Below are 113,458 nucleotides of genomic sequence, written 5' to 3'. Positions count from 1 at the left end.
TCTTTCCAGCCGGTATGGGACCTTCGATGCGGTGATAAGCCTTGAGGTCGTGGAGCACGTTTATGATCCCAAGGCTTTCTCGGCCACCATGTACGATCTGGTGAGGCCGGGCGGCATCGCGGTCATGTCGACGCCGTTTCACGGTTACTGGAAAAATCTGGCCTTGGCGGTGAGCGGCAAGATGGATGACCATTTCATGCCTCTCAAGAACCACGGCCATATCAAATTCTGGTCTCCGGAAACGCTGAGCACCCTCCTGCATGAAACAGGTTTCGAAGATGTCGATTTCGAATATGTCGGGAGGATTCCGCTCTTGGCGAAATCGATGATCGCGATCGCTCAGAAACCGCACTGAAGGCCAGTCGCAAGCCCCCGCACCCTGCAGGGGGCGGAGCAAGGGCGGGCAAGTAGCACGAACAGATAAAACTTTCGTTGGGGACTTTTTCGGGATTTCCGGTTCCCGTTTCCGCATTCCAGCCAGCGCTACGCCTCTAGCGAGGCAACGAAAATTGACATTGTGACTGGGATTTCAAGGGGATAAATGGTCGGGGCGACAGGACTTGAACCTGCGACCCCTTGACCCCCAGTCAAGTGCGCTACCGGGCTGCGCTACGCCCCGACCTGCCGAAACGGCTTGTTTCGTTTAGTTTTTCAGCGCGTGCAATGCAAGCGGAAAAACCTTGCCTCCAACAAAAAGGAGGCGGTTTGTCGGAATGGTCAGATCGCGGCGAGCCTCAGCCGGTCTTCGGCGGTTTGGCCGGGCTGCCATCCCTCATAGTTGGCGATCGAGAAATGCGGTGTTTCGAACGGCGTGGCGTGGGTTTGCGTGATGACGGTGACGTCGGCGCCGGCGGCCTCGCCGGCGAGGATGCCGGCGACGGCGTCTTCGAAGACCAGGCATTTCGCCGGATCGACACCAAGGCGGCTGGCGCCGAACAGATAGCCTTCGGGGCTGGGCTTGCCAGATTTGACCTCTCCACCGCTGACGATGACCTTCGGCATTGGGATGCCGGCGGCCGCCATGCGCCGTTTGGCGAGCTCGATCGGCGCCGAGGTGACGATTGCCCATTTTCCATCTGAAATGGCGGAGAGGAAGCGGATGGCGCCGGGGATCTCGACGATGCCCGAGACGTCCTCCATCTCCTCGGCGAGCAGCAGGTCCGCCTCATGGGCCGGATCGACGCCTGGGAGGCCGAGCCCCCGGATAACGTCGGAGGCGCGGATGCCGTGAATCGTCTTCAGGAAAACCTCCGGTTCGAAGCCGTGGCGTCTTGCCCAGTCGCTCCAAACGCGCTCGACGACGGCGATCGAATTCAGCAGCGTTCCGTCCATGTCGAAAAGGAAGGCGTCATAGGACTTGTCGAGGATATCGTGGAGAGCGGGCACGGGGCGTTCCTTGCGGGTGCGAGGCCGGGGCGACCCCTGCACAGGCGAGTAGCGGAGAGCAGCGGCGGCGTCAACGCTAGTCGTTGACCTCGACGCCAACGCTAGTCGTTGACGTCGGGATGGGTGACGCTGCGAACGTCGGCCAGACCACGGGTGGCGTCGCGATTGCCGGTCGCGGCAGCGGCTTCGAAGATGCGGGTCGCGTCGCCGTACATTTTCAAATTGAAATAGCTGTAGCCGCGCAAGACCATCAGGTCGATGCGCTCCTGCTGCAGCTGGGCGCGCTGATCGAGATAGATGAGGGTTTCGCGATAACGCCCGGCATCGAAGGCCGAAAGCGCACGGTCGGCGAGGATGGCCACCTGAAGCTCGGCGGCGCGCTGGCGGTTCTGCGGCGCCTTGGTGGCGGCAACGGCGGCATTGCTGGAGAGGCCGGCACGCAGATAGGCAAGGCTCTGGCCATAGGCTGCGTCTTCGCGGTCCTTGCGAACCGGGCTCTGCAACGCCGCCTCGAAGGCGGAGATCGCCTCCATCGGCCGGTTGATATCCATCAGGCACCAGCCGCGCGACAGAGCGTTTGCCGGGCTGAGCTGCCCCGCATCGACGGTCGTCGAGCAGCCGCGTGGCTGGCGCGCACCGCGCGCAACGGTCATCGTCTGCATCGCCGGCCTCGCCGTGCGAACGGTGCTCTCCGGCCCGGGCTGCTGTGTCGCCCGGCGCTCGGTCGGAAGCGGTTCGGACGCAGCCGGACGCTGCGGTGGCTGCGTCGGCTGAACCGGCTGCTGCGGGGCAAGCTTTGCCTGCTCGGGCTGCGTGCCGCCGTTCGGGGTCAACGACGAGGTGTCTTCGAGATTGGTGATCCGGGTCGACCGGCCAGCCCAGGCATGCTGGATGTCGAGCGCGCCCTTGCGGTCGTTCAGCTGGTCGCGGGTGACGACGAGGCCATAGGCGGATGGCTCGTCATCGGGTTTCCAGGCAAGTGCGGTCTCGAACCAGCGTGCGGCAGTCTGGAACTGGTTGAGCGAGCGGGCATACCAGCCGAACTGCTGGGCCGTCGGCACGTATTTGCGGGCGATGACCTCGGCGGCAATGCGGTGCAGCACATCTTCGGCGAGATCGGCCGGCGGCTGCAACGCCATCAGGTTGGCGGTGGCGGCGAGATAGGTTGCTGTCGCATCATCGGAATCGGCGCGCCAGCGGAACATCACATCCTCGGCCTCCTCGGGCGCCTTGCGGGCGATCAGCGCCAGCGCCAGCCCTTGAGAAGCGGCGGCCGTATCCTCCTTGGCGCGGGCGGCGCGGAACCATTTCTCCGCCTCGGCATCGTTGTTGCGGCGAAGCTGGTACCAGCCAAGCAGCAGCGCATCCGACGCAAGCCCCTCGGTCCCGGCGAGTTTTTCGAGGCGGGCGACGTAATCGGGCGCGATGGCGAGCTTCGGATCATCATTGCCTTCGGCCATGAAGCGTCGGGCGAGATTGTCGCGGATCGCGTCGAATTCCCTGCTGCCGTCGCTCGCAGGCCTCTCGAGGGCGAGCAGCGCCTGCATCGGCTGGTACCCGAGCAATGTCGAGGCCTTTTCGACCGTCGCCAGCCGTTCGGCCGGATTGGCGCAGCTCTTCAGGATGTAGGTATAGGCGTCCTGGCCGCGCTGCACCCTCTCCGTCTGGACGAAGGCTTCGGCGACACGCCAGAGGACGTCGACCTCGCTGCAGGTGAGCAGGCTCGGGGTTGCGGCGGCGATATCGACCACCGTCGCATATTGCTTGAGATCCGAAGCGTTGACGAGGCGGGCGCGGGCCTCGGCGACGTCGAGCCGGTCGAGCAGATCGGCGGGCGGCTGCCATCCGACATCGGTAACCTGACGGTCGGCGACCGCCTTGCGCAGCTCGGCGTAACGGCCATCGGAATAGAGCTGCCACATGGCTTCGAGCTGTTTGTCGCCATTCTGCGGCACGGCGAGCGGATCGGCCGGCGGAACCCAGGTCGGGTAGAGTGCCTGAAGTCGGGAGATCTCAGCCTGCAGGCGCACCTTGTCGCCGCGGCTAGCGAAATAACGAAGCGCACTTTCATCGACGGCAGCCTGCGACGAGGCGGCGGCCTGCTGCGGCGCCGGCGGCACTGAGACGATGGCAGGCGCGATCGGTTCAGGCGGAGCGGCCGCCTGAGGCGTGGCGGATTGAGGCGTGACAGGTTGCGGCGCGGCAGATTGGGGCGCTGCAGGTTGCTGCACGACGGCATTAGGATCTGAAGTATCCGATGCCGATGGCGGCGAGGACGTGATCGCCTCGATCTTGTCGGCGACGAGTTGCGCATTGAATTCCGGATTGCCAAGGGCGTCGGCCGGCTTGATACGGCCCATCATCATCAGCTCCGGCGCCGGCCTGCCGGCAGAACCAAGGCCGAACCTTTCCTGCAGAGCGGCACGGTCCTTCAGCCCGGTGACGACGGTCGCCACCATCACTGCCGCTGAGACCGCTACGAGAGAAGACTTCACAGACACTCCGGATGCTTCTCCCCGATATAGGCCAGCCCCAGAAGTTGAAGGGTGGACGGATAATAGAGTGCAGGCGCAAACTGCAACGCCGAGCCCGGCAGCTTGGTCCCATCGACAACACAGGCCACAACATCGTTAACAATTCGATAACCGGGATCCGGCAACACGGTCTTCGGCCGGCCGGTGGTCAGATCGATGGTGGCGGGAACGCCGTCTTGCGACATCCCCTTTTGCAAGCGGATGAGCAGCGCCTTGTCGGTGATCCCGCCACGCGCGAGATAGAGCGGGATGCGGATGGCGTTATATGAGAATTCGGCATCGAACCCCTCTGCCGGCCGCGGCTTATCGCGCAGGCTCACCCATTCCGAGGGAAGTTTGCGCGGGCCGAACTGCATCGTCTTCAACAGCTCGACGCCGTCGTCCGACAGTTTCTTCCACGCATCCGACGGAGCGAGCGCGGCCATCACCGGGATCGCCTCGTAAATCCAGTAGGACGGGTTGACGACGGGACCGTCGTCACGGTCGCTGCCGGTAAAACCTTCGGTCCCCGGCATCAGCAAAGTGCGGCCCGCCGAGCTGGCGACGGTTTCGGCAAGCAGCGCCTGCGCCATACGGGAGGCGGAGAGGATATAGTCTTCACGCTTCCATGCCGTGCCGGCAAGCGCCAGCGCATAGGCGATCAACATGTCGCCATCCGTGGCATTGTTGGTGTCGGTCACGTGCGGCTTGACGCTCGGATCCCATTTCCAGACGGCCAGGCCGTCGTCGCGCAGCAGTAGCTCGGTGCGGGTAAAATACCAGATCTGCTCGAAATCGGCGGGGCTTGCCGAGAGATAAGCGAGCAGCAGGCCGTAGCCCTGGCCTTCGCTGTGGCTGATATTGCCATTGCCGTTGTCGACGATCCGGCCGGTCGGATCGAGAAACTTCGCCTTATAGGCCGACCATGCGCCGGCATTGATCATCGCCTGCTGCGCGACGACGGGCGGGCTCGGTGCGAGCGCGACCGTTGCTGCCAGCAGGAATGCGCGCCACCCTCTCATTTCGACCGGCCCAGTCTTTTGAGCATTCTCGATGTCGTGAGGCCGATCAACAGCAGGAAGACCACCAGCAGGAAGGCGTAGGAGAGGATATTCGTCGATAACCAGTTGGCGGCGATCAGGCGGTAATTGGCAATCGACCAGGGCATAGACGGCACGAAATCGAAACGGGTGACAGGCAGCGTCTCGATCTTGCCCGTCTTGCTCGAATAGGTGGTGATGTGGCCTGATATCTGCGGCCAGTTCAGCTGCGCGGTCAGAACCTCGAGCCCTTCACGCAAATCCTTCGCCGACGGCGCCGCCACCACGGTCCATGAGCCCGTTCCCGCGGGGCTGGAGCCTTGAGCAACCAGCAGCGTCGCGACGTTTGGCGGCGTAAAGATTTCCTCGGCGCCGGGCACAAACTGCAGCGAATTGCGGGAGATGTCGAAATTACGCGACAGCCACTCACGAAAGGCCGTGATACGGTTGTGCAGGAGACCGCCGCTGACCTTGGAATTCCACTCCTCGAAGGCCGTACCGGTATCGACGACGCCGGTCTGCGCGTCCGTCACGGGACGCCAGGAGGCTTGGCTGGCGGTGGAGATATTGGTCTGCGACAGCGCGGTTGCCGGCATTTGCGAGATGGAGCCGATGAAGATGGCATCGCGATCGCCGATCGTATTCGGCGAGGCGACGCTTTCGACAGCGATCGGATGGCCGGCAGTGATCGCCATCTGGGCAAGCAGGGTTGCGGCGGCCGAAAGCGTGTCGGCATCGACGCGGTCGATGAATAGCGGCGTCGGCTCCGTAGCCCGGCCATAGGGATAGGCGGTGCCAGCCATGGCGGCCAGATTCGGCCGCTGACCGACGCGGGCGAAATCCGGAATGTGCAGCTCGGAGGTATCGAACAGCGCAAAGCGCGGATTGGCAGCGGCGGTGGCGCCCGGTGCGCAAGCCGCATCGTCCTTGGTCATCAAGATCGCCTCGATCGCCACCGAATTGAGACCGGGCTTGAAGTGCCGCATCGTCACGCGGATCGGCAGATGACGCAGAATGCCGCCGGTGGTCGTGGTGATCGGCACGGTGGAGGCGATGTTGTCATTGACGTAGATATCGATGTGGCTGCCGGGCAGCACGTTGTCGGTATAGGCGGCGTCGAGTAGCACCTTCGCCTCGCCATAGGCATTGGCATAAAAGTCAGCCGGCACGGCGATATTGAAGCTGGTCCGCAACCGCCGGCCGGAGAATTCGGTGGTCTTCACGCCGAGCTGAGACAAAGCGATGTTCGTGTCGGAAAAAACCAGCGGCGCATTCGGCGCGCTCCAGCGCTCGGTGGTCAGCACGTCGCGGCGAACATCTGCGGACCTGTCCGTCGGCGAAACGATGATATCGATCGCCGAGGAAACCGCCTGCCAGGAGGGGCCGCTGATCAGAAGTACCGGCGAGCCGCTGCGCGGATCGGTGACGAAGGCGGCAAGTGCAGCGCTCTCGGCGCCGGGCGGCAGGCCGGGAAAGAGCGGCCGCAGTTCCGCCGCGGTACCGACGAGCACGCTGAGCTTACCCGGTCCACCGGCCGGGAGCGAAGCGGTGCTGAAGGCAAAGATCTGGTTCGGCATGCTGCTCAGCACCGAGAGGCCCTGCGCCAGCCGCAGCAGCGGCTTGGTGGTTCCCGGCTGCTCCAAAGCCGGGACGACGATATCGAACTCGGTCTTGCCGGCGCCGTCGACACCGATGGCGCGGATCGCGTCGGCGCTCGCCAGTTGGGCCGCATCGCTGCCGGCAAAGCTCAGATAGGTTCCGGCCGGATCGACATTCGACCACAATTCATAGGTGGACTGGATGCTGCAATCGGTGCGGTGGCGCTGAGCGGCTTCGAAGGTGACGAGATTGGCGCCCGGCTGCAGCAGACCGGGCGGAACCTCGAAAGTCACCTTCGACGAACCGTCCGCCGAGCCGATGCGCTGCTGGCCGATCGGGCGGTTGTTGAGATAGACGGTCAGCGCCGAAGCCTCAGGGGCAACGACGATCGAATTCTGGTAAGCGAAGGTGAAGCTCGCCTTGGCCGCTGCCTGTTCCGGCGTCAGATAGACGGTCCATGACCGCCGGTCGTATTCGCCGCCGAGGCCGAGTTTCGAAAAGGGCACGACATAGCGGCGGACATCGCCGGAGCGCAGAAGCGGAGCGGCATTTGCCGCCGCGGCCGGCTGGGGCGTCTGCTGCGGCGGAACGGCGATCGCCGGGGGAACGGGTGCAGGCGCAGGAGCAGCCTGGGTTGCTGGTGCCGGTGGTACGGACACCGGTGGCGTGACGGGAACCGGCACGGCCGCTGGGGGCACGGCCGTTGCCGGTTGGGTCGCTGCCGGTGGGGTCGGCGGTGTCAATCTCGGAGTAACGGCGGCACCGGGCGGCCGCTCGCCGGACATGTCGAAGGGTGCCGTCTGCGCCTGGGCAAAGACGGAGGCATTCAGCAGCAAAAGCGAGGCGGCGACGATCCTTCTCATCCGGCGTTGACCTTTGCCGCCTGCTGCTGGGCTTCCCGCTCCGGCCGCATGCTGCGGAAGAAGTAAACGAGGCCGCGGCTCGTCTGGTAGAACGACAGGCCGAGGAACCAGATAGTGCCGCGGATCAGCCCCGGATTGCGGCGGCGCGAGGCCTGAAACTCGGTCCACTGGCCGGAATTCGCAAACATCAGGTCGGCGATCAGGCGATGATCGAGGGCGCTCTTCGGAACGTACTGGCAGCCGACATTGCTGATGTCACCCGACGGCTCGATATTGCGAACGATGAGCGGCAGGGTCTCCAGATCCGCGCCGCTATAGGGCCGGAAGCGGATTTCGCCGACGGCACCGACGAGCATGTCGTCGAGATTCTTGTTGAAGATATGAAGCCTTGCACCGTGAACGGAGACGTCCTCGATCGAGGCCGTATACCACTTGCCGTTGGCGCCGAATTCACAGCGCCGGTTGACGCGTACGCGGCGGGATAGGGCGCGCTCGCCGCGCTCCGACACGACGCCGAGCGCGCAGCCGGCCATGATCAGGTTGATGAGGTTCCAGCCGCCGACGACCAGCGTGACGTCGGCCTTATAGGGCTCGGCGTAAATCCTGTAGATGGTAATGATGAGCGCGACGATCTGCACCGCAAAGATGACGAAGAACGGACGACTGATCTCCGACAGGCGGCTTACGGCGATCGATTCGTCCTTGGCGGTGACCTTGAAGGTCGGCTTTCTCGGATTGAGCATGACGGAGATGACTGCCGGCAGCAGATGCACGGTCTGGACATATTCGTAGAGCTCCGAAATCCATGGCCAGCGGAACGACCCGTAAAGGTAGTTCTGCATCATCAGATTCACGAGCATATAGGCCAGCGTATAGGCGAGGAACTCGCCGCCGGAGGCGGTGAAGATTTCCAGATCGAAGAACAAATAGAAGAGCGGCGCAAACAGGAAGATCGTGCGCGGGAACGGGAAGAGCCAAAACAGCGTGGAGGACATGTAGCAGAGGCGCTGCGGGATCGACAGGCCGCGCTTCAGCAGCGGAAAGCGGAAGCGCAGGATCTGCATCATGCCCTGCGCCCAGCGGCTGCGCTGGCCGATGAAGCTTGCGAAAGTGGCCGGCTGCAGGCCGGCGATCAGCGGCTTGTCGACATAGATGCTGTTCCAGCCAGCGCCGTGGAGCGCCAGCGCCGTCTCGCAATCTTCAGTGATGCTGATGCCGGAAAAGCCGTTCTGGGAGTCGAGCGCCCTGCGGCTCAGAACCGCGGCCGAGCCGCAGAAGAAGGCGGCGTTCCATTTATCGAGGCCGCGCTGGATGATGCCGTAGAACATTTCGTTCTCGCTCGGCATCTTGTCGAAGGTGCGCAGGTTGCGCTCCAGCGGATCGGGATTGATGAAGAAGTGCGGGGTCTGGACAAGGAAGAGCTTCGGGTCGTCCTCGAAATAACCGACGGTCTCGAGCAGGAAATCGCGCGCCGGCGCGTGGTCGGCATCGAAGACGGCGATGAGTTCGCCGGTCGAGTGTTTCATGCCGTTGTTGAGATTGCCGGCCTTGGCGTGCTCGTTTCGGTCGCGCGTGAGATAGCTGACGTCGAGGTCCTCGCAGAGCTTCTTCAGCTCGATATGGCGGGCAGCGGCGGCCTGGGCTTCGAGCAGCTTGCCGGAATTGCGCTTCTGCAGGGTGCCGCCATCGTCGAGCAGCCAGACATGCAGCTTCTCGGCCGGATAATCCATGGCCTTGGCGGCAGCCAGCGTGTTTCCGAGAAGCCCGGCATCCTCGTTATAGGATGGCACAAAGACATCGACATGCGGCAAACGTCCGGGATTGGCGGCACGCGAGGGGCGTGACGGCAGCGGCGTCGCGACGATGAACAGGCTGAGCGCCAGCATGGCAACGCTGTACATTTCAGCAAGATAGAGCAGCAGGCCGGGAATGAAGTTTGCGGGCTGGTTCAGAGGCGGCAGCGTATTGGTGGTGCGCCAGTAGACATAGCGCAACACGATCGACGTGCCGAAGGCGAGCGCCACCAGGCGCCAGGTCCCCTCACCCTTCAAAATCTTTATCAGCGCCATGACCGTCACGACGGTGATGCTGGTGATCAGCTGGGTCTGCAAGTTGACCGGCAGCGTGATCAGCACGATCATGCAGAGCGAAACCACGGCCCATATGATGACACTGCGGGCTTTGCGCATCGACGTTCCTTCGAAATTGCTCAACCGGCGCACCGTCGGGCGCCCCGGGCATGCTGATTATCTCCGGCAGGCGGCCGTCATGGCCGCATCGCCTATGCAGTCTGGCGACGGCACGGTGACGCCGATCGCCCTTGCGGATTGTTCAACCGGCTGTTCGGGCGGCGCGGCTGCCGCATCCGGCATCATCCTCGCCTGCGGCGCGTCACCCGGCAGCGGCACGCGCGGGCCGATGGGCGCCGACATCGGTGCGGCGCCTTGCGCCGGTGGCGAAGCGCTGCGGGCCGGAACTGCCCGCGGCCGGCTGACAACGGCAGGCGCCGGCTCATAGCCGATCGGCATCGGGCCGGCGCGATAGCGGCCCTCGTCAGGATAAATCGGCGCGCCGGTGCGTCCGAGCGCGACATCGGCCGGCGGCGGATTGCCGTAAGGGTTCCAGATCACCCCGTCGAAAGTGCCTGATATGGTATAGCCGTAGACGATGCCGAGCAGCTGGCGCTCGCTGGCATTCGCATCGCAGAGACGCAGTCGCAGCTGGATCATGCCGAAATTGCGCGCCTGGGTGTTGGCGGCCGCACTTGAGCGGATCTGCTGCCAGGCAAAGATGCAGCTGTCGCCGCTACGGCTGCGGCCAGCGGCATAACCGAAGGGTCCATAGGCGTTCTGCAGGAAGGTCGCCGACGTCGCCATCGGCACGCCGGGGGCCGAACGCGCCACCTCGCGGCTAATGCCGCTCTCGTTGATCATGCTGAAACCGGCATTGCCGGTGCCGGGATTGGCCCCGGACGCGCCAAAAAACTGCACCTTCAAGAAGTTCTGGCCGGGCACGGAGGATGAGGTAAACAGCGAGATCGTCTGCTCGACGCCATTGCCACGCTTGCGCTCGACGACGCTGACGATCGACGGGCCGCCCGGCGGTGGCAGGACCAGCGCCTTTTCAGGCACCACGGTTTCCGGCCCGGAGGGCTGGCGCACACCGCCCGTCGAGGTGCAGCCGGCCATCATGCCCACCACAGCCACCATCGATATCGTCTTCCGCAAACGCATGTCTCAAGCCGCCGCAATCGTCTTTCCAGATATCCATTCGCAAACCGAAACGCGACGGACCTTCGAATCAACGACCAACCGGTCGTTCACAGGGTATAAATCGCCAACATGGTTAACGAAGAGTAAAAAACCCGCCGCAGGTGCCGCTGAACGAACTCGCATTAAACGTGATTCGAACAGCTCAACCGTATGGTGCATAATTTGATTTAGCAACAACTGAATTGCCGAGATTGCGTCGGTCTTCGGCACGGGCGAAGGTCACCGGGAACTATGCCGCATGGCCGGCGTTGCGTTGATGTCTCAGGTTGAACAAGGAGAACATCCCATGCGCAAGATCATGCTTGCTGCGGCCGCCATGCTAACCATCGGCTCCGCCGCCTTCGCCCAGAGCACCGTCATCGTCACCGATCCCGCTCCGACCGGCTCCGTCGTCTTGCCAGGCGAGGTGCGCACCTACGTGATGGAACAAAACACGCCATCCGTCGTCTATGAAGGCGATATCGCCGTCGGCGCGACGCTGCCCGACACCGTCCAAGTGCACACCGTGCCGGATATGGACGGCTACGGCTATACGGTCGTCAACGAGCGGCGTGTCATCGTCGAGCCGAAGACGCACCGTGTGATCCAGGTCCTCGAATAAAGCGATCGGGGATAGTGGACGTGCAGTCGCCTAGAACAGGATGATATTAGGCCCGGTCGGCGTGCATCCCGTCATACTGTGGCGGCTTCACGTCCGCTCGCCTTCCGCCTTTGCCGGCGCATTCAGGAGTTCGCGGATCTTATGGGCGAGTTGCTCCAGGCTGAAGGGCTTGGCAAGCAACGAGACGCCGTGATCGAGCACCCCGTTATGGACGATGGCATTGCGGGTATAACCCGTCGTATAGAGGATCCGGATCGCCGGCCATTTCTCCTGGACGATATCGGCCAGTTGGCGTCCGGTCATTTGCGGCATGACGATATCGGTAAAGATCAGGTCGACGTCCCGATTTTCTTCCAGAACGAGAAGCGCTTCCATCCCGCTCGCCGCCTGCAACACGGTGTAACCGAGTTCATGCAGGCTCTCGGCGGTCATGGTGCGGACGTTCTCATCATCCTCCACCACCAGGATCGTATCGTTGACGCTGCCCTGAGGGATAGGCTGGGCGCCGGAGGCACTCAACCGAGCGTCAGTCGCGCCGACATGACGCGGAAGATAGATCTTCACCGTCGTGCCCCTGTCGATCTCCGAATAGATCTTGATGTGGCCGCCGCTCTGCTTGATGTAGCCGTAAACCTGGCTGAGGCCGAGACCGGTGCCCTTGCCGGGTCCCTTGGTCGTGTAAAACGGGTCGAACGCCCGCTCGATCACATCAGGCGACATGCCAGTACCGGTGTCGGTCATGCTGATCATCACATATTGGCCGGCCTCGACCTCCGAATGCATGCGGGAATATCGTTCGTCGAGTTCGGTATTGGCGGTCTCGATCGTCAGATGTCCGCCGCCCGGCATGGCGTCGCGGGCGTTGACGGCAAGGTTGAGGATAGCGTTCTCAAGCTGGCTCAGATCGGCAAAACTCGGCCAGAGGCCGCCGGCAAGCACGGTCTCGATCCGGATCTGCTCGCCAAGTGTACGCCGTAGCAGCTCCGACATACCGCCAACCAGCTTGTTGAGGTCGATTACTTCAGGGGCGAGCGGCTGCTGGCGCGAGAACGCGAGAAGCCGCGCCGTCAGTACCGCCGCCCTCTGGGCGCCGTCTTTGGCATTCTGGATGGAGTTCAGCAGGCGGGGATCCTCATGGCCGGTCAAACGCCGCTGGGCGAGATCGAGGTTGCCGATGATGATCGCCAGCATATTGTTGAAATCATGGGCGACCCCGCCGGTGAGCTGACCGATCGTCTCCATCTTTTGCAGCTGGCGCACCTGCGCCTGAGCGGCGGCGTTCTCTTCCATCTCGTGCCTGAGCTCGGCGGTGCGCTGGACCACCGTCTGTTCGAGGCGCGTGTTGAAACTGTTGAGCTCATTGCGGAGGCGGCTCTGCCGGCCATGCGCGATGATGATCATCTCCATCAGGCCGATGATGATCGCCGCATTGACGAGGTAGGTTGAGAGACCAACCCATTGGCCGGCGCTGATCGGCCAGAAGATATTGTGCGGCTCGACGAAAAACTGCTGAACGATGAAGGCGGCGAGAACCGCCGCGACGAAGCCTGGCCCGGCGCCGCCGATGAAACTCGCCAGCAATATCGCCGGGAGGAAGCTCAAGAAGGGAAATCCGGAGAGATAGTCGCTGGCGACGAGCCTCAGAAGAAGCGTCAGGCTAACGAAGGCGACGGCCAGCGGATATGTATAACCCGGCCTATGACGCAGCCAATCCGTGGCACTCAGCAAATCCATTCCAGACCCCTTCTTACAGCGCCGCGCGTCTTAGATGCGTAAAGGACGCTGTAACTCTCTCATTTTCCGCATGATTTTATCTTTGAATCGATTCGGATTTAAGGATTATGCGGGAGCCATTGCGCAAACGGCATCCAAGCTTTTACACATCGAATTTCGCCCGGCAATATGTTGTTTCTCACACTGCCGCGCACGACACCTTGACGAGCCGTGCAAGGGGTTCCACATATTTCCATGCCCAGCAAGGGGAATGGGTGGATGGGAACATGAAAGACATATTCATAGTCGAAGACGACGCGCTGATTGCGATGTTGCTTGAGGACATGCTCGCCGATCTCGGCTACCGGGTTTGCGCCAGCGCGCCCGATCTGGAACGGGCGCTGGCAACAGCCAGGGAGACGGAATTCGACGCTGCAATTCTCGACGTCTCGCTTGCCGGGCAGAGTTCGCTGCCGGTTGCAAAACTGCTCGACGAACGCGGCAAACCCTATGTCTACGCGACGGGATATGGCGCCGCCCCTGCCGGCAGCAGCCCGAGCACATTGCCCGTGCTGCAAAAACCCTTCCAGCTCAGCGAACTCGAACAGGCGATGAAGCGGCTTGCCGAAGCCTAATGCATGCAGCCCGGAAGCGGAGCCGTTCCGGGATAGCGATGCATAAAAACAAAGAGTTGTTTTCTGGTCAGCGCACCTGATCGAGCAGGCGCTTGCATTCCAGCAGGTCGTAAAGCGCCTCCTGCAGCAATGCCCTGTCTTCCTTGCCGACGCTCGACTTGCCGATCGAGACTTCCTGCTCGTCGTCGCCAGCCACAAAGTTGAAGAACCGACGGGTAATCGGCGGCTTGGCGCGGCCGACGATCTGGTCTTCATCGGCCATACCGACGCGCGGTTCCCCCGCACTCGCATCCTGCACGCCCGACGCAAGCGCCTCGACGCTGGCGAGATCGCCGTGGCCGACGGATATGACGAACTTGTTGCCGTTGGTCTTCAAAAGCTTCTGCACGCCCTTGATCGTGTAGCCATGATCATAGAGCAAATGCCGGATGCCCTTAAGGAGATCGACATCCTCGGGCCGGTAGTAGCGACGGCCACCGCCGCGCTTCATCGGCTTTATCTGGGGAAAACGCGTCTCCCAGAAGCGCAGCACATGCTGCGGCAGATCAAGATCGTCTGCGACTTCGCTGATGGTGCGAAAGGCATCGGGGCTCTTGTCCAACGTCATACTGCTACGCGACCTCGCGGCTCGATCCTACGGCGACTCATCATATTTCAACGGTTTGGCGCCGACAATTCAAGTCATGTGTCGACGTTGCGCACAACGCAGGACAGTGCGGAGGGGAAAAAATGCTGTTTAGAAACGGAAAGCAGACGATCAGGAGGCCGGATTCTGCGGCTTTAGCTTGACCTTGCGAGACACATGCGCCTTGAGGATGCGCGTTTTCAGCACGTTCGACGCCTTGAAGGTCATGACCCGACGGGGGGAAATCGGAACCTCCTCGCCAGTCTTCGGGTTGCGGCCGATCCGCTCGTTCTTGTCGCGCACCTGGAAGGTGGCGAAGGAGGAAAGCTTGACGGTTTCACCGCGCACGATGGCGTTGCAAACTTCGTCGATGACGGTTTCCACAAGTTCCGCAGATTCGGTCCGGGAAAGCCCGACCTTTCGGAAAACGGATTCCGCCAGGTCTGCTCGCGTCACTGTTTTTCCGGTCATGGTTTCCCCGCCCACTACAAATATTTTGTGAAATCGCATGAAGAGTATTTGTCTTGCGCCTTACGGTCAAGCTCTTGTTCGCCGCCAGTTTTTTAGGATTCGTACCTACCAGCGCAGCAGAACGGCGCCCCAAGTGAAGCCGCCGCCCATCGCTTCGAGCATCACCAGGTCGCCCTTCTTGATGCGGCCGTCGCCGGCAGCGGTCGCAAGTGCAAGCGGGATCGAGGCCGCCGAGGTATTGCCGTGCAGATCGACCGTGATGACGACCTTCGCGGCATCGATATTCAGCTTCTTGGCCGAACCGTCGATGATGCGCCGATTGGCTTGGTGCGGCACCAGCCAGTCAAGGTCATCGGCGGTCGTGCCAGTCGAATCGAAGGCCGCCTGAATGACATCGGTGATCATGCCGACGGCATATTTGAAGACCTCGCGGCCTTCCATGCGCAGCTTGCCGACAGTGCCCGTCGTCGACGGTCCGCCATCGACATAGAGTTTTTCCTTGTGCGAGCCGTCCGAGCGCAGATGCGCCGTCAGCACGCCGCGATCGGCAACAGTCCCCTCGCCCTCGGTCGCTTCGAGCACGATCGCGCCGGCGCCGTCGCCAAAAAGCACGCAGGTGGTGCGGTCGTTCCAGTCGAGAATGCGCGAAAAAGTTTCGGCACCGATGACGAGAACCCGCTTTGCAAGCCCGCCGCGGATATAGGCATCCGCTGTCGTGACCGCATAGACGAAACCAGTGCAGACGGCCTGGACGTCGAAGGCGAAGCCGTGGCTCATGCCGAGGCGGTTCTGGATGTTGACCGAGGTTGCCGGAAAAGTGTTATCCGGCGTCGAGGTGGCACAGATGATCAGATCGATATCATCCGGCGTCAGGCCGCCATTGGCAAGGGCTGCGCGCGCTGCGGCCTCGCCGAGCGACGCCGTCGTCTCCTCATCGCCGGCGAGATAACGCTGCCGGATGCCGGTGCGCTGGACGATCCATTCGTCTGACGTGTCGACGATCGCCTCCATGTCACCATTGGTCATCACGCGCTTCGGGAGTGCGGCTCCGAACCCGCGAACCACTGAACGGATCATAGTCGATTGAACCCCATTGCTCATGCAGCTTCCGGGCCCATGGGGGGCAGCCGCTTGGCATGATATTTCTTAAGATCGTTTTCTATTTTCTGATTGAGGCCGTTCTTGGCCATGTCGTAGCCGACTTCGATGGCCGCGGCGATGCCTTCGGCATTCGCCCCGCCATGGCTCTTGATGACGATGCCGTTCAGGCCGAGAAACACGCCGCCATTGACCTTGCTCGGATCGAGCTTCTCGCGGAGCATGTCGAAGGCGCTTTTGGCGAAGAGGTACCCGATGCGGGCGAGCAGCGTGCGCGACATGGCAGCTCGCAGATATTCACCGATCTGCTTGGCAGTGCCTTCAGCGGTCTTCAGGGCGATATTGCCGGAAAACCCTTCGGTGACGACGACGTCGACCGTGCCCTTGCCAAGGTCGTTGCCCTCGACAAAGCCGGAATATTCAAGCGAATCGATGTTTGCCTCGCGCAACAGCCGACCGGCTTCCTTGACCTCTTCCTGGCCTTTCATCTCCTCGACGCCGACGTTCAGAAGGCCGACCGTCGGCCTTTCGACCTCGAACAGCGCCCGCGCCATGGCGCCGCCCATCAGGGCAAAATCCATCAGTTGCTGGGCATCGGCGCCGATCGTCGCACCGACGTCGAGCACGATGCTCTCACCTTTGAGCGTCGGCCAGATCGCGGCGATCGCCGGGCGCTCGATATTGGCCATGGTGCGCAGACAGAACTTCGCCATCGCCATCAGCGCCCCGGTATTGCCGGCCGAGACCGCAACATCGGCCTCCCCCGTCTTCACCGCCTCGATCGAGCGCCACATGGTGGAGATGTAGCGGCCGCGGCGCAGCGCCTGGCTCGGCTTCTCCTCCATGCTGACGGCGAGCTCGCAATCGTGAAAGAGCGATTTTTCCCTAAGCTTCGGAAACTTGGCGAGAACCGGATCGCATTGTTCCTTGAGACCGTAGAAAACGAAGGAAATATCCGGATGCCGGTCCAACGCCTTGGCGGCGCCGGGGATGACAACCTGGGGACCAAAGTCGCCACCCATGAGGTCGAGAGATATTCTGATCACGCGTCCCTGATCCTTCTTTTCGCCGAGGGCGAAATTTCGGCCAAAATACCGGTTTTGGCGTCGCTTACAACTGAATTATGTCAAATGCCAGAGACGCTTCAGTCCTTTTTCCAATCCTTGAGGGCAGCGAAAGCCGAGGGCTTTTTGTCGTCCTCGCCGCCATCCTCGATATGGCCGTCGAATTCGATGTCCTTCTTGCGCGGATAGGGATCGATCGCCAGAGCGGCAAATTCGGCAACCAACTCCCCGGCATCGATCGTATCGCCGACAAAGGTTTCGGGCAGATCAGGGCCGTCCGGATCGAGCAACATCTCGCCGGCGTCATTACCGGCCTGGCGGGCAAGCTTGGAACCTTCAGGCACGAAGATCTGCTCGAAGCTCTCGTCGATGGCGGATTCGACCGGTTCCAGCGTTATGACGCAGGACTGGACGAGCTTCGCCTTTACGCGGCCCTTGATGCGCACGCCGTCGCGCTTCCAGCGGGCAATCTGCAGGTCGGCGCTGAGATTGTCGACCGAGACAATGTTCCAGGTCTCGGCAAGCGCCTTCAGTTCCTTGCCGTCTGCCTCGACGTGAACTTCGACGGGGTTGGCCGAGATATGGCCGACCTTGACGTGATAGGAGAAGGGAACATCGTCCCGATTGTTCTTCATCGTTTCCTCCTTCAATCGACCGGTGGCCAAGTGACTGGTGGGGTGGCGACCGGCGGGAGCGCGGCCGAACCGGTGGCGATCTCCTCTTCGGCAATGGCGGACAAATGCGCTTCCGCGGCGATCATCCACCCGGCGAGGCCGGACATATCGGCCGGCGCCGAGCTTTCCGGGTAGATATTGCGCGTGAGTGCCACAGCGAGCGCTTCGGCATCGCCTGTGTCCATCGCCTTCGAATAGGCTTCGAGGCGGCCATAAAACATGCCGGCGAGCTTCTTCATCCGCTTCGGCACGCTGTTGTCGCCGATGCCGAGTTCACGGATCGAATAGTCGATATCCTGGAAGAAAGCGTCGACGATCTCCTGGGCGATCTCCTGGCCGCTGGTGCCGGAAGCACGCGTGCGGCGAAAAAACAGAATCATGGCGATCGACAGCATCTCGAAACGGCCCATGACCGTGTCCGGCACATTGAGCCGCTGATAAATCTCAGGCATGCGCGCGGCCGCCGTCAGCGCCGCATATTGCCTGTCGACGATTGCCTGATTGTTGTTTTTCTTACGGAAGAGCCCGAAGATCATTGTTTTTTCCGGAAATGCCTCATTCTTCACGCCGGCTGGCCTCTGGCCTTGTTGCATGATTTCGAAAGCTGGTTTACCGAAGCAGGCGCGAATTGCAATGCCGATCGTGGCCAGTTTCGGGACGACGCCTTCGATGCGTCAGCGAAGCGAATTCGGGACATTTGACCCGGAATGGCCACAATGGTTTTGCAGGAGGTAAGCGTGCAAGGCCCAAAATGGCTGCTATCGATACTCAAGGGAGTAGATGTCGTTGAAGAAACGGTATTTCAAGTCTGACGTGAAATTCTTCAGCAGTGCGGCCATTGCCTTGATAATCGCCTCCACCACCGCCCTTTCCGGTTGCCAGACCAGCACCGTGCTCAACGGCGGATACGTCGCCGACCAGCAGTCGCTGAACCTCGTTCCGGAAGGCTCGAGCCGCGAGCAGGTGCTGCTTTCGCTCGGCACCCCGTCGACGACGGCGACCTTCGACGGCGAAGTCTTCTATTACATTTCGCAGCGACGTACGCGTGCGGTCGCCTTCCAGAAGCTGAAGGTCGTCGACCAAAGCGTTCTTGCGGTCTATTTCGACAAGGACGGCGTCGTCAGTCGCCGCGCCAACTATACCCTGCAGGACGGCAAGGTGTTCGACACGGTCGGGCGCGTCACGCCGACCGGCGGCAAGGAACTCACCTTCCTGCAGCAGATGCTCTCCGGCGGCAGTGCCGCGAGCGCTGCGCGCAGCCTATTCGGCGGTGGTGCCGGCGGCACACCGCAGAACCCAAGCAGCCTGCGCTGACCGAATACGCCTCATACGAAAACCCGCCGGAGGAGCTTCGGCGGGTTTTTTACTGCATAATTCAAGGTGTTACAGCGTTCTTCTCTTTGTCAGGCGCCGCGGCGAACCGCGGCGCCTGCACGCGATGGCTCAACCGGCGAGAACGGCGAGCAGCAGCAGTGCCACGATGTTGGTGATCTTGATCGCCGGGTTGACGGCGGGGCCGGCGGTGTCCTTGTAGGGATCGCCGACGGTATCGCCAGTGACCGAGGCCTTGTGCGCATCCGAGCCCTTCATGTGACGCACGCCGTCCTTGTCGACGAAACCATCCTCGAAGCTCTTCTTGGCATTGTCCCAGGCGCCGCCGCCCGATGTCATCGAGATGGCGACGAAGAGGCCGTTGATAATGACGCCAAGCAGCGATGCGCCGAGCGCAGCAAAGGCCGAGGCCTTGGAGCCGGAGATGAGAAGAACGCCGAAATAGACGACGATCGGCGCCAGCACCGGCAACAGCGACGGCACGATCATCTCGCGGATGGCGGCCTTTGTCAGAAGGTCGACGGCCCTGCCGTAATCCGGCTTTTCCGTGCCCTGCATGATGCCCGGCTTTTCCTTGAACTGACGGCGGACTTCCTCAACGATCGCGCCGGCCGCACGGCCGACGGCGGTCATTGCGATGCCGCCGAAGAGGTAGGGAACGAGACCGCCGAAGATCAATCCCGCCACGACATAGGGGTTGGAGAGATCGAAGGAAATTTCGCCTATGCCGGCGAAATAAGGGAACTTGTCGCCATTCGCCGCAAAATATTTGAGGTCGTAGGAGTAGGCTGCGAAGAGAACCAGCGCGCCGAGGCCGGCAGAACCGATGGCATAACCCTTGGTGACGGCTTTGGTCGTATTGCCGACAGCATCGAGCGCATCCGTGGATTTACGCACTTCCGGCGGCAGATGCGCCATTTCGGCGATACCGCCGGCATTGTCCGTAACTGGTCCGAATGCGTCGAGGGCGACGATCATCCCGGCAATGCCGAGCATCGCGGTGACAGCAATGCCGGTGCCGAAAAGGCCGCCGAGCTGGTAGGTGGCGAGAATGCCGCCGACGATGACGATCGCCGGCAGTGCCGTCGATTCCAGCGAGACGGCCAAGCCCTGGATGACATTGGTGCCGTGACCGGTGACCGAGGCCTGGGCGATCGAGACGACCGGACGCTTGCCGGTGCCGGTATAATATTCCGTGATCACCACGATCAACGCGGTGACGACAAGGCCGACGACGCCGCAGAAGAAGAGGTGCGCGCCCGAAATGTCGACACCGCCGACCGTACCGAGCGAGCCCCAGCCGACCGTCAGCGAGGTGGCGGCGCCGAGACCGACGATCGACAACAGGCCGGTGACAATGAGACCCTTGTAAAGAGCGCCCATGATCGAGCCGTTCGAGCCGAGCTTGACGAAGAAGGTGCCGATGATCGAGGTGATGATGCAGGCGCCGCAGATTGCCAGCGGATAGATCATCGCAGACTGGAGGATCGGCGCTCCGGCAAAGAAGATCGAAGCGAGGACCATCGTGGCGACGACGGAAACCGCATAGGTCTCGAAAAGGTCGGCTGCCATCCCGGCGCAGTCGCCGACGTTGTCGCCGACATTGTCGGCAATCGTTGCCGGGTTGCGCGGATCGTCTTCGGGAATGCCGGCTTCCACCTTGCCGACGAGATCGCCGCCGACGTCGGCGCCTTTGGTGAAGATGCCGCCACCGAGACGGGCGAAGATCGAGATCAGCGAAGCGCCGAAGCCGAGCGCCACCAGCGCATCGACGACTTCGCGCGAGCCGCTCTCATGGCCGAGGCCGAAGGTCAAAATAGTATAGTAGATGGAGACGCCGAGCAGTGCGAGGCCTGCCACCAGCATGCCGGTGATCGCACCCGACTTGAAGGCAATGTCGAGACCGGCGGAAAGGCTCGCGGAAGCGGCCTGGGCGGTGCGCACATTGGCGCGGACGGAGACATGCATGCCAATGAAGCCGGCAGCCCCGGAAAGCACAGCGCCGATCAGGAAGCCGATGGCGGCCGTGGCGGAAAGAAGCAGCCAGGCTGCGATGAAAACGACAACGCCAACAAGGGCAATGGTTCTGTATTGGCGCGTCAGATAGGCTTGAGCGCCTTCGCGGATATAGCCCGCGATCTCCTGCATGCGGCTGTTGCCCTGATCGGCGGCAAGCACCGACCGGGTTGCCCAGGCGGCATAGACCACCGAGAGCAGACCGCATGCAATTACGCATAAAAGAATGGTCATTTCGCTCTTTCCTCCCATAGGCCGGAGATCACTCCTTCTCCGGCAAAAACGCCGCCGAATCGCCTTTCCTCTCCACAGAAATGCCACAGCTAAGCGGTGCGGAGATTGCTTGGTCGATTACGTGGCGTCAAGACCGCAACAGGCGAAAAACCGTTGCAGTTCAAAGAAAGAGGCGGGAGATTGTTTGGCGGCTAAGGAGTTATTTCTTCACCTCGCCGCGGACCTGCTTTGCGATGCGGTCGAGCACGGCGTTGACGAGCTTCGGCTCGTCGTCATCGAAGAAGGCCTGGGCGATCTCGACATATTCGGTGACGATGACCGCCACCGGGACGTCCTTGCGGTCGGTGATCTCGAAGACGCCGGCGCGCAGGATGGCGCGCACGGTGCTGTCGAGACGAGACAAGGCCCAATCATCCTGGAGGGCCGCAGCAATCAGCGGATCAAGATGGGTCTGATCGCGCACGACGCCGGAGACGATCGAACGGAACCACGCGGCATCGGCCTTCAGATAGGTCGCGCCGTCGAGCTCCTGGCCGAGACGGTGCGCCTCGTATTCGGCGACGATTTCCAGGACGCCGGTACCGCCGACATCCATCTGGTACAGCGCCTGAACGGCAGCAAGGCGGGCAGCGCCCCGCTGGTTTGCAGTCTTGACCGGCCGTTCCGTCTTGTCGTCGTTCATTCGTTATGCACCCAATTTCTGCTTCAGCTCGATCATGGTCAGAGCTGCGCGAGCGGCAAATCCGCCCTTGTCTTTATCCGAGCGGCGCGCGCGCGCCCATGCCTGTTCGTCGTTTTCGACGGTCAGAATGCCATTGCCGATGGCAAGGGACTCGCTGACCGCAAGATCCATCAAAGCCCGCGAGGATTCATTCGACACGATATCGAAGTGATAGGTCTCGCCGCGGATGACCATGCCAAGCGCGACATAGCCATCATAATGCGTTCCACCATTGTCGTCTCCATCGAGCGACATGGCAATCGCCGCTGGAATTTCCAGTGCGCCGGGAACCGTGACGACCTCAAAGGTGGCGCCGGCCTGCTCCAATGCGAAGATGGCGCCTTCGAGCAAGGCGTCGGCCATGTCGTCGTAAAAGCGGGCTTCAACGATCAAAATATGGGGAGCGGTGTCTCTCGGCATGGTTCACCTTCGTTTTGCGGGGCGTTTTCCACTCGGCAGGCCGCGGTCAAAACATGCCTTCGCCGGAATGGCAAGCACTTTCGCCCAATGCCGCAACGCCAAAACTGAAATTTCAGCAAAGGGATAGCTGCGTCAGCGGGCAAGCCTTTGAAACCGGCTTTTCCGGATGCCTGGAAAACGGCAATTCAAAGGCCGTTTCCATGAACAATTCTTAATGGATTTTCAGTGACTTAACCCATTGAATCGCGAAAGGGACAACGCCAATTCCATATCGTGACGCTGACGATCCCCTGCAACGACAGTCGACCGTCAAAGCAGATGAAAAGGATACTATCATGAACCGCGTTGTCACCATCACTATCGCCGTCGCCCTCTCCTCCCTCGCATTTGCCGGCGTCAGCCGGGCCGAAAGCCTTGGGATGAACACTGCCCAGGGTATCGAGCAGACGCTCAGGAGCTTCCACGGCAACGATTTCAACGTCGAGGAGGTCCATAACTGGCGCAACCTCGACGACGAGAACACAGGCCCGCACTCGGCGCCGGAACGCTCCGGCCAGGCCGTTCACGGCATCCAGGCCTCGATCGACGCCAACAGGTCGCTTGCCCATCGGCTTAACAATGAAGGGGTCGATGTCCGCAACATCGTCAATGCCGAACAGGCAGCCTACGGAAGCTTGACCTTCTACGTCCGCTGACGTTCAGCGCATCGCGTCCCATCGGTGCGCGGCGCTCAAAGCATGGGCGGCGGTCTCCTCTCCGCCCATGCCGGGGATTTTCTAGAAAACCGTTGAATTTTCCCGGGGGATGATGGCTTCTCTTCCTGCAACAGGAGGACATCATGGCTAGGGAATCGAAGGCGGTGATCAATACCACCGATCTCAAGCTCGACCACTGGAAACAGGGCGAGTTCTATGAAAGCGTCGATACTTCGTTCGGCACGCTTCTCGGCTTGGCCGGTCTCGGGGTCAGCTACAACGAAGTGCCGCCGGGCAAATCGGGCTGCCCCTTCCACAACCACCACGTCGAAGACGAGCTTTTCTATGTGATCGCAGGCGCCGGCGAATACCGCTTCGGCGAGGAGCGCCATGCGATCAAAACGGGAGACGTGCTCGGCGCGCCGGCCGGTGGGCCGGAGACGGCGCACCAGATCATCAACACCGGCACTGCACCGCTCGTCTATCTCGGCATTTCGACGATGGCGAAGACCGAAATCGTCGAATATCCCGATTCCGGAAAGTTTCTGGCGAAGACCAACAGGGCCATGACCAACAGCGACGATAGCACCCCCAGGCGCTTCCGCCATATCGGACGGCCGGAGGGCGATCTCGACTATTGGGATGGCGAACCCGGCGCTTGAAGGACCCGATATGACCGACATTCCGACCCTCGAAACGGAACGGCTGACGCTCCGCCCTCACCGCCTCGGCGATTTCGAGATGCATGCAGCGCTATGGGCAGACGAAGACGTCGTCCGTTTCATTAGCGGTGTGCCTTCGACGCGAGAGCAGAGCTGGAGCCGCATGCTGCGCCTTGCCGGCATGTGGCACCATATGGGCTTCGGCTTCCTTGCAATCATCGAAAAGGCGACCGGCCGGTTCATCGGCGAAGCCGGTTTCATGGAATCCCGCCGCGAAATGACGCCGTCGATCGAGGGAACGATGGAGGTCGGCTGGGCGCTGATGCCCTCGGCGCACGGCCGCGGTTATGCCACCGAGGCGCTGGCCGCCCTGATCGGCTGGGGGCAAGCGCACTTCCCAGGAAAACCGATGAGCTGCATCATCAGCCCGGAAAACCAGGCCTCGTTGAGGGTCGCAGCCAAACTCGGTTTTCGCGAGACCACGCGCGCGCAGTATAACGGCGAGATCATTCAGTTTTCGCTGTAGCGCCGCGTATCCGACGGGACGCGCTACCACCTTGGATCTGCGCATAACCCCGAAAATCGATTCCGATTTTCGGGGTTATGCGCTCGGGAATTCAGCCAGCCGGGCAGCGTAACGCGCCATGGTGTCGACTTCGAAGTTGACGAAATCGCCGGCCTTGCGCTCGCTCCAGGTGGTGACTTCGAGGGTGTGACGGATGAGCAGCACGTCGAAATCCGTGCCGTCGACCGCGTTGACGGTCAACGAGGTGCCGTCGAGGGCGATCGAACCCTTGGGGGCGACGAATTTGGCCAAATGCTCGGGCGCCCGCAGGCGGTAACGGGTGGCGTCGCCCTCCGATGTCACCGAGAGGATTTCCGCCTTGCCGTCGACATGGCCGGAAACGATGTGGCCGCCGAGTTCATCGCCGATTTTCAGCGACCGTTCGAGATTGATGCGGCTGCCTTCCCGCCAGGTGCCGATCGTCGTCAGCCGCAGCGCCTCTTCCCAGGCCTCGACCTCGAACCAGCGGCCGTTGCTGCCTTCGGCCGGCAGACCCGTCACGGTCAGGCAGATGCCGGAATGCGAGATCGAGGCGCCCATGTCGATCGTTGCGGGATCGTAGGCGGTGGCGACCCGCAACCGGATGCCTTCCTTCAGCGGGGAAACGGATTCGACCGTGCCGACATCGGTGACTATTCCGGTAAACATCAAAGCCCTCTTTCGTATTCGTCCAGGCGATCTTCGCCGAACATCTGCGTGCCCGTGTGAGCAAAACCCGGTGGTATGTCGGTTGCATCAAGCGGCGATTCAATACCGCCTTCGCCGATGACGACAGGCGCCTGGTAAAGCTGGATGCGATCGACGAGGCCAGCCTCGAGGAAAAGCCGCGCCGTCTTGGCGCCGCCCTCGACCAGAAGCGAGGAAATGCCGCGTGTTGCCAGTGCCGGCAGCAGGATTTCCGGGTGATAGGGATTGCAGTAGACGATCTCGACACCGGCGGCTTCGAGAGCGGCGCGGCGGGAGTCGGTGGGGTCGGTGGAGGGGTTCCCCCCCTCTGCCCTGCCGGGCATCTCCCCCACAAGGGGGGAGATTGGCCAGCGGCTTGCTCCCTGCTCCACATCCGCCGTTGCAGGTGATGGCAAGTCATCTTGGGAACTCGGATCGCGCTCCTTGCCGATCTCCCCCTTTATGGGGGAGATGTCCGGCAGGACAGAGGGGGGTGCCCCTTCCTCTGACCCTAACGGCGAAATCTCTTCACTCGCCACGACGATGACCGGCACCTCCCGAGCCGTTTGAACCAGCTTGCTCGTCAGCGGTAATGCCAGCAACGGATCGAGCACGATGCGGATCGGGGACTGCGCTTCAAGGCCAGGTGTCCGCACCGTCAGCAATGGATCGTCGGACATTGCAGTGCCGATGCCGACGAGGATCGCGTCGGTTTCGGCGCGCAGCGCCTGAACTTCAGCGCGGGCTTCCGGGCCGGTGATCGCCACCTGCCCCACGCCCTCGCGGCCGATCATGCCGTCGGCGGAAACGGCAAGCTTGAGAGTCACATAGGGCCGGTTCTTCGTCTGGCGGGTGAGATAGGCGGCGAGCGAACGCCGGCCTTCCGCCTCCAGCACGCCGGATTCCACCTCGATGCCGGCCTCGCGCAGCATGGCGATGCCGCGGCCGGAGACGCGCGGATCGGGATCGGTGACACTGATGACGACGCGGGCAACGCCATAGGCGATCAGCGCCTCGGCGCAGGGTGGCGTCTTGCCGTGATGCGAGCAGGGTTCGAGCGTCACATAGGCGGTGGCGCCGCGGGCAAGCGCGCCGGCCTCGGCGAGCGCCTGCGTCTCCGCATGCGGGCGGCCGCCGACAGCGGTGACCGCCTGTCCGACAACGACGCCGTCCCGGACGATCAGGCAGCCGACGGAAGGGTTGGTGCCGGTGCGGCCGAGATGCCGGCGCGACAGACGTATTGCCGCCGCCATGAAACTCTCGTCATGCGGCGTGACGCTCATGGCTCACCTATCCAGCGGGTCGCGAGCGATCTTGGCGTTGATTTCGGAAATGACCTTTTCGAAATCCTCGGCGAGCGAGAAATCCCGATAGACCGAGGCGTAGCGCACGAAGCCGACATCGTCGAGGCTCTTCATGGCTTCCAGCACCTGGAGGCCGATCTGCTCGGAGGAGATTTCGGTCTCGCCGGAGCTTTCCAGCCGGCGGACGATGCCGGAAACGGCGCGCTCGATCCGATCACGCTCGACCGGGCGTTTGCGCAGCGCCACCTCGAAGGAGCGCACCAGCTTGTCGCGGTCGAAGGGCACCTTGCGGCCGGTCTTCTTGATAACCATCAGCTCGCGCAGCTGCACGCGCTCGAAGGTGGTGAAACGGCCGCCGCAATCCGGACAGATACGCCGCCGGCGGATGGACGTGTTGTCCTCCGCCGGGCGCGAATCCTTGACCTGAGTATCTTCCGAACCGCAATAGGGGCAGCGCATCGCTACTCCTTATCCCATGTAGTCGTACATGGGGAAGCGGTCTGTGAGGTTGACCACCTTGCCACGCACGGCGGCTTCGACCGAGCCGTTGCCGTCATCGGAATTGGCGGCCTTCAGGCCGTCAAGAACCTCGACGATCAGATTGCCGATTTCGCGGAATTCGGCTTCCTTGAAGCCGCGCGTCGTACCGGCCGGCGCGCCGAGACGCACGCCCGAAGTGACGAAAGGCTTTTCCGGATCGAATGGAATCCCGTTCTTGTTGCACGTGACGTAAGCGCGGCCGAGAGCTGCTTCGGCGCGTTTGCCGGTGGCGTTCTTCTTGCGCAGGTCGACCAGCATCAGATGGTTGTCGGTGCCGCCGGAGACGACGTCGAGGCCGCCCGCCATCAGCGATTCGGCAAGAGCCTTGGCGTTCTTGACGACCTGGGCGGCGTAATCCTTGAACTCAGGCTGCAACGCCTCGCCGAAGGCGACGGCCTTGGCGGCAATGATGTGCATCAGCGGCCCACCCTGCAGACCGGGGAAAACGGCCGAATTGAATTTCTTCGCCAGATCCTCGTCATTGGTGAGGATGACACCGCCGCGCGGGCCGCGCAGCGACTTGTGAGTCGTCGTCGTCGCAACATGGCAATGCGGGAATGGCGACGGATGCTGGCCGCCGGCAACGAGGCCGGCGATGTGGGCCATGTCGACCATCAGATAGGCGCCGACGCTGTCGGCGATTTCGCGGAAGCGCTTCCAGTCCCAGATACGGGAATAGGCAGTACCGCCGGCGATGATCAGCTTCGGCTTGGTCTCCTTGGCCTTGCGCTCGACTTCATCCATGTCGAGCAGGTTGTCGCCTTCACGCACGCCGTAGGAGACGACGTTAAACCACTTGCCGGACATGTTGACCGGCGACCCATGCGTCAGGTGGCCGCCCGAATTCAGGTCGAGACCCATGAACGTATCGCCGGGCTGCAGCAGCGCCAGAAACACGGCCTGATTCATCTGCGAGCCGGAATTCGGCTGGACGTTGGCGAAATTGACGCCGAACAGCTTCTTGGCGCGCTCGATCGCCAACTCCTCGGCGATATCAACGAACTGGCAGCCGCCGTAATAACGCTTGCCGGGATAACCCTCGGCATATTTGTTGGTCATGATGGAGCCCTGAGCTTCCAGCACGGCGCGGGAGACGATGTTCTCAGAAGCGATCAGTTCGATCTCGTGCCGTTGGCGACCGAGTTCCTTTCCGATCGCACCGAAAATCTCGGGATCGACGTCCGCAAGCGAGCGATTGAAGAAGGATTCGGTGGAAGCATTGGTCATGGGCGGGCTCCTCAACTGGAATGCGCTGAGGTATTAGCCTTCCGCTGTGGCAAGGGCAATACGAAGAACGACATTTGCTGAGCAAACCGCGCGCTCCGGCCTTTTTGTGACCGCTCTTTCCAGATGCCTGGCGACGGCGCTATGGAACCGCCCGCCCGGCATAAAAAAACCGCGCCGGGAGGCGCGGTTTAAAAATGCGATGCAGAGGCCGCCGCTTATTGGACCGGCTGCTCCATGCCGGCCGTCGTATCGAGCGCCAGCTCGGCATTGCCGTCCATCTGGTAGATGTCGTCGCGGAACTGGACGACGCCGTCGGGCATGCCCCAGGCGGAAATATAGACGAAATAGACCGGAACTTCCGTGGCGAGTTTGACCGGCGTGTTGACGCCGGTTGCGATCACCTGCTCCATCTGCTGGCGGTTCCAGCCGGGGGTCTCGCGCAAGAGCCAGTTCGACAAGTCGCGCACGTTCTGGACGCGGACGCAGCCAGAGGATTCGAAGCGCATCAGCTTGTTGAACAGGCCCTGCTGCGGCGTGTCGTGCATGTACTCGCCGTTCTTGTTGTAGAAATTGATCTTGGTCGAGGCCATAGCGTTGGTCTTGCCGGGGTCCTGGCGGAACATCAGGTTCGGCGCCTCGCCGTTCCAGTCGATGGTCTCGGGGGCGACTTCGTTACCCTTGCCGTCGATCAGGCGGATGGCGTTCTTTTCGAGATAGGTCGGATCCTTGCGCATCAGCGGCATGATATCCTTCTCGACGATCGAGCGCGGCGAGGTCCAGTACGGGTTGAGGATAACCTCGTAGATCTTCGAATTGACGAGATGCGTCGGGCGGCTCAAGCGGCCGACAACCGCGGTGTGGCGGGTCGCAACACTGCCGTCTTCAACGGCCTCGACATAGGCGGCCGGGATGTTGACCATCACGTGGCGGCGGCCGAGGTCCTCGGGAAACGTCTGCAGACGAATGATATTGGTGTTCAGCTGCTGCAGGCGAACGTCGGCCGGGATGTTCATCGCCTTCAGCGTGAATTCGCCGAGGACACCATCGGACGGCAGGCCGTGGCGGGCCTGGAAGCGCTTGACGGCGCCGTCGACATAGGAATCGAAAGCGCTCGACATGCCGGCTTCGCGCGGCAGGTCGCCGGTGATCGCCAGACGCTGGCGCAGCGCCTGGACGGCGGGATGGCTGACGCCGAGTTGCAGGCGCTGGTCGCCGGGATTGACTTCAGGCCAGCCGCCGGCAGCCGCGATCTGCTGATACTGCATGACCGCCTGCTGGGCGCTGGCGAGCGATTGGGGGCCAAGGATCGGAGTATTGGAAACGACGGCGCTCGCCGTGCGCGAAGCAGCCTTTGCGTCGAACTGGTCGTCCCAGTTGCCGCGGCGCGGCGCATTGATCAGCGTATCGAGCGCCGATTGCGCGAAGGCCGGCGCGGCAATCGCGCTTACGCCAACAGTTGCAGCGGACGCCAGGAAAGCGCGGCGCGAGAGAGCTTCAATTCCGTTTTTCTTCGACATAGTCCCAACCACTGAATGCGGCGATAAAGAGAAGCCGCGGCTCTTTGAGATATCACTGCGATTTAACGCAGATCTCTGTGCATTTGTTGTCCCGGCGCATCAAAACTTTCCGCTTGCCCCATCACAAGATTGCGATGCGACAGCCTGAGCGTTCTGATCGGTCCATTGAAAGCGCCGGTTGTTAAGCCTTCCGCTGCCACACCAATATGGCCAATTCGTGTTGCCGGGCCGAAAGACGGATGACCCGGCTACCGGAAACACGACACAACGAACCATATGACGGGCTAAACCGTGCCGGTTAATAACGGCTAAAAGACGGCTTGGATACCGTGATAATGCTTGCCCGCCTTTGCGTTGCAAAGATGCCACGCGCCAGCAAACGGCAAAACCGGACGCGCAGGGACACGTCCGGTTTTCTGCAACCCTGAAGGAGGTCAGGGGTCTTAGAGGCGATACATGATCGAGTCGTTCCAGAAGCGGTCGAGGCGCTGGAGCAGCTTGTTCATCTGGGTGAACTCGTCGGTGCCGATGCCGCCGACCTTGTCGATCGAGGTGATGTGGCGTTCGTAGAGCTTGCCCACCGTTTCGGCGATGTCCTGGCCGGTTTCGGTCAGGCTGATGCGGACCGAGCGGCGGTCGATGCGTGAGCGCTGGTGGTTGATGAAACCGAGGTCGACGAGTTTCTTGACGTTGTAGGAAACGTTGGAGCCGAGATAGTAGCCACGCGAGCGCAGCTCGCCGGCGGTCAGCTCGGAATTGCCGATGTTGAAAAGGAGCAGCGCCTGGATGGCGTTGACGTCGCTGCGACCCTGACGGTCGAACTCGTCCTTGATGACGTCGAGAAGACGGCGGTGAAGACGTTCAACAAGATGAAGGGATTCCATGTAAAGATCACGGATGCCCTGATCCTGCTGGTCACGGAAGTTCGATACCGCCTGCGGCTTGATTTTCGTGTTCATATTGACTGCCTCACTGTTTGGTTGGCGGTGTGTTTTCTTCCCGCCTTGAGTGAGACCCTATCGAATACATATAAAATTCGACTTAAACCGCAGGCTTAACGGAGCCTTACCGGTAACCCCACGTTGTCTCAGGGTAAATCAACACTTACCTCGCGGCGATGGCGGCGTTTTTCCAGCCAGAGCAGCAGGCGGAAAATCCAGTAAACCACGGCGACAATGACATGCAGCAGGATGATCAGCTTGTTGGGGCCGAAAATATCCGGCAACAGGCCATACATCAGGATTTGCCCGCCGGCAGCCAGCACCCAGATGACCGGCCCCCAGGAGACGGTGAGCCAGAGGCCGAGGGAGGCGACGGGAAAAAGCACGGCGAGGCTGGTGCTCGCCACCTTCCATGGCAGGCTCAAAAGATCGAAGCGGCCGGCGCCGACCAGCGAATAGCCGACGAGCATCGCCCAATATTGCAGGCCGAACCAGAAGCAGGATACGGCAACCAGTCTCAGGAAGAGAATGAAGAGGATATCCGCCAGTGTGCGTTTCGGTATCGTCGGAGAATCGGTTTCCATAGCGCAAACATCGGTTTGGGGTTGCATCTTCTTAAAGAGCGCCGCGCGTCTGACGACGCGCAAACGACGCTCTATCATATCGAGCGCGCGCATCATGCCGAAAATCGACTTTGATTTCGGCATTATACGCCAGGTTTTTCCGCCGCGGCCAATCGCCCGGTTTGGATTTTCAAGGCGCCATGATAATGAGCGCTCCGATAAATGGAATGGCCCAGGGGGCAGATATCATGCAGGACAGGACGCATCTCGTCGACGACATCACCGGCCATCGCCGCATGCGGCGCAACCGCAAGGCGGATTGGACACGCCGGCTGGTGCAGGAAAACCGGCTGACGGTCGACGACCTGATCTGGCCGATCTTCATCGTGCCGGGTTCCGGTATCGTCGATCCGATCGCGGCGATGCCCGGCGTCAACCGCATGAGCATCGACAGCGCGGTCGAGGCTGCACGAGAAGCTGCCGGCCTCGGCATCCCCGCGATTGCCACCTTTCCGAACATCGAGATGAAACTGCGCGACGAGACCGGCTCGAACAGTCTTGAAGCCAACAATCTGATCAATCAGGCGACGGCGGCGATCAAGAAAGCGGTGCCCAACATCGGCATTATCACCGACGTCGCGCTCGACCCGTTCACCAGCCACGGCCATGACGGAATCTTGAGAGACGGCGAGATCGTCAACGACGAGACGGTCGATCAGGTGGCGCGAGCCGCGGTGATGCAGGCGAATGCCGGCGCCGACATCATCGCACCGTCGGAGATGATGGACGGGCGCATCGGCGCAATCCGCATGGCGCTCGATGCGGCCGGCCACCAGGGCGTCGGCATCATGAGCTATGCGACGAAATTCGCCTCCGCCTTCTATGGCCCCTATCGCGAGGCGATCTCGACCGGCGGGCTTCTGAAAGGCGACAAGAAGACCTATTATATCGACCCAGCCAACGGCACCGAGGCGATCCGCGATGCGGCCCTCGACGTCGAAGAAGGCGCCGACATGCTGATGGTCAAGCCCGGCCTGCCCTATCTCGACATCTGCTGGCGGATGAAGGAGGCCTTCGGCCTGCCGACCTTCGCCTACCAGGTCTCCGGCGAGTACAGCCAGATCAAGGCGGGGGCGATGAACGGCTGGATCGATGGCGAACGGGCAATGCTCGAAACGCTGCTGTCGTTCAAGCGGGCGGGATGCGACGGGATCCTCACCTATTTCGCCGTCGAGGTGGCGAAAATCCTCAGCAAACGGTGATTCTGGGAGAATTATTGTATTTCTCCACGCCGATACCATATCTGCGGCATCGCTTTTCCGCAGGAGATTGAGATGAGCTACAACCCCAATCCGCTTTATGCCGCACCGGAGGACTGGCGCGCCTATAGCGGCGTGTTGAGCCGCCGTGTCTTCGCCTTCATCCTCGACTATCTGATCGTGCTGCTGCTGTGCATCCCCGCAGCGATCGTGCTGTTCTTCCTGTCGATCGTCACGCTCGGGCTTGGCTTCCTGCTCTACCCTGCCCTCTTCGTCATCGTCGCCGGCATCTATTTCGGCCTGACTGTCGGCGGACGGAGCCAGGCTTCGCTCGGCATGCGCGCAATGGGGATCGCCATCGTGCGCGTCGACGGTCGGCCGATGGATTTCCTGACGGCAATCGTGCATCTGGCGTTGTTCTGGATCCTCAACTCGGTGTTGACGCCGCTCATACTGCTTGCCGGCCTGTTTACCGAACGCAGCCGTCTCATCCACGACCTGCTGGTCGGCACGGCAACGGTCCGCACCGCCTGAGCCTTGTTGAACCGAGTCACGGCTGAAACATTCAGCGGAGACGAAATAAAGTCTCCGCTTTCTCTTTGCTCGGGAGCGCCAACGCTCCATATCTAAAATTAGAAGACCGATATGAAGGGCGAGAACGGTCCCGCTGTTGACGTTTTTTATTCTTAGGTCATGCTGTCAAGAAACGGCACGGTCTCGACAAGGAAATTTCCGCGACAGATGAATACGCAGACAACGCCATCCCCGCAGTTTTATCTGACGGCTCCGGCTGCGTGTCCGTATCTGCCGCATGAGATGGAGCGTAAGGTGTTCACCCATCTGGTCGGTCCGCGCGCCGCCGAGATGAACGACATCCTGACGCAGGGCGGTTTCCGCCGCTCCCAGAATATCGCCTACCGCCCGGCCTGCGAATCCTGTCGCGCCTGCGTTTCCGTGCGCATTCTCGCCCAGGAATTCGAGCCGACGAAATCGATGAAGCGGGTACTCGCCGCCAATTCGGACGTCATCGCCACCGAATTTACCGCCCAGCCTTCCAGCGAGCAATATTCGCTTTTCCGGCGTTATCTGGATTATCGCCACCAGCAGGGCGGCATGTCCGACATGACCGTGCTCGACTATGCGATCATGGTGGAAGATACGCATGTGAATACGAGAATCGTCGAATACCGCCGGCGTGAAGAAGGCTCCGGACTGGAGCAACGGCCGAAGGGCGAGCTGCTTGGCGCCGCGCTGACCGACACGATGAGCGACGGGCTATCGATGGTCTATTCCTACTTCAATCCCGATCTTGAGCGGCGTTCGCTCGGCACCTTCATGATTCTCGACCATGTCAGGCGCACGAAGGCGCTCGGCCTGCCGCATGTCTACCTTGGCTACTGGGTTCAAGGGTCGCGAAAAATGGACTACAAGACACGCTTCCAGCCGCAGGAACATCTGACGCCGCGCGGCTGGGAACGTTTCGATCCCTCATCCATGCCCGAAAGCACCCACGACTAAATGTTCCCCACTGCTCTTTCCGATCATCGGAAGGGTCTCCTGCTGACGGCGGTCGGCGGGCTGGCGCTTTCCATGGATATTCCGCTCGTCCGCCTTGGCGATGGCGACATCTGGTCCATCCTGGGAGCGCGAAGCGCTGCCACGGTTCTCGCCACGCTCGTCATCCTTGGAGCAATGCGCCTTGCCTCGGGCAAATGGCCGGTCCTCGTTCCGGGGCGAGCCGGCCTGCTCGCCGGTCTGCTCTACGGCTTCTCGTCCCTCACCTTCGTTCTGGCTGTCTTCAATACGACCACAGCCAATGTCGTCTTTATCGTCGCCTTCAACCCGATGTTCGGAGCGCTCCTTTCCTGGACTTTCCTCAAGGAGAAGCCGCAGGCCGCAACGCTGATCGCCATGCTGCTCATGATCTTCGGCGTCGGACTGATCGTGCGCGAAGGGCTTTCCAGCGGCCATTTTTTCGGCGACGCAATGGCGCTTCTCAGCGCGCTTATTCTCGCCGCAGCCATCACAATCGGCCGTGCCTCGCGCCGGGAAATGGGCTTCGTGCCGCTGCTTGCCGCCATCCTGCCGGCCGCGCTCGGTCTCGCCCAGGCTCTGCCCTCAGGGCTTTCCATCGCCCATCCCGGCTGGATCCTCTTCAATGGCGCCATCATGATGCCCGTCGCCTTCTGGTGCCTTGCAACCGGGCCGCGCTACCTCTCCGCCCCTGAAGTCGGCATGTTCTATCTGCTCGAAACCGTGCTCGCTCCGATCTGGGTCTGGCTGATCTTTTCGGAAACGCCGGCGACGATGACACTCGTCGGCGGCGGCATCCTGATGGCGGCCATCGCCGGGCATTGTTTCTGGATGGTGCGAGGAAGCAGCATCAGGCCATTGGCGGAATAGGCGTTGTCGCCTACCCACCCCATGTTATAACTTCGTTACCACATCAGAGGATGAAGAAATGAACGTCGTGATCCGCAAGATCGGCAATTCCGAGGGAATTATCATCCCCAAGGAGGTTCTCGACCGGCTTGGATCGAAGACTGGCGATACTCTGGAATTGCAGGTCGAAAACGGCAGCATCACCTTGACGCCGACTGACGAGGATCTGTCGCGTCAGCTTGAGGCGGCGCGGCATTTCATGGACAAGTATAAGGTCGCCTTGAAAAAGCTGGCCGAATAATGGCCTTCAAATTGCTGACGAGACCCTTGGTGGAAACTCTGCAGAAAATGCAGATTGAGCGCTTCGGCGGTCTCGCCGGCCTGCGTGACGAGGGCGCGCTGGAATCCGCTCTCGGGCGGCCGAGGCACAAGGCGCATTATGGCTGCGACGACGTCATCGAACTCGCCGCCGCCTATCTTTTCGGCCTTGCCCGCAACCGCGCCTTCATCGACGGCAACAAGCGGATCGCGGTCGTAACCGCGGGTGTGTTCCTTCTCGAAAACGGCTACGAGATCGAAACGACCGACGCCAATCTCTACGCCTTCGATCTCGCCGTCGCAGCCGGCGAGATCGATGAAGAAGGGGCGACGCGCTTCCTTCGCGACTTCAGCGTGCCGCTCAACCCGTAGCCTTCATCTGCTGCTGTTCCAGCTCGTGGCCGAGCCCTTCGACCACATGTGCCCAACCCTGCCGGGTCTTTTCCTCGTGCTCGGCCCACTCGGCGCACATTTCGTGGGTCAGCGTCAGACGGCTGCCGCCGCCGAGAGGCTCGATGTCGATTTCGACACGGTCGCAATTATGATCATGCTCTTCGACCGAGAAGCTGAAGACCATGCGTTGCGGGCGCTTCAGTTCCAGGAAGACGCCCTGGTGAAAGGCATCGCCTGTGGGACGGCGGTCGACGACGAAGAAACGACCGCCCACATGAGGATCGATATCGGCACGGATGACATGACCGTCGTCGGTGGCGAACAGGAAGCGGCGGGCGATTTCAGGGTTGAGCCAGGCGTCGTACACCACAGAGGGCGGCACGCTGTAGGTGTGGCTCACATGCACTTTGATGGTGCTGGCGGGCATCGATTTTCCTCCGGTAAGGGCGCGCGCACTTCTCCAGTGCACGGGTCGCGGCCATTTCGCCCGCCTGCGAAAACCGGCCTTATCCTATTTTTGCTGACAGGAATGAGATAGAGGATTTGCCACGCCCGCCAAGAGCCGGGCACGGAAATATAATTCCTTCAATCGGCGTCGACTTAAAGAATTATTCAGCGAATCAAAGCGTTACAACCAAGGCCTCTCGCCTCAGCCGGCAAATTTACCGCTGCGAGGAAAACCCTTCGGCACGGTGCGGCCGGCGGTGGCGCGGTCGGACAGCCATTCGGCAAGCTCATCCTTGTTCTTCGTGAAGGTGCGGCCGGCACTGTCTTCCCAGACGAGGCCATTTGCGATCGAGAAGCAGCGAACGTCGGAAATGCCGCCATCCTTGTAGCGCTGCAGACGCACGCCCTTGCCGCGCGACATTTCCGGCACCTGCGCCAGCGGGAAGACCAGCAACTTGCGGTTTTCGCCGACGACGGCGACATGATCGCCGCCGACGGGCACGAGCAGTTGGGTTTCCTCCGGCAGCGCGACGTTCATGATCTGCTTACCCTTGCGGGTATTGGCGACCAGCTCGGCCTCCGGAACGACGAAGCCGTTGCCGGCCGTCGAGACGATCAACTGCTTGCGCGAGGGGTCGTGGACGAAAGCGGTCAGCACCGCCTGGTCGTTGTCCATGTCGATGATGATGCGTAGCGGCTCGCCGTGACCGCGACCGCCGGGCAGCTTGTCGCCGCCGAGCGTGAAGGCCTTGCCGCCTGTGGTGACGATCAGGATCTTGTCCGTCGTCTGCGCCGGGAAGGCCAGCTTCAAGCCGTCGCCTTCCTTGAAGGTCAGCGTCGCCGTATCGGCGATATGGCCCTTCAGCGCGCGGATCCAGCCCTTTTCGGAAATGACGACGGTGATCGGTTCCTTCTCGATCATCGCCTGCTGGATTGCTTCCTCGTCGGCTTCGGGTGCGTCGGCAAACTGGGTGCGGCGGCGGCCGACCTCGGTCGCCTTGGCGAATTTCTTCTTCACCTCGCCGATTTCCCAGGCGACCGTCTGCCATTGCTTGTCGTCGGAGGCAAGCAGCGCCTCGATCTCGCCCTTTTCCTTGGTGAGTTCGTCGAATTCCTTGCGGATCTCGAACTCTTCGAGCTTGCGCAAGGCGCGCAGCCGCATGTTGAGGATCGCTTCGACCTGAATGTCGCTGAGATCCCATCGCGCCATCATCACCGGCTTCGGCTCATCTTCCTCGCGGATGATCTTGATCACCTCGTCGATATTGAGATAGGCGATCAGAAGGCCGCTGAGGATTTCGAGGCGCCTTTCGATCGCCGCCAGGCGGAAGCGCGAGCGGCGTTGCAAAACCTCGCGGCGGTGATCCAGCCACTCCTTCAGCACTTCGTTCAGCGCCATGACCCGCGGGATGCGGCCCATGGACAGCACGTTCATGTTGAGCGGGAAGCGGTTTTCGAGCTCCGTCAGCTTGAACATCGATTCCATCAGGATCGTCGGATCGACGCTGCGGGTCTTCGGCACCAGGACGACACGGATGTCCTCGGCCGATTCGTCGCGGATGTCTTCCAGCAACGGCAGCTTGCGGGCGATCAGCAGCTCGGCGATCTTTTCGATCAGCCGCGATTTCTGCACCTGGAAGGGAATTTCGGTGATGACGATCTGGTAGCCGCCGCGGCCGAGATCTTCCGTCTGCCATTTCGCCCGCACGCGGAAACCGCCGCGGCCGGTGCGGTAGCTCTCGATGATGCTCTCGCGGCTGTCGATGATGATGCCGCCTGTGGGGAAATCCGGGCCGGGAATGAATTCGACGAGCTTTTCGGCGGTCGCATCCGGATGTTTGATCAGGTGCAGGGCGGCGTCGCAAAGCTCATGGGCATTGTGCGACGGGATCGAGGTCGCCATGCCGACGGCGATGCCGGAGGAACCGTTGGCCAGCAGGTTCGGGAAGGCGCCGGGAAGGACGATCGGCTCGGAATTCGACTCATCGTAAGTATCGCGGAAATCGACGGCGTCCTGATCGATGCCTTCGAGCAGCAGTTCGGAGACCGCCGTCATCTTCGATTCGGTGTAACGCATGGCGGCGGGACTGTCGCCATCGATATTGCCGAAATTGCCCTGGCCGTTGACCAGCGTGTAGCGCTGCGAGAAATCCTGGGCCAGACGGGCAAGCGCGTCGTAGATCGACTGGTCGCCGTGCGGATGGTAGTTACCCATCACCTCGCCGACGATCTTGGCGCATTTCCTGAAGGCCGAAGTCGGCCGCAAGCCCATCTCGTTCATCGCATAGACGATACGGCGATGAACGGGCTTCAGCCCGTCGCGCACGTCAGGCAGAGCGCGGTGCATGATGGTCGACAGTGCATAGGCGAGATAGCGCTGCTCGAGCGCCGCCTTCAGGTCGACCGGTTGGATGTGATCGTCGTCTCCGCCGGAAGGCGGCAAAATCTCTTGTCCCATAGGTCCTGACTAGCCCAGAAGAGGCTGGCGGGCAAGGAATCCAGGTCATAGCAGCTGTGGATGAAGTCTTGGCACCGACATCAAAGGATGAGACAAACGTTCCGCCGCAATTTGGACTTCGTTTGCCGTTCCTTTCAACGGAAATTTAGAAGTCCGCAAATATAAAGCAGGCCCAATCCGTAGTCGCGTAACTGCAGATTTCCAACCGCCATCACGCCACCAGAGGAATCACCCCATGAACTTTTACCGGACAACGCGGCTGATGCTGTCGGGCGCCGCCATTTTCTCGCTCGCCGGCTCGGCTTTCGCTCTCGACGGCACCGATCTCTTGAAGAAGATCAATGCCGCCTATGCCGCCCAGGGCGGAACGATTGCCGCTGAGGCCGTCGATATCGACGGCACGACCGTGACGTTGAAGAATGTCACCGTCAAGCCGACCGGCGGCGAAAGCCTGCCCATTGGCGAAATCACCCTTTCCGGCGTCGAAGAAGACGAGGATGGCGGCTATTACATCGAAGAAGCGGCCTTTCCCGACATCAACAAGACGGGAGACGGCGTGACCGTGACGGCGCAGGAGCTGACGCTCGGCGGCATTTCCGTGCCGGCAACGGCGGGTGGCGACACGCTCGACACGATGATGCTCTATGAAACCGCCCATACCGGCCCGGTGAAGGTGGTCAAGGACGGCGCGGAAGTGTTCTCGCTGCTCGAAACCAACATGAACCTGACGCTGCGCGAAGACGAATCCGGCTTCGATTTCGATGGCGCCTTCAAAAGCATGAAGGCCGATCTCACCAAGACCGAGGATGCGCAGAGCAAGGATGCGATCGAGAAGCTCGCCCTGCAGCACGTCCAGGGCGACATCACCATGAAGGGCGCCTGGGAACTCGCCCCCGGCACGATCGACATCTCCGAATTCGCCTTCGACTTCACCAATATCGGCAAGCTGAACCTCGGCTTCAAGATCTCCGGCTATACGATGGCCTTCATGAAATCGATGCAGGATGCGATGAAGGAAGCCGAAGCTGGTGCGAACAAGGATCAGTCGCAGCAGGCGCTGGGCCTCGCCATGCTCGGCCTGATGCAGCAGCTGTCCTTCGAGGCCGCGCAGGTGCGTTTCGAAGATGCCTCGATTACCAAGCGCGCGCTGGATTATGCCGGCTCGCAGCAGAACATGTCGGGCAAGCAGATGGCGGATTCGCTGAAGGCGATGACGCCGATCATGCTGGCGCAGCTCAATATCCCGGAACTGCAGAATGCCGTTTCGGCAGCGGTCAATACGTTCCTCGACGACCCGAAGAGCCTGACCGTCAAGGCCGCTCCGGAAAAGCCGGTGCCGTTCCCGACGATCGTCGGTGCCGCCATGGGCGCTCCGAACACGCTGCCGCAGGTGCTCGGCGTCAAGGTTTCGGCCAACGACTGATCGCTTCGATCTGACGACAAAAGGCCCGGCAGTGTGTGACTGACCCCAATAGCTTGTGTCAGTCACACACTGCCGGGCCTTCTCGTTTTTCAGGCGCGGTGGCGGGCGAGTTCGGCAATGGCGAGACTTGCGATCTCCAGCAATTCCTCAAGCGATGCGCCGTCCCTCGCCTGCACCGACATGCCCTGGACGATAGCGCCGAGGAACCGCGCCAGCGCGCGAGGGTTCGCGTCGGCCCTGATGTCGCCCTCGCGGATGCCGCGCTCGATCCTTGCCGCATAGGCCTCCAGCGACCGACGACGCAGCATCGCTACATGGTCGGCAACGCCGTCGTTCTCGCTGGCGCAATTCAGCACAGCCGTCGAGATCATGCAGCCCTTCGGATGTTCCGGCGCCGAAAACCTGGCGGCCGAGCCCTGCAACACCCGCTCGAAGGCGGAGACCGTGTCGATCGGCTCGCCGAGCGCGGAAGAGGTTTCGGCGCCCAGCGCCCGATATTGCTCCAGCGCTGCACGATAGAGATCGGCCTTCGAGTTGAAGGCGGCATAGAGGCTTTGCGGCGTGATGCCCATGGCCGCCGTCAGATCGGCAATCGAGGCGCCCTCGTATCCGTGCGCCCAGAAGGTCTCGCGGGCGGCTGAAAGAACCGTCTCACGGTCGAAGGCTGGGGGGCGGCCGCGGCGGCGGGCGGTAGGATTTTTCACGTCCGGGCTATTTTTCACAATGATCACTCTGGAAATTGCACTCCACTTGTCTAATTCAGGAATGGTCATTGTGATTATAGAAGGTTTGATCTGATGAGTCTTCCCCTTGAAACGGCGAATGCCGACAGGAATTCCTTACTTGCGGCTGCCATCGATACGGCGATAGCAAGCGCGCTCGACGAAAAGCGGCTGGTCGGGACGGTCGTGCTCGTCGCCCGCGATGGAGAGATCATCTATCGCCGCGCAGCCGGCCTCGCCGACCGCGAAGTCGGTCTGGCGATGCGCGAGGACACGATTTTCAGGCTTGCTTCCATCACCAAGCCGATCGTCACCATCGCCGCAATGCGGCTGGTCGAGCAGGCTAGAATCGGGCTCGACGACCCGGTGACCCGATGGCTGCCGGAGTTCCGCCCGAGGCTGCCCGACGGCGGCGAAGCCACAATTCGCATCCGCCACCTGCTGACCCATACATCAGGCCTCGGCTACAGCTTCTCCGAAGAGGACGGCGGCCCCTATATCAGCGCCGGCATTTCCGACGGCCTCGATCAACCAGGACTGCCGCTCGCCGAAAATCTGCGGCGGATCGCCAGCGTGTCGCTACGTTTCGCGCCGGGCAGCGACTGGCAGTATTCCCTTGCCATGGATGTTCTCGGCGGCGTCATCGAGGCGGAAACCGGCATGCCGTTGGGTGAAGCCATTGCCGAACTGGTGACAAGACCGCTTGGGCTTGCCGATACCGCATTTTCGGTTCGTGACCGTAGCCGGCTTGCGGCGGCCTATATGGACGCTTCGCCGGAACCGACGCTGATGGGCGAGAATGCGCTGGTGATGTCGCAGATGGGTCCCATCCGTTTCGCGCCGAACCGCATCTTCGACCCCGCCTCCTATCATTCCGGGGGCGCCGGCATGGCGGGAACGGCGACGGACGTGCTTTCCGTGCTCGAAACCATCCGTAGGGGTGGCGCACCGCTGCTTTCAAACGAGACAGTGCAGACGATGGCAATGGACCAGGCCGGGGGACACCGCCAGCAGCACGAACCCGGCTCCGGCTTTGGCTTCGGCTGGTCTGTTATCACCGATCCGGCCGAGGCCGGCGTCCCCTTCCCCAAGGGCACGCTGAAATGGGGCGGCGTCTATGGCCACAGCTGGTTCATCGACCCGGTCAACGGCCTGACCGTCGTTGCGCTGACGAACACGACGCTGGAGGGCATGTGGGGCAAGTTCACAGTCGATCTTCGCCAGGCGATCTACGCGGCATTGTGAACGACGGCAAAAAGCCCGACGACAGCAGTCGCCGGGCCTTTGCATTCGGGATCAGACGATCCTCAGTCCTTCTTGACCGGCGGGATCGGCCGGATCGAGAGTTCACGCAGCTGTGTCGGCGCTGCCGGGCTCGGCGCGCCCATCAGCAGATCCTGGGCCTGCTGGTTCATCGGGAACAGCGAGATTTCGCGCAGGTTCTTCGCGCCGACGAGCAGCATGACAACGCGGTCGATACCGAAGGCTGCACCACCATGCGGCGGCGCGCCGTATTGGAAGGCGCGGTAGAGGCCGCCGAAACGGCCTTCGACATCCTGCTGGCTGAGGCCCACCTTCTCGAAGGCGGCGACCATGGTTTCCGGCGACTGGTTGCGGATCGATCCCGAGGCGATTTCGAAGCCGTTGCAGACGGCGTCATACTGGAAAGCCTTGATCGTCAGCGGATCCTGGTTCTGCAGCGCGTCGAGGCCGCCCTGCGGCATCGAGAACGGGTTGTGGGCGAAATCGACCTTCTTGTCTTCCTCGCTCCATTCGAAGAATGGGAAATCGACGATCCAGCACAATTCGAAGCGGTCGCGGTCGACGAGGTTCAGTTCCTCGCCAGCCTTGGTGCGCGCCTCGCCGGCAAACTTGTAGAATTTTTCCGGCTCTCCGGCGACGAAGAAGCAGGCGTCGCCATCGCCGAGACCGAGCTGAGTGCGGATCGCATCGGTGCGCTCCTCGCCGATATTCTTGGCAAGCGGGCCGGCGCCTTCGAGTTTGTCGTTCTCGCTGCGCCAGAAGATATAGCCGAGGCCGGGCTGGCCCTGGCTCTGCGCCCAGGCGTTCATGCGGTCGCAGAAGGCGCGCGAGCCGCCTGATTTGGCCGGGATCGCCCAGATCTGAACCTTGGGGTTGGAGGCGATCATGCCGGCGAAGACTTTGAAGCCGGAGCCGGCGAAATGCTCGGTCACGGCTTCCATGACGATGGGGTTGCGCAGGTCCGGCTTGTCCGAACCATATTTGCGGATCGCCTCGTCATAGGGGATACGCGGCCATTCCTTGGTGACCGGTTTGCCTTCGGCAAACTCCTCGAACACGCTCGTCATCAGCGGGCCCATCGTGTCCCAGACGTCTTCCTGGGTGACGAAGCTCATTTCGAGGTCGAGCTGGTAGAATTCGCCCGGCAGGCGGTCGGCGCGCGGGTCTTCATCGCGAAAGCAGGGCGCGATCTGGAAGTAGCGGTCGAAGCCCGCCACCATCAGCAGCTGCTTATACTGCTGCGGCGCCTGCGGCAGAGCATAGAAAGTGCCGGGATGGATGCGCGAAGGCACGAGGAAGTCGCGTGCGCCTTCCGGCGAGGAGGCCGTCAGGATCGGCGTGGTATATTCGGTGAAGCCGACATTGCCCATTTCGCGGCGCATGGCCGAAATGACCTGGGTGCGCTTGACGATGTTCTTATGCAACGTTTCGCGGCGAAGATCGAGAAAGCGGTACTTGAGGCGAACGTCTTCGGGATAGTCCGGCTCGCCGAAGACCGGCAGCGGCAATTCCTTGGCGGCGGAGAGCACTTCGATCTCCTGGGCGTAGAGCTCGATCTCGCCGGTTGCCATTGTTTTGTTGACGGTGTCGTCGGTACGGGCCTTGACGAGGCCGTCGATGCGGATCACCCATTCGCCGCGCACGGTCTCGGCCATCTTGAAGGCCGGGCTGTCGGGATCGGCGACGACCTGGGTGATGCCGTAATGGTCGCGAAGATCGATGAAGAGGACGCCGCCATGGTCGCGGACGCGATGGACCCAGCCGGAGATACGGACGGTCGAGCCGACATCCGTCTTGCGGAGGGCGGCGCATGTGTGGCTGCGATAGCGATGCATGATCTCAAATCCTGGCATGTGGCTTAAGACGGCAGCAAGGGCTTCAAGAACCCTCAAGCGCCGACAAGAAAATCGGGCGGAAAAGCGCATGGACGCTCCGATTTGTCAAGGCTTAGCACTCGCTGCCCACGCGTTTGCCAGACGTTTATGGCGAGGCTGCGCCCCGTATACTGCGGCAGTTTGGCCGCGCTTCCCGTATTGATGAAGGAGCGGGTCAACTTTAAAAGGATCGGCATTATCACTGTGGAGCCTCCGCATGCCTCTCCTGACCCGCCGCAACCTTCTCAAGGCATCCGCCGTCGCGGGCGCCTATGGCGTCGGCATCGGCATTGCCGGTAAATTCGGGCTTGCCGAGGCAGCCCCCGAGCCGCAACTGCTGACGGCGGTAAAGACCGAGGCCATGCTGACCGAGGCCGGGCCGACCCGGGATATCATGAGCTGGGGCCAGGACGGCATGCCGCCGGTTCTTCGGATGAAAAAGGGGCGACCCTATGCGGCGCGGCTGAAAAACGAACTCGACGAGCCGACAACGATCCACTGGCACGGGCTCCGCATCGACAACCGCATGGACGGCGTGCCGTTCATGACGCAGCCCTACATCTATACCGGCGACAGCTTCGACTATGCCTTCACGCCGCCCGATGCCGGCACCTTCTGGTACCATCCGCATTGTAACACGCTGACGCAGATGGGGCACGGCATGACCGGCGTCATCGTCGTCGAAGATCCGGCCGATCCAGAATTCGATGCGGAAGTGGTACTGAACCTGCGCGACTGGAGGCTCGGCGGCGACGGGCAGTTCATCGCCGCTTTCAAGCCGCGCGACGCCGCCAAATCGGGGACCTACGGCACCGTGCGCACCGCCAACTGGCATCAGGAGCCGCAATACGACGCGCCCGCCGGCGGGCTAGTGCGGCTGCGTATCGCCGTGACCGACGTGACGCGGATCTTTTCGCTGAAGATGGAAGGAGCGGTTGCGAGCGTCATTGCGATCGACGGCAATCCGGTGCCGAAGCGTTTTCCCCTCGATCTGCTGCAGATCGGGCCGGGTCAGCGGCTCGATCTTGCCGTGCGCATGCCGGACAGCGAAGGCGCTGTCGCCACGCTCGAAGATATCCGCGGCACCACGCCGAAGACGATCGCCAGCCTGCGCGCAGTCGGATCATCGTTGAAGCGCGATATCGGCGATCTCGGACCGCTTGTCGAAAATCCGGTGGCGAAGGCCGATCTTTCCGCCGCCGAAGAGATCCCGCTGGTGCTGAGCGCCACCGCTGAAAACACCGCCGTCGAAAGCATCTGCGGCACGCTCGGCTACAGTTTCTGGGCAATCAACAAGGTGCCGTGGCCGGGAGACACGCCGGATCCAACAGCGCCGCTGGCGGAACTGAAGCTCGGCAAGAGCTATCTCTTCAACCTGGAGAATACGACGCCGCACGCACATCCGATCCATCTGCACGGGATGAGCTTCACGGTGATCTCCTCCTCGACCAGGCAGGTGATGCCGCTCGTCTCCGATACCTATCTCATCCAGCCTGACGAGAAGGTGCAGCTCGCCTTCGTCGCCGACAATCCCGGCGACTGGCTGCTGCATTGCCATATCATCGAGCACCAGAAGACCGGGATGACCAGCTACGTCAGAGTGAGCTGAGGCGGCCTTGCCGCAGTTTGGACGTAATTCTTATCCAGCAATGCGCGAAGCTTATGCTGTTGTATTGACATATCGAAGCGAAAGGAGAAGGAAGGTTCAACCGACCTTTTCCTTGCGAATGAAATGATATGATCGAAACCACCGCCGATTTGGCGGCCGCCTGCAAAGAGCTGGCCAAGTCCGACTTCATCACCATCGACACCGAATTCCTGCGCGAGACGACCTTCTGGCCGGAGCTCTGCCTGATCCAGATGGCAAGCCCGACAACCGAAGTTCTCGTCGATCCGCTGGCCAAGGGGATCGATCTCGCCCCCTTCTTCGAGCTGATGGCCGATCCGAAGGTGCTGAAGGTCTTTCACGCGGCGCGTCAGGACATCGAAATCATCTTCAATCGCGGCAATCTCATTCCGCATCCGATCTTCGACACGCAGGTCGCCGCCATGGTCTGCGGTTTTGGCGACAGCGTCTCCTATGATCAGCTGGTCAGCCGGATCAAGAACGTTCATATCGACAAGTCGTCGCGTTTCACCGACTGGAGCCGCCGGCCACTTTCCGACAAGCAGCTGGAATATGCGCTGGCCGACGTTACCCATCTGCGCGACGTCTATCTGTCGCTGAAGGCGGAACTCGATCGCGAAGGCCGCACCTCCTGGCTCTCCGAGGAGATGGACGTTCTCGAGGCGCGCGAAACTTACGACATGCATCCCGACGATGCCTGGCAGCGGCTGAAGATGCGGTTGCGCAAGCCGCAGGAACTGGCGATCCTGAAATATGTTGCCGCCTGGCGCGAACGTGAGGCGCGGGCGCGCAATGTGCCGCGTTCGCGGGTGCTGAAGGATGATGCGATCTACGAGATCGCCCAGCAGCAGCCCAAGGATACCGAGGCGCTTGGGCGGTTGCGCACCATTCCGAAAGGCTGGGAGCGCTCGACCTCCGGCGCCGCCGTCATCGAGGCTGTCAACACGGCGCTCGCTCTTCCGAAGGCCGATATGCCACATGTGCCGCGCCAGGCGCAGGCGCCCGAAGGGGCCGCTGCTGCCGTCGAACTGCTGAAAGTGCTGTTGAAACTGATTTCGGAAAAGCACGGGGTGGCGCCGAAAGTGATCGCCAACAGCGAGGATCTCGACAGGATCGCCGCCGAGGGCGAGAGGGCCGAAGTCGGGGCTCTGCACGGCTGGCGGCGCGATCTTTTCGGCGAGCCGGCGCTGCAGCTGATCCAGGGTCAGATCGCTCTGCGCTTCGTCGACCGGAAGGTCGAGACAATCAGCCTCTAGAGCACGATGCCGAAAAGTGTGAGCGGTTTTCGGACGGCATCATGCTCTAACTCTTTAATTTAGAACAGGATCAGATTTTAGCCCAACCGGGCTTAAAATCATCCTGTTCTAGCGTGATTTCAAAGCCTTACAACGCCGCACGTCTATCTGACGCGCGGCGTTGTAAGACCGCATCGAATTCGCTTGACGCTTTTTTCCCAGCTGAAACAATGGCTGGAAGAACCATTATTTGGCGAAGGACGGCATGCGGGAAATATCTCCGACGCAGAACTGGATCTTGATCACGATCGTTCTGGCCGCCAGCGGCGTCGTCTATGATCTGATGTTCTACTCCAATCAGACGCCCGTTGTCGGCGCAATCTTCGCGCTGTTCATCGGCATGCCGATCATCGCCTTCGAGCGCAAGGCGCTGTTCCGCGGGCTGTACAGACGTATCCAGAAGCTGCCGACCTTCGCCTTCATCATCAGCGAACTGGTGATCTACGAAATCCTGATGAGCATCGGCTTTGCTTGCGCCGCTCTGCTGCTCTCGTCAATCGGGATGGTGAAGCCAACCTCGTTCCTCGATCTCGTCATCATGCCTTACGAGGTCTTCCTCTATGCACTTGCCGTCTGCTCGGCGCTGATCTTCATCCTGCGCGTGCGGGAACTGCTCGGCCGCGAAGTATTCCTCAGCATGCTGGTCAGCCGCTATCGCAATCCGGTCAGGGAAGAGCGTGTCTTTCTGTTCATCGATCTGGTCGATTCGACGGCTTTTGCCGAAAAGCATGGCGACCTTCGTGCGCAGCAGCTGCTGAGTTCGCTGTTTGCGACCTTCGCCGAGCCGGTCCGGCGCCACAAGGGCATGATCAACGACTATGTCGGCGATGCGGCGATCATCACTTGGCCGTTTGCCCGCGGCGTCAAGAATGCGCGTTGCGTGCGCTGTATGTTCGATATCCTCGCCGATATCGAAGCCAATGCCGCCGGCTGGCGGAAAAATTACGGGCAGGTGCCGAAGTTGCGTGCCGCCCTTCACGGCGGCGAGATCATCACCGCCGAAATCGGCGTCGACCACCACAAGATCAGCTATTTCGGCGATACGGTGAACACCACCGCCCGGCTGGAGACGCTCTGCCGCAGCCTGAACCGGCCGGTGCTGATCTCCGCCGAACTTGCCCGGCGCATGAAATTTCCCGACGACATCTCTTGCGAGGATCTCGGCACCCATGCCGTCAAGGGGCGCGGCCAGGCGCTTGGCGTCATGGCGCTTTCCTCGCGCGCGGTGACCGTGCTGAATACGCCGGCGATCATTCTGCATGGCTGAGCGGCCGTTCCGCCGCGCGTCACCAAAGCTTCACCCAACCGTCAAGTCGCTGACATTGAAGCCCTGCTAAGCGGAAGCCATTGGCATTCGTTCCATGGGGATATTATGAAGACCATTCTTTTTGCTTCCGTATCACTTCTCATCCTGGTCGCGGGCTCCGCCTCCGCCGACCAGCAGCAGTTCCCGGCCAAGCTCGCCGGCCAGGCGATCCTTCCTGCCAACACCATGGTTCCGGCTCCGGCCGATGCTCCTGAATTTCTCAAGCATTCCGGCAAGTTCACGACGGCGGACCGCAAGCGCACCGAAGCGCTCGGCACCATTCCCGGCAAGGACGGCGCCCGCGTCACCGACCTGAAGCTTCCCTTCGACGGCCAGGCGATCCAGGGCTTCTCGGGCATCAAGACGATGGCTGACGGCACCTTCTGGACGCTCACGGATAACGGCTTTGGCTCGAAGGCCAATTCCTCCGACTCCATGCTCTTCCTGCACCAGATGAAGTTCGACTGGGCGACCAACAAGGCTGACATCGTCAGGAACCTCTTCCTCTCCGATCCGAACAAGATCGCCCCCTTCCCGATCGTACTGGAAGGCACCGACACGCGTTATCTCACCGGCGCCGACTTCGACATCGAATCGATCCAGCCGGTTGCCGACGGTTTCTGGCTCGGCGACGAATTCGGTCCCTATTTTCTTAAGGTCGACACTGCAGGTCGCCTCACTGACGTCATCGCGACGACCCTCGACGGCAAGCCGGTACTTTCGCCCGACAATCCGCTGATCCAGCTTCCGGGCAACCCGACCGCGAAGATGCCGGTCTTCAACCTGAAGCGCTCCGGCGGCTTCGAAGGCCTCGCCATGTCCAGGGATGGCTCCAAGCTCTACGGCCTGCTCGAAGGCGCCATCTATAGGGATGACGGCCAGATGGAATCGGTCGATGGCCACACCGCCGTCCGCGTCATCGAATTCGACGTCGCCGCCAAGAAGTGGACCGGCCGCAGCTGGCTCTATCCGTTCGAAGACAAGGGCGTGTCGATCGGCGACTTCAACATGCTCGACGACACCACCGCTCTCGTCATCGAGCGCGACAGCGGCGCCGGCACCAAGGACCAAGCCTGCGCCGACCCGAAGCAGCCGAAGCCGGATTGCTTCGAAGCTCCGGCCGAGCTGAAGCGCGTCTACAAGATCGAGTTCAACGACGCCAATGCCGGCAAGGCCGTCCGCAAGATCGGCTATATCGACCTCCTGAATATTCAGGACCCCGACAACAAAAAGAAGGCAGGGGCCGAGGACGGCGTCTACGACATGCCGTTCGTGACGATCGAAAACGTCGACCGCGTCGACGCCACCCACATCATCATCGGCAATGACAACAACCTGCCCTTCTCAGCCGGCCGCGCCGTCGACAAGGCCGACAATAACGAGTTCAGCCTGCTTGAGGTTGGCGAGTTTTTGAACGCGAAGTAATTGGGGTTTGGTGTGAGATGGAGAGGGCGGTGCGGAAGTGCCGCCTTTTCTATCTGGTTTGGTAGACACATCGTACTGCATGCCGTGCCAGCCCCCCTCTGGCCTGCCGGCCATCTCCCCCACAGGTGGGGAGATCACAAGCGGCTTGGCCTTCCCACCTCTCTACCGTTTCGTCGCGCTGCAACGGCAATTGTTTTGGGAAACCGGTGCGCCCAGCCGATCTCCCCACCTGTGGGAGATGGCCGGCAGGCCAGAGGGGGCCGGCAGGGCACAACGATCGTTGCACTGCCCTACTCGAATAGAAACGCCAGTCTCTTGTTCGTCAGCTTCGACAGCTGCTGCAGGCGGCCGTCCAGGCGTTCGCCGGCGAAATCGCGGTATTCGGGGGGCACGACGAATTCGAGGTCGAGGTCCGGGCTCGACGACTTGCGGAAGGTCAGGTTCTTGACGATGCCGGGCATCGAGGCCGAGAAGAGGTAGACGACACGCAGCATGCCGCCGAGCAGCTTGGCGCGCTCGATGAACTGTGGTGTGGCGATCTGCGCCAGCGGGCCGGTGGCGCCGTCGTCGTGCAAGCCTTCGAAACGGTAGTAGTTGCTGAGTGCAATGAAGGCGCGGCCGGGATGACTGATGCCGACAAAGGACGAGTGGGCGATGACGTTCAGCGCCTGCAGGCCACGATAGTCGGGATGGGCGCGCCAGCTGATATCGGCAAGCAGACAGGCGGCCTGACGGTAGCGGCTTTCCTCTTCGGTTTCCTGGACGCCGAAGAGCGGCATCATGCGGCCGGTCCATTCCGCCAGTTCGCGGGCATGCTCGGGCGAGCGGGCACGCAGGATCGCCAGTTCGCCAGCCGCGGCAAGCAGCGGATCGAGGCGGCGTTCGCCCTCCGACAGCAGCGAATAGAGATATCCCTCGCGCACACCTTGCGCCGAGAAGGAAATCACCGACGGTTTCATCGCGCTCAGCACTTCCGTCATGGCGACGGCGCCGAAGGGCAGCAACGAACGACGGTGTTTCGACACCGCCTGTAGCGCCGGTTCCTTGGAATCGCGCGCGCTCACCACCTGTTCGAGGAACAGCATCATTGCTTCGAGCGAAACCTCGTAACCCTGCATCATGTGCAGCGGATAGTTGGTGAGTTCCATGTGCAGCTTGGCGATATTTCGCCAGGTGCCGCCGACGGCGTAGAAGGTGCGCCCCTCGCCTTTCGACAGCAGCTTTGCCGTCTTCACCTGCTTGCGGGCAAAGGTGCGGGCCTTGGAAAGCGAACCGCCGGCATATTCCGACAGCCGCAGGCCGCCGAGCGGCAGCGTGATGCCCTTGCCGACTTCCTTGCCCCTGATATCGATCAGCTCAAGCGAGCCGCCGCCGAGATCGCCGGCAATACCATCGGGATTGTAGAAGCCGCTGATGATGCCGAGCGAGGCGAATTTCGCCTCCTCCTCGCCCGAGAGCACGCGGACCTTGCGGCCAAGGATGGTTTCGGCCTGATGGATGAAATCAGGACCGTTGCTCGCCTCGCGCGCGGCGGCCGTCGCCAATACATACATGGTTGCGGCGCGCGCCTGGTCGGACAGGGCCTTGAAACGATGCAGCGATGCCAAAGCTCTGATGACGCTGTCTTCATCCATCTTGCCGGTCAGGGCAATACCCCTGCCGAGGCCGCAGAGAACCTTTTCGTTGAACAGGACGGTTGGCGAACGGGACAGGCCTTCGTAGACGACTAGACGAATGGAATTCGATCCAATATCGACGACGGAGACCGGGGCGATCCCCGGAAGGCGCCCCTGGGCTTCAGATTCAACCATTTAGGTCCAGTTTTACTTGTTGTTGCGGCCTTCGAGCAGGCCAGCGATCAGCTTCGGCGCACTGGACTTCAGAGCTTCACCACGGCCTGACAGGCTCGGATTGGTCATGAAATACTGCTGCGCATTGAACGGTTCCTCGCCCCTGCGCACTTCCATGCGCCGCGACGTACCGTCGGGCAATATCTCGTAGCTTTGTTGATTGTCAATCACGTTGCCGAGCATAATCTGTGACAAGACCTGCTCGTGAACGGTCGGATTCGTCAGCGGAACCATGGTTTCGACGCGGCGATCGAGGTTTCTCGGCATCATGTCGGCCGAACCGATGTAAACCAGCGCCTTATCGGACGGCAGGCCATGACCGTTGCCGAAACAGAAGATGCGGCTGTGTTCAAGGAAGCGGCCGACGATCGACTTGACGCGGATCTTTTCGGAAAGGCCGGGCACCTGTGGACGCAGGCAGCAGATGCCGCGTACGACGAGATCGATCTCGACGCCGGCATGGCTGGCGCGATAGAGCGCGTCGATAATGTCGGGATCGACAAGCGAGTTCATCTTCATCCAGATCGCCGCCGGGGCACCGTTCCTGGCGTGCTGAATCTCTTCCTCGATGTGGCGCAGGATGCGCGGGCGCATCGTATAGGGTGAGATGGCGAGCTGCATACTCTGTTCCGGCTCGCCATAGCCGGTGATGAAGTTGAAGATGTTCGCCATGTCGTGGGCGATGACCGGATTGCAGGTGAAATAGGACAGATCGGTATAGATCTTCGCGGTGATCGGGTGGTAGTTGCCAGTTCCCAGATGGCAATAGGTCCTAAGTTTGCCCTCCTCGCGGCGGACAACCATCGACATCTTGGCGTGGGTCTTGAGCTCGATGAAGCCGAAGACGACCTGCACGCCGGCGCGCTCGAGATCGCGCGCCCAGCGGATATTCGCCTCTTCGTCGAAGCGGGCCTTGAGTTCGACCAGTGCCGTCACCGACTTGCCGGCTTCGGCGGCGTCGACCAGCGCGCGGACGATCGGGCTGTCGTTGGACGTGCGGTAAAGCGTCTGCTTTATCGCCAGGACGTCAGGATCGCGCGCAGCCTGGAGAAGGAACTGGACCACGACGTCGAAAGATTCGTAGGGGTGATGGACGACCATGTCCTTTTCGCGGATGGCGGCGAAGCAGTCGCCGGCATGTTCGCGGACGCGCTCGGGAAATCGCGCATTGTAGGACGGAAACCTGAGATCCTCGCGCGGCGCCTTGGTGATCTCGGATAGCGTGTTCAGCGCCAGAAGGCCCGGCAGAACGGCGACGCGATTGTCAGGGATATTAAGCGCCTGAACGACGAACTGGCGCAGCGAGGCCGGCATTTCCGAGTCGGTCTCGATACGGATGACCTTGCCGCGGCGGCGGCGCTTCAGCGCCGTTTCGAAGAAGCGGACAAGATCCTCGGCCTCTTCCTCGACTTCGATATCGCTGTCGCGGATGACGCGGAACGTACCGGACCCCTGCACCTCGTAACCCGGGTAGAGCCGGTGGATGAAGATGTTGGCGACATCTTCCAGGGTGATGTAGCGGATCGTGTTTCCATCATCCGGCAGGCGGACGAAGCGGTCGAGCGCCGGCGGCAGGCGCAGCAGCGCCGTCATCGGCTCGCGGCCATTCTTGCTGACGAGCTGCAGACCGATCGAGAAGCCGAGGTTCGGAATGAACGGAAACGGATGGGCCGGATCGATCGACAGCGGCGTCAGGACAGGAAAGATCGCCTGTTCGAATTCGGTGGCGAGCCACTGGCGATCGGCATCGCTCAAGGCGCCAGGGCGCACGATCAGGATGTCTTCCTTGGCGAGATACTGCTGCAGCACGGCGAGCGAGGCCTGCTGCTCCATCTGCAGATGGTCGATCTCCTGCAGGATCGAATCGAGCTGCTCGGCCGGCGTCTTGCCGTCGGGGCTGCGGATGACGATGTTCTGGCGCACCTGGCCCTCGAGGCCTGCGACACGCACCATGAAGAATTCATCGAGGTTGGCAGCCGAGATCGACAGGAAGCGAACGCGCTCGAGCAGCGGATGCTCGGTATTCAGCGTTTCTTCCAGGACGCGGCGGTTGAACTGCAGCCAGGAGAATTCTCGGTTGATGAAGCGCTCGGGGCTCTTGAGCAGCTCTTCCAGCGGGGGCGTGTTGTCGTTGGATTGCGGAGTGAGTTCCTGATGTTCTGCGACTGCGCTATCCATAAACCGTTTACCCCGTTCTCAATCGCCGAAGGCAATTATATCAGTTTCACGACGGAACTGTGACAGTCAATCGGCCGGCTCCGAATTTCCCAATTCATTCAATACTTCGGCGGCCAGAGACCGGGTGATTTTCGTGCCCCGCGACAGGGCCAGCCGGTCAAGCCTTTCGACGATCGTCTGGGCAGCGTTCAGCGACCGCTCCATCCGGTTAACGATATAGAGCACGAGTTTGTCATCTATATAAAGCTGCCGGTCGGCAAACAGCTTGACGATCACCTGCGACAACAACGCCTCGTCGGGTTCGCCGATCTCGACGACGGTTGCAGCTTTCAGGCGCGAGCGCAGATCGGGCAGCAGAACCGGCCATGACATCGGCCAGAGACGGCTTGTTATCAACAGGCTGGTGCCATTTTCGCGCACGCTGTTGATGACGTGAAACAGCGCATTGTCGTCGAAGCCAAGCCGGTCGGCATCCTCGAACAGCACCGGGCCGGTGGCGGCAGCAACCGCCGCGTCGGAGCCAAGCTCGGGATGGATGTCGACGGCGCCGCTCAATTCCCGCCAGATACGGGCGAGATGCGATTTTCCCGAACCGACCGGGCCGGCGAGCACGACGACCGGCGATGGCCATGCCGGCCAGGCATCGACAATCGAAACGGCGGCAGCGAGACGCTCCGAGACCAGGAGGTCGTCGCGCCCGCTTGCGGCATCGTGCAAAAAGACCAGCGGCAGCTGCTCTCCGGCCTTGCCCTTCGGATCAGCGTTGTTCACGTCATTCATGGGGAACTGATTTCGTCTTCCGGGCGCGGCCAGTCGGCGACACGCCAAAATAAAGATCGCTCTGAAGGTAACGCGAAAGCGCGAAACGAACAAGGACGCCGACGGCGGCGGCGGCCGGCACGGCGACCAGAAGACCGACGAAACCAAAGAGCGCGCCGAAGGCAAACAGCGCAAACATCAGCCAGACCGGGTGCAGGCCGACGCTGGAGCCGACGAGCTTCGGCTGCAGGATATTGCCCTCGAGGAACTGGCCGCTGAAGAAGACGGCAAGCACCAGGCCGATCCAGGGATAATCCGGCCAGAACTGCACGATCGCCACGCCGATGGCGAGAACCAGGCCGACCATCGAGCCGACATAGGGAATGAAACTGATCATGCCGGCAAAGAGCCCGATCAGCAGGCCGAAGTTCAGGCCGACGAGAGACAGGCCCGCGGCATAATAAATGCCGAGGATGAGGCAGAGCGAACCCTGGCCGCGGATGAAGCCGGCGATCGCCTGGTCGATCTCCTTGGCGATCTGGCGGACATCGCTGATATAATCGCGCGGGATCCACTGGTCGACCTTGGCGACCATGCGGTCCCAATCGAGCAGGATGTAGAAGGCGACGACGGGGGTGACGACGAGCAGCGATATGACGTCGACGATGGCCTTGCCGGAATTCCAGATCTGCGCGAAGAGCCCGGTCAGGAAGCCCATGCCTTCGGAGAGGATGCCGGAGAAATTGTCCTTGATCGTGCCGGCCTGGCTCTTGACCCAATCCGGCAGCAGCGAATTCTGCGATTGGCTGATGAACTGCTGCAGCTGGCTGATGTAAGTCGGCAGACGCTCGGCGAAATCGTTGAACTGGCTGACGAGCACGGGAATGAGGATCATAAGCGCCAGCGCAAAGACGATGACGAAGGAGATAAGGATGCCGACCGTCGCCATCATCCGGCTCAGGCCGAGACGCTCCAGCCGATCGGCCACCGGATCCAGGAAATAGGCGATCGCCATGCCGGCGATGAAGGGCAGCAGGATCGAGCTGAAGACATAGAGAAAAACGATGAAGAAGACGAGCACTGCCAGCCAGAAGAAGATCTGACGCTTGAGACTGTTGCCGCTGACTTGCTGTGGCATCGCTTCCCCGCTAATCGCTTTACGCCGCCAAACGCCGCATCCGAACCGAGGCGGCCATTCAGCACATAGGATGCAGGCGCAAAGATGGTCAACCCTGCCGCGCCAAATCCCGGAAAGGCTCTGGGAAGACGCGGGAAATTGGGGGCTTTTGCCATGCGGCGCTTGCATAAAGGCCCCTGTCATGCAATTGCGACCGGCAGATGACGCGGCGCGTCTGCCGCTAGAAATAGCCATCGGAGACCAGCATGAGCCAGTCTGGGAAAAACGGCCTGACATACAGCGATGCGGGCGTCGACATCGATGCCGGCAACCTCCTCGTCGAAAAGATCAAGCCGGCGGTGCGCTCAACCCGCCGCCCCGGCGCCGACGGTGAGATCGGCGGCTTCGGCGGGCTGTTCGATCTCAAGGCCGCCGGTTTTACCGACCCGGTTCTGGTCGCCGCCAATGACGGCGTCGGCACCAAGCTGAAGATCGCCATCGATGCCGATTATCACGACACCGTCGGCATCGATCTCGTCGCCATGTGCGTCAACGATCTCGTGGTGCAGGGCGCCGAGCCGCTGTTCTTCCTCGATTATTTCGCCACCGGCAAGCTCGACCCGGACCAGGGCGCGGCCATCGTAGGCGGCATCGCCGCCGGCTGCCGACAGGCCGGCTGCGCGCTGATCGGCGGCGAGACGGCCGAAATGCCTGGCATGTATTCCTCCGGCGACTACGATCTCGCCGGTTTTGCGGTCGGTGCTGCCGAACGCGGCAAGCTGCTTCCCTCCGGTGATATCGCCGAAGGCGATGTGATTCTCGGCCTTGCCTCTTCCGGCGTCCACTCGAACGGCTTCTCACTGGTGCGCAAAATCGTCGAACTGTCCGGTCTCGGCTGGGATGCGCCGGCGCCGTTCGCCGATGGCAAGAAGCTCGGCGAGGCTCTGCTCGAGCCGACCCGCATCTATGTGAAGCCGCTTCTGACGGTGATCCGCGAGACCGGCGCCATCAAGGCGCTGGCGCACATCACCGGCGGCGGCTTCCCGGAAAATATTCCGCGCGTGCTGCCGAAGCATCTGGCGGCCGAGATCGATCTTGCCGCCGTCAAGGTTCCCAAGGTGTTTTCGTGGCTCGCCAAGACCGGCGGCGTCGAAGCCAATGAAATGCTGCGCACCTTCAACTGCGGCGTCGGCATGATCGCCGTCGTCGCCCATGAGAATGTCGCGGCCGTTTCCGCCGCACTCGAAGCCGAGGGCGAGACTGTCGTCACGCTCGGCCGCATGATCGCTCGCGACGAGGGTGCTGCCGGCACGGTCTACAAAGGCACGCTTGCCATATGAGTTCGCCGCGCAAACGCGCCGTCGTCTTCATATCCGGCGGCGGCTCGAACATGATGGCGCTGGTTGCGGCGGCAAAGGCCGCCGACTACCCGGCCGAGATCGTCGGGGTAATTTCAGACAAAGCGGATGCCGGCGGGCTTGTGAAGGCCGCAGCCGAAGGCATCGCCACCTTCGCCTTTCCCCGCAAGGATTATACCAGCAAGGAAGCGCATGAGGCGGCGATCTTTGCCGCACTCGACACGCTTTCTCCCGATATCCTCTGCCTGGCCGGCTACATGCGGCTGCTGACGCCTGCCTTCATCCAGCGCTATGAAGGCCGGATGCTCAACATCCACCCTTCCCTGCTGCCGCTGTTTCCGGGCCTGCACACCCATCAACGCGCCATCGACGCCGGCATGCGCATTGCCGGCTGCACCGTGCATTTCGTCACCGAGGGCATGGACGAAGGGCCGGTCATCGGCCAGGCAGCCGTCCCGATCCTTTCCGGTGACACGGCCGAAAGCCTCGCCGCGCGCGTGCTCACCGTCGAACACCAGATCTACCCGCAGGCGCTGCGGCTCTTCGCCGAAGGTCGCGTGACAATGGAAGGTGGCAAAGCAGTGGGCGCTGAGGCTTCCGCAATCGCCCCCAAGGCCCAGCTGATTTCGCTGATCGGCGACCGCGCTTAAAGCGCGCCAGCGTATTAAGCCGCCAGCGCGCGCAAAGGATGCAGAGTGCCGTCGCTATAGACGAAGCGGCCGGCGCGGAAGGTGGCGCGGATGCGGTTGATGTCGCCGGGCTCGACCACGACCAGATCGGCGCGCTGGCCGATGGCGATTTCGCCGCGGTCCAGGAGGCCGGCGGAGCGGGCAGCATTGCCGGTCGCCATGGCGACGGCGGCCGGCAGGGCGCCTTCCACCATGTCGGCGAGCTTGAAGATGCCGGGCACGAAGGCGGCCGGGTGATAATCGGCGGCGATGACGCTCAAAAGGCCGGCCCTTGCGGCATCCAGCGCGCTGAGATTGCCCGACATCGATTGGCCGCGCAGCGCGTTCGGCGCGCCCATCAGCGTCCAGAGGCCGCGGCGGCGTGCCTCTTCGGCGGCGGGTGCCGTCACCGGAAACTCGCTGATGGTGACGCCGAGATCGTGCATTTCGGCGACCTTCTCGACGCTGTCATCATCATGCGAGGCAAGCGACAGTTTGTGCTTCAGCGACAGTGCGACGATCTCCTTCAGCTTGGCTTCGATCTCGGGGTTGTTGCGCATGGCTATGCGCTTGGCGACGATCTCGGCGGCCATTTCCTCGGAGACGGCGCGGCGCTCGGAAATGCTGAGGATGTAGCTTTGCAGGTTGTTGTACTGGCCCTGGCCCGGCGTGTGGTCGGTCAGTGAAACCATGTCGATCTGATCGGCATTCAACAGGCGCTCGAGCGCCGGAGCGGCGCCGACATTGGTGATTTCGTAGCGGGCGTGGACGCGGTGGTCGATCAGCAGATTGTCGCGCAGGCGGTTGATTCCCTCGATTACTGCCGAGGTCGTCTCCAACGAGCGGACGTGCCCGTAGACGCTTTCGGTGGCGAAGGAGACGGCGGCAAAGGCCGTCGTGACACCGGCGGCGGCGAGCTTCTTGTCGAGTTCGTGGATGCCGAAATCGATCGGCATCGTCGCGTTCGGCCGCGGCGCGATCTCGCGCTCGATCATGTCGCCGTGCAGATCGACGAATCCGGGCATCAGCAATCGCCCGCCGCCATCGATTGCCGCCCCGGCAACCGGCTCCGGCCTGATCTCGGCAATGACGCCGTCCTCAACACGCACGGAACCTTCACTCACCACCTCGTTTGGGAGAACGAGGGTGAAATTGCTGAGCCACATGGGCTTTCTCCTGACCGCATCCGATGATTGACAGAACGCAGCGGATAGAACCGCTTCGTGACAGTCGTATGAACTTTCGAGCCCAGTCACCTTAAAGGGGAAACTTGCGCTTTGGAATTGGTCGGGTGCACCGAACTCACGATCGTGGACCAAACCCAGTACCCACCCACGAATCAAGGCATCAATCATATTGACTAGTTATAGTATGACTAGTATTAACATGACTATGACCTTTATCAAACGCTCTCCAGTCGCGCTCGCTGTCCTTGCAATGCTCATGGAAGAGCCGCTGCATCCTTACCGGATGCAGCGGCTCATCAAGGAGCGCGGCAAGGATGAGGTGATCAATATCACCCAGAGGGCGAGCCTTTATCAAACCATCCATCGGCTCGAACGCGAGGCTTTGATCGCCCAGCAGAAAACAGTCCGGGACGACAAGCGTCCCGAGCGGACCGTATACGAGATCACCGAGAAGGGCCGCGACGTCGCGCTGGCATGGATCCGCGAGATGTTGTCGACCTTGACGCGGGAATATCCGGAATTCCCCGCAGCCATATCATTTCTTGCTCTGCTGACGCCGAACGATGTGTTGGGCCTGCTTGAGCACCGGGCAAAAGCCATCGAGTCGGAACTTCGCCGAATCGACGGGCTCCTGCTGGAAGCGCAGGCCGTACCAAGGCTCTTCCTGCTCGAGATGGAATATCTCCGAGCGCTTCACGCAACCGAGTTGTCTTGGATCAATGGCGTCGTCGGGGACCTGCGCGCCGGGCGCAACACCTGGACAGACGAGTGGCTGAGGCAGATTGCCGTCGAGTTCTCCACCCACTCCAAACCCGACAAGGACTAGCACCATGAAGGTTTTGATTATCGGCGCCGGGACTGGCGGTCTGGCGCTCGCTCATCTGCTTAAACAGGCTGGCGTTCGCATTGCGGTGTATGAGCGCGACAGCACACCGAACGCCGACACCGGTGGCTATCGCGTCGGTATCAGCCCCGCTGGGAGCCGAGCGCTAAAGGCCTGTATACCCAGCGAACTCTACGACCTCTATCTTGCGACATGCGCCAGGTCGCCGTGCTATTTCAACATGTTGACGGAACAGCTTGGTGAAGTGCTGAGTTTCGACATCGGTGATGCGGCTCCGAATGCTCTTGACGGTGAAAAGAACGTCGTTCGAAAGACGCTGAGGCGGGTTCTGCTCAGGGGGCTTGAAGACCACGTCTCCTTCGGCAAAGCGCTTCAGGGGTACACACGTAACACCGACGGCTCGGTCACCGCTTGCTTTCAGGATGGAAGTCTCGCGACGGGAGATGTTTTGGTCGGTGCTGACGGCACCAACTCTGCTGTGCGCAGGCAATACTTGCCGGAAGCGCGTCTGGAAGACACGGGGATCGTGTCGCTCGGGGGCAAAATTCCCATGACGGTCGAGGCGAAAGCTCTGCTGTCGGACAAGATGCTGAAAGGCATGTCGATGATTATGGCGCCGATGGGTTTCGGCGCGATTATTCACTCGCTCGAGTTCGCCCACCGCCGCAGCGACCCTGATTTTGCCGCTCGCTGGCCGGATTTCGTCGAAGCGCTCGACGAGGACAGTATCGGCTGGGGCATCTGGGGGGCTCGGCAGAATTGCCCGCGGGATACGGTCGGCCTCAGTGGCGAACAATTGAGAGAGCTGGGCCTGGAACTTGCTCGGGACTGGCATCCGCACTTGCGCGCGCTCATCCGTATGACAGAGCCCGCGGCCATCCACGACGTCAAGGTCAGGACTTCCGTGCCGCTGACGCCTTGGACGAGTTCGAACATCACACTGCTCGGCGACGCCGTCCATACGATGACACCCGGACGCGGCGCCGGCGCCAATACGGCGCTTCGCGATGCCGCTCTGCTTGGGCATATGCTGGTCGCAGCGGATCGAGGACAAAAGCCGCTCGTGGAAGCCATACACGCCTATGAAGCCGAAATGCTTCGCTACAGTACCGAAGCAGTACGAGAATCGAAAAAGCATATGGATGCCAGCCATCCCGCTCATCGGCCGATCGTCGGCACAGTCCAGCTCGCTGCCATGCGCGGCGTCATGCGCATCATCAACGCAACACCTGTCTTAAAGCGACGTGCCTTTCGGCAGATGATGCGAGTTCGCGGCGAAAACTAAGACGATCGCGGGTCACCCCGGGATCGCCCCGGAGGCAACTTGGCGAACGAGGCGTCGATTGCCGCATCCGCTATCGAAGATTATTCCGGTTCAACACGGCCCATTGCAGCAGCATGATCGTCTTGGCGTCGAAAATCTCGCCGTTTTCGATCATCCGGGCGGCTTCGTCGAGCGGGACTTCGAGAACCTCGATATCTTCGTGCTCCTCGTCCAGGCCGCCGCCTTCGGCGACGCGGTCGGCGCTGTCGATCAGCGAGACGAAGAAGTGGACGACTTCGGTGACGGCGCCCGGCGACGGGTAGCATCTGAACAGGAAACGCGCATCGCGCAGGTGGTAACCGGTTTCCTCCATCGCCTCGCGGCGGATCGCCTGTTCGGGGTGGTCGTCATCGAGAAGGCCGGCCGGCACCTCGATCATCCAGGCCGCATCGCCGTTCACATGCACGGCAAGGCGGAACTGGCGGACGAGAACGACGAGATCGCGCTTCGGATCATACAGCAGGATGCAGGCGGCGGGCGTGCGGTGATAGACCTCCCGCTTCAAGCGCTGGGTGGCGCCCTTGCGGTCGATATAGTCAAGCAGATAGCTGCTCAGCTTTGTCCAACCATTCGACAGCGTTTCCGCGCTGACGATCTTCACCCGTGATTTCGGCTGCATCATTCTGCGTCCCTGCGAAGCCAGACCTTGTTATCGTGCACTGCCGCCCCGCCATAGGGCGCGACCGAGTCGGCGCCGGTGAGGACGTTGATACCCTCGCCGTCGACATGCGCCTTGTTCGGCCAGAGGCCCTCGGCGATCAACACGCCAGGCTTCACCTCGGTGGTGATCCGGGCATGGATGCGCAGATCGCCGCGGCTGTTGCCGATGCGGACGAGATCGCCATGGCCGATACCGTTGGCTTCGGCGTCGGCCGGATTGATCATCACCTCAGGACGGCCCTCCTTCTGACGTGACGTCTTGGTCTCGGAGAAGCTCGAATTCAGAAAATTCCGGGCGGGCGACGTGGCGAGACGAAAGGGATGCTCGCGATCGGCGACTTCGATGACATCGACCTGATCGGGGAATACAGGAAGCTCGGCATGCGGCCCGAGCGCGCCGATCGCCGCCGGCGGCTTGTTCGGCGCCGGCTGATCGATCCAGTCCGGACGGAAATGGAACTTGCCATCCGGATGGGCAAAGCCGTTCAGATAATGCGCCTCCTCGAAAGCCGGCTGGCGATCGAACCATTTCTGTTCGAGGAAATGGTCGTAACCCGGCAGGCCGCTCGTTTCGAGGATCCGGTCGACCATCTCGCGGGCAGAAAAACCGAAGCCGGGTCGATCGGCGACGCCAAGGCGTTTGGCCAGTTCCTCGATCACGAAGAGATTGGTTCGCACGCTCGGCGGCGGCTCGACCAGCTTCGGTCCGAGCAGGATGTGGTTCTGGCCGCCAGCCCGGTAAATGTCGTCATGCTCGACGAACATCGTCGCCGGGATGACGATGTCGGCGATATCAGCCGTCTCGGTCATAAACTGCTCGTGCACGGCGACGAAGAGGTCGTCGCGGGCAAAGCCGCGTCTGACGAGGCGCTGCTCGGGGGCGATGTTTACCGGGTTGGTGTTCTGGATCAGCATGGCCGTCACCGGGCCGCGATGGCGCAGCGCCACAGCATCGCCGGTGAGCACGCGGCCGATCTGCGACTGATCGAGCATGCGGATATCGGCATCCTTCATCGACCGGCCGGTCAGTTCCGCATTGTTCAGGCGGAAGATATCGCTGTTCGAATGGAAGGCGCCGCCGCCCTCATATTGCCAGGAGCCGAGAACGGTGGCGATCGAAGCCGCCGCATGCATGGCGACCGCGCCGTTGCGTTGGCGGGTGAAGCCATAGCCCAAGCGGAAGAAGGTTTTTTTCGTCGTGCCGACGAGGCGGGCGAAGGCTTCGATCTCCTCGACCGCAAGGCCGGTGATATCGGCCGCCCATTGCGGCGTCTTCGCTCTCAGATGCGCTTCCAGGCCCGCGGGATCATCGGCATATCGCGCCATATAGTCACGGTCGGCATGGCCATCGCGGAAGGCGATGTGCATGACGGCGCAGGCGAGAGCGGCATCGGTGCCCGGCCTGACGATCAAGGCCATATCGGCCTGCTTCATCGTCGGATTGTCGTAAATGTCGATGACGACGATCTTCGCGCCGCGTTCCTTGCGCGACTTGATCGCGTGGGTCATCACGTTGACCTGCGTCGAGACCGCGTTGGTGCCCCAGATGACGACGCAATCGGTGCGGCCCATCTCGCGCGGATCGGGGCCGCGCAGCGTGCCGGTCGCCATGGTGAAGCCGGTCCAGGCCGGATTGGTGCAGATCGACGAGAAAAAGCCGGAATAGCGCTTGGCATGACGCAGGCGATCGATCGAATCGCGCTGCACCCAGCCCATGGTGCCGGCGTAGAAATAGGGCCAGATCGCCTCGCTGCCGTCCCTCGCCTCGGCCTTGACGAAGGCTTCGGCGATCTCATCAAGCGCATCGTCCCAGGAAATCTGCTGCCACTGCCCTGCCCCCTTGGCGCCGGCGCGGCGCAAGGGATGCATCAGCCGCTCGGGATGATAGAGCCGCTCGGCGTAACGGGCGACCTTGGCGCAGATGACGCCCGAGGTGTAGGAATGATCGTTCGCGCCGCGCACGCGGCCGATGCGGCCATCCTCGGTTATATCGACCTCCAGCGCGCAGGTGGAGGGACAGTCGTGCGGACAGGCCGTGTGGCCCACCCTGGTGTCCGGCTTAGGTGATTTGGCGTGGATGGGGGTCGCAATGTTCATGGCATTTGTATATTCCAAGGCTTGCACGGCCAAAAGCCACAAAACTTTGCCATGACGCGAATTCATACGGACATCAGCGAAAATGAACTACCGCCACATCTATCACGCGGGCAATTTTGCCGATGTGCTGAAACATGCCGTGCTGGCGCGGCTGATCCGCTACATGCAAAAGAAGGATGGCGCTATCCGCGTGCTCGACACACATGCCGGCATCGGGCTCTACGACCTCTCCTCCGAAGAAGCGCAGAAAACCGGCGAATGGCTCGAAGGCATCGGCAAGCTGATGGAGGCCGATCTCGGACCTCAGGTTTCCGAACTGCTGGAGCCCTACCTTACAGCCATCCGCGAACTCAACCCTGAGGGCGGCGTGCGCTTCTATCCCGGATCGCCGAAACTTGCGCGCCTGCTGTTCCGGCCGCAGGACCGGTTGTCGGCAATGGAATTGCATCCCGAGGATTTCGTCAGGCTGCATCGGCTGTTCGAGGGTGATCACCACGCCCGCATCACCGAGCTCGACGGCTGGCTGGCGCTCGGCGCGCATCTGCCGCCGAAGGAGAAACGCGGCATCGTGCTCGTCGATCCGCCCTTCGAGGAAGAGGACGAATATCAGCGCCTCGCCGAGGGACTGGAAAAGGCCTATCGCCGTTTTCCCGGCGGCACCTATTGCCTGTGGTATCCGCTGAAGAAGGGTGCGCCGATCAAGGAATTCCATGAGACGCTGCAGGCGCTGGACATCCCGAAAATGCTTTGCGCCGAACTCATTGTCCGCAGCGACCGCGGCATCACCGGGTTGACGGGTTCAGGCCTCGTCATCGTCAACCCGCCCTTCACGCTGAAGGACGAGTTGCACCAATTGCTGCCGGCATTGAAGGACCATCTGGCGCAGGACCGTTTCGCCTCGCACCGCGCCTTCTGGCTGCGCGGCGAGACCAAGGCGGTAAAGGACGATGACCGAACGCGAGAATCTTAAATTTGCCCATAATCCTGTCCGGAAATTGATTCCGATTTCCGGGGTTATGCGCTAGCTTCGGGAATAATCCGCCCGCAGGTCCACAATCTGATCAGGTATCCCATGAAGCTGCTCTGTTCGCCCGCCTCGCCCTATTCCAACAAGGTGCGGATGGCCGCGCATTTTCTCGGCCTGGAGGTGAACGCCATCCGGGTCGACACCAATACCGGACCGGCGATCCTGATGGACAACAATCCGCTCGGCAAGATCCCGACCCTGCTGACCGATGACGGAGTGTCGGTATACGACAGCGTGGCGATCATGCATTATTTCGACCGGCTGACGAAGGGCAGGCTCTATCCTTCGAAGAAGGGCAAGCGCACGGATGCGGAAATCCTCGAGGCGCTCTGCGACGGCATCTGTGACTGCCTGCTCGCCATCATCTACGAGCGGCGCTTCCGCGACGAGGAAAAGGTCCACCAGCCCTGGATCGATCGGCAATGGAAGAAGGCGACGAGCGGGCTCGCTCACCTCAGCGCCGATCTGCCGAAACTCGGCAAGAAGCTGAATGGCGGGCATTTTGCGCTGGCCGCGACGCTCGATTATCTCGACCTGCGCTTCAAGGACCAGTGGGAAGCAGATCATGCGCCGCTGGTCGACTGGCTGCGGCAGTTCGACAAGAAATTCCCCGCCCATAGCGAACTGAAAGCCCAGGGATGAGAGCAGTCGGCTCGTAAGGCTTGCGCGCCTGGCAACAACAGGCGAGCAGCAAAAAGCCGGGCGATGTGCCCGGCTTTTCCATGCTTGGAGGGTTCTGTTCGGCTTAGAACTTGACGCCGATACCGAGCTTGACGCTGTTCTCGTCGTAACCGCGCGAAAAGCTGCCGGAGTCGAGGTTGTAGTCCTTGCTCTGGTAGTCGGTGTAGCGATATTCCAAGCGCGTCGTGATGTTGTTGGTCACGAAAGCTTCGACACCGGCGCCGACCGTATAGCCGTAGTTCGTCTTGCTTTCATCCGAGGTGCCGTCGGAAACCTTGACGTCGCCGAGGGCAAGACCGGCCGTGCCGTAGAGCAGGAAGGGGTTCATGTCGTAGCCGACGCGGCCACGGACGGAGCCGTTCCAGCCATACTTGTTCTTGACGCCGCCCGAGGAGACGTCGTCGCCGCTGTAGCCGAGATCGGATTCAACGCCATAAACGATCTGGCCCTGCTGCCAGTTATAGCCGGTGAAGACCTGGCCGCCGAAACCATAGGTGTGGCGGTCGGAACCGAAGTCACCCATGTTGTAGGTGCCGGCGCCGCCGAGGTAGAAGCCTTCCCAGCTGCCGGCCGGCTTGACCGGGGCTTCCTGGGCGACCGGTGCTTCCGGAACCTGGTCGACGGCATCGGCCGCCTGAGCTGCCGAGACGCCCGCAATTGCAAAAACGGAGGCCATGAGGCCAGCAATGAGTACACGCATACTTAGTCTCCTTTCAGTCCCGCTTCGCTTGCCATCTGTCTATCAGTGAAGCATTGGCGGGATATTGCCAGATGTCCCTTCCGGATCGAGACTGAAATTGGAACTCAAATGCGGATTTGAAAGAGCCAAATTGTGATATCATTGTGGCTGCCGCATGGCCGAAATTCGATGTTGCTTTGAAGCAACATACACTTCATTAACCCTACCGAAGAGTTAATCTTAAAATACTTATTTTAAGAAATCGCATTATTAAATAATACATAGAATATCCTGCTCACGGAGGCAACCGCAACGGCCTATTTATATAATCTCCGCCCGCGCCTATATAGTCAGCAGACAGACTCGCGGGATCAGAAGGCAGGATTTTGAACCACAAAAGACTTCGCACGGCCCTTGTAACTGGGGCCGCTAAAAGAATAGGCCGGGCAATCGCCGAAGACCTTGCTGCAAATGGCTTTTCCGTCGCAATCCACGCAAACGGCTCCATCGGTGAAGCCGAAGAGGTGGCGGCGGAATTGCGGCAGAAGGGATATCGGGCGATCGCGCTCGAGGCCGACCTTACCGATATCGGCGAAACAAGCGCGCTCCTCACAAAGGCGTCCGAGGCGCTCGGCAACCTCGACCTGCTTGTCAACAACGCATCGGTTTTCCGCCAGGATTCGGCCCGCAGTTTCGATGCGCAGGCATGGGCGCAGCATTTCGACATCCATGTGCGGGCGCCCTCGATTCTCGCTGCGGCCTTTGCCGAACAGTTGCCCGACGATGCGAACGGACTGATCGTCAACATTATCGACCAGCGGGTCTGGGCGCTCAACCCCGGCTTCTATTCCTACACGCTTTCGAAGGCGGCACTCTGGACGGCGACGCAGACCATGGCGCAGACCTTTGCGCCGAAGATGCGCGTCAACGCCATCGGCCCCGGTCCGACGGTGCGTAGCGCGCGACAGTCGGAAGAGGACTTCCAGGCTCAGATCGACGGGCTTATCATGAAGGCGGGGCCGGGATTCGGCGAGTTCGGACAGACGATTCGCTTTCTCTTCGACACGCCCTCGATCACCGGCCAGATGATTGCCCTCGACGGCGGCCAGCACCTCGCCTGGCAGACGCCCGATGTGGCGGAGATTACGGAATGAACGGACGGAAGCTGCCGGATGGCGGCGTTCTCTACGATGATACGGATGAGAGCGAAGACGATATCGAGGTGGAAGGCGATGTTTCCGCCGCCGCCCCGCTTGCGACTGCGGTCGACTGGAACGCGGGCAGCGTCAACGAGACCGGGCTGATCGGCGCGGAACTGATCGGCGAATTCGTCAAGCGGCTGCCGAACACCCCCGGCGTCTACCGCATGTTCAATGCCGAGGGCGACGTGCTTTATGTCGGCAAGGCACGCAGCCTGAAGAAGCGCGTCGGCAATTACGCCGTCGGCCGCGTGCATTCCAACCGCATCGCCCAGATGGTGCGGCAGACGGCGAACATGGAATTCGTGACGACGCGCACCGAAACCGAAGCGCTGCTCTTGGAAGCGAATCTGATCAAGCGCTTGCGGCCGCGCTTTAACGTGCTGCTGCGCGACGACAAGTCCTTCCCCTATATCCTCATCACCGGCGACCATCGGGCACCGGCCATTTTCAAGCATCGCGGTGCGAGAGCGCGAAAGGGCGACTATTTCGGACCTTTCGCTTCGGCCGGCGCGGTCGGCCGGACGATCAATTCGCTGCAGCGCGCCTTCCTGATCCGCACCTGCACCGACAGCGTCTTCGAGACGCGCACCCGGCCCTGCCTGCTCTACCAGATCAAGCGCTGTTCCGGGCCGTGCACCCGCGAGGTCAGCGACGGGGGGTACGGCGAACTGGTGCAGGAGGCGAAGGACTTCCTGTCCGGCAAGAGCCAGAAGGTGAAGTCGCATATGGCCGAGGCCATGAACCAGGCGGCCGAGGACCTCGACTTCGAGCGGGCGGCGATCTATCGCGACCGCCTGGCGGCACTTTCGCATGTGCAGAGCCATCAGGGCATCAATCCGGCCGGCGTCGAGGAAGCTGACGTTTTCGCCATTCATCACGAAGGCGGCATTTCCTGCATCCAGGTGTTCTTCTTCCGCACCGGACAGAACTGGGGCAACCGCGCCTATTTCCCCAAAGCCGATCCGCAGCTTTCCGGCGCCGAAGTGCTGAATGCCTTCCTCGCCCAGTTCTACGACGACAAGCCGGTACCGAAGCAGATCATGCTGTCGGAAACGATCGAGGAGATGGAACTGCTCGCGGCCGCACTCAGCCAGAAGGCCGCTCACAGGGTTTCGATCCTGGTGCCGCAGCGTGGCGAGAAACGCGATCTGGTCGACCATGTCGTCGGCAATGCCCGCGAGGCGCATGGGCGAAAGCTCGCCGAGACGGCATCGCAATCGCGGCTGCTCGAAGGTTTCAAGGAGACGTTCGGGCTTGCCTATGCACCGCAGCGCATCGAGATCTACGACAACTCGCATATCATGGGCACCAATGCCGTCGGCGGCATGGTGGTCGCGGGGCCGGAAGGTTTCGTCAAGAACCAGTATCGCAAGTTCAACATCAAATCGACCGACATCACCCCCGGCGACGACTTCGGCATGATGAAGGAGGTGATGACGCGGCGCTTCTCGCGGCTGATCAAGGATGAAGGCATTCCCAACCGGACGGCGCAGACATCCGCGCCCGACGCCGCCGACATGCCCTTCCCGGCTTGGCCCGATGTAATCCTGATCGACGGCGGCCAGGGGCAGATGACCGCGGTACGCGCCATCCTCACCGAGCTCGGCATCACCGACAGCGTGACGGCGATCGGCATCGCCAAGGGTGTTGACCGCGATGCCGGGCGCGAGCGCTTCTTCCCGCCGGGGCGCGAGAGTTTTACGCTGCCGCCGCGCGATCCGGTGCTCTATTTCGTCCAGCGCATGCGCGACGAGGCGCATCGTTTCGCGATCGGCTCGCACCGGGCACGGCGCAAGAAGGAAATGATCAAGAACCCGCTCGACGAGATCGGCGGCATCGGGCCATCGCGCAAACGCGCGCTGCTCCAGCATTTCGGCACCGCGAAGGCGGTTTCGCGCGCGGCGCTCTCCGACCTGATGACGGTGGAAGGCATATCGGAAGCCGTCGCCAAGCAGGTCTATAACCATTTCCACGACGACGCCGCGAAATAACCGGTGTCCGTCGCAAATTCCACGCAAAGGCAGTGAAAAGACAGAAAGAATGTTGACGGTCCACAGCCAAAGCCGTCATCTACCGCATCGGCCCGAAAATCGGAATCGATTGGAAAGCACGATGCGCAGGTTCAAAGTGTTACAGCGTCCTTTGCGCGTCTGAAAAGCCGCGCGGCGCTGTAGCGGCGCATCAATTCAGAGAAACGATCCCATGGCATCGCGTGCGTACAGCATTCCCAATCTTCTGACCTACGGCCGGATCCTCGCCGTGCCGCTGATCGTTCTCTGCTTCTTCATCGAGGGTAAGCTGTCGATCAGCAACACGGCGCGCTGGGTGGCGCTGTGGATCTTCGTCATCGCCTCGATCACCGATTTCCTCGACGGCTATCTCGCGCGCATCTGGAACCAGACGTCGAATATCGGCCGCATGCTCGATCCGATCGCCGACAAGCTGCTGGTCGCCTCGATCCTGCTGCTGGTCGCGGCCGACCAGACGATTGCCGGCTGGTCGATCTGGGCGGCGATCACCATTCTCTGCCGTGAGATCCTGGTATCGGGACTGCGCGAATATCTGGCGGCGCTGAAGGTCAGCGTGCCGGTAACGCGGATAGCCAAGTGGAAGACGACGCTGCAACTCGTCGCCATCGCCTTCCTGCTCGCGGGCCCGGCCGGAGACGAGATTTTCCCCTATACGACGCAGACCGGCATCGCACTGCTGTGGATCGCCGCGCTGCTGACCATCTATACCGGCTACGACTATTTTCGCGCCGGGGTGAAACATATCGTGGATAACGAGGAATGACCCGGCTTGTCTATTTCGCATGGGTGCGCGAACGCATCGGCAAGGGCGAGGAGGAGATCGACCTCCCCTCCTCCGTCGTCACTGTTACCGATCTCCTGAATCATTTGAAGACGCTGGGCGAAGAATATGAGACCGCACTTCAATATCCCGAGGTGATCCGCGTGGCGCTCGACATGGAGCATGTCGAACATGACGAGCCGATATCAGGCGCGCGCGAGATCGGGATATTTCCGCCGATGACGGGGGGATGAGACAGTGATGGTGGTGCCGTGTCGCTACCCCCCTCTGTCCTGCCGGACATCTTCCCCACAAGGAGGGAGATTGGCTGGGGGCACCGGCTCCTCCAAACAATCAACGTTTCAGCCCAACGAAACGTTAAGGGAGCAGGAAGGTCGCGCCACTCGTGATCTCCCCACCTGTGGGGGAGATGGCCGGCAGGCCAGAGGGGGGCTTCCACGGCACGCCCTTTCCGTATTCTTTGCAGTTGCGTCAAAGCAGCGGAGGATTTCGCCGTGACCCTCCCCCCCACCATCCGCGTCCAGCGCGAGGACTTTGACCTTCAAACCGAGGTCGACCACCTCTCCAAGGGCAAACCCGGCATCGGCGCCATCGTCACCTTCTCCGGCCTCTGCCGCGATGACGGCGGCACGCTCGCCGCGCTCGAACTCGAACATTACCCCGGCATGGCCGAAGCCGAGATGGCCCGGATCGGCGAACTCGCCGTTACCCGTTTCGGACTTCTCGGCCTCACCGCCATCCACCGCTACGGCAAGATTGCCGTGGGCGAGAATATCGTGCTGGTCATTGCAGCCGCGCCGCACCGGCAGGCGGCGTTCGACGGCGCCAATTTTGTCATGGATTTCCTGAAGACCGCAGCCCCCTTCTGGAAGAAGGAGCACGGCAAGGATGGCGCCACCGGCGACTGGGTCGCGGCGAGAGACGCCGACGATGCGGCGCGCGACAAGTGGAAGTGATCAGAGAACCACGCGCTCCCTGCGGCTCATGACCAAGAGCAGGACGAGGAGCGAAAAGATGACCAGATCCCGCCAGACGAAGGGGCCGTAAGCGCCCCACATGGTCTCGACGACGGCGAGCCCGGCAGCACCGCCGGCCGAGCGCAACGGATCGGAATAGCCGCCGACCGCCGCAATCAGCAGCACCTTCAGCCCGAACATCAGGCCGGCGCCGAAATCCATCGAACCGTAATAGAAGGTGGCGAGGATGCCGCAGATCGCGGCGACGAGGCTAGCTGCCGCATAGGCGGCAAGGAAAACACGGTTGGCGCTGGTGCCGCAGAGTTCGGCGGCCAGCGGATCGTCGGTGACGGCGCGCCAGATGCGGCCCCAGGCTGTGCGCCTGAGGATCAGCGTTCCAACAGCGACGATGGCTGACATCAGCGCCGTGTCGATCAGCTGGATATAGGTGAGCGTTACCTTGAACGCGCCGTCACTCCAGAAGATCACCGTATCGTTCAGGAACGGCGGCAACCAGATGGTGCGGGTATTGGCGGCAAGCCGGGCGGTCTCCATCAGCACGATCATGATGCCGAGGGCGGCAACGATCACCGTATTCGGCGATTTGCTGACCAGCGGCAGCATGATCGAGCGGCCGATCCACAGGCCCGCCCCCAGCGAATAGACGATGGAAGCGCAAGCGCCGACGGCAAGGGCGGCCGGCAGCACCAGCCAGAAGCGGTTGAAAGCGAGTTCGGTGAAGAGCAGCAGGATTTGGCCTGCGAAAGCAAAGATCGCCCCATAGGTGATATCGGCCCGCTTCGTCACGCCGAAAGCGACGGCATAACCGAAGGCGAGCGCGGCATAGAGAGCGGCGAGCGGAACCGCATTCGCCAGCTGCTGCAGAAGATAGGCCATTCCAGACACTCCGCGTCATCAAAATTATAACTGGTAAAACTTATTTCACCAGTTATAATTTCACCATGAGCTTTTCCTGGACCCCTCACCGCTTTGCCGGCGGCGCGCTGGCGCTCGATGTCGCCAACAGCGTCGTGCTGCGCCATGATGCAATGCGGCGGATCGACCGCTTCGCGGTTCGGGACCAGATGCAGGACTTTCCGCGCGCCGCTGCCGAATTCTGCGCCGAACGGGCCCTCTTTGGCGACATCACGCCTGTGGCGGCGGAAAACGAGATGGATTTCCTCGCGCTGCGGGAAGCGATCGACCGCTATTTCCGCAAGCGTATACTGAATGGCGGCGACGACCAATTGCTGGCCGGTCTGCTGGAGGCGCTGGCAAAAGTGCTGCGCGAGGCAAGCCCCGGCAGCGTGGCCGCGGCCACCGCCCATTCGGTGCTGCGGCTGGTCGCCATGCCGGAGCCGGAGCGCATGAAGGTCTGCGGCAATTGCGGCTGGCTGTTCATCGACCGCAGCAAGAACAGGAGCCGCGCCTGGTGCGACATGGCGGTCTGCGGCAACCGCGCCAAGGCGAACCGGCACTATCGCCGCAAGAAGGAGGAGACCCCATGAGGAAATATCTGATCCTGACGGCAGCAACAATTGGCCTTCTGCTGTCCGCCTGCCAGCGCCAGGCCGAAAACCTGGTCGAAGTCACCGGCCACCTTTTCGTCTTCAACTATCGGGTGGCGAGCGCTACCTATCTGCTGACGCTGAAGAAGACGGGGCCAATCCCCGACGGTTCTCTCATCATCGCCGAATTCGAAAATCCTCAAGGCGGCGATCCCCTGGTGCTGAACCAGAAAATCTATCCGATCGACGACAAAATTGCGCTGCAGAGCGAAAAACTGCACTGCGTGCGCAAGGACCGTCCCTATTCCGTCAGTGTTCGGCTGGTCGACAAGGACGGCAAGGTGCTGCAGGAATTGAAGACTCAGTTCCGGTCCGACCTCGACCAGACCGTGCTGCCGAGCAAGCCGCTGGTCCTCGGCGCGCTTTATGACAAGAACCCGGAGGTCTTCAAGCCTGACGGCAGCGTCGATTTTTCGAATACCGACAAGTGCCCGGCATAGACAAGGCCTGGCATAGAAAAAGCCGGAGCAAGGCCCCGGCTTTCGAGAGTCAATTCAAGGCATTGCGAGCCAATGCAGAAGCGTGGCCTCAGCCGACGACTTCGGTATCGGAGAACCAGTACTTGATTTCCTGGGCAGCCGTCTCCGGAGCATCCGAGCCGTGAACGGAATTTTCGCCGATCGACAGGGCATGAACCTTGCGGATCGTGCCTTCGTCAGCGTTTGCCGGGTTGGTCGCGCCCATGATTTCGCGGTTCTTGAGGATGGCGCCTTCGCCTTCCAGAACCTGAACGACGGTCGGGCCGGAGATCATGCCTTCGACGAGTTCGCCGAAGAAAGGACGCTCCTTGTGAACGGCGTAGAAGCCTTCAGCTTCGCGACGGCTCATCCAGACGCGCTTGGAGGCGACGACGCGCAGGCCGGCATCTTCGAGCATCTTGGTGATGGCGCCCGTCAGGTTGCGCTTGGTTGCATCCGGCTTGATCATCGAGAAGGTGCGTTCAATCGCCATAGTCAAATCCTTTGTTTTCTCGGGAAAAGTGGGCGGTCTTTACCCGCCCCACCGCCCGAAAACAAGAGGTCGACGGCAATTTCACGCCGCTGTCACAGTGCTGTTGCGGGTTTGGTGACGATCGAGGCGTGTGTAGCTGTAGCGCGTGAATTCGAATGGCACTTCGCGCAAGATCGAATGGCAACGGAAACGGCCGCGCCTTGAAGGCTATGTAGGCGCGGCAACGAGCTTCCGCCACGTGCGAGTGCAACCAAGGGACCGCTGCGACCACACAACCCTCGGAAACTTGGCGACGGGAGACTAACTGCACCGCTACGAGCGTATTGGTGGAAATACTACTTTCGTTCGAAACGAGCCACAAAAATTATTTTCTTAGTCGTTAAGTATTGAATCCTCTCATGGAGAAAAACAAGCCAGAGCACCAATCTTGTCGCAACTGGCGCTTGGCCAGACGACATTTTGTAATACCTGATAGAAGTTCGTCCTTCTCAGGTTGTTGGATGCGTCGAACCGCCTGATGATAGTGTGAAGCAAGGTTCAACCTGGCAGACCATTTTTGGTCTCTTTCTATGACCAACGTCACGTGCGATTTACGAGTATTTCACAAGCTGTTACTTGGTGCGCTGGGATAGTGAGGTGCTGGGGGGCGCAAGGTGTCATATTCGCAGGAAATCGATAAGCTTTTGACCACTATTGCTGCAGAAGGAGGCCGCGTTACTGGTGTCGGCCTTGCGGATGATGACGTCGTCAAAGCGGCAGCAGATCTCGGATTGATAGATGTTGCCATCGGCGATGCGTGGACCCTCGTCGATACCGTATCGCTTACGGCTCAGCAGCGCTTGGAAATGAGGCTGCCCCCCATCGTTCGAAAGCCTTCTATTGTCGCTTCGGCAGCAAACGCGATCGTATCGATGGTAGGCCGTGCCTTCGGAAGGCCTAGCCCGCTGCGCTAACGCCCCCAGATCCGCGTTGATGATGTGGCGCCAGCCTGAACGCCAATGAAGCTTTAGCCGTCGCATCATTTGATGCCCGCCACCGGGGCAATCTCACGCCGCTGCCACAGTCCTGCCGCGGCTTTCATGGAGATCGAGGCAGCGTTCGAACCAGGTCATGACAGGATCGTCGGCGGCCAGCATGGCGAGGCCGGCGGAGACGCGCAGCCATTGCAGCGCGCCGAAGACGATGTAGTCGGCAAAGAGCGGGGTCTGCCCGCCGATGAAGGGCTGGAACTTCAACATGTGCCGGAGCGGCTCCAGCTTGGCGCCGAAGGCGGCTTTCTCTGCTTCGCTGTCGGCGGCGATGACCTCCAGCGGCTTGCCGAGCCTGACCTCACGGCTCTCGCGGAAATAGGCCTTGTCTCCGTCGTCGAGGTTCGCATGAATGTCCAGAAGGGCGATCCGCATGATCGCCGGATGGATGATCATCTGCGAATAGCCTTCCACCATCCGCGACAGCGCTTTGCCGCCCTCACCGCCAAAGAGCGAGGGCCGCTCGGGATAGGCCTCCTCCAGATAGAGGGCGATGTCGAAACTGTCGGAGATCAGCCGGCCGTTATCGTCGAGGACAGGCACGGTCTGCGAGACGCCGCCGCCGATTGCGCGGATGCGGGCATAGGTCGTCGGGATCTCCTCGAAATCCAGCCCCTTATGCGCCAGCGCCATCACCGCCTTCCAGCAATGGGGCGAGAAGAAGCGTCGTTCGTCGGCGCCGCAGAGGGAATACAGGGCTCGGGTCATAACGGTCCTTTCGAGGTCACAGCTCTGACCATTCCACGACAGAAAACACCGGCGATCAAATCAGGAAATTTCATGGCGCCATCACTGCGATTTCTGGGGAAACGGGCTAAATTGGCGACAAGACACGGGGAGGACCGAATGCTCCGACATTACAGATGTTTGCTGCCTATAACCGCTGGGCCAACGCCCAAGTCTATGCGGCGGCGGCTGAACTCAGCGACGCGGAATTCCGCAGCGACCGCGGCGCCTTCTTTGGGTCGCTGCACCGCACGCTCAATCATCTGCTCGTCGCCGACCGGATATGGATGAAGCGTTTCACCGGCACCGGCGACGCGCCAGCGACACTTGATGCCGTGCTCTTCGAGGAATTCGATGCGCTTGCAACCGCACGCAAGGCTGAGGACGAGCGTATCATTGCCTGGACCGGCATGCTGGATGAGAAAGCCCTTGCCGCCGACTTCACCTACGTGCCGGTGACGCAGCCGATCGAGATCACCCAGCCATTGTCGCCAGCGCTCGCGCACCTCTTCAACCACCAGAGCCATCATCGCGGCCAGTGCCACATGACGCTGACGGCGCTCGGCAAACCGAGCCTCAGTCTCGATCTCATCTACTTCCTGCGGAGCGAGGGCCGCGAGTGGATGTGAGGTCTCTGCGATCAGTGTAGCGCGCAAAAATAAATGGCACTTCCGGCAAGATTAGATGACAACGGTGCGGTCAAAGTGAGAGAAAACTAAAATGACGCGTATTGGTGTGCTCATATTGTCTTTGTTTACGCTTGTCAGTTGCGGGTTTCCTACCGTGGATAGGGTACCAGAAAAGGGAGCGCTCAGGCCAGGGCAACAGGTCATTGTCACAGACGGCTCCTGCCCACCCATGGAGATGAAGCTGGTGGTCGGTGGTCGCCTTGATCAGCCTGATGAAATCGAATGCGTTCCGAAATTTCATTGACCTAAGGGTACGAGTTGCCCCATCCGACTGGATAATAAAATGTCGCCAAGAGCGAAAAAAGGGGCGCCGAGGACTTCTGTCCACAGCAGAGGTGCCATTTGATCTTGCGCCGCTGTTGTCACATCCCTCGCCGCGAAGCCTACCAGAAGCCCTCCGGTCAAAGGCCTTCATCGTCATTTCCCGGCAATTCCCAGATCCTCCCGGTTATCGACTGTGATCTTGCGGGAAACAGTTTGCGATCAACACGGCATTAACCGCCTTTGCGGGTTTCGCCTCGAATTCAGGGCTTCCGCCCCAAAATTCAACCTCTCTTAAAGCCTTGCAGGCATAGCGGAATGAACGGAAAAGCCGGGCTGCGAGGGATCGTCATGCAGAATGCAAGCGCAAACGCATTGGTGCCGCGCGAGACGGCGCGCCCAGGGCCTATGGCCGACATTCAGAAGATCGCCCAGCACCTGGCGCGCCTGAACGTCGTCGCCTTGCCGCGCAACTACGAAATCTTCCACGAGGCGATTATCGGGCTGAATGCCGGTCTTGCGCAGGATATCGCCGCACTCGGGCCGCAGCCGCAACAGGCGATGCTCGACGAACTCGGGCTGAAATACCGCCTCGTCGGCCATTGCGGGCTGGCGGGCGAGACGTCGCGGAACGAGGCGAGCCGGATGCTGCGTGAGGTAGCGGACAAGCTTGCCGAAGGGCTGAGGCACAAGGACGTGTTTGCACGCGCCTGCGGCACGATCCTGAAATCGGTTTCCAATTATGACGACCAGAGCCTCGCCGCCTTCATCGGCGAGGTCGACTACCTCTCCGCCTCACTTGCGACGGCGCTGTCGGCGGAGACGGAGATCGCGGCTAAGCTGCAGGATGACATCAAGAGGCTGGAAATGCTGGAACGCGGCATTTCGGCGATGCAATCGGCCGCCGTCGCCGACAGGATCACCGGGCTTCCGAACCGCATCGCGCTGAACCGGGAGATAGCCGATCTCTATGAGCGCGAAGAGGGGTTTGCCGGCAGCGCGCTTGTTATGGTCGATATCGACAATTTTTCCGATCTTAATGAAAGATACGGCGCCCAGGCAGGCAACAAGCTGCTGAAGAAGCTCGCCGGGCTTTTCCGCAAGTCGGTCAAGAAGAACGACTTTGTCGCCCGCACCGAGGCTGACGAATTCGCGCTGCTGTTTGCCAATGTCGGCATGCACGATGCCTTGACGATCGCCGAGCGCCTGCGCGCCTCGGTCGAGGACAATCTCGTCTTCGCAACCTCGGATAACGCCGATCGCGGCAGGCTGACCATCTCGATCGGCGTGGCGCTCAGCACCGATGCGGCAACGCCCGGCCAGTTGCAGGCCAATGCCCGGGTGGCGCTTCTCGCCGCCCAGTCCAATCCACGACGGCCGGTGCAAGCTTTCGGACACTAACGTCGTGGACGACACGCTCCCGCGGGACACGCATTCTTGCTGCCAGATAGGGCTACCGCGGAACAAGCGCTCTTGCCTTGGCGGGCGCTTTCGGCCAAAACGCCGGCCATGATCACGCTCACCGATATCTCCGCCCGCATCGCAGGGCGCCTGCTTCTCGACAATGCCAGCATTTCGCTGCCTTCAGGCACGAAGGCGGGGCTCGTCGGGCGCAACGGCGCCGGCAAGTCGACGCTGTTTCGCGTCATCACCGGCGATCTCGGCTCGGAGACCGGGTCGGTGTCGATGCCGAAGGCCGCACGCATCGGCCAGGTGGCGCAGGAAGCACCCGCGACCGAAGACGCCCTGATCGAGATCGTGCTTTCAGCCGACAAGGAACGCGCGGCCCTCGTTGCCGAGGCGGAGACGGCGACCGATCCGCACCGCATCGCCGAAATCCAGATGCGCCTCGTCGATATCGACGCGCATTCGGCCGAAGCGCGCGCGGCGAGCATTCTTGCCGGCCTCGGCTTCGACCAAGAGGCGCAAGCCCGCCCGGCCTCCTCCTTCTCAGGCGGCTGGCGCATGCGCGTCGCCCTTGCCGCCGTGCTGTTTTCCGAGCCGGATCTGCTGCTGCTCGACGAGCCGACCAACTATCTCGACCTCGAAGGCACGCTATGGCTGGAAGACTATGTCCGGCGCTATCCGCACACCGTCATCATCATCAGCCATGACCGCGACCTCTTGAACAATGCCGTCAATGCGATCGTCCATCTCGACCAGAAGAAGCTGACCTTCTATCGCGGTGGTTACGACCAGTTCGAGCGGCAGAAAGCAGAAGCCGACGAGCTGCAGACCAAGGCCAAGGCCAAGAACGACGCGGCCCGCAAACATCTGCAGGGTTTTATCGATCGCTTCAAAGCCAAGGCTTCCAAGGCCCGGCAGGCGCAATCGCGCGTCAAGGCGCTCGAGCGCATGGGTACGGTCGCCGCGGTTATCGAGGATCACGTACAGCCGATCACTTTTCCCGAGCCGGAAAAGCAGCCGGCCTCGCCGATCGTCGCGATCCAGAGCGGCGCCGTCGGCTACGAGCCCGGCAATCCGATCCTGAAGAACCTCAACCTGCGCATCGACAATGACGACCGCATCGCCCTGCTCGGCTCGAACGGCAACGGCAAATCGACCTTCGCCAAATTCATCTCCGGCCGGCTGGCGCCGGAAAGCGGCGAAGTGAAGCTGGCGCCGAGCCTGAAAATCGGTTTCTTCGCGCAGCATCAGCTCGACGACCTCATCCCTGAGCAATCGCCGGTGGAGCATGTGCGCCGGCTGATGCCCGGCGCACCGGAGCCCAAGGTGCGCGCCCGCGTCGCCCAGATGGGGCTTGCGACCGAAAAGATGGCGACCGCCGCCAAGGATCTTTCCGGCGGCGAGAAAGCCCGCCTGCTGATGGGGCTTGCCGCCTTCAATGCGCCCAATCTGCTGATCCTCGATGAACCCACAAACCACCTCGACATCGACAGCCGCCGGGCACTGATCGAGGCGCTGAACGATTACGAAGGTGCCGTCATCCTGATCTCGCATGATCGCCATCTGATCGAGGCGACGGTCGATCGGCTGTGGCTGGTCAATGGCGGCACGGTGACGACCTTCGAAGGCGATATGGACGAATATCGCGACCTCATCGTCAGTTCAGGTAAAAAAAAAGAAGAAAAGCCGCAGCTAGCTGAAGACGCGACATCGAAGGCCGACCAGCGCAAGCTCAATGCCGAACGTCGCGCCTCGCTGACGCCGCTCAAGAAAAAGATCAACGAAATCGAATCCTTGACGGCGAAGCTGGAGAAACAGATTCAGGCGTTTGACGCAGAACTTGCAAATCCGGCCCTTTACGAAAAGACGCCGGCCAAGGCCGCCGAAAAGGTAAAGCAGCGCGGCGAGGCTGCGGCAAAACTGGCTGCCGCCGAGGAAGACTGGTTGATGCTTTCGGCCGAATACGAAGAAGCAATGGCGGGATAGCCACAGGCTTTATAGAAAGCGTGGCGAAGTGCCGCGGATCAGCACAATTCGAGCCACTATCAACCAATCGTTAACCATAATTCGAAAGGTTGTCTCAACATTCGTTACCGATTTGTTGAGCCCTTTCGATGTACCGTTTTTTCATTCTGTCCTGCATGGCCCTCACGGCCGCCCTGTCTGCCTGCAGCACCACCAAACAGGCCCCGGATACCTCGATCAAGACCTCCTCGGTGATCGCGTCCGAGGAGCGGAAACTTGCCTTTGCCGGCGACGATGCGGCGCCGCGCATGACCGGCTGGCACCATCTGGCCGGACGCACGCTGGAAGTCTCTTCGCTCGCCGATCTCAAGCTGCAGGACAAGGAAGTGATCCTGAGCTTCGACGACGGTCCTATCCCGGGCCGGACCGATAAGGTGCTGGCGATCCTCGACCGGTTCGGCGTCAAGGGCGCCTTCATGATGGTCGGTGAAATGGCCGAACTGCATCCGGTGCTGGCCCGCAAGGTCGCTGAGGACGGCAACACGATCGGCAGTCACACCTATCACCACGCCGATTTGAGTGCGCTTGATTTCGACGCGGCGATGGCCGAGGTGATCAAGGGCGAATTGGCGGTGACCAAGGCAACGGGAACCGACGTTTCCTTCTTCCGCTTCCCCTATCTTTCCGAGAGCCACAGACTGCGCGCCGCGATCGCCACGCGCGATTTGGTAGTCATGGATGTCGATATCGACAGCAAGGACTATTTCGCCACAACACCGGCCTCCGTGACGCAGCGGACAATGGACCTGCTGCACAAGCGCGGCCGCGGCATCATTCTGATGCATGACATCCACAAGCGCACCGCAACGATGCTGCCGACCCTGCTTTCGGACCTTGAAGCCGAAGGCTACAAGGTGGTGACGCTGAAGTTCAAGAAGAGGCAGGCGCCGAACAACCTCGTTGCCTCGGCCGATTTCGTGACAACCCGGTAATCCGGGTTGCCAAGTCCGGACGCGCTGCCTAGATCTGTTCGACGTCAACGAACCGGCAGGTCAGCTATGAACCTTCATCTCGAAACGGACGAGGATCCGCGCACCCGCCAGTTCATCGACGAACATAACCGGGTGTCCGACGCTGCCCTCAGAACACCTGAATTCGTGAGGGATCGCGACGCGATCAAGGCGTTGATCGAGCGCCAGGACAGGTTGATCGTGCCGATGCGCCGCGGCGCGTGGCTGTTCGATTTCCGGCAGAGCAAGGACAATCCTCTCGGCGTCTGGCTCCGTCTGCCTTCCGACCAGGAACCGCTGCCGGACGCCGGCTGGGAGCCGGTATTCGATCTCGATGCATTCTGTGCCAGCGAAGGCAAGCGCTGGAGCTGGCGCGGCGCCGTCACCTGCCCGTGGGAGCCGACGCGGGTGCTGCTCACACTTTCGGACGGCGGCTCCGACCTTAACCGGCTGCTGGAGTTCGACGCCGAGAAAAAACAGGTCGTCGAGGGCGGTTTCGATACGCCGGCCGCACGATCGCACGCCAATTGGCTGAACCGCGACGAGATCTGCTATTTCGGTTCGATCGACCGATTTTCGGCGACCCGCTCCGGATGGCCACGGGTCGGGCGGCGATTGAAGCGCGGGCAGCGGCCGGAAGATGCGACCGTCATGTTCGAAGCCGCAAACGAGGACGTCTACGGCTTCAATCTCGTTATCGACCCTGCCCTGTCAGGCGATTCGGCGAATGCCGGATTGGTCGATATTTTCGTCGCCGCCCATGAGATCGGCGTAGCCAGCGCCTTCCTGATCGGCGAAGACAGCACGCAGCAGCGCATCGATCTGCCCAAGGAAGCGGACTTCCAGTTCAATCACGATCATTGCCTCTGGCGAGCAAAGACCGATGAGCGCGTTCCCACCGGCAGCCTCGTGCTGCAGCGCTTCGATCCCGGTTCGCAGACGGCTCCGCTCGGGCCGGCGCGGATCCTGTTTCAGCCTGGCGAGGGCCAGTCGATCGCGCAGATGATGCTGATGCGGGAGTGGTGCGTGTTCATCATCTCCGATCGGCTGCGTCCGCGTCTCCTGGTGCTAGACCTGACAAAACCCGATGCCGAGCAGCGCGAGATCGCCCTGCCGGCCGACATGCAGACGGCTCATTTCAGGCCGCTCTATGCGGATCTGCATCTAGGCGACGATACGCTCTGCATCGTCGGCCAGGGTTTCCTGCAGCCTCCGGCCTGTTACCGCCTCGAACTGTCGGATCGCAGCAAAGAGGCCGAGCCGATTTTCGTCGCCGCGGCGCCCAGCTATTTCGATGCGACCGGTATGTCATCCGAACTGTTGGAGGCCGTTTCCGAGGACGGAACGAAGGTTGCCTACCGGCTGGTCCTGCCGAAGCAGTGGACCAAGGGCGCGCTGCCGGTGCTGCTTTACGGCTATGGCGGCTTCGATGTTTCGCTATCGCCGAACTATTCCGGGGTGACGGGCCGCTGGCTCGAACAAGGCGGCGCCTATGTGCAGGCCTATATCCGCGGCGGCGGCGAATTCGGGCCTGACTGGTATCGCAGCGCCAAGCGGCAGGGGCGAGACAGGGCGTTTGCCGATTTCGTCGCAATCGCCCGCGACGTCGTCGCCCGCGGCTACACCGTGCAGTCGCGGATCGCCTGCCAGGGCGGCAGCAATGGCGGCCTGCTGACCGGCGTGATGCTGACGCGCTATCCACAAGATTTCGGCGCCGTCTGGTGCCAGGTGCCGGTGCTCGACATGACGCGCTTTCACCTGTTCAGCGCGGGGCAGGCCTGGATGGACGAATACGGCGATCCGGAGATAGCAGCGGATCGGGATTTCATGCTCGGCTACTCGCCGCTCCACAATGTCAGCCCGGCGACCGAGATCAGTTATCCGCCGATCTATATCGAAAGCTCGGCCAATGACGACCGGGTGCATCCCTCGCATGCGCGCCGTTTCGCCGCGCGACTGGAGGAAGAAGGACACCGGCCGTTCTTCCATGAATTCGGCTCAGGCGGGCATGGCGGCGACGGCAATTCCGAAGAGCGCGCCGCCCGCGCGGCCATGGGTTACAGCTTCCTTCGCCAGACTATCATGAGGTAAGACGGGCCATCATGCGGTAGGATACAATAGAATGAAGGAGGAGAGCTTGTCGGCGCGCCTCTTTCTGCTACAAAGCGCAATAAATCATACTTTTCATACAGGCTGGAAAACACTATGTCCCCAATCAACCTCGCCATCGTCGGCGTCGGCAAGATCGTCCGCGACCAGCACCTCCCCTCCATCGCCAAGAACGCGGATTTCGAGCTTGTCGCCACGGCAAGCCGCCACGGCACGGTCGAAGGCGTCAAGAGCTATACGACGATCGAGGCGATGCTTGACGCCGAGGCGTCGATCGATGCCGTTTCGCTCTGCATGCCGCCGCAATATCGTTACGAAGCAGCCTATAAGGCGCTGGTCGCCGGCAAGCACGTCTTCCTGGAAAAGCCGCCCGGCGCAACGCTGAGCGAAGTGGCCGACCTCGAGGCGCTTGCGAGCAAGCAGGGCGCGTCGCTGTTTGCCAGCTGGCATTCGCGCTATGCGCCGGCCGTCGAGGCCGCCAAGGCGTTTCTGGCTTCGACGACGATCAAAAGCGTGCATGTGATCTGGAAGGAGGATGTCCGGCACTGGCATCCGAGCCAGGATTGGATCTGGCAGGCCGGCGGCCTCGGCGTTTTCGATCCCGGCATCAACGCGCTGTCGATCGTCACCCACATCCTGCCGCGGCCGATCTTCATCACTGAGGCCGTGCTCGAATTTCCCGAGAACCGCGATGCGCCGATCGCTTCCGACATTCGCTTCCGCGATGCCGACGGCCTGCCGGTTCATGCCGAATTCGACTGGCGCCAGACCGGCAAGCAGAGCTGGGACATCGTGGCGGAGACGGCAGCCGGCCAGATGGTTCTCGCCGAGGGCGGCGCCAAGCTTTCCATTGACGGCACGCTGACATTCGCCGAGCCGGAGCAGGAATATCCCTCGCTTTACCGCCGCTTCGCCGAAATCATCAAAGCCGGCAAGTCGGATGTCGATCTCGCGCCGCTGCGCCACGTCGCCGACGCCTTCATGCTCGGCAAGCGGAAGTTCGTGGATGCGTTCCACGACTGAGCCCTTGGCGGCCGAGGAATCGTGCCGCTCAAGATCCTCACGAATTTCGATGACGACAAAGGCTCGAGGCGGTAACGCGCCACTGGCGCGGTGAACCGCTCAGGCCTTCTTCTCCCACCGCCCTTCCGGCGTCTGCTGCCAATAGGTGAGGTTATGCCCCTCGCCTTTCAGCTTCTTCCATTGCGCCCGGGCGGCCTCCAGTTGCGCTTGGTCGTGACCATCGAACATGAAGACGACGCGTTCATAACCATCGACCGGCGGCGGCTCGGCGCCGTCGATGATGAAACGCACGGTCGCAGCATTGGCGTTGTCAGGTGTCACCGTCAAAAGCACCGGCTGGCTTTCAGCGAAATCGCCCTCGTCGGTGCCGTGCGGCAGAAAACTCTCCTCGCGGAACGTCCAAAGATGCGCGTCGAGAGCATCGCGCCGCGCCGGCTCACGCGTCTGGATGGCGACACGCCAGCCGCGCTCGACGCTTTTGTCGATCAGCGGCGGAAGCGCGTCCTCCAGCCTGGTTTCGGTCAGATGATAAAAAAGAACGTCCGTCATCAGGCTTCATAATGGGCGCGAACGAGCTCGTCGAGCAGGCGCACGCCGAATCCGGAACCCCAGGACTGGTTGATCTCATCCTGCGGTGAGCCCATCGCCGTGCCGGCGATATCGAGATGCGCCCAGGGCGTGTCCTGGACGAAGCGCTTGATAAAATGCGCCGCGGTGATCGAACCGGCCTGGCGCCCGCCGGTGTTCTTCATGTCGGCGAACTTGCTGTCGATCAGCTTGTCATAGTCCTTGCCGAGCGGCATGCGCCAGAGCTTTTCGTTTGTGGAAAGGCCGGCTGCCGTCAGTTGAGCGGAAAGCTGGTCGTCATTGGAGAACAGGCCGGCATGCACACTGCCGAGCGCCACGACGATGGCGCCGGTCAGCGTGGCGAGATTGATCATGAACTGCGGCTTGAAACGATCGTTGCAATACCAGAGGGCATCACAGAGCACGAGGCGGCCTTCGGCATCGGTATTGATCACCTCGATCGTCTGGCCGGACATCGAGGTGACGATATCACCCGGACGCTGGGCGTTACCGTCAGGCATGTTCTCGACCAGGCCGATAATGCCGATGGCATTGACGGCGGCCTTGCGGGAGGCAAGCACATGCATGAGGCCGGTGACGGCCGCGGCACCGCCCATATCGCCCTTCATGTCCTCCATGCCGGCGGCCGGCTTGATCGAAATGCCGCCGGTATCGAAGACGACACCCTTGCCGATGAAGGCGATAGGACGATCCTTGCCCTTGCCGCCCTTCCACTGCATGACCGCCAGGCGCGGCGGACGCACGGAGCCCTGGGCGACACCGAGAAGGGCACCCATGCCGAGACGGCGCATCTCCTTCTCCGTCAGGATTTCCACGTCGACGCCGAGCTTTTCCAGCTCCTTCGCCTTGGCGGCGAACTCGACGGGGCCGAGCACGTTCGGTGGTTCGTTGACAAGGTCACGGGCAAGATTGACGCCGCCGGCAATCGCTTCGGAATCGGAAAACGCCTTCTTGGCAGCATTCGGATCAGCGGTGACGATCGTCACCTTGATGGATTTCGCCGCCGCATCCTCGTCGTCACTCTTCTTCGTCTTGTAGGTATCGAAGCTATAAGCGCGCAGCAGCATGCCGAGCGCGAAATCGGCGGCGGCGCGCGCGCTCGTCTCGAGGCCAGGCACGTCGATGAAGACCGCCGCCTTATCGGTATTCTTGATTCTCGCCGCCGCAATACCGCCGGCCTTCAGCCAGTCATGGGCGGTGAGGCTGGCGGTCTTGCCAAGCCCGACGACGACGATGCGTTCGACGGATGCGCCTTCAGGGGCGACAATATCAAGCGCGCTCATGGATTTCGCGGAGAATCGGGCGATCCTGGCAGCCTTGGCGATCACGCCTGCAGGGTCGACCGTTTCGGTGCCCGCGGCGCTTTCGGCCTCGGCAGTCTTCAACAGGATCGCCAGGCCGCCATTGAGCTTTGCCGATTTTGAGAATGCAATTTCGAACTTTGCTGACATGTCTTCTCCGCTGGGATTCTTTGAAATCCGTCCGTGGCGGATAATTTCGCGTTTGGCGGGTCTGTCAATGGCTGGCGACAATTGTTATGGTCACCCGCGGTTATCAGGGCCGTCGTGTTTTCGTCAGTTTCGTAGATATTCGCGTTGACAATTTTTTCGAAAAATCGATGGCGGGGCCTAGCAATCCGCCTGCCGAAAACGACTTTCGGTACATTCATGCTGCTGTTCTGGACGTGGTGGGCGTTGCTTATCGTCTTCCGTGCCTTCCCCGGGATAGACATCTATTTTTCCCAGCTTTTTTTCGTGCGTGCAGATTGCGACGCGGCTGCCGCCGCCGGCAGTATCTGCGGCGGCTTTCCCTATCGCGACTCGGGGAACTTCGACCTTCTGCGCACCATCTTCTTCCGCCTGCCCTATGTCGTGGCGATCGTGATGGTGTGGAAGCTCATCGAATGCCACCAGCAGCATGGCGCAACCTTCAATGCCGAACGGGCGCGCAAACTGAACGTCGCGCTCGGAACGCTGCTGATCGGGCCGGTACTGCTCGTCAACGTCGTCCTGAAGGAACATTGGGGGCGGCCGCGGCCGATACAGACGGACATTTTTGGCGGCGCGCTGCATTTCGTCGAAGCCGGTTCGCTTGCCGGAAAATGCGTTTCGAACTGCTCGTTCATTTCAGGCGAGGCCGCAGGCGCCGGCTGGCTTTTCTGCCTTCTGCTCTTCGTTCCGAAATCCCTGCGTTATGCAGTGGCAGCACCCCTGGCGGCGGTCTCGATCCTGACGCCTGCAATGCGGCTATCCTTCGGCGCGCACTACCTTTCCGACGTCGTTCTCGGATGGCTTTCGTCGCTTGTCGTCTTCGCCGCGTTGCTGGCGTTAACTGAGTCGCAACAGCATCGAAAAAATTCTGAAATTTGAATGAATTTTTGACACCAGCTTGTCGCAAAAGCGCGACAAAGAGCGTAGAGGGATTCTCCTGCAAAGCCGTTTGGGCGTGCAGGTGCTTTCAAGGGCAGGCATGAAACTACTCGAGACATACATATTGCGGCGCGTCGGCCAGATGTTTCTCGTGGCGCTCCTACCCGTTCTGGCGATCATTTGGACGACTCAGGTTTTGCAGCGCATCAATCTGGTCACCGACAGCGGCCAGTCGATCGGCTCGTTCGCCAAGCTCGCCACGATGATCCTGCCGTCGATCATTCCCGTTGTGCTGCCCTTCGCCCTCGTTATCGCGATCACACAGACGCTGACGACGATGAACAACGATTCCGAGCTCACCGTCATCGACGCGGCCGGGGCGCGGCGCAGTGTGCTGATCCGCCCGATTCTGCTGCTTGCCGCCGTCGTCAGCGTCTTTTCCTTCTTTGTCGACAACGTCGTCGAGCCGCGCGCAAAAACCGTCGTGCGCCAGATGATCGCCGAAACCTATGCCGACCTGCTGTCTTCGGTGATCGAAGAAAAGACCTTCCGCAAGCTTGATGAAGGCCTTTATGTGCAGATCTCGAAGCGGATGGCCGGCCGCATGCTGAAGGGACTTTTCGTCGCCGACGAGCGCGACCCCGCCTACGAGCTGGTCTATTATGCGAAGGAAGGCGCTGTCGACGACACCGGCACGACGCTGATCATGCATGAGGGTGAAGTGCACCGCAAAACGCCCGACGGCAATGTCTCGGTGATCAATTTCGATTCCTATTCCTTCGACCTCTCGGACATGACGGAAAGCCGCGGCCAGGCGACGCTGCGCGCCAGCGACCGTGACCTGTGGTTCCTGATCAATCCGGATCCGGCCGACAAGGATTATACGATCCGACCGCTGAGCTACCGCGCCGAACTGCATCGCCGGCTGACGGACTGGATCCTGCCTATCGTCTTTGCCCTGTTTTCGCTGGCGATCGCCGGTGATGCGCGCTCGCACCGCGAAGCGCGGCTGCATCCGATGGTGAGCGCGCTCGCCTATGCCTTCGCGCTGCGATGGGCGGCATTCTATGCGGCCAATCAGATCGACACCGACCCTGAATATATCGTCGTTCTCTATGCCATACCGATCGTCAGCGGCATTATCTCGATCGTCTTCCTCGGCCTGCACAAACGACTGGCCATTCCATCGTTCATTCGGGACCGGGTTTCGTCTTTCTGGAGACGGGGACAGGAAAGGCTGCTTGCCGCGACCGGCAGGACCGACGGGGATACGGCCCAATGATATTCGGGACATTGTCGCGTTATTTCTTTCGCCGCTACCTGGTGACGATGGGCTGGTTCCTGATCGGCGTCTCGGCGATTTCTTTCCTGCTCGATTTCAGCGAGACGGCGGGCCGCATGTCCGGCCTCCCCGGCTACACGATCGGCGGCGGCATTCTGATGACCGCCGTACGCCTGCCGCTCATCCTGCAGCAGACGGTACCCTTCATCGCGCTGTTCGTCGGCATGACGGTGCTGATCGGGCTCAACCGCAAATATGAACTCGTCGTCACGCGCGCAGCCGGTATTTCGGTCTGGCAGTTCATGTTCCCCTTCATCGCCGGCTCGCTGCTGCTTGGCCTGCTGACGATGACGGCGCTCAATCCGCTTGCCGCCTGGGGACAACGCCAGGCGCTGCTGGTCGAATCGGACTGGCGCGGCGAGAACGCGGTTCTGCGCAAGGCGCCGCAGATTCCGTGGCTGCGCCAGATCAGTGGCCGGGACGACGTCATCATCGGTGCCCAGACGGTTCAGGAGAACGGAACCAAGCTGATCGACGCGGTGCTGATCCATTTCGATTCAAGCGGCCAGGTCATTCTGAGACAGGACGCCGCGACGGCAAAATTGGAAGATGGTTACTGGCAACTTAACAACGTTGTCGAGCGTAAGCCTGGCGAAATCCCCGTGCGTAAAGCTTCGGTTCAACTTCGCACCAATCTGAAACAGGACTTCGTCCAGGAGCGGCTGACTGCGCCGGAAACAATTGGTTTCTTTGACCTTTCCAACCGCATTGCCGCGGCCAAATCCTTCGGTATCTCGACCAAGGCGCTGGAGACGCAATTCAACTCTCTGTTGTCCCAGCCATTGCTGCTGGTGGCGATGACTTTCATTGCTGCAACAGTGTCCCTGAAATTTAGCCGGTTCAACCAATCTCGCTCCGTGATTCTGGGTGGCATCCTTTCGGGCTTCATGCTTTATGTCATCACCGTGCTTGTAAAGGCATTCGGAAGCAGTGGAGTTGTGCCCCCCTTCGTGGCGACATGGATACCGGTGATCGTCGCGCTGGCTTTGGGTGCGACAATTCTGCTTCATCAGGAGGACGGCTAGTGGCGGCAGGCGACCGCAAGTATTTTAGTAAACAGTTGGTTGCCCTGCTCGTCGGTGCGACTCTATATTCCTATTTCGGCAGCGCCCCGGTCTCCTACGGCCAGGTCAGCGCGCCCGACCAAACGATTGGAAAGAAGATTCCTGCAGAGGCCAAGCTTCTGCTTTCGGCCAATGAACTCCTCTATAACCGTGACGCCGATCTGGTGTCGGCGGTCGGCGGCGTGCAGATCAATTATGCCGGCTACAAAATGGTCGCGCAGAAGGTCGAGTACAATCAGAAGACCGGCCGGATGATGGCGCTCGGCAATGTCGAGCTGGTCAGCCCGGACGGCAACCGCATCTATGCCGACAACCTAGACGTGACCGACAATTTTGCCGACGGGTTCCTGAACTCGCTTCGCATCGAAACCGCCGACAACACCCGCATCGTCGCCGAAAGCGGCCAGCGCGTCGGCGGCACGATGATGATTCTCAACAAGGGCGTCTACACCGCCTGCCTTCCCTGCGCCGAAGATCCGAAGCGCGCGCCGTTCTGGCAGGTCAAGGCCAAGCGCGTGATCCAGAACGGCGTTACGCACACGATCCGTCTGGAGAGGGCGCGCTTCGAGCTGCTCGGCCATCCGATCGCTTTCTTGCCGTTCATCGAAGTTCCCGACAATACGGTGAAGCGCAAGTCGGGCTTTCTCTTCCCGACGATGAGCCTGTCGCAGAATCTCGGCTTTGGTCTTTCCGTTCCTTATTATTATGTGATCTCGCCGAGCATGGACGCGACGGTCACGGGCACCGGCTATACCGCCCAGGGTTTCCTCATCGAAGGTGAGTTCCGCCAGCGCTTCGAAAACGGCACGCATATCCTGCGCGTCGCCGGCATAGACCAGGCAAAACCGGACAATTTCAGCTCCGGCACCAGCGATGCCGAAGCCAGTCAGCGTGGCATGGTGGCTTCGAAGGCCGAATTCCGGATCAATCCGCGCTGGACGTTCGGCTGGGACGTCATGATGCAGAGCGACAACAATTTCTCGAAAACCTACAAGCTGCGGGATTTCACCGGCACGGATCGCACCAACCAGATCTACCTGACGGGACTTGGGAAACGCAATTATTTCGACATGCGGGCGTTCTATTTCGACGTCCAGGATGCCGATCGGACGAACACGGCCGAAAAACAGCAGGCGATCGTCTATCCCTCGCTCGACTATCACTATGTGGCGCCGCAGCCGCTTGCGGGCGGCGAACTGTCGGCTGATGTCAACCTGACGAATATTTCGCGCACCCATGACGACTTCTATACCGTCGACGGATTCGATCGCTTCCGCGGCCTCAAGGGCCAGACGTCGCGACTGACCACCGAACTGCAGTGGAAGCGCACCTACGTCACGCCGACCGGCCTGGTCATCACGCCGCTGCTGGCCGCGCGCGGCGACGCCTTCGCGCTGAATATGGACGACCCCACAGGTTACGCCGGCAACTACAGCGACGGCAATTCCGCCACCCGCTCGATGTTCACCGCCGGGCTGGAGATGCGTTATCCGATCCTGATGACGACGGATAACAGCACGCATATCCTCGAGCCGATCGCGCAGATCTATGCCCGCCCCGACGAGCAGCTCGCAGGCCGCCTGCCGAACGAAGATGCGCAGAGCTTCGTCTTTGACGCCACCTCACTGTTCGACCGCGACAAATTCTCGGGCTACGACCGCGTCGAAGGCGGTACCCGCGCCAATCTCGGCGTCCAGTATACCGGTACGTTCGACAGCGGTTACAAGCTGCACGGCATCTTCGGCCAGTCTTATCAGATCGCTGGCCAGAACTCGTTTGCCACCGATGATCTTGTCAATGTCGGCGCGGAGTCGGGCCTCGAAACCACTCGCTCCGACTATGTCGGCCTCGGCGGTATCGAGACACCGTTCGGCGTTTCCGTGACCGGCTCGTACAGGCTCGACGAGAAGAATTTCGAGTTCCGCCGCGGCGACCTGACGACGGCCTACGAGAACGACACCTTCTCCACGCAGATGACGTTCACCCATCTCAGTGCCCAGCCGGAATACGGCTTTGCCGCGGACAATGACGAGCTCCAGACCAGCAGCAAAATCAAGTTCAAGGATTACTGGTCGATTTTCGGCGGCATCGCCTGGGATCTGAACAATGATGTGATCAGCCGTCGGACGCTTGGCCTCTCCTATGACGACGAATGCACGATCTTCACGATTGCGTATACCGACAGCAGGGATTCCGACGACGAGACGGCAAGCGACTGGACGATCGGCGCACGGCTGACCTTCCGCACGCTCGGCGACATCAAGATCGGCTCAGACACCCTCCAGTGATGGGCGGGCGGCTCAAACATGGCCTGAAGCCATTCTTTCGCCGTAAGCCTGTGCAGGACATTGCCGCCAGTCGATATCTGAGGCATAGGGGATTCGCGTCGCAATGGAAGCGAATGTCCGCGTGTCTCGCACTTGGTAAGGACGCCGCGAACAACGTCTCGCGACGCTATGGGAGGTCAACAGATGATTGACGCGAAAAAAGCTATAACCACGCTCCTCGCCGGGGCGGCGCTTGCCTTGCTGACGGGTGTTGCCGCTCCAGCGCTTGCTGCAAGTGAAGTCAAGGCCGTGGTGAACGGCACAGCCATCACCAGCGGCGATGTCGCCAAGCGCCAGGCCTTTATGCGTCTGCAGCATTCGAAGGGCGATGCCAAGGCAGCCGAGGAGCAATTGATCGACGAGGCGCTCAAGCGCCAGGAAGTTTCCCGAGTCCACATGTCGGTTTCGCAACAGGACGTCGACGCGTCTTTCGCCCGCTTTTCGAGTGGCAACAAGCTTTCCGTCGAGCAGATGTCGCAGATCCTCGATCGCGCCGGCGTTGGCGTCGACCATTTCAAGGGTTTCATCGCCGTGCAGATGAGCTGGCCGCGGGTCGTCAACGCGCGCTACGGTTCGACCTCGCGGCTGTCGAACTACGATCTCGTCTCGCGCATGATGCAGAACAACAAGCAGAAGCCGGTGACGACCGAATATATGCTGCAGCAGATTATCTTCGTCATTCCGCAAGCCAAGCGCAACGCTATCACCGGCAAGCGCAAGGGCGAGGCCGAAGCGTCGCGCTCGAAATTTCCGGGCTGCGATCAGGCAAAGGTCTTCGCCGCAACGATGCGCGACGTTTCCGTGCGCGATCTCGGCCGTATGCTCGCCCCCGAGATCCCGCCGGATTGGAAGCCGCTGGTCGAGCAGGCCAAAGGCAATACGACCGGGACCCGCGTCACCGACAAGGGCGTCGAATATCTGGCAATCTGCAGCCAGCGTCAGGTTTCCGACGACCAGGCGGCCGAAATGGTGTTCCGCCAGGAAGATCTCGGCAAGTCCAAGGCCGACAAAGACGCCAATCCGGAAAACGATAACAGCAAGAAGTACCTGGATGAACTGCGCAAAAAGGCGCAGATCGCCTATCGCTGACCGACGATGACGATACCGTTTTCGCGACCGCTTGCGCTGAGCCAGGGCGACCCCGCCGGCATCGGGCCGGATATTACCCTGATGGCCTGGCTCCGGCGGCGTGAACTCGGGCTGCCGCCTTTCTTCCTGATCGGCGATCCCGATGTATTGGCGTTGCGAGCCCGCCAGCTCAATCTTGCGGTTTCGATCCGCGAGACGGTTAGGGCCAGTGAGGCCGCCGGAATGTTTGCCAACGCGCTGCCCGTCATGACAGTGCCTGCCGGTATCGAAGTGGTGGCCGGCGAGCCGCATGCGGCAACGGCGAAGGGCACGATCGCGGCGATCGAAAAGGCCGTCTCGCTTGTCATCGACGGCGAGGCGCTCGCGGTCGTTACCAACCCGATCTCCAAATCAGTGCTTTACGAGGCAGGTTTCCGGTTTCCCGGCCATACCGAATTTCTCGCCGATCTCGCCGCCAGGGCGACCGGTAGACCGGTGATGCCTGTCATGATGCTGTCAGGGCCAAAACTCCGGGCCATCCCCGTCACCATCCACATTCCGGTTCGAGACGTGCCGCAGGCGCTGACGAACGAACTGATCGTGGAAACCTGCCGGATCGCCCATGAAGACCTGAGGCAGCGCTTCGGCATCGCGGCGCCGCGGCTCGCCGTTGCCGGCCTCAACCCGCATGCGGGCGAAGGCGGGACGATCGGCAAGGAGGATGAGGATGTCATCCGCCCGGCGATCGAGCGCCTGCGCGACGAGGGCATCGATGCGATCGGCCCCCTGCCCGCCGATACGATGTTCCATGACGAGGCGCGGGCGCGATATGACGTCGCCGTCTGCATGTATCACGATCAGGCGCTGATCCCGGCCAAGGCGCTGGGTTTCGACGACAGCGTCAACGTGACGCTCGGGCTTCCCTTCGTGCGCACCTCGCCGGATCACGGCACCGCATTCGGCATTGCCGGCAAGGGACTGGCGCGCGAGCAGAGCCTCGTTGCGGCGCTGAAGCTCGCAGCGCAGCTCGGCCGCAGCGCGGAAGGCCGCCGCTAATGGCAGCACTCGATGGCCTGCCGCCGCTTCGCGACGTCATCCAGCGTCACGGCCTCGACGCGCGCAAAGCGCTCGGGCAGAACTTTCTCCTCGACCTCAACCTCACGCAAAAGATCGCCCGAACGGCCGGCGCCCTCGAAGAGGCAACCGTGTTCGAGGTCGGCCCCGGCCCCGGCGGGCTGACGCGGGCGATCCTGGCGCTCGGCGCCAAGAAAGTTGTCGCCATCGAGCGGGATAGCCGCTGCCTGCCGGCACTCGCCGAGATCGCCGATCATTATCCCGGCCGGCTGGAGGTGATCGAAGGCGATGCGCTGAAGACCGATTTCGAGGCCTTGGCGCCGGAAGGCCCGGTCAAGATCATCGCGAACCTGCCTTATAATGTCGGCACACAGCTTTTGGTCAACTGGCTGCTGCCGAAAGCCTGGCCCCCATTCTGGCAGTCGCTGACGCTGATGTTTCAGAAGGAAGTCGGCGAGCGTATCGTCGCCTGCGAAGATGACGACCATTATGGCCGCCTCGGCGTACTTTGCGGCTGGCGGACGGAGGCACGCATGGCCTTCGACGTGCCGCCGCAAGCCTTCACGCCGCCCCCGAAGGTAACGTCGACGGTCGTGCATCTGACACCCCGCGAGAACCCCATCCACTGCGCTGCCAGCAATCTGGAAAAGGTGACGCAGGCGGCCTTCGGCCAGCGCCGCAAGATGCTGCGTCAAAGCCTGAAATCCCTCGGCGGCGAGAGCCTGCTCGTCAAGGCCGGGATCGATCCTGCGCGGCGGGCGGAGACCCTGTCCGTCGAAGAATTCTGCCTTCTCGCAAACAGCTTAGTGATGACGAAGGCAAGCCGCGAAGTCGGCACCTAAAGCGTGTCGCGATCTTTCAGATTCGCTGGTTACGCTTTAGGTCTTTGTTTCTACGTATGTTTTTATCGCAAAACCGCAGCACACTTTTGCGAGACATGCGCTAGACTAGCCCTCGCACGGTTCTTGGAAGCCACGGCGAGAAAATGCCAAATGACCGGCTGTGGCCGGTGGCTGCCGCAATTTTGGCAAGGAAATTCGGAGCGAATGCAATTTCGGATGCTGTTTCACGATGCGCCGTTGAGAATATGGTTCAGCGAGGCGAGAACGCGATCATTCTGCTTGGGCGTTCCGATGGTGACGCGCACCCAATTTTCGTAGCCCGCCTCGCGCCACGGCTTTACGATGATCCCGTCGGAGAGCAGCGCCTTGGCGATATGCTCGCTTGGAAGGGTGGTCCGGAAGAAAAGAAAGTTGGTCTGGGAAGACGCGGTGAAGACGCCGAGCTCGTCCAGCCCCCGCGCCAACCGTGCTCGCTCGGTTTTTATGCGTTCGACGGATTGCTTCATCCATTGTTGATCGGCAAGCGCGGCGACGGCCGCGACCTGGGCTGCAGCGTTCACGTTGAACGGCGGCTTTGCAGCGGCAACGATACGGGCGATCTCAGGGTTGAAACAGGTCGCATAGCCCACCCTGAGGCCTGCAAGGCCATAGGCCTTAGAGAAGGTTCGCAGCACGATCGAAGGGAAATTGCCGCTGCGAACCAACGTCATCCCGTCCGTCTGTCCTTCCTCCATATATTCGAAATAGGCTTCGTCCAGCACGAAGAGCGTTTGCGGCCGCGTGGCGGCCACCAGCCTGTCAAGCTCGCTACGGGTCAGGGCCGCACCGACCGGGTTCGACGGAGAGGGAAGAAAGAAAAGCGCCGGGCCGGTTGCAAGCGCCGCTTCCAGAGCCGGGATATCGAAGCCCATATCCGTCGTCATCGGCACCTTGGTGACCCGTGCTCCCGCCGCCAGCGGCTCGATCTCGTGTAAGCCGAAGCTCGGCGTCACGGTCAATGCCGCCCTCGACGAGGAAGGCACGGGAGATGGCGGCGACCATCTCCTCCGAGCCATTGCCGACGACGATTTGGCCGGGCGGCAGGTCAAGCACGCGGGACAGGGCGTTTCGCAGTTCGATGCAGGCTGGATCCGAATAGCGCGACGGGTTGAAGGCCGACGAGGCCAGTGCTTCCATCACCTTCGGCGAGCAGCCGTTCGGATTTTCATTGCTGGCGAGTGCCGCTATGTCGTCATGGCCGCTCAACTGACGTGCAAGCCCGATATTCATGCCCGCATTGTAAGTCGGCAAGGCCGATATATGCGGGTTCGGGACGATCCCTGGCCTTGTGGATTCATTGACTGACATCGATCGAGCGCTTTCGAATTTTCATGGGACGGGTGACGAAGGGAGAGGGATTGCTGCGGGAAGTCTTGGTTCAGGAGGCCGGGGCAACGCCCGCGAGATGGCGAAAGGCGCCGTTCCAGTAAAGAAGCGGCTCAGCCCCTCTCCGCAGCGTGATCGCCCTCACCCTTCCAATTAATATGGCGTGGGAATGCATTTGGATGGTCTCGTCCAGTTCGCAATCGAGAGCCGTCAGCGCGCCGTCGAGCACCAGCGCGCCAGTCTCGAGCGTCGACCACGCGGCACCCTCGTAGCGGCGAACGCCGCTTCTTCCCCGGTAACCGGCAAATGATTGCGCCACGCTCTGCTGGTCATGCGCAAGCACGTTGACGCAGAAGTGTCTGTGGCGCTGCAGTGGCGGCCACGAGGACGATCCGCGATTGACGCTGACGATGATGGAGGGGACGTCGGCCGACAACGATGACACCGAGGTCGCCGTAAAACCGGTCCGGTCGTCACCGGTACCCACGGTGATGACGCTAACGGCGCCAGCGAGATGGCGCATCGATGCCTTGAAGAGGTCCTGGTCGACCACCTGCAACTCCGCAGGGATCTCGGGAGGCGTTATTGAAACTGTCATCGGGGATCCTCGATAGGCTTTCGGGCAGCCCCGACCGGAGCCTCCGAGACATTGCGTCCTGGCTCAGACGGATTTGCGTGCGGCGGCGTCGCGGTTGACCGGCATAAAGAGACCCAAGTTTTCCCGCAGCGTCTTTCCTTCGTACTCCTCTCCGAACAAGCTCCGATGCCAAGTTTCAGTCTGTCCTGCCGAGGCATGCAATCACCTTTCAGAGGCTTTGGGTTGAGCGTGCTTGTCGGGCGCAGGTTGCTGATCAGCGTGTCTTCAGCAGCTCCCCTGACATTCAATAGGCCGGGCCTGCCGAGGCAACAAGGCGGCGGCGAATGCGTTCATTTTTAGATTTTCTAAACGGCGGGAGATCGTCGATGCCGGCGTTGTGAGCGCCTGTCTTTTGGTCTTCGACAAAGCGGTTGAGAACGCGAGCGATATCGGTGTAGCAATCGATTTCAAAAGGATAATCGATATGCCAATCGCTGCCGCCAATTCGCTCGTTGCTCGTCTTTCACCCCCACCAATTCCCTCTGTCATTGCCTGGAGCCGCGAATATACCGGTGGAAAGGGCGCGCTCATCGATCTCTCGCAAGCCGTGCCGGGCTATCCGGCGCATCCGGAGATGCTGCGGCTGCTCGGCGAGGCCGCCGCATCGCAGGCCATGACCGGCTACGGACCGATCGAGGGAGAGGCGGTCTTGCGGACGGCCTATGCGCGACATGTAAGCGAGCTTTACGGTGCGCCGGTCGGTGCTGAGAATGTCCACATCACCTCCGGCTGCAATCAAGCCTTCATGTGTGCGGCCATCGCGCTTGCAGGCGCCGGCGAAACCGTCGCACTGACCAATCCCTTCTATTTCAATCACGATACGACACTGGCCATGCTCGGGATCAAGCGTGCGCTGGTCGTATGTGACGCGGCCAATGGATTTCTTCCTGATCTCGCATCCACCGAACAAGCGCTGGCTGCCGGAGCGCGCGTGCTGGCGATCGTCACGCCCAACAATCCGACCGGCGCGATCTATCCGCCGGCGCTGCTGCACGACCTCTTCCTGTTGTGCCGGAAATACGGCGCCTGGCTGATCCTGGACGAGACCTATCGCGATTTCCTGGCGGAGGGTTACGGGCCTCCCCACGCGCTGCTCTCCGAACCCGGATGGGAGGAAACGCTCGTTCTCCTTTACAGCTTCTCGAAGTCCTTCTGCATTCCCGGCCACAGGCTCGGCGCAATTACGGCGGGACCGAAGCTGCTCGCCGAGATCACCAAGGTCATGGACAATATGCAGATCTGCGCGCCGCGCTCAGCGCAGCATGCCGTCGCCGAGGCCTTGCCGGTGCTGGCAACCTGGCGGGCCGGCAACCGGCTGGAAATCGCCAGGCGGGCAGATGCGCTGAAGGCAGTGATCGCTGAGCTGCCCGGCTGGGATATCGCCGCGATCGGCGCCTATTTTGCTTTTATCCGCCATCCCTTCGCCGATCAGCCGTCCACGGTGGTCGCCGAACGGCTTGCGAAACAGGCAGGTATCATCTCGATCCCCGGCGCTTATTTCGGCGAAGGCCAGGAGCGATATCTGCGCCTGGCCTTTGCCAACGCCGATACAGCTTCGATCGGCCTGCTCGGTGAACGCCTGCGCTGATCAGGCGGGGGTCGCGAACCGATTGGCGGGCATGGAGAGCCCGAGATTCTCGCGAAGTGTCGAACCTTCATATTCCTCGCGAAACAATCCGCGGCGACGCAGTTCCGGCAACACAAGCGTCACGAAATCGTCGAGGCTTGCCGGCAAGGTCGGGAACATCAGGATGAAGCCGTCGGCGGCGCGCGTCTCGAACCATTCCTCCATGAAGTCGGCGATTTCGGCCGGCGTGCCGGTCATGCCGTTGCCCGTATGCTTTTCCGCATAATGGCGGATGAGTTCTCCTACGGTGCGGCCGTTCTTGACGAAGTCGACCAGTTCGTCGAAGAGCGCCCGCGAGCCCTTCGGCGCCTCCGGCAGACAGTCCATCGGAAAGGCCTTGTCCAGAGGCACGCCGCGCAGATCCGCCTCCAGGAATTCCGAAAGCATCAAGCGACCAACATCGGGATGCATCTTGTCGATCAGATAATCGACCTTCGCCTGCGCTTCGGCTCTGGTCTCACCGACATTGATGACGACGCCCGGCATGATCTTGAGATCATCCGGGTCGCGTCCATAGGCCGGCATGCGTTTTTTCACATTTTCATAGAAGGCCCGGTTGCGGTCGATGTTGGACGCGAGGCTGAAGACGATCTCCGCCGTGCGCGCCGCCATCTCCATGCCGGGTTCGGAGCCACCGGCCTGCGCGATAACCGGGCGGCCCTGGGGTGTCCGGGCGATATTGAGGGGACCGCGCACTTGGAAATGCTTACCCTTGTGGTTCAGCGTATGATGTTTGGTCTTGTCGTAATAGACCCCGCTCTTGCGGTCGAGAAGTAGGGCGCCGTCCTCAAAACTATCCCACAGGCCGAAGACGACGTCGACGAATTCGTTGCCTCGCTCATAGCGCAAGGCATGCGGATCCAGGCCCTCGCGATTGAAATTGTAGCCGGTCTCGTCATGGTCGGAGGTGACGACATTCCAACAGGCGCGGCCGCCGCTCAGATGATCTATCGAGGCGAAGAGGCGCGCGACGTTATAAGGCTCGTAGTAGCTCGTCGACACGGTTGCGACCAGACCAAGGTTCTGTGTGGTGACCGACAGCGCCGATAGCAGTGAAAGCGGCTCGAAGCGGTTCATCTTGGTGGGAATACGAGCGAGAGCATCAGGATCGCCGACGGCTGCAGCGGGTGAATCCGCCATGAACATGAAGTCGAACTTTGCCGCCTCCGACCGTTTGGCAACATCAAGAAGATGGGCAAAGTCATTGGCGCCGTTGATATCGCTGGCAGGATGAAGCCACGATGCCGGATGGAAGCCGAACGTGTAGACAAAGGTGCCGAGCTTCATCTTGCGCGCCATGAAATTCCAGCCTCTAATATTGATGATTGCGCAAATTATCCCCGCGCCGATTTTTTGAGCAATGGTGCTGAACTATCTTTCATTTTAGTTTTTCTAAAAGATTGGCAAGATCTTCATTGCGGGGCGGAAATCCGTGCCTGCTGCCGCGAAATCGTCATCAGCCAATCGCGGAAGGCGGCACCATGGGATTTCTGCAGCGCTGACCTATCCCAGGCCAGGAAATAACTTTCGCGAAGCGGTATCCGGATATCGAGAGGGATGACGAGCGTCTGAGCTTCCAGCTCATCGGCGATCATCGACATTTGCGCGAGGACGAAGCCACGTTTGTTGACGGCAGCATCAATCGCACTGCTTGACAAGGTGAAGGACAGTCCAGGCGTCGTTTCCCTGAGAGCCACGCCTACTTTCGCGGCGAAATCGACCCAGCTGGGGTACGGGGTGAAGTGCCTTTCCCATTCGACATGCAGTAGTGGATAGTCGAAAAGTTCAGATGCCGACGGCTTACGCTTTTGAATGAGCGCCGGCGAGCAGGCGGGCACGACCCAGTCGCGGAATAGTTCACTGTAATGCTCGTGCTGCAGCACGTCCGACCCGTAGCTGATGCGAAAGTCGATTTCGTCGAAGCCCATACGCGGCTCACTGTCGCGACCGATGATCCGGACATGTGCATCCGGATGAAGCGCCTGCCAGCCGAAGATAAGCCGGCCGATCCACTTATTGACGACGGAAGACAAGGCACTCAGGACAAGGGCATTTTCATTGCGTGCCCGCTCCAGCATACGTTCGGCAATCGCGAATTGCTCGAAGCCTTTTGATATCTCCTGATGATACAGCCTGCCCCAGAGGGTCAGCTCCGCGGTGCGGCCGTTGCGCTCCAGAAGCGTCACGCCGAGAAAGCTTTCGATCTTGCGCACCTGCTGGCTGATCGCCCCGGGCGAAACATTCAATTCCAGGGCAGCGGCCGTCACGCTGCCGCAGCGGCCGACGGCTTCGAAGGCCTGCAAACCTTTAAGCGGAATGGCTTTGAAGCGGCGGGGCGCACTCACGTTGCGTTTCTCCGGGACGAATGGTCGGACATTTCCTGCTCGGTCGGCTGAAAGTCACCGGCGAATTGAAAGCGGTCGCCGGGATGGGTGATCTCGACATAGGTGACGGTCCGGCCATTCTGCCATGTCTGGCGAATGAGCGTCAGGCAGGCGTCACCACGCTCGGTCTCGAGCAGCCTGGCGGTTGCCGGATCTGCGGAAACGGCGCGAATGATGTGCCTTGCCTTCGACCACGGCACCTGCTCCAGCAACCATTTTGCCGGCGGAACGGATGCGAAGTTTTCATTCCTGGCAAGCGGTACGGCATCAAGCATGATGATGCGTCGCTCGATGGCGTTCGGCTTGCCGTCAACGAGATGCAGACATTGCAGCTTGAGAACCTCCGCACCCGGCCTTTCACCCAATAAGACGGCGCCTGACGTATCCAGTTTCTCTATCTGCCGCTTCAGAATGCGGTGGTCGTGCTCGTGCCCGGCAAGCTCCGCCGCGGTACTGATATCCTGAATATCCATGACCGTGCGATCGATCTGCTGCGAGGCGACGAAGGAGCCTGTCTTGCGCCGCCGGACGATCATGCCGCGCTCGGCGAGCGCCGACAGCGCCTTGTTGACGGTCATCCGCGAGCATTGGTATTGGTCGGCGAGTTCGTGCTCGATCGGGATACGCTGGCCAGGTTTCCAGTCGCCATTCATGATCTTCGCCTCGATGTCTCCGAAGATTCTCTGATGAATTGAGACCAACATTCACCTCGATCCCGCGACGGCGTTCAGATCCTGGCCTCGATGCGAGGCGGTTTCGGCCAAAGGTCCGGCACGTTTTTTGCGTTTCAAGACTTTTACATTGACACTGTATGCTGAGCTATATCTATTTGTATAGACAAAAGCGAGCCAGAGAAGCTCGTTCGGCGGGAATACGCTGGGGAACCTGGACTCTTCCGCTGGAAGGGCAAAAACTGGAGAGAAGATCATGAAGAAGAATTCATTGCTCAAAGGGTTGATGAGCGCCGCGTTCCTGCTCGGGGCGACATTTTCCGCGCACGCTGCAGATACGCTGGCGGCGGTCAAGGCCGCCGGCACCCTGAAGGTCGGCACCGAGACGGCCTTCGCACCCTTTGACTTCATCGACGCTGGTGAGCATGTCGGATTGAACGTCGATCTTTTTAACGAGATCGGCAAGGAGCTCGGTGTGAAGATCGAGTGGGTGACGTTGCCCTGGGATGGCGTTTTCCCTGCTTTGGAAGCCGGAAAATTCGACGTGGTGGCCGGCCCGGCGACGATTACCAAGAAACGCATGGAGCGCTATCGCTTCACGCCGCCGCTGGCCGAAGCGACCATAGCCATTCTCAAAAAGGCGGGCGATCAAACCATCGGCAAGCCGGAAGACATCGCTGGTAAGAAGATCGGCGTCGGCAAGGCAACCTCGCAGCTCGATCAGCTCAAGGAATTCTCCGACACATTGCCGACGAAAGCAGACATTCGTGAATATCCGGCCTTTACCGAATCCTATGCCGATCTTGCCGCCGGCCGCATCGCCGGCGTGGCAAACTCTCTGCCGAACATCGCTTTCGTTGCCAAGCAGCGTGAGGGTGTCTTCGAAGTCGTGCTGCCGCCCTTCGGCAAAAAATCCTATTTCGGCTTTATCGGCCTGAAGGATACCGATCACGCGCCGCTAATGGATGCGATCGATGCCGCGATGCTGAAGATAAAGGCCGACGGCAGAATGGCCTCGCTGCAGAAGAAGTGGTTCGGTGCGACCTTTGACACCCCGGATTCGGTCAAGGACCCAGCATTCTGATCGATTGATCGTCATCACCGATCATGCCCCGGATGTACCGGGGCATGATTGGAAGCATATCTGGTTTCATGACTGCCAAGGGGACGACATCCAACCCTCATGTCCTTCAAACTCTTCGAATTGCTGCTGCAGGCGTCGATCTATACGGTCACGATCAGCGTCGTATCAATCCTGATCGGTTTCGCCATCGCGATCCTGCTGTCGGGCATGCTGCTTTCGCTGCGGCGCCATCTGGTGCTGCCTGCCCGGATTTTTATCAGCTTTTTTCGCGGCGTGCCGCTGCTCGTACAATTGCTGCTGATTTACAATCTTTTGCCAGTTATTGGCATCAATGTGCCAAGCGTTGTGGCGGCAGTCATCGGCCTGTCGCTCTGTACCGCCGCTTATCAAGCGGAGAACCTGCGGGGCGGCTTTGCCAGCGTTCCCGTCGGGCTGGTCGAATCCGCTGAAATGGTCGGCTTGACGCCCGGTCAGATCTTTCGCCGCATCAAGGTTCCGACCGCCCTTCGCCTGACATTGCCTGCCCTCGTCAATGAAGCGATCCTCATTCTCAAGGCGTCGTCTCTCGTCTCCGTCGTCGGCATTGTCGAATTGACGCGCATGGCGCAGGATCTCGCCGGCAGCACCTTTCTGCCCCTGCAGCTCTTCGCGTCTGCCGGCTTGATCTATCTGGTGATCAACTGGATCGTCGCATTGGCCGGCGGCCTGATCGAACGCTCACTTCCTGGAGCGCCCCGATGAGCTTCGACATCAACGTCCTCATCGAGCAATGGCCTGCGATCGTCAGCGGCGCGGGCGTCACGATCATGATTTGGGTTTTCGGCACGATTGCCGCCGCCGCCCTTGGCTTTCTGCTGGCTGTCGGCAGGCAATATGGCGGACTGGCGGTCGATAAGGCGCTCGGTCTTATCGTCGCGGTGCTGCGCGGCACGCCCTTCCTGATCCAGATCTTCCTAGTCTATTATGGTGGTCCTTTCGTCGGTCTGTCGCTGGATCCCCTACCCGCCGGGCTGATCGGCATCTCGATCTATGGTGCAGCCTATTTTAGCGAAATTTTCCGCTCCGGCTTTCGGGCCGTCCCAAGGGGGCACATCGAAGCCGGTGAATGCGTCGGCCTCACGCAAGGGCAGATCGTCAGGCGCATCCTGCTGCCGGAAATGACCATGCTGGTGCTGCCGCCGTCGGTGAACATGGCGGTGATCCTCATGAAGGAGACGGCAGTACTTTCGATCATTACAGTGCCGGAACTGACGGCGACATTGAGCGCCATAGGTTCGCAGCAATACGCCTTCGTGGAAGCGCTTTCCGCGCTGGCGCTCTTTTATTGGGTGCTGGTCGAATTCACCGGCCGGCTTGGCAATCTCGCCGAAACGAAACTTTCCAGATTCAGGTTTTTCAACGCATGAGCGTTCCCGCAATCGCAGTCAAAAATCTTATCAAGAAGTTCGGGGATTCCACTGTCCTGCAAGGCATCGACCTCGAGATAGCGCAGGGACAAGTCTCGTGCCTGATCGGCCCTTCCGGCTCCGGCAAGAGCACGCTTTTACGCTGCATGGCCTTTCTCGAAGAGGCGACCCGCGGCACGATTGCCATCAATGGCGAGGTACTTGGCTTCAGCGAGAACGCCGACGGTATGCGAGAGCGCGTTCCTGCGGCTATGAACCGAACAATCCGCGCCCAGATCGGCATGGTTTTCCAGCAGTTTAATCTTTGGCCGCACATGACGGCGCTCGGCAATGTCAGCGAGGCACTCAAGATGGTTCACAGGCTGAGCCGCAAACAGGCCGAGGATCTGGCGTTGGCTCAGCTTGTGAAAGTCGGGCTGGAAGCGCGTGCCGGGCATTATCCCTCGCAGCTTTCCGGCGGCCAGCAACAGCGTGTCGCCATTGCCCGCGCATTGGCGCTCAAGCCCAAGATCATGCTGTTCGACGAACCGACCTCTTCGCTCGATCCAGAGCTAACAGGCGAGGTGCTGAACGTCATGCGCGATCTGGCGGCCGAGGGCATGACCATGGTCGTGGTCTCGCACGAGATCGGCTTCGCCGCGACGGTCGGCCAGCAGATCATCTTCCTCGACCACGGCAAGGTACTGTTTACCGGAGCGCCGCAAGACGTGTTCAAGAAACCGCGAAATCCGCGTCTGGAGCAGTTCCTGGACACCTATCTCGATCGCGGCGCGTCCATGCTTCTCTAAGCGCAGCTACCGCTCAAGCTTCTCAGCATCTATCCTAAAGCGACGGCGTCTCTTCCAGCAACTCGCGGACGAAGTCGAACATGCCATGGCGGCGGTCGCGGCGCAGGCGTTCGGCTTTGACGATCGACTGGACGGCGTCGAAGGCGGCGTTGAGATCGTCGTTGACGATGACATAGTCATATTCTCGCCAGTGGGCGATCTCGGCGCGGCTGTTGGCGAGGCGCGTCTGGATGACCTCCTCGGAATCCTCGGCGCGGCGGTGCAGGCGCGATTGCAGCTCGGTCATGGTCGGCGGCAGCACGAAGATCGAAACCACGTCGGCCGACATCTTCTCCTGCAGTTGCTGGGCGCCCTGCCAGTCGATATCGAAGAGCATGTCGCGGCCCTCGGCCATGGCCTGCTCGACAGGCTCGCGCGGCGTGCCGTAGAAATTGCCATGCACCTCGGCCCATTCGAGCAGCGCGTCGCTATCGCGCATCCGCTCGAACTCGCGCACACTCTTGAAGTGGTAATGCACATCCTCGATTTCGCTCGGGCGGCGCTGGCGCGTGGTGACGCTGACGGAGAGGCCGATTTGCCTGTCCTTCTCCAGCAGCGTGCGCGCGATGGTGGACTTGCCGGCGCCCGACGGCGACGAGATGACAAGCATCAGACCGCGGCGGGCGATCTGGACGGGCGAGGATTTCGCCGGATTCATGTCCTACTCCAAATTCTGGACCTGCTCGCGGAACTGGTCGATCACAACTTTCAGCTCGATGCCGGCGGCGGTGACCGCCGAGGCATTCGACTTCGAGCAGATGGTATTCGATTCGCGGTTAAATTCCTGTGCAAGGAAGTCCAACCGGCGTCCAGCGGGGCCATCTTTCACCAGGAGATCGCGCGCTGCGGCGACGTGCGCCTTCAGACGATCGATTTCCTCGCGCAGATCCGCCTTGGTCGCCAGCAACGCGGCTTCGGCATGCAGCCTGTCGCGGTCGAGCGCGGCCATGCCGTCCATCAGCAAGGCGACCTGACCGGCCAGCCGCGCGGCGATCTCCTGCGGCGAGCGCGAGGGGTCGGCCTCGATCGTGCGCGCCAGACCTTCGATTGTCGTGACATGGTCGAGGAGAATGCGGGTCAGCGCCGCCCCTTCCTGCTCTCGCATGGCTCTCAGATCGGAAAGCGCGGCCAACAGGCCGGCCGCGATATCGGCATCACGAGCGGCAAGCGCTTCCTCGCCATCCTCGCTTTCGCGGAATTCGACGATGCCGCGCACCAGAAGCAGCGTATCGAGCTTCAGCGGCGCCGGATCGATGATCCCGTCCAATTGTTCGCGCATGGCAAGCACGGCGGCAAGCGCTTGCTTGTTCAGCACCGCCTCGAAGCGGTTCTCGTCGGCGGTGACGGAGAGCGATGCCTGCAGGTTGCCGCGGCTGAAGCTTTCGCCTGCGAGGCGGCGGACATCCGCCTCCATGCGTTCGAGGCCGGATGGCAGGCGCAGCCGCAGATCGAGGCCCTTGCCGTTGACCGAGCGCAGTTCCCATGCCCAACGCCAGCGGCCGCTCGTTCCCTCGCGCCGCGCAAAACCGGTCATGGACTGCAAAGCCATCCGAGCCTCCAGAAACTATCAGTTGATCTTCTTTTTCTTCGGCGGCACGACGGTCGCGCCGTCATCCGCCGGCTGTTCTTCCGGCTGGCCGTCGACGGCGATGCTCGGATCGGAGCCCTTGTCGGCTTCGAGCTTGCGCCAGTGCTTGACGTTGGCGTTGTGCTCTTCGAGCGTAGCAGCGAAAACATGGCCGCCGGTGCCGTCGGCGACGAAATAGAGATCCTGCGTCTTCCAGGGATTGGCAACGGCCTCAAGCGCATCCTTACCGGGATTGGCGATCGGCGTCGGCGGCAGACCCTTGATGACATAGGTGTTGAATGGCGTCTCCCGCTTCAGGTCCGACTGGTAGATCGGCCGGTCGGCCGGTTTGCCGTCGCCGCCGAAGAGACCGTAGATGATCGTCGGGTCGGACTGCAGGCGCATGCCCTTGCCGAGGCGGTTCAGGAAAACCGAGGCGACATGGGCTCGTTCGTCGGCAACGCCGGTTTCCTTTTCGACGATCGAGGCGAGCGTCACGAACTCTTCCTTGGACCGCAGCGGCAGCGAAGAGTCGCGCTTGTCCCAGATCTGATCGACGATCTTCTGCTGTGCCGCCGCCATCTGCTGGATGATTTCCGAGCGCTTGGTGCCACGCGAGAACTTGTAGGTATCCGGGCGAAGGCTGCCCTCAGCCGGAAGGGCGGCCGGCAGGTCGCCTTCCAGCACCTTATCCTCCAGCATGCGATTGAACATCTGGCGGACCGTCAGACCCTCGGGGAAGGAAACAGAATAGAGAATGGATTTGCCCGACTTCAGAAGCTCCATGATATCGCTCATCGAGGCTCTGGCCTTGATCTCATATTCACCGGCCTTCAGGCTCTCGCCGGCAGAAAGATGCGTTGCCGTGAGATAACGGAAGATGCGGGCATCGCTGATGATCGCGTTGCGCTCGAGGTTCGTCGCAATTTCGGCCAGACCGGCGCCATTGCGGATAATGAAATTGGTATTGGTCTGCAGCGGACCAGGGTTCCGATAGGTCGATGTGGCGTAGTAGAAGGCGATGATGGCGACGACGCAGACCACAACTGCCATCGTCATGATGAAGTTCAGGAAAAGAACCACCTGGCCGCGGGCTTTCTTGGACCGTTTCGGCGGCTCCGGAACGCGCTCCGGACGCAGGGCTTCGCTGGGCGACTTCGGGATGATCGGCCCCTTCTGCGCTTGCCGGCCGTTCTCACCCTGCGGGGTATCGTTGCTCTGGTTCGTCGTATCGCTCACCGGCAGTCCTCTAAAACTTGACCCTCACTTCGCTATTTCGCGAAGCAATGCGGCAAAAGCAGGTTCTGCCGCCGTTCAACGGCGCTTCCGCTCGTTATGCTCGGGCGCGCCCTGCTACGCAACGCAGAGGACGGTTGCGGCGCAAGGGAGACCCATTACACCGCGCGGACAGGACCGTTATTGCGCGTAACGGCGCAGGACGAGCGACGCGTTCGTGCCGCCAAATCCGAACGAGTTGGACAGCGCCACATTGATTTCTCGCTCACGTGCCTTGTGCGGAACAAGATCGATCGCCGTCTCGCGTTCGGGATTGTCGAGATTGAGCGTCGGCGGCGCGATATTGTCGCGGATGGCAAGCGTGGTGAAAATCGCCTCGATCGCGCCCGCAGCACCGAGAAGATGCCCGGTTGCCGATTTGGTCGAAGACATCGAGATATTCGACGCCGCATTGCCGACCAGCCGCTCGACGGCGCCGAGTTCGATCGTGTCGGCCATGGTCGAGGTGCCATGGGCGTTGATGTAATCTATATCGGCCGGCGTCAGGCCGGCGCGCTTCAGCGCCATCGCCATGCAACGGCCGGCGCCCTCGCCGTCTTCGGACGGCGCAGTGATGTGATAGGCGTCGCCCGACAGGCCGTAGCCGACGATTTCGGCATAGATCCTGGCGCCGCGCGCCTTGGCGTGTTCGAGCTCTTCGAGCACGACGATGCCGGCGCCCTCGCCCATGACGAAGCCGTCGCGGTCGCGGTCATAGGGGCGCGAGGCCTTCTGCGGATCGTCGTTGTGCTGTGTCGACAGCGCCTTGCAGGCGGCAAAGCCAGCGAGCGAAATGCGGCTGACCGGGGATTCCGTGCCGCCGGCGACCATGACGTCGGCATCGCCGAGTGCAATCAGCCGCGCGGCATCGCCGATCGCATGCGCGCCTGTCGAGCAGGCGGTGACGACCGAATGATTGGGTCCGCGCAGCTTGTGGCGGATCGAGACCTGGCCGGAGACGAGGTTGATCAGGCGGCCGGGAATGAAGAAGGGGGAGATGCGGCGTGGGCCCTTGTCGCGCAGGGTGTAACCTGCCTCGACAATGCCTTCGATGCCGCCGATGCCGGAGCCGATCAGCACGCCGGTGGCGATCTGGTCCTCATCGGTCTCGGGATGCCAGCCGGCATCGGCAAGCGCCATGTCGGCGGCGGCCATGCCGAAGATGATGAAGGGATCGACCTTGCGCTGCTCTTTCGGCTCCATCCACTGATCGACATTGAAGGTGCCGTCGGTGCCGTCGCCAATGGGAATGCGGCAGGCGATCTTGGCGGGAAGGTCGTCGACCTCGAATTCGGTGACCAGGCGGGCGCCGTTCTGGCCGGCAAGCAGCCGGGACCACGTCACCTCGGTTCCGCATCCTAAGGGTGATACCATGCCGGTACCCGTTATGACGACACGTCTCATCGCGTGCTTTCCCCCGTCTCTTATGTTCTATGGAGAAATATGCCGAAAAGAAAAGGGCGGACTCCAGGCCCGCCCTTTCTTAAAATTACCAGATCAGGCCTGGGCCTTCTCGATAAACTTCACGGCATCGCCGACCGTCAGGATCGAGTCGGCAGCATCGTCAGGAATTTCAACGCCGAATTCTTCTTCGAAAGCCATGACAAGTTCGACCGTGTCGAGCGAGTCGGCGCCCAGATCGTCGATAAAGCTGGCGCTCTCGACGACCTTGTCGGCATCGACGCCAAGATGATCAATAACAATTTTCTTTACGCGTTCTGCGATATCGCTCATGTCGGTTTCCTCGACCTTATGTCCTGATCGGAATGCCGTTGCGGCACCCCTACCCTGTTTCAGCCTGCGATGTTTTCAGACATCCTCGGCAAACTCGTTTACCCGGCTTCAGAGATGGTCCAGGCTTGCAAAAAGCCGGCCGGTCCGTCTGCTTTCTCGGGACGACTGTTGACAGTCATGGCCCGCTTAACATGCTTTATGTCTGCCGCAAAGCGAGAAAATCAACGGTTCGTGATTGCTCAACATGCTATTGGCGGAAATATCCCCATGCCAGCGGTTTGTCGTTTCAGATCATCGCCATGCCGCCGTTTACGTGCAGTGTCTGGCCCGTCATATAGGCAGCCTCGGAGGACGCAAGATAAGCGACCGCCGAAGCAACCTCACCGCCCGTGCCCATGCGCTTCATCGGGATCGCTCCCATGATCGCTTCCTTCTGCTTGTCGTTCAACTTGCCGGTCATGGCGCTTTCGATAAAGCCTGGCGCCACGCAGTTGACCGTTACGTTGCGGGTTGCGATCTCCTGGGCCAGCGACTTGGTGAAGCCGATCATGCCGGCCTTGGAGGCGCAGTAATTGGTCTGGCCCGGATTGCCGGTGACGCCGACGATGGAGGTGATGTTGATGATGCGGCCATAGCGGCGACGCATCATCGGATGGGTCAATTCGCGCGTCAGCCGGAAGGTCGACGTCAGGTTCACTTCAAGAACGGCGTCCCAATCCTCGTCGCTCATACGCACGAACAGGCCGTCCTTGGTGATGCCGGCATTGTTGACGAGGATATCGACGCCTTCGAGTTCGGCCTCGGCCTTCTGGCCAAGCGCCTTGACCTCATCGCGGTCGGAAAGGTTTGCCGGGAAGATCTTGACGCGCTCGCCGAGTTCGGCGGCCAGCGCTTCCAGCTTCTCGACGCGGGTGCCGTGCAGACCGACGATAGCGCCCTGCTTATGAAGAAGGCGGGCGATTTCTTCGCCGATACCGCCCGATGCGCCGGTGACGAGAGCCTTGCGGCCGGAAAGATCGAGCATGGAAACGTTCCTTATCTTTGGATATCTGGATCTTTGGATATCCGGATCTTTGGATATCTGGAAATACCAATCAGGCCATGAGGGCGGCAACAGTCGCGTCGATATCCGCTGGACCGTTGACGGAGATGCCGACGATCGTCTTGTCGATGCGCCGCGCAAGGCCGGTCAGCACCTTGCCGGAACCGAGTTCATAAAGCGTCGTCACGCCATTGCCGGCGAACCATTCCACCGTCTCGCGCCAACGCACCTGACCGGTCACCTGCTTGACCAGGAGGCCGGCGATCTCATCGGCGCTGGTCACGGGCGCGGCACGGACATTGGCAATGAGGGGCACGACGGGATCTGATTTGGCGACTGTTGCCAGCGCTTCGCGCATGGCCTCGGCGGCGGGCGCCATCAGTGTCGAATGGAACGGTGCTGAGACCGGCAGCAGAATGGCGCGCTTGGCGCCCTTGTCGGTCGCCAGGCCAGCGGCCTTTTCGACAGCTGCCTTCTCACCCGAGATGACGATCTGGCCGCCGCCATTGTCGTTGGCGATTTGGCAGGCGCCGAGGACGGCGGCCGCCTCGCAGACGGCGACGACGTCGGCGTGTTCGAGGCCGATGATCGCGGCCATAGCGCCGACGCCGACGGGGACGGCCGCCTGCATGGCATTGCCGCGGATGCGCAACAGCCGCGCCGTGTCGGCGGCCGAAAAGGTGCCGGCGGCGCAAAGTGCCGAATATTCGCCGAGCGAGTGGCCGGCGACGTAGGCGACCTTGGACTTCAGATCCAGCCCTTTGGCCTCCAGGACGCGGACGACGGCGATCGAGACAGCCATCAGCGCCGGCTGGGCGTTCGCCGTCAGGGTCAACGTATCCTCGGGACCGTTGAACATGACGTCCGAAAGCTTTTCACCGAGCGCCGCATCGACCTCTTCGAAAACAGCGCGGGCTTCGGCGAAATTCTCGGCGAGATCCTTGCCCATGCCTACGGCCTGACTGCCCTGACCGGGAAAAGTGAAAGCAATGGTCATTCTCGTGTCCCTGGCTGATGCCCCTGATTGCGCCCATGAGGCTGTTTTGCCTCCAATTGACATTCTTTCGGGCAGAGTCAAGCTTTCCGGCAGAGCCAAGTGGCGGCCCATTCCCCGCAAAGCCTTTATCCCCGGCGCAAATACCAGGCTTTTGCTCTTGCGCTCCGTCAAATCGAGCCTAAATTTGCGCGGACCCTCCCTAAGGCTTCACCTCTCTCCCAAGGTTTTCCCATGCAGTACAATTCGCTCGGCCGCACCGGCATTTCCGTTTCAGAGATTTGCCTTGGCACCATGACCTGGGGCTCGCAGAACAGCGAAACCGACGCGCACGCGCAGATGGATTACGCCGTCGAAAAGGGCGTCAACTTCTTCGATACCGCCGAACTCTACCCGACCACCCCCGTTTCGCCGGAAACGCAGGGCCGGACCGAAGACTATATCGGCAGCTGGTTCGGCAAATCAGGCAAGCGAGCAGATATCGTGCTCGCCACCAAGGTCGCCGGCCGCGGCCGCGACTATATACGCGGCGGCGAAGGCGCGGATGCGAAGAATATCCGCCTGGCGCTCGAAGCGAGCCTCACGCGGCTGAAGACGGATTACGTCGATCTCTACCAGATCCACTGGCCGAACCGCGGTCATTTTCATTTCCGTCAGAACTGGAGCTATAATCCCTTCAATCAGGATCGCGACCAGGCCGTCACCAATATGCTCGACATCCTGGAAACGCTCGGCGCACTGGTGAAGGAAGGCAAGATCCGGGCGATCGGCCTTTCCAACGAAACCACCTGGGGCATCCAGAAATACCTGACACTGTCAGAACAGAAGAGCCTGCCGCGCGTTGCCAGCGTCCAGAACGAATACAATCTGCTCTACCGCCATTTCGACCTCGATCTCGCCGAACTGTCGCATCACGAGGATGTCGGGCTGCTTGCCTATTCGCCGCTCGCCGGCGGCATTCTGACCGGCAAATATGTCGATGGCGCCAGGCCGAAGGGCTCGCGCGGCTCAATCAACCACGATATCGGCGGCCGCCTGCAGCCGCTGCAGGAGCCGGCGACCAAAGCCTATGTGGCGATCGCGGCCAAATACGGCCTCGACCCGACGGCCATGGCGATCGCCTTCTGCCTGTCGCGACCCTTCATGGCCTCGGCCATCATCGGCGCAACCTCGATGGAGCAGCTGAAAGTCGATATCGGCGCGGCCGAGCTGACGCTTTCTAACGAGGTGCTGGCGGAGATCGCCAAGGTGCATCGGCAGTATCCGCTGCCGCTCTGATTATATTTCTTGATTTCGATTTAAGGAATTCTGCAGTAGCCCGACGCTACCGATTGGTCTGCGTCGGGCTCGAGTGTCCGATTGAGCTTGCGTTTGCCCGAAAAATCCGTATAAGCCGCCCTGTTCGTTAACCCGGTCTTCTGGCTGGTGGCTGAACGGAGGGCCGGTTTTCTGTTGGAAATCGTTCGGAACGGAAGCGTTCCAGCCTCCCGTGTCTCCGCTCTCGACCGTCTCGGAAACGCTTTCTTGCCTGGGTCCGCCCAATCAGGAGCAGTCGTTGAGGCTTAGCCGCCGAATATCGGGTTGAACCAAACGCAAGAAAGGCAAAGCTGTCATGGCTCTTTATGAACATGTATTCCTTGCCCGGCAGGATATTTCCGCTCAGCAGGTCGATGCCCTCGTAGAACAGTACAAGGGTGTGATCGAAGCTAACGGCGGTAAAGTCGGGCGTATCGAGAACTGGGGCCTCAAGTCCCTCACCTACCGCATCAAGAAGAACCGCAAGGCGCACTACGCCCTGATGGACATCGATGCACCGGCTGCTGCCGTCCAGGAAATGGAACGTCAGATGCGCATCAGCGAAGACGTTCTTCGCTACATGACGATCGCCGTCGAGAAGCATGAAGAAGGTCCGTCTGCCATGACGCAGAAGCGCGACCGCGACGACCGTCCGCGTGAAGGCGGCCGTGGCCCGCGTGAAGGCGGCTTCGGCGATCGTGACCGCGGCCCGCGTCCGCCGCGTGAAGGTGGCTTCGGCGACCGCGAAGACCGTCCGCGCCGTCCGCGCGAAGACCGTGTATAAGGGAGATCCGAGATATGTCTGAAACTTCCTCCGCTCCGGTCCGCCGCCCGTTCCATCGTCGCCGCAAGACCTGCCCGTTCTCCGGCGCCAATGCGCCGCGGATCGACTACAAGGACGTACGTCTGCTGCAGCGCTACATTTCCGAGCGCGGCAAGATCGTTCCGTCGCGCATCACGGCCGTTTCCCAGAAGAAGCAGCGCGAACTCGCCCAGGCGATCAAGCGCGCCCGTTTCCTCGGCCTGCTGCCCTACGTCGTAGCCTAACAAATATGTGACCCCCAGATTCCTAATCTGGGGGTTGCCTCCCTTCTGCGATGGGCGCGGATCGGAACTCTTAAAACCCATGTTGAGACGTTTCTGAATTCGATTCAGCAACATCCTCTAACTGCTTGATGAAGCAGGACAGCGACCTTGAAACGACCGGATCTTAAAACGCTGCTGATCGGCGCACTCGCCGGATTGACCGCCGCCCTGCTGGTGCTGGGCGCGAGCGTGCAGCCGTCGTTTTTCAGCGCGCTCCTCTATACGGCCTCGGCGCTGCCGATCCTGATCGTCGGGCTCGGCTGGGGCAATGCCGCGGCGATCTCGGCCGTTGCCACTGCAGCGGCGCTCGGCGCGATCTTCATCTCGCCTTCCTTTGCGCTGATCATGACGCTGGTGACGCTGTTGCCAGCGGGCTGGCTCAGCCACCTCGCCAATCTCGCTCGCCCCGCCTCCGAACTCGGCGGCCCTGACCATCTGCTTGCCTGGTATCCGCTCTCCGATATCCTGCTGCATCTCTGCGGCTTGGTGACGATCGCCGTCATCG

General features: G+C 61.2%; 107 protein-coding genes, 1 tRNA gene and 1 pseudogene (2 of these 109 running past the window's edge). 56 read left to right on the top strand and 53 right to left on the bottom strand.

All coding sequences use genetic code 11. The features are described 5' to 3' along the window. On the top strand, positions 1 to 355 hold the 3' portion of the coding sequence (locus GR197_RS09675; RefSeq protein WP_164009117.1) for a class I SAM-dependent methyltransferase. The gene continues 278 nt to the left of window position 1, outside the view; 355 of the gene's 633 nt are visible here — the last part of the coding sequence; its start codon lies off the left edge, out of view; the stop codon is at positions 353 to 355. 187 nt (positions 356 to 542) lie between these two features. Here GR197_RS09675 and GR197_RS09670 read toward each other — a convergent pair. From GR197_RS09670 to bcsN, 7 genes are all read right to left on the bottom strand, one after another. Next, positions 543 to 619 (bottom strand) — tRNA-Pro (locus tag GR197_RS09670). Positions 620 to 717: 98 nt separating this feature from the next. Then, positions 718 to 1,386, bottom strand: coding sequence for an HAD-IA family hydrolase (locus GR197_RS09665; protein ID WP_164008858.1), 669 nt, complete (start codon positions 1,384 to 1,386; stop codon positions 718 to 720). A 101-nt stretch (positions 1,387 to 1,487) separates the two neighbouring features. Further along, entirely contained in the window at positions 1,488 to 3,881 is a 2,394-nt protein-coding gene (locus GR197_RS09660) for a cellulose synthase (RefSeq protein ID WP_164008857.1), read from the bottom strand. Next, positions 3,878 to 4,921: a glycosyl hydrolase family 8 gene (locus tag GR197_RS09655; RefSeq protein ID WP_164008854.1), complete on the bottom strand. Its 1,044-nt coding sequence runs from the start codon at positions 4,919 to 4,921 to the stop codon at positions 3,878 to 3,880. Before GR197_RS09655 ends, GR197_RS09660 begins: the two co-directional genes overlap by 4 nt. Continuing rightward, entirely contained in the window at positions 4,918 to 7,401 is a 2,484-nt protein-coding gene (locus GR197_RS09650) for a cellulose biosynthesis cyclic di-GMP-binding regulatory protein BcsB (RefSeq protein ID WP_164008852.1), read from the bottom strand. Before GR197_RS09650 ends, GR197_RS09655 begins: the two co-directional genes overlap by 4 nt. Continuing rightward, on the bottom strand, positions 7,398 to 9,590 hold the full coding sequence (gene bcsA / locus GR197_RS09645; protein WP_164008850.1) for a UDP-forming cellulose synthase catalytic subunit: 2,193 nt from the start codon (positions 9,588 to 9,590) through the stop codon (positions 7,398 to 7,400). The genes GR197_RS09650 and bcsA overlap by 4 nt, the downstream gene beginning before the upstream one ends. 57 nt (positions 9,591 to 9,647) lie before the next feature. Continuing rightward, positions 9,648 to 10,634: a cellulose biosynthesis protein BcsN gene (bcsN, locus tag GR197_RS09640; RefSeq protein WP_164008847.1), complete on the bottom strand. Its 987-nt coding sequence runs from the start codon at positions 10,632 to 10,634 to the stop codon at positions 9,648 to 9,650. A 325-nt stretch (positions 10,635 to 10,959) separates the two neighbouring features. Between bcsN and GR197_RS09635 the strand changes: the two genes are divergently transcribed. Then, positions 10,960 to 11,274, top strand: coding sequence for a DUF1236 domain-containing protein (locus GR197_RS09635; protein WP_164008845.1), 315 nt, complete (start codon positions 10,960 to 10,962; stop codon positions 11,272 to 11,274). A gap of 87 nt (positions 11,275 to 11,361) precedes the next feature. On the opposite strand, the gene GR197_RS09630 is transcribed toward GR197_RS09635, so the two are convergent. Beyond that, positions 11,362 to 13,008, bottom strand: a complete 1,647-nt coding sequence (locus tag GR197_RS09630) for an ATP-binding protein (protein WP_164008843.1) — start codon at positions 13,006 to 13,008, stop codon at positions 11,362 to 11,364. 266 nt (positions 13,009 to 13,274) lie between these two features. Here GR197_RS09630 and GR197_RS09625 point away from each other — a divergent pair, with 266 nt between their 5' ends. After that, positions 13,275 to 13,622, top strand: a complete 348-nt coding sequence (locus tag GR197_RS09625; RefSeq protein WP_164008841.1) for a response regulator — start codon at positions 13,275 to 13,277, stop codon at positions 13,620 to 13,622. 67 nt (positions 13,623 to 13,689) lie between these two features. Here GR197_RS09625 and GR197_RS09620 read toward each other — a convergent pair whose 3' ends face one another. From GR197_RS09620 to GR197_RS09595, 6 genes are all read right to left on the bottom strand, one after another. Continuing rightward, positions 13,690 to 14,229, bottom strand: a complete 540-nt coding sequence (locus GR197_RS09620) for a MerR family transcriptional regulator (RefSeq protein WP_164008839.1) — start codon at positions 14,227 to 14,229, stop codon at positions 13,690 to 13,692. A gap of 150 nt (positions 14,230 to 14,379) precedes the next feature. Further along, positions 14,380 to 14,718, bottom strand: coding sequence for an integration host factor subunit alpha (locus GR197_RS09615; RefSeq protein ID WP_003574027.1), 339 nt, complete (start codon positions 14,716 to 14,718; stop codon positions 14,380 to 14,382). Between the two features lie 105 nt (positions 14,719 to 14,823). Continuing rightward, positions 14,824 to 15,795, bottom strand: a complete 972-nt coding sequence (locus GR197_RS09610) for a beta-ketoacyl-ACP synthase III (protein WP_164009115.1) — start codon at positions 15,793 to 15,795, stop codon at positions 14,824 to 14,826. Positions 15,796 to 15,815: 20 nt separating this feature from the next. Further along, positions 15,816 to 16,862 carry a phosphate acyltransferase PlsX gene (plsX, locus tag GR197_RS09605; RefSeq protein ID WP_164008837.1) on the bottom strand — a complete coding sequence of 349 codons (1,047 nt, stop codon included), beginning with the start codon at positions 16,860 to 16,862 and terminating at the stop codon, positions 15,816 to 15,818. A gap of 98 nt (positions 16,863 to 16,960) precedes the next feature. After that, positions 16,961 to 17,515 (bottom strand): YceD family protein, encoded by a 555-nt coding sequence (locus GR197_RS09600; protein WP_164008834.1) that lies wholly within the window; start codon positions 17,513 to 17,515, stop codon positions 16,961 to 16,963. 11 nt (positions 17,516 to 17,526) lie between these two features. Further along, positions 17,527 to 18,147, bottom strand: a complete 621-nt coding sequence (locus tag GR197_RS09595; RefSeq protein ID WP_164008832.1) for a ubiquinol-cytochrome C chaperone family protein — start codon at positions 18,145 to 18,147, stop codon at positions 17,527 to 17,529. 187 nt (positions 18,148 to 18,334) lie between these two features. Here GR197_RS09595 and GR197_RS09590 point away from each other — a divergent pair, with 187 nt between their 5' ends. Further along, positions 18,335 to 18,868, top strand: a complete 534-nt coding sequence (locus GR197_RS09590; protein ID WP_164008830.1) for an outer membrane protein assembly factor BamE — start codon at positions 18,335 to 18,337, stop codon at positions 18,866 to 18,868. A 129-nt stretch (positions 18,869 to 18,997) separates the two neighbouring features. On the opposite strand, the gene GR197_RS09585 is transcribed toward GR197_RS09590, so the two are convergent. From GR197_RS09585 to ribH, 3 genes are all read right to left on the bottom strand, one after another. Beyond that, a complete protein-coding gene (locus GR197_RS09585) occupies positions 18,998 to 21,136 on the bottom strand; it encodes a sodium-translocating pyrophosphatase (protein WP_164008828.1) in 2,139 nt (712 codons plus the stop codon). A 199-nt stretch (positions 21,137 to 21,335) separates the two neighbouring features. Beyond that, positions 21,336 to 21,818, bottom strand: coding sequence for a transcription antitermination factor NusB (nusB, locus tag GR197_RS09580; RefSeq protein ID WP_164008826.1), 483 nt, complete (start codon positions 21,816 to 21,818; stop codon positions 21,336 to 21,338). 3 nt (positions 21,819 to 21,821) lie between these two features. Then, positions 21,822 to 22,277 (bottom strand): 6,7-dimethyl-8-ribityllumazine synthase, encoded by a 456-nt coding sequence (ribH, locus tag GR197_RS09575; RefSeq protein ID WP_164008824.1) that lies wholly within the window; start codon positions 22,275 to 22,277, stop codon positions 21,822 to 21,824. Between the two features lie 335 nt (positions 22,278 to 22,612). Here ribH and GR197_RS09570 point away from each other — a divergent pair, with 335 nt between their 5' ends. From GR197_RS09570 to GR197_RS09560, 3 genes are all read left to right on the top strand, one after another. Continuing rightward, positions 22,613 to 22,972, top strand: coding sequence for a hypothetical protein (locus tag GR197_RS09570; protein WP_164008821.1), 360 nt, complete (start codon positions 22,613 to 22,615; stop codon positions 22,970 to 22,972). A gap of 143 nt (positions 22,973 to 23,115) precedes the next feature. Next, complete coding sequence (locus GR197_RS09565; protein WP_164008819.1) at positions 23,116 to 23,634, top strand: cupin domain-containing protein; 519 nt, start codon at positions 23,116 to 23,118, stop codon at positions 23,632 to 23,634. A gap of 10 nt (positions 23,635 to 23,644) precedes the next feature. After that, positions 23,645 to 24,160, top strand: coding sequence for a GNAT family N-acetyltransferase (locus tag GR197_RS09560; protein ID WP_164008817.1), 516 nt, complete (start codon positions 23,645 to 23,647; stop codon positions 24,158 to 24,160). Between the two features lie 75 nt (positions 24,161 to 24,235). Here the strand turns inward: GR197_RS09560 and GR197_RS09555 are convergent, their stop codons facing one another. The 7 genes from GR197_RS09555 to GR197_RS09525 all read right to left on the bottom strand — a co-directional run bounded on the left by GR197_RS09555 (position 24,236) and on the right by GR197_RS09525 (position 30,978). Then, positions 24,236 to 24,847, bottom strand: coding sequence for a riboflavin synthase (locus tag GR197_RS09555; RefSeq protein WP_164008815.1), 612 nt, complete (start codon positions 24,845 to 24,847; stop codon positions 24,236 to 24,238). Next, a complete protein-coding gene (gene ribD / locus GR197_RS09550; protein WP_164008814.1) occupies positions 24,847 to 26,148 on the bottom strand; it encodes a bifunctional diaminohydroxyphosphoribosylaminopyrimidine deaminase/5-amino-6-(5-phosphoribosylamino)uracil reductase RibD in 1,302 nt (433 codons plus the stop codon). The genes GR197_RS09555 and ribD overlap by 1 nt, the downstream gene beginning before the upstream one ends. A gap of 3 nt (positions 26,149 to 26,151) precedes the next feature. After that, positions 26,152 to 26,628 carry a transcriptional regulator NrdR gene (nrdR, locus tag GR197_RS09545; RefSeq protein ID WP_003547190.1) on the bottom strand — a complete coding sequence of 159 codons (477 nt, stop codon included), beginning with the start codon at positions 26,626 to 26,628 and terminating at the stop codon, positions 26,152 to 26,154. A 9-nt stretch (positions 26,629 to 26,637) separates the two neighbouring features. Further along, positions 26,638 to 27,936: a serine hydroxymethyltransferase gene (gene glyA, locus GR197_RS09540; RefSeq protein WP_164008812.1), complete on the bottom strand. Its 1,299-nt coding sequence runs from the start codon at positions 27,934 to 27,936 to the stop codon at positions 26,638 to 26,640. Between the two features lie 215 nt (positions 27,937 to 28,151). Next, positions 28,152 to 29,453, bottom strand: coding sequence for a L,D-transpeptidase family protein (locus tag GR197_RS09535; protein WP_164008810.1), 1,302 nt, complete (start codon positions 29,451 to 29,453; stop codon positions 28,152 to 28,154). A gap of 443 nt (positions 29,454 to 29,896) precedes the next feature. Beyond that, on the bottom strand, positions 29,897 to 30,412 hold the full coding sequence (gene ldtR, locus GR197_RS09530) for a transcriptional regulator LdtR (RefSeq protein ID WP_007626316.1): 516 nt from the start codon (positions 30,410 to 30,412) through the stop codon (positions 29,897 to 29,899). A 128-nt stretch (positions 30,413 to 30,540) separates the two neighbouring features. Continuing rightward, positions 30,541 to 30,978 (bottom strand): DUF6163 family protein, encoded by a 438-nt coding sequence (locus tag GR197_RS09525; RefSeq protein WP_164008808.1) that lies wholly within the window; start codon positions 30,976 to 30,978, stop codon positions 30,541 to 30,543. A gap of 227 nt (positions 30,979 to 31,205) precedes the next feature. Here GR197_RS09525 and hemB point away from each other — a divergent pair, with 227 nt between their 5' ends. The 6 genes from hemB (at position 31,206) to GR197_RS09495 (ending at position 35,288) form a co-directional block, all read left to right on the top strand. Beyond that, positions 31,206 to 32,219, top strand: a complete 1,014-nt coding sequence (gene hemB, locus GR197_RS09520; RefSeq protein WP_164008806.1) for a porphobilinogen synthase — start codon at positions 31,206 to 31,208, stop codon at positions 32,217 to 32,219. Positions 32,220 to 32,291: 72 nt separating this feature from the next. Beyond that, a complete protein-coding gene (locus GR197_RS09515; protein ID WP_007626319.1) occupies positions 32,292 to 32,750 on the top strand; it encodes an RDD family protein in 459 nt (152 codons plus the stop codon). 207 nt (positions 32,751 to 32,957) lie between these two features. Continuing rightward, entirely contained in the window at positions 32,958 to 33,734 is a 777-nt protein-coding gene (locus GR197_RS09510; protein WP_164008804.1) for an arginyltransferase, read from the top strand. Further along, positions 33,735 to 34,619, top strand: a complete 885-nt coding sequence (locus GR197_RS09505) for a DMT family transporter (protein ID WP_164008802.1) — start codon at positions 33,735 to 33,737, stop codon at positions 34,617 to 34,619. Positions 34,620 to 34,677: 58 nt separating this feature from the next. After that, the gene (locus GR197_RS09500) at positions 34,678 to 34,899 is read left to right on the top strand and encodes an AbrB/MazE/SpoVT family DNA-binding domain-containing protein (protein ID WP_164008800.1); all 222 of its coding nucleotides are present in this window, start codon (positions 34,678 to 34,680) and stop codon (positions 34,897 to 34,899) included. Continuing rightward, the gene (locus GR197_RS09495) at positions 34,899 to 35,288 is read left to right on the top strand and encodes a type II toxin-antitoxin system death-on-curing family toxin (protein WP_164008798.1); all 390 of its coding nucleotides are present in this window, start codon (positions 34,899 to 34,901) and stop codon (positions 35,286 to 35,288) included. Before GR197_RS09500 ends, GR197_RS09495 begins: the two co-directional genes overlap by 1 nt. Here the strand turns inward: GR197_RS09495 and GR197_RS09490 are convergent. Continuing rightward, positions 35,278 to 35,736, bottom strand: a complete 459-nt coding sequence (locus GR197_RS09490; RefSeq protein ID WP_164008796.1) for an SRPBCC family protein — start codon at positions 35,734 to 35,736, stop codon at positions 35,278 to 35,280. The two genes, GR197_RS09495 and GR197_RS09490, sit on opposite strands and share 11 nt — an antisense overlap. A 222-nt stretch (positions 35,737 to 35,958) precedes the next feature. Next, entirely contained in the window at positions 35,959 to 38,214 is a 2,256-nt protein-coding gene (gene parC, locus GR197_RS09485) for a DNA topoisomerase IV subunit A (protein WP_164008794.1), read from the bottom strand. A 235-nt stretch (positions 38,215 to 38,449) separates the two neighbouring features. Between parC and GR197_RS09480 the strand changes: the two genes are divergently transcribed. Next, the gene (locus tag GR197_RS09480; protein WP_164008792.1) at positions 38,450 to 39,637 is read left to right on the top strand and encodes a YdgA family protein; all 1,188 of its coding nucleotides are present in this window, start codon (positions 38,450 to 38,452) and stop codon (positions 39,635 to 39,637) included. 89 nt (positions 39,638 to 39,726) lie between these two features. On the opposite strand, the gene GR197_RS09475 is transcribed toward GR197_RS09480, so the two are convergent. Further along, entirely contained in the window at positions 39,727 to 40,368 is a 642-nt protein-coding gene (locus GR197_RS09475; RefSeq protein ID WP_164008790.1) for a TetR family transcriptional regulator, read from the bottom strand. Positions 40,369 to 40,434: 66 nt separating this feature from the next. Between GR197_RS09475 and GR197_RS09470 the strand changes: the two genes are divergently transcribed. Beyond that, complete coding sequence (locus GR197_RS09470; protein WP_164008788.1) at positions 40,435 to 41,604, top strand: serine hydrolase domain-containing protein; 1,170 nt, start codon at positions 40,435 to 40,437, stop codon at positions 41,602 to 41,604. A gap of 62 nt (positions 41,605 to 41,666) precedes the next feature. On the opposite strand, the gene aspS is transcribed toward GR197_RS09470, so the two are convergent. Beyond that, the gene (gene aspS, locus GR197_RS09465) at positions 41,667 to 43,457 is read right to left on the bottom strand and encodes an aspartate--tRNA ligase (RefSeq protein WP_164008786.1); all 1,791 of its coding nucleotides are present in this window, start codon (positions 43,455 to 43,457) and stop codon (positions 41,667 to 41,669) included. Between the two features lie 256 nt (positions 43,458 to 43,713). Between aspS and GR197_RS09460 the strand changes: the two genes are divergently transcribed. From GR197_RS09460 to GR197_RS09445, 4 genes are all read left to right on the top strand, one after another. Further along, entirely contained in the window at positions 43,714 to 45,105 is a 1,392-nt protein-coding gene (locus tag GR197_RS09460; RefSeq protein ID WP_164008784.1) for a multicopper oxidase family protein, read from the top strand. Between the two features lie 128 nt (positions 45,106 to 45,233). Then, positions 45,234 to 46,379 (top strand): ribonuclease D, encoded by a 1,146-nt coding sequence (gene rnd, locus GR197_RS09455; RefSeq protein ID WP_164008783.1) that lies wholly within the window; start codon positions 45,234 to 45,236, stop codon positions 46,377 to 46,379. Positions 46,380 to 46,623: 244 nt separating this feature from the next. Next, a complete protein-coding gene (locus GR197_RS09450; RefSeq protein ID WP_164008781.1) occupies positions 46,624 to 47,685 on the top strand; it encodes an adenylate/guanylate cyclase domain-containing protein in 1,062 nt (353 codons plus the stop codon). A gap of 105 nt (positions 47,686 to 47,790) precedes the next feature. Further along, positions 47,791 to 49,149 (top strand): esterase-like activity of phytase family protein, encoded by a 1,359-nt coding sequence (locus tag GR197_RS09445; RefSeq protein ID WP_164008779.1) that lies wholly within the window; start codon positions 47,791 to 47,793, stop codon positions 49,147 to 49,149. Between the two features lie 290 nt (positions 49,150 to 49,439). Here GR197_RS09445 and ppx read toward each other — a convergent pair whose 3' ends face one another. From ppx to GR197_RS09425, 4 genes are all read right to left on the bottom strand, one after another. Beyond that, positions 49,440 to 50,960, bottom strand: coding sequence for an exopolyphosphatase (gene ppx, locus GR197_RS09440; RefSeq protein WP_164008777.1), 1,521 nt, complete (start codon positions 50,958 to 50,960; stop codon positions 49,440 to 49,442). 12 nt (positions 50,961 to 50,972) lie between these two features. Continuing rightward, complete coding sequence (locus GR197_RS09435) at positions 50,973 to 53,177, bottom strand: RNA degradosome polyphosphate kinase (RefSeq protein WP_164008775.1); 2,205 nt, start codon at positions 53,175 to 53,177, stop codon at positions 50,973 to 50,975. Between the two features lie 66 nt (positions 53,178 to 53,243). Beyond that, positions 53,244 to 53,957 (bottom strand): DnaA regulatory inactivator HdaA, encoded by a 714-nt coding sequence (gene hdaA, locus GR197_RS09430; RefSeq protein ID WP_164008773.1) that lies wholly within the window; start codon positions 53,955 to 53,957, stop codon positions 53,244 to 53,246. Beyond that, a complete protein-coding gene (locus GR197_RS09425) occupies positions 53,950 to 55,074 on the bottom strand; it encodes an AI-2E family transporter (protein WP_164008771.1) in 1,125 nt (374 codons plus the stop codon). The genes hdaA and GR197_RS09425 overlap by 8 nt, the downstream gene beginning before the upstream one ends. Before the next feature lie 245 nt (positions 55,075 to 55,319). Here GR197_RS09425 and purM point away from each other — a divergent pair, with 245 nt between their 5' ends. After that, on the top strand, positions 55,320 to 56,393 hold the full coding sequence (gene purM / locus GR197_RS09420) for a phosphoribosylformylglycinamidine cyclo-ligase (protein ID WP_164008769.1): 1,074 nt from the start codon (positions 55,320 to 55,322) through the stop codon (positions 56,391 to 56,393). Further along, positions 56,390 to 57,061, top strand: a complete 672-nt coding sequence (gene purN, locus GR197_RS09415; protein ID WP_164008767.1) for a phosphoribosylglycinamide formyltransferase — start codon at positions 56,390 to 56,392, stop codon at positions 57,059 to 57,061. The genes purM and purN overlap by 4 nt, the downstream gene beginning before the upstream one ends. 14 nt (positions 57,062 to 57,075) lie before the next feature. On the opposite strand, the gene GR197_RS09410 is transcribed toward purN, so the two are convergent. Beyond that, positions 57,076 to 58,245 carry an alpha-D-ribose 1-methylphosphonate 5-triphosphate diphosphatase gene (locus GR197_RS09410; RefSeq protein WP_164008765.1) on the bottom strand — a complete coding sequence of 390 codons (1,170 nt, stop codon included), beginning with the start codon at positions 58,243 to 58,245 and terminating at the stop codon, positions 57,076 to 57,078. 226 nt (positions 58,246 to 58,471) lie between these two features. Here GR197_RS09410 and GR197_RS09405 point away from each other — a divergent pair, with 226 nt between their 5' ends. Together GR197_RS09405 and GR197_RS09400 are read left to right on the top strand one after the other, a co-directional pair. Continuing rightward, the gene (locus tag GR197_RS09405) at positions 58,472 to 59,092 is read left to right on the top strand and encodes a PadR family transcriptional regulator (protein ID WP_246724527.1); all 621 of its coding nucleotides are present in this window, start codon (positions 58,472 to 58,474) and stop codon (positions 59,090 to 59,092) included. Between the two features lie 4 nt (positions 59,093 to 59,096). After that, positions 59,097 to 60,395, top strand: a complete 1,299-nt coding sequence (locus GR197_RS09400; protein WP_164009111.1) for an FAD-dependent oxidoreductase — start codon at positions 59,097 to 59,099, stop codon at positions 60,393 to 60,395. 70 nt (positions 60,396 to 60,465) lie between these two features. Here the strand turns inward: GR197_RS09400 and GR197_RS09395 are convergent, their stop codons facing one another. Together GR197_RS09395 and GR197_RS09390 are read right to left on the bottom strand one after the other, a co-directional pair. After that, the gene (locus GR197_RS09395) at positions 60,466 to 61,056 is read right to left on the bottom strand and encodes an NUDIX domain-containing protein (RefSeq protein ID WP_164008763.1); all 591 of its coding nucleotides are present in this window, start codon (positions 61,054 to 61,056) and stop codon (positions 60,466 to 60,468) included. Continuing rightward, positions 61,053 to 63,257 (bottom strand): molybdopterin-containing oxidoreductase family protein, encoded by a 2,205-nt coding sequence (locus GR197_RS09390; protein WP_164008761.1) that lies wholly within the window; start codon positions 63,255 to 63,257, stop codon positions 61,053 to 61,055. Before GR197_RS09390 ends, GR197_RS09395 begins: the two co-directional genes overlap by 4 nt. A 16-nt stretch (positions 63,258 to 63,273) precedes the next feature. Between GR197_RS09390 and GR197_RS09385 the strand changes: the two genes are divergently transcribed. Then, entirely contained in the window at positions 63,274 to 64,161 is an 888-nt protein-coding gene (locus GR197_RS09385; protein WP_164008759.1) for a 23S rRNA (adenine(2030)-N(6))-methyltransferase RlmJ, read from the top strand. Positions 64,162 to 64,263: 102 nt separating this feature from the next. Continuing rightward, entirely contained in the window at positions 64,264 to 64,860 is a 597-nt protein-coding gene (locus tag GR197_RS09380; RefSeq protein ID WP_164008757.1) for a glutathione S-transferase, read from the top strand. 103 nt (positions 64,861 to 64,963) lie between these two features. Here GR197_RS09380 and GR197_RS09375 read toward each other — a convergent pair whose 3' ends face one another. Continuing rightward, positions 64,964 to 65,599 (bottom strand): outer membrane protein, encoded by a 636-nt coding sequence (locus GR197_RS09375; RefSeq protein WP_164008755.1) that lies wholly within the window; start codon positions 65,597 to 65,599, stop codon positions 64,964 to 64,966. 365 nt (positions 65,600 to 65,964) lie between these two features. On the opposite strand from GR197_RS09375, the gene GR197_RS09370 reads away from it, so the two are divergent. The 5 genes from GR197_RS09370 to GR197_RS09350 all read left to right on the top strand — a co-directional run bounded on the left by GR197_RS09370 (position 65,965) and on the right by GR197_RS09350 (position 70,547). Then, positions 65,965 to 66,732 (top strand): SDR family oxidoreductase, encoded by a 768-nt coding sequence (locus GR197_RS09370; protein ID WP_164008752.1) that lies wholly within the window; start codon positions 65,965 to 65,967, stop codon positions 66,730 to 66,732. Further along, positions 66,729 to 68,771, top strand: a complete 2,043-nt coding sequence (gene uvrC, locus GR197_RS09365) for an excinuclease ABC subunit UvrC (RefSeq protein ID WP_164008750.1) — start codon at positions 66,729 to 66,731, stop codon at positions 68,769 to 68,771. The genes GR197_RS09370 and uvrC overlap by 4 nt, the downstream gene beginning before the upstream one ends. Before the next feature lie 211 nt (positions 68,772 to 68,982). Next, a complete protein-coding gene (gene pgsA, locus GR197_RS09360) occupies positions 68,983 to 69,573 on the top strand; it encodes a CDP-diacylglycerol--glycerol-3-phosphate 3-phosphatidyltransferase (RefSeq protein ID WP_164008748.1) in 591 nt (196 codons plus the stop codon). Next, positions 69,570 to 69,824, top strand: coding sequence for a molybdopterin converting factor subunit 1 (gene moaD / locus GR197_RS09355; protein ID WP_164008747.1), 255 nt, complete (start codon positions 69,570 to 69,572; stop codon positions 69,822 to 69,824). Before pgsA ends, moaD begins: the two co-directional genes overlap by 4 nt. Before the next feature lie 261 nt (positions 69,825 to 70,085). Further along, positions 70,086 to 70,547 carry a molybdenum cofactor biosynthesis protein MoaE gene (locus GR197_RS09350; protein WP_164008745.1) on the top strand — a complete coding sequence of 154 codons (462 nt, stop codon included), beginning with the start codon at positions 70,086 to 70,088 and terminating at the stop codon, positions 70,545 to 70,547. Here the strand turns inward: GR197_RS09350 and GR197_RS09345 are convergent, their stop codons facing one another. Continuing rightward, positions 70,548 to 71,444, bottom strand: a complete 897-nt coding sequence (locus tag GR197_RS09345) for a branched-chain amino acid ABC transporter permease (protein ID WP_164008743.1) — start codon at positions 71,442 to 71,444, stop codon at positions 70,548 to 70,550. 65 nt (positions 71,445 to 71,509) lie between these two features. Between GR197_RS09345 and GR197_RS09340 the strand changes: the two genes are divergently transcribed. Both GR197_RS09340 and GR197_RS09335 read left to right on the top strand, forming a co-directional pair. After that, positions 71,510 to 72,055 (top strand): CGNR zinc finger domain-containing protein, encoded by a 546-nt coding sequence (locus tag GR197_RS09340; protein WP_164008741.1) that lies wholly within the window; start codon positions 71,510 to 71,512, stop codon positions 72,053 to 72,055. After that, positions 72,052 to 72,555 carry a hypothetical protein gene (locus GR197_RS09335; RefSeq protein WP_164008739.1) on the top strand — a complete coding sequence of 168 codons (504 nt, stop codon included), beginning with the start codon at positions 72,052 to 72,054 and terminating at the stop codon, positions 72,553 to 72,555. The genes GR197_RS09340 and GR197_RS09335 overlap by 4 nt, the downstream gene beginning before the upstream one ends. Before the next feature lie 88 nt (positions 72,556 to 72,643). On the opposite strand, the gene ndk is transcribed toward GR197_RS09335, so the two are convergent. Beyond that, positions 72,644 to 73,066, bottom strand: a complete 423-nt coding sequence (ndk, locus tag GR197_RS09330; protein WP_007626369.1) for a nucleoside-diphosphate kinase — start codon at positions 73,064 to 73,066, stop codon at positions 72,644 to 72,646. Positions 73,067 to 73,719: 653 nt separating this feature from the next. Here ndk and GR197_RS09325 point away from each other — a divergent pair. After that, entirely contained in the window at positions 73,720 to 74,019 is a 300-nt protein-coding gene (locus tag GR197_RS09325; RefSeq protein WP_164008737.1) for a hypothetical protein, read from the top strand. Positions 74,020 to 74,112: 93 nt separating this feature from the next. Here GR197_RS09325 and GR197_RS09320 read toward each other — a convergent pair whose 3' ends face one another. Continuing rightward, positions 74,113 to 74,802 carry a glutathione S-transferase family protein gene (locus GR197_RS09320; RefSeq protein ID WP_164008736.1) on the bottom strand — a complete coding sequence of 230 codons (690 nt, stop codon included), beginning with the start codon at positions 74,800 to 74,802 and terminating at the stop codon, positions 74,113 to 74,115. Positions 74,803 to 74,940: 138 nt separating this feature from the next. On the opposite strand from GR197_RS09320, the pseudogene GR197_RS09315 reads away from it, so the two are divergent. The 7 genes and pseudogenes from GR197_RS09315 (at position 74,941) to GR197_RS09290 (ending at position 83,284) form a co-directional block, all read left to right on the top strand. After that, positions 74,941 to 75,449: pseudogene (locus GR197_RS09315) on the top strand (DinB family protein). Between the two features lie 91 nt (positions 75,450 to 75,540). Next, the gene (locus GR197_RS32860; protein WP_432444198.1) at positions 75,541 to 75,753 is read left to right on the top strand and encodes a DUF6719 family protein; all 213 of its coding nucleotides are present in this window, start codon (positions 75,541 to 75,543) and stop codon (positions 75,751 to 75,753) included. 335 nt (positions 75,754 to 76,088) lie between these two features. Further along, positions 76,089 to 77,171 (top strand): GGDEF domain-containing protein, encoded by a 1,083-nt coding sequence (locus GR197_RS09310; protein ID WP_246724524.1) that lies wholly within the window; start codon positions 76,089 to 76,091, stop codon positions 77,169 to 77,171. Between the two features lie 108 nt (positions 77,172 to 77,279). Further along, positions 77,280 to 79,163, top strand: a complete 1,884-nt coding sequence (gene abc-f, locus GR197_RS09305; protein WP_164008732.1) for a ribosomal protection-like ABC-F family protein — start codon at positions 77,280 to 77,282, stop codon at positions 79,161 to 79,163. A 128-nt stretch (positions 79,164 to 79,291) separates the two neighbouring features. Then, the gene (locus GR197_RS09300) at positions 79,292 to 80,134 is read left to right on the top strand and encodes a polysaccharide deacetylase family protein (protein ID WP_164008730.1); all 843 of its coding nucleotides are present in this window, start codon (positions 79,292 to 79,294) and stop codon (positions 80,132 to 80,134) included. 66 nt (positions 80,135 to 80,200) lie between these two features. After that, entirely contained in the window at positions 80,201 to 82,243 is a 2,043-nt protein-coding gene (locus GR197_RS09295) for a prolyl oligopeptidase family serine peptidase (protein ID WP_164008728.1), read from the top strand. 114 nt (positions 82,244 to 82,357) lie between these two features. Beyond that, on the top strand, positions 82,358 to 83,284 hold the full coding sequence (locus GR197_RS09290; protein ID WP_164008726.1) for a Gfo/Idh/MocA family protein: 927 nt from the start codon (positions 82,358 to 82,360) through the stop codon (positions 83,282 to 83,284). 99 nt (positions 83,285 to 83,383) lie between these two features. Here the strand turns inward: GR197_RS09290 and GR197_RS09285 are convergent, their stop codons facing one another. Further along, positions 83,384 to 83,833, bottom strand: coding sequence for a DNA polymerase III subunit chi (locus tag GR197_RS09285; protein ID WP_164008724.1), 450 nt, complete (start codon positions 83,831 to 83,833; stop codon positions 83,384 to 83,386). Next, the gene (locus tag GR197_RS09280; RefSeq protein ID WP_164008722.1) at positions 83,833 to 85,323 is read right to left on the bottom strand and encodes a leucyl aminopeptidase; all 1,491 of its coding nucleotides are present in this window, start codon (positions 85,321 to 85,323) and stop codon (positions 83,833 to 83,835) included. Before GR197_RS09280 ends, GR197_RS09285 begins: the two co-directional genes overlap by 1 nt. Positions 85,324 to 85,467: 144 nt before the next feature. Between GR197_RS09280 and GR197_RS09275 the strand changes: the two genes are divergently transcribed. The 7 genes from GR197_RS09275 to rsmA all read left to right on the top strand — a co-directional run bounded on the left by GR197_RS09275 (position 85,468) and on the right by rsmA (position 93,958). Continuing rightward, positions 85,468 to 86,241 carry a phosphatase PAP2 family protein gene (locus GR197_RS09275; RefSeq protein WP_164008720.1) on the top strand — a complete coding sequence of 258 codons (774 nt, stop codon included), beginning with the start codon at positions 85,468 to 85,470 and terminating at the stop codon, positions 86,239 to 86,241. A gap of 100 nt (positions 86,242 to 86,341) precedes the next feature. Beyond that, positions 86,342 to 87,523 (top strand): LPS export ABC transporter permease LptF, encoded by a 1,182-nt coding sequence (gene lptF, locus GR197_RS09270; protein WP_164008718.1) that lies wholly within the window; start codon positions 86,342 to 86,344, stop codon positions 87,521 to 87,523. Continuing rightward, complete coding sequence (gene lptG / locus GR197_RS09265; protein ID WP_164008716.1) at positions 87,520 to 88,608, top strand: LPS export ABC transporter permease LptG; 1,089 nt, start codon at positions 87,520 to 87,522, stop codon at positions 88,606 to 88,608. Before lptF ends, lptG begins: the two co-directional genes overlap by 4 nt. Next, positions 88,608 to 90,935 (top strand): LPS assembly protein LptD, encoded by a 2,328-nt coding sequence (locus GR197_RS09260; protein WP_164008714.1) that lies wholly within the window; start codon positions 88,608 to 88,610, stop codon positions 90,933 to 90,935. The genes lptG and GR197_RS09260 overlap by 1 nt, the downstream gene beginning before the upstream one ends. 183 nt (positions 90,936 to 91,118) lie before the next feature. Then, entirely contained in the window at positions 91,119 to 92,063 is a 945-nt protein-coding gene (locus GR197_RS09255) for a peptidylprolyl isomerase (protein ID WP_164008712.1), read from the top strand. Positions 92,064 to 92,069: 6 nt separating this feature from the next. After that, entirely contained in the window at positions 92,070 to 93,098 is a 1,029-nt protein-coding gene (gene pdxA, locus GR197_RS09250) for a 4-hydroxythreonine-4-phosphate dehydrogenase PdxA (protein ID WP_164008710.1), read from the top strand. Then, on the top strand, positions 93,098 to 93,958 hold the full coding sequence (gene rsmA / locus GR197_RS09245) for a 16S rRNA (adenine(1518)-N(6)/adenine(1519)-N(6))-dimethyltransferase RsmA (protein WP_164008708.1): 861 nt from the start codon (positions 93,098 to 93,100) through the stop codon (positions 93,956 to 93,958). Before pdxA ends, rsmA begins: the two co-directional genes overlap by 1 nt. A gap of 224 nt (positions 93,959 to 94,182) precedes the next feature. Here the strand turns inward: rsmA and GR197_RS09240 are convergent, their stop codons facing one another. Continuing rightward, entirely contained in the window at positions 94,183 to 94,950 is a 768-nt protein-coding gene (locus GR197_RS09240) for an aminotransferase class I/II-fold pyridoxal phosphate-dependent enzyme (RefSeq protein ID WP_348643265.1), read from the bottom strand. Positions 94,951 to 95,375: 425 nt separating this feature from the next. After that, complete coding sequence (locus GR197_RS09235) at positions 95,376 to 95,921, bottom strand: flavin reductase family protein (protein WP_164008706.1); 546 nt, start codon at positions 95,919 to 95,921, stop codon at positions 95,376 to 95,378. Between the two features lie 463 nt (positions 95,922 to 96,384). Here GR197_RS09235 and GR197_RS09230 point away from each other — a divergent pair, with 463 nt between their 5' ends. Further along, positions 96,385 to 97,548: an aminotransferase gene (locus tag GR197_RS09230; RefSeq protein ID WP_164008705.1), complete on the top strand. Its 1,164-nt coding sequence runs from the start codon at positions 96,385 to 96,387 to the stop codon at positions 97,546 to 97,548. On the opposite strand, the gene GR197_RS09225 is transcribed toward GR197_RS09230, so the two are convergent. From GR197_RS09225 to GR197_RS09215, 3 genes are all read right to left on the bottom strand, one after another. Then, on the bottom strand, positions 97,549 to 98,886 hold the full coding sequence (locus GR197_RS09225) for an LLM class flavin-dependent oxidoreductase (protein WP_164008703.1): 1,338 nt from the start codon (positions 98,884 to 98,886) through the stop codon (positions 97,549 to 97,551). Positions 98,887 to 98,999: 113 nt separating this feature from the next. Next, entirely contained in the window at positions 99,000 to 99,932 is a 933-nt protein-coding gene (locus tag GR197_RS09220) for a LysR family transcriptional regulator (protein WP_164008701.1), read from the bottom strand. Continuing rightward, positions 99,929 to 100,672, bottom strand: a complete 744-nt coding sequence (locus GR197_RS09215) for a UTRA domain-containing protein (RefSeq protein ID WP_204330143.1) — start codon at positions 100,670 to 100,672, stop codon at positions 99,929 to 99,931. Before GR197_RS09215 ends, GR197_RS09220 begins: the two co-directional genes overlap by 4 nt. A 226-nt stretch (positions 100,673 to 100,898) precedes the next feature. Here GR197_RS09215 and GR197_RS09210 point away from each other — a divergent pair, with 226 nt between their 5' ends. From GR197_RS09210 to GR197_RS09195, 4 genes are all read left to right on the top strand, one after another. Continuing rightward, the gene (locus GR197_RS09210) at positions 100,899 to 101,726 is read left to right on the top strand and encodes a transporter substrate-binding domain-containing protein (protein WP_164008697.1); all 828 of its coding nucleotides are present in this window, start codon (positions 100,899 to 100,901) and stop codon (positions 101,724 to 101,726) included. 99 nt (positions 101,727 to 101,825) lie between these two features. Next, positions 101,826 to 102,467, top strand: a complete 642-nt coding sequence (locus GR197_RS09205; protein ID WP_164008695.1) for an amino acid ABC transporter permease — start codon at positions 101,826 to 101,828, stop codon at positions 102,465 to 102,467. Then, positions 102,464 to 103,132: an amino acid ABC transporter permease gene (locus tag GR197_RS09200; RefSeq protein WP_164008693.1), complete on the top strand. Its 669-nt coding sequence runs from the start codon at positions 102,464 to 102,466 to the stop codon at positions 103,130 to 103,132. The genes GR197_RS09205 and GR197_RS09200 overlap by 4 nt, the downstream gene beginning before the upstream one ends. After that, a complete protein-coding gene (locus GR197_RS09195; protein WP_164008691.1) occupies positions 103,129 to 103,920 on the top strand; it encodes an amino acid ABC transporter ATP-binding protein in 792 nt (263 codons plus the stop codon). The genes GR197_RS09200 and GR197_RS09195 overlap by 4 nt, the downstream gene beginning before the upstream one ends. A 34-nt stretch (positions 103,921 to 103,954) precedes the next feature. On the opposite strand, the gene gmk is transcribed toward GR197_RS09195, so the two are convergent. The 7 genes from gmk to fabD form a co-directional block, all read right to left on the bottom strand. Beyond that, positions 103,955 to 104,617, bottom strand: a complete 663-nt coding sequence (gmk, locus tag GR197_RS09190; protein ID WP_003587504.1) for a guanylate kinase — start codon at positions 104,615 to 104,617, stop codon at positions 103,955 to 103,957. 3 nt (positions 104,618 to 104,620) lie between these two features. Continuing rightward, positions 104,621 to 105,508 (bottom strand): YicC/YloC family endoribonuclease, encoded by an 888-nt coding sequence (locus tag GR197_RS09185; RefSeq protein ID WP_164008689.1) that lies wholly within the window; start codon positions 105,506 to 105,508, stop codon positions 104,621 to 104,623. Between the two features lie 18 nt (positions 105,509 to 105,526). Then, the gene (mltG, locus tag GR197_RS09180; RefSeq protein WP_164008687.1) at positions 105,527 to 106,765 is read right to left on the bottom strand and encodes an endolytic transglycosylase MltG; all 1,239 of its coding nucleotides are present in this window, start codon (positions 106,763 to 106,765) and stop codon (positions 105,527 to 105,529) included. Positions 106,766 to 106,942: 177 nt separating this feature from the next. After that, positions 106,943 to 108,205 (bottom strand): beta-ketoacyl-ACP synthase II, encoded by a 1,263-nt coding sequence (gene fabF / locus GR197_RS09175; RefSeq protein ID WP_164008685.1) that lies wholly within the window; start codon positions 108,203 to 108,205, stop codon positions 106,943 to 106,945. A gap of 93 nt (positions 108,206 to 108,298) precedes the next feature. Then, complete coding sequence (locus tag GR197_RS09170; protein ID WP_003547058.1) at positions 108,299 to 108,535, bottom strand: acyl carrier protein; 237 nt, start codon at positions 108,533 to 108,535, stop codon at positions 108,299 to 108,301. Between the two features lie 286 nt (positions 108,536 to 108,821). Next, on the bottom strand, positions 108,822 to 109,559 hold the full coding sequence (gene fabG / locus GR197_RS09165) for a 3-oxoacyl-[acyl-carrier-protein] reductase (protein WP_007626426.1): 738 nt from the start codon (positions 109,557 to 109,559) through the stop codon (positions 108,822 to 108,824). A 70-nt stretch (positions 109,560 to 109,629) separates the two neighbouring features. Next, on the bottom strand, positions 109,630 to 110,574 hold the full coding sequence (fabD, locus tag GR197_RS09160; RefSeq protein ID WP_164008683.1) for an ACP S-malonyltransferase: 945 nt from the start codon (positions 110,572 to 110,574) through the stop codon (positions 109,630 to 109,632). A gap of 231 nt (positions 110,575 to 110,805) precedes the next feature. Between fabD and GR197_RS09155 the strand changes: the two genes are divergently transcribed. The 4 genes from GR197_RS09155 to GR197_RS09140 form a co-directional block, all read left to right on the top strand. Beyond that, positions 110,806 to 111,849 (top strand): aldo/keto reductase, encoded by a 1,044-nt coding sequence (locus GR197_RS09155; RefSeq protein WP_164008681.1) that lies wholly within the window; start codon positions 110,806 to 110,808, stop codon positions 111,847 to 111,849. Between the two features lie 334 nt (positions 111,850 to 112,183). Beyond that, on the top strand, positions 112,184 to 112,651 hold the full coding sequence (gene rpsF / locus GR197_RS09150; RefSeq protein WP_007626433.1) for a 30S ribosomal protein S6: 468 nt from the start codon (positions 112,184 to 112,186) through the stop codon (positions 112,649 to 112,651). 14 nt (positions 112,652 to 112,665) lie between these two features. Further along, entirely contained in the window at positions 112,666 to 112,914 is a 249-nt protein-coding gene (gene rpsR, locus GR197_RS09145; protein WP_003547038.1) for a 30S ribosomal protein S18, read from the top strand. Positions 112,915 to 113,061: 147 nt separating this feature from the next. Next, positions 113,062 to 113,458, top strand: the start of a protein-coding gene (locus tag GR197_RS09140) for a DUF2232 domain-containing protein (RefSeq protein ID WP_164008680.1). Its footprint extends 590 nt past the window's final position; the window shows 397 of its 987 coding nt (coding positions 1-397); its start codon is at positions 113,062 to 113,064; the stop codon falls past the right edge of the window.

Origin of the sequence: Rhizobium phaseoli, from assembly GCF_010668805.1 — a bacterium.
GTDB classification, from domain to species: domain Bacteria; phylum Pseudomonadota; class Alphaproteobacteria; order Rhizobiales; family Rhizobiaceae; genus Rhizobium; species Rhizobium phaseoli_A.
This window is presented reverse-complemented; position numbering and strand designations above follow the sequence as displayed.

Bases quoted from the DNA above. Each gene is read 5' to 3' on its own strand.
- GR197_RS09225 (WP_164008703.1), bottom strand. From the start codon at position 98,886: ATGGCGCGCAAGATGAAGCTCGGCACCTTTGTCTACACGTTCGGCTTC.
- GR197_RS09480 (WP_164008792.1), top strand. From the start codon at position 38,450: ATGAACTTTTACCGGACAACGCGGCTGATGCTGTCGGGCGCCGCCATT.
- GR197_RS09620 (WP_164008839.1), bottom strand. From the start codon at position 14,229: ATGACGTTGGACAAGAGCCCCGATGCCTTTCGCACCATCAGCGAAGTC.
- rpsF (WP_007626433.1), top strand. From the start codon at position 112,184: ATGGCTCTTTATGAACATGTATTCCTTGCCCGGCAGGATATTTCCGCT.
- gmk (WP_003587504.1), bottom strand. From the start codon at position 104,617: ATGAATCCGGCGAAATCCTCGCCCGTCCAGATCGCCCGCCGCGGTCTG.
- glyA (WP_164008812.1), bottom strand. From the start codon at position 27,936: ATGACCAATGCTTCCACCGAATCCTTCTTCAATCGCTCGCTTGCGGAC.
- GR197_RS09570 (WP_164008821.1), top strand. From the start codon at position 22,613: ATGAACCGCGTTGTCACCATCACTATCGCCGTCGCCCTCTCCTCCCTC.
- GR197_RS09380 (WP_164008757.1), top strand. From the start codon at position 64,264: ATGAAGCTGCTCTGTTCGCCCGCCTCGCCCTATTCCAACAAGGTGCGG.
- nrdR (WP_003547190.1), bottom strand. From the start codon at position 26,628: ATGCGCTGCCCCTATTGCGGTTCGGAAGATACTCAGGTCAAGGATTCG.
- GR197_RS09655 (WP_164008854.1), bottom strand. From the start codon at position 4,921: ATGAGAGGGTGGCGCGCATTCCTGCTGGCAGCAACGGTCGCGCTCGCA.
- GR197_RS09435 (WP_164008775.1), bottom strand. From the start codon at position 53,177: ATGGATAGCGCAGTCGCAGAACATCAGGAACTCACTCCGCAATCCAAC.
- purM (WP_164008769.1), top strand. From the start codon at position 55,320: ATGAGCCAGTCTGGGAAAAACGGCCTGACATACAGCGATGCGGGCGTC.
- fabG (WP_007626426.1), bottom strand. From the start codon at position 109,559: ATGCTCGATCTTTCCGGCCGCAAGGCTCTCGTCACCGGCGCATCGGGC.
- GR197_RS09230 (WP_164008705.1), top strand. From the start codon at position 96,385: ATGCCAATCGCTGCCGCCAATTCGCTCGTTGCTCGTCTTTCACCCCCA.
- GR197_RS09500 (WP_164008800.1), top strand. From the start codon at position 34,678: ATGAACGTCGTGATCCGCAAGATCGGCAATTCCGAGGGAATTATCATC.
- GR197_RS09255 (WP_164008712.1), top strand. From the start codon at position 91,119: ATGATTGACGCGAAAAAAGCTATAACCACGCTCCTCGCCGGGGCGGCG.
- abc-f (WP_164008732.1), top strand. From the start codon at position 77,280: ATGATCACGCTCACCGATATCTCCGCCCGCATCGCAGGGCGCCTGCTT.
- GR197_RS09195 (WP_164008691.1), top strand. From the start codon at position 103,129: ATGAGCGTTCCCGCAATCGCAGTCAAAAATCTTATCAAGAAGTTCGGG.
- hdaA (WP_164008773.1), bottom strand. From the start codon at position 53,957: ATGAATGACGTGAACAACGCTGATCCGAAGGGCAAGGCCGGAGAGCAG.
- parC (WP_164008794.1), bottom strand. From the start codon at position 38,214: ATGGGACAAGAGATTTTGCCGCCTTCCGGCGGAGACGACGATCACATC.
- GR197_RS09610 (WP_164009115.1), bottom strand. From the start codon at position 15,795: ATGATCCGTTCAGTGGTTCGCGGGTTCGGAGCCGCACTCCCGAAGCGC.
- rnd (WP_164008783.1), top strand. From the start codon at position 45,234: ATGATCGAAACCACCGCCGATTTGGCGGCCGCCTGCAAAGAGCTGGCC.
- GR197_RS09450 (WP_164008781.1), top strand. From the start codon at position 46,624: ATGCGGGAAATATCTCCGACGCAGAACTGGATCTTGATCACGATCGTT.
- rsmA (WP_164008708.1), top strand. From the start codon at position 93,098: ATGGCAGCACTCGATGGCCTGCCGCCGCTTCGCGACGTCATCCAGCGT.
- GR197_RS09205 (WP_164008695.1), top strand. From the start codon at position 101,826: ATGTCCTTCAAACTCTTCGAATTGCTGCTGCAGGCGTCGATCTATACG.
- GR197_RS09340 (WP_164008741.1), top strand. From the start codon at position 71,510: ATGAGCTTTTCCTGGACCCCTCACCGCTTTGCCGGCGGCGCGCTGGCG.
- GR197_RS09505 (WP_164008802.1), top strand. From the start codon at position 33,735: ATGTTCCCCACTGCTCTTTCCGATCATCGGAAGGGTCTCCTGCTGACG.
- pdxA (WP_164008710.1), top strand. From the start codon at position 92,070: ATGACGATACCGTTTTCGCGACCGCTTGCGCTGAGCCAGGGCGACCCC.
- ribD (WP_164008814.1), bottom strand. From the start codon at position 26,148: ATGAGCGTCACGCCGCATGACGAGAGTTTCATGGCGGCGGCAATACGT.
- nusB (WP_164008826.1), bottom strand. From the start codon at position 21,818: ATGAACGACGACAAGACGGAACGGCCGGTCAAGACTGCAAACCAGCGG.
- GR197_RS09285 (WP_164008724.1), bottom strand. From the start codon at position 83,833: ATGACGGACGTTCTTTTTTATCATCTGACCGAAACCAGGCTGGAGGAC.
- GR197_RS09335 (WP_164008739.1), top strand. From the start codon at position 72,052: ATGAGGAAATATCTGATCCTGACGGCAGCAACAATTGGCCTTCTGCTG.
- bcsA (WP_164008850.1), bottom strand. From the start codon at position 9,590: ATGCGCAAAGCCCGCAGTGTCATCATATGGGCCGTGGTTTCGCTCTGC.
- rpsR (WP_003547038.1), top strand. From the start codon at position 112,666: ATGTCTGAAACTTCCTCCGCTCCGGTCCGCCGCCCGTTCCATCGTCGC.
- GR197_RS09320 (WP_164008736.1), bottom strand. From the start codon at position 74,802: ATGACCCGAGCCCTGTATTCCCTCTGCGGCGCCGACGAACGACGCTTC.
- fabD (WP_164008683.1), bottom strand. From the start codon at position 110,574: ATGACCATTGCTTTCACTTTTCCCGGTCAGGGCAGTCAGGCCGTAGGC.
- GR197_RS09635 (WP_164008845.1), top strand. From the start codon at position 10,960: ATGCGCAAGATCATGCTTGCTGCGGCCGCCATGCTAACCATCGGCTCC.
- GR197_RS09495 (WP_164008798.1), top strand. From the start codon at position 34,899: ATGGCCTTCAAATTGCTGACGAGACCCTTGGTGGAAACTCTGCAGAAA.
- GR197_RS09470 (WP_164008788.1), top strand. From the start codon at position 40,435: ATGAGTCTTCCCCTTGAAACGGCGAATGCCGACAGGAATTCCTTACTT.
- GR197_RS09555 (WP_164008815.1), bottom strand. From the start codon at position 24,847: ATGTTTACCGGAATAGTCACCGATGTCGGCACGGTCGAATCCGTTTCC.
- GR197_RS09600 (WP_164008834.1), bottom strand. From the start codon at position 17,515: ATGAAGAACAATCGGGACGATGTTCCCTTCTCCTATCACGTCAAGGTC.
- ribH (WP_164008824.1), bottom strand. From the start codon at position 22,277: ATGCCGAGAGACACCGCTCCCCATATTTTGATCGTTGAAGCCCGCTTT.
- lptF (WP_164008718.1), top strand. From the start codon at position 86,342: ATGAAACTACTCGAGACATACATATTGCGGCGCGTCGGCCAGATGTTT.
- GR197_RS09650 (WP_164008852.1), bottom strand. From the start codon at position 7,401: ATGAGAAGGATCGTCGCCGCCTCGCTTTTGCTGCTGAATGCCTCCGTC.
- GR197_RS09565 (WP_164008819.1), top strand. From the start codon at position 23,116: ATGGCTAGGGAATCGAAGGCGGTGATCAATACCACCGATCTCAAGCTC.
- GR197_RS09375 (WP_164008755.1), bottom strand. From the start codon at position 65,599: ATGCGTGTACTCATTGCTGGCCTCATGGCCTCCGTTTTTGCAATTGCG.
- GR197_RS09510 (WP_164008804.1), top strand. From the start codon at position 32,958: ATGAATACGCAGACAACGCCATCCCCGCAGTTTTATCTGACGGCTCCG.
- GR197_RS09410 (WP_164008765.1), bottom strand. From the start codon at position 58,245: ATGTGGCTCAGCAATTTCACCCTCGTTCTCCCAAACGAGGTGGTGAGT.
- GR197_RS09400 (WP_164009111.1), top strand. From the start codon at position 59,097: ATGAAGGTTTTGATTATCGGCGCCGGGACTGGCGGTCTGGCGCTCGCT.
- GR197_RS09445 (WP_164008779.1), top strand. From the start codon at position 47,791: ATGAAGACCATTCTTTTTGCTTCCGTATCACTTCTCATCCTGGTCGCG.
- GR197_RS09630 (WP_164008843.1), bottom strand. From the start codon at position 13,008: ATGGATTTGCTGAGTGCCACGGATTGGCTGCGTCATAGGCCGGGTTAT.
- GR197_RS09535 (WP_164008810.1), bottom strand. From the start codon at position 29,453: ATGTCGAAGAAAAACGGAATTGAAGCTCTCTCGCGCCGCGCTTTCCTG.
- GR197_RS09590 (WP_164008830.1), top strand. From the start codon at position 18,335: ATGTCGTTGAAGAAACGGTATTTCAAGTCTGACGTGAAATTCTTCAGC.
- lptG (WP_164008716.1), top strand. From the start codon at position 87,520: ATGATATTCGGGACATTGTCGCGTTATTTCTTTCGCCGCTACCTGGTG.
- uvrC (WP_164008750.1), top strand. From the start codon at position 66,729: ATGAACGGACGGAAGCTGCCGGATGGCGGCGTTCTCTACGATGATACG.
- GR197_RS09490 (WP_164008796.1), bottom strand. From the start codon at position 35,736: ATGCCCGCCAGCACCATCAAAGTGCATGTGAGCCACACCTACAGCGTG.
- GR197_RS09560 (WP_164008817.1), top strand. From the start codon at position 23,645: ATGACCGACATTCCGACCCTCGAAACGGAACGGCTGACGCTCCGCCCT.
- GR197_RS09345 (WP_164008743.1), bottom strand. From the start codon at position 71,444: ATGGCCTATCTTCTGCAGCAGCTGGCGAATGCGGTTCCGCTCGCCGCT.
- GR197_RS09390 (WP_164008761.1), bottom strand. From the start codon at position 63,257: ATGAATTCGCGTCATGGCAAAGTTTTGTGGCTTTTGGCCGTGCAAGCC.
- purN (WP_164008767.1), top strand. From the start codon at position 56,390: ATGAGTTCGCCGCGCAAACGCGCCGTCGTCTTCATATCCGGCGGCGGC.
- hemB (WP_164008806.1), top strand. From the start codon at position 31,206: ATGCAGGACAGGACGCATCTCGTCGACGACATCACCGGCCATCGCCGC.
- GR197_RS09200 (WP_164008693.1), top strand. From the start codon at position 102,464: ATGAGCTTCGACATCAACGTCCTCATCGAGCAATGGCCTGCGATCGTC.
- moaD (WP_164008747.1), top strand. From the start codon at position 69,570: ATGACCCGGCTTGTCTATTTCGCATGGGTGCGCGAACGCATCGGCAAG.
- GR197_RS32860 (WP_432444198.1), top strand. From the start codon at position 75,541: ATGACGCGTATTGGTGTGCTCATATTGTCTTTGTTTACGCTTGTCAGT.
- GR197_RS09280 (WP_164008722.1), bottom strand. From the start codon at position 85,323: ATGTCAGCAAAGTTCGAAATTGCATTCTCAAAATCGGCAAAGCTCAAT.
- GR197_RS09300 (WP_164008730.1), top strand. From the start codon at position 79,292: ATGTACCGTTTTTTCATTCTGTCCTGCATGGCCCTCACGGCCGCCCTG.
- GR197_RS09185 (WP_164008689.1), bottom strand. From the start codon at position 105,508: ATGGCTTTGCAGTCCATGACCGGTTTTGCGCGGCGCGAGGGAACGAGC.
- GR197_RS09210 (WP_164008697.1), top strand. From the start codon at position 100,899: ATGAAGAAGAATTCATTGCTCAAAGGGTTGATGAGCGCCGCGTTCCTG.
- ldtR (WP_007626316.1), bottom strand. From the start codon at position 30,412: ATGAACACGAAAATCAAGCCGCAGGCGGTATCGAACTTCCGTGACCAG.
- GR197_RS09585 (WP_164008828.1), bottom strand. From the start codon at position 21,136: ATGACCATTCTTTTATGCGTAATTGCATGCGGTCTGCTCTCGGTGGTC.
- GR197_RS09515 (WP_007626319.1), top strand. From the start codon at position 32,292: ATGAGCTACAACCCCAATCCGCTTTATGCCGCACCGGAGGACTGGCGC.
- ndk (WP_007626369.1), bottom strand. From the start codon at position 73,066: ATGGCGATTGAACGCACCTTCTCGATGATCAAGCCGGATGCAACCAAG.
- GR197_RS09625 (WP_164008841.1), top strand. From the start codon at position 13,275: ATGAAAGACATATTCATAGTCGAAGACGACGCGCTGATTGCGATGTTG.
- GR197_RS09425 (WP_164008771.1), bottom strand. From the start codon at position 55,074: ATGCCACAGCAAGTCAGCGGCAACAGTCTCAAGCGTCAGATCTTCTTC.
- GR197_RS09405 (WP_246724527.1), top strand. From the start codon at position 58,472: ATGACCTTTATCAAACGCTCTCCAGTCGCGCTCGCTGTCCTTGCAATG.
- GR197_RS09235 (WP_164008706.1), bottom strand. From the start codon at position 95,921: ATGACAGTTTCAATAACGCCTCCCGAGATCCCTGCGGAGTTGCAGGTG.
- GR197_RS09595 (WP_164008832.1), bottom strand. From the start codon at position 18,147: ATGCAACAAGGCCAGAGGCCAGCCGGCGTGAAGAATGAGGCATTTCCG.
- GR197_RS09525 (WP_164008808.1), bottom strand. From the start codon at position 30,978: ATGGAAACCGATTCTCCGACGATACCGAAACGCACACTGGCGGATATC.
- GR197_RS09395 (WP_164008763.1), bottom strand. From the start codon at position 61,056: ATGATGCAGCCGAAATCACGGGTGAAGATCGTCAGCGCGGAAACGCTG.
- GR197_RS09290 (WP_164008726.1), top strand. From the start codon at position 82,358: ATGTCCCCAATCAACCTCGCCATCGTCGGCGTCGGCAAGATCGTCCGC.
- GR197_RS09295 (WP_164008728.1), top strand. From the start codon at position 80,201: ATGAACCTTCATCTCGAAACGGACGAGGATCCGCGCACCCGCCAGTTC.
- pgsA (WP_164008748.1), top strand. From the start codon at position 68,983: ATGGCATCGCGTGCGTACAGCATTCCCAATCTTCTGACCTACGGCCGG.
- aspS (WP_164008786.1), bottom strand. From the start codon at position 43,457: ATGCATCGCTATCGCAGCCACACATGCGCCGCCCTCCGCAAGACGGAT.
- ppx (WP_164008777.1), bottom strand. From the start codon at position 50,960: ATGGTTGAATCTGAAGCCCAGGGGCGCCTTCCGGGGATCGCCCCGGTC.
- fabF (WP_164008685.1), bottom strand. From the start codon at position 108,205: ATGAGACGTGTCGTCATAACGGGTACCGGCATGGTATCACCCTTAGGA.
- bcsN (WP_164008847.1), bottom strand. From the start codon at position 10,634: ATGCGTTTGCGGAAGACGATATCGATGGTGGCTGTGGTGGGCATGATG.
- GR197_RS09310 (WP_246724524.1), top strand. From the start codon at position 76,089: ATGAACGGAAAAGCCGGGCTGCGAGGGATCGTCATGCAGAATGCAAGC.
- GR197_RS09170 (WP_003547058.1), bottom strand. From the start codon at position 108,535: ATGAGCGATATCGCAGAACGCGTAAAGAAAATTGTTATTGATCATCTT.
- GR197_RS09155 (WP_164008681.1), top strand. From the start codon at position 110,806: ATGCAGTACAATTCGCTCGGCCGCACCGGCATTTCCGTTTCAGAGATT.
- GR197_RS09615 (WP_003574027.1), bottom strand. From the start codon at position 14,718: ATGACCGGAAAAACAGTGACGCGAGCAGACCTGGCGGAATCCGTTTTC.
- GR197_RS09385 (WP_164008759.1), top strand. From the start codon at position 63,274: ATGAACTACCGCCACATCTATCACGCGGGCAATTTTGCCGATGTGCTG.
- GR197_RS09460 (WP_164008784.1), top strand. From the start codon at position 43,714: ATGCCTCTCCTGACCCGCCGCAACCTTCTCAAGGCATCCGCCGTCGCG.